Source organism: Nitrospirota bacterium (genome assembly GCA_016214855.1).
Classification (GTDB): Bacteria; Nitrospirota; Thermodesulfovibrionia; order Thermodesulfovibrionales; family UBA6898; genus UBA6898.
The window spans coordinates 1-115343 of sequence record JACRMT010000002.1 but is presented as its reverse complement, the minus strand read 5'-3'; the positions used below and the strand labels follow the sequence as shown (position 1 = coordinate 115343).

At 49.9% G+C, this 115343-nt stretch carries 105 protein-coding genes, 2 tRNA genes and 1 pseudogene (1 of these 108 running past the window's edge); 40 read left to right on the top strand and 68 right to left on the bottom strand.

Annotated elements, in window-relative coordinates; translation table 11 throughout:
• The 3 genes in view from HZB62_00605 to HZB62_00595 are tightly spaced (at most 28 nt apart) and all read right to left on the bottom strand, a layout consistent with a single transcriptional unit that may run on beyond the window.
• Positions 1 to 558, bottom strand: partial view of a lipoate--protein ligase family protein gene (locus HZB62_00605; protein MBI5073666.1) — the 5' portion only. 234 nt of this gene lie to the left of the window's left edge; 558 of the gene's 792 nt are visible here — the first part of the coding sequence; it begins with the start codon at positions 556 to 558; the stop codon falls past the left edge of the window.
• Positions 559 to 586: 28 nt separating this feature from the next.
• Positions 587 to 775 carry a CooT family nickel-binding protein gene (locus HZB62_00600; protein MBI5073665.1) on the bottom strand — a complete coding sequence of 63 codons (189 nt, stop codon included), beginning with the start codon at positions 773 to 775 and terminating at the stop codon, positions 587 to 589.
• Positions 768 to 1184 carry a DUF3842 family protein gene (locus HZB62_00595; GenBank protein ID MBI5073664.1) on the bottom strand — a complete coding sequence of 139 codons (417 nt, stop codon included), beginning with the start codon at positions 1182 to 1184 and terminating at the stop codon, positions 768 to 770. Before HZB62_00595 ends, HZB62_00600 begins: the two co-directional genes overlap by 8 nt.
• Before the next feature lie 165 nt (positions 1185 to 1349).
• Between HZB62_00595 and trpB the strand changes: the two genes are divergently transcribed.
• From trpB to HZB62_00560, 7 genes are read left to right on the top strand one after another with little or no spacing between them, the layout of a single operon-like run.
• Complete coding sequence (gene trpB, locus HZB62_00590; protein ID MBI5073663.1) at positions 1350 to 2540, top strand: tryptophan synthase subunit beta; 1191 nt, start codon at positions 1350 to 1352, stop codon at positions 2538 to 2540.
• Entirely contained in the window at positions 2537 to 3313 is a 777-nt protein-coding gene (locus tag HZB62_00585) for a tryptophan synthase subunit alpha (protein MBI5073662.1), read from the top strand. Before trpB ends, HZB62_00585 begins: the two co-directional genes overlap by 4 nt.
• Complete coding sequence (locus HZB62_00580; protein ID MBI5073661.1) at positions 3314 to 4420, top strand: GAF domain-containing protein; 1107 nt, start codon at positions 3314 to 3316, stop codon at positions 4418 to 4420.
• Positions 4417 to 5187, top strand: coding sequence for a 3',5'-cyclic-nucleotide phosphodiesterase (locus HZB62_00575; GenBank protein ID MBI5073660.1), 771 nt, complete (start codon positions 4417 to 4419; stop codon positions 5185 to 5187). Before HZB62_00580 ends, HZB62_00575 begins: the two co-directional genes overlap by 4 nt.
• Positions 5188 to 5235: 48 nt before the next feature.
• The gene (locus HZB62_00570) at positions 5236 to 6072 is read left to right on the top strand and encodes an acetyl-CoA carboxylase carboxyltransferase subunit beta (protein ID MBI5073659.1); all 837 of its coding nucleotides are present in this window, start codon (positions 5236 to 5238) and stop codon (positions 6070 to 6072) included.
• Positions 6069 to 7373: a bifunctional folylpolyglutamate synthase/dihydrofolate synthase gene (locus HZB62_00565; GenBank protein ID MBI5073658.1), complete on the top strand. Its 1305-nt coding sequence runs from the start codon at positions 6069 to 6071 to the stop codon at positions 7371 to 7373. Before HZB62_00570 ends, HZB62_00565 begins: the two co-directional genes overlap by 4 nt.
• Positions 7374 to 7395: 22 nt before the next feature.
• The gene (locus HZB62_00560) at positions 7396 to 9453 is read left to right on the top strand and encodes an LPS-assembly protein LptD (GenBank protein ID MBI5073657.1); all 2058 of its coding nucleotides are present in this window, start codon (positions 7396 to 7398) and stop codon (positions 9451 to 9453) included.
• Between the two features lie 5 nt (positions 9454 to 9458).
• Here HZB62_00560 and HZB62_00555 read toward each other — a convergent pair whose 3' ends face one another.
• Complete coding sequence (locus HZB62_00555; GenBank protein ID MBI5073656.1) at positions 9459 to 10001, bottom strand: adenylyl-sulfate kinase; 543 nt, start codon at positions 9999 to 10001, stop codon at positions 9459 to 9461.
• Complete coding sequence (locus HZB62_00550; protein ID MBI5073655.1) at positions 9998 to 11245, bottom strand: hypothetical protein; 1248 nt, start codon at positions 11243 to 11245, stop codon at positions 9998 to 10000. The genes HZB62_00555 and HZB62_00550 overlap by 4 nt, the downstream gene beginning before the upstream one ends.
• A 70-nt stretch (positions 11246 to 11315) precedes the next feature.
• Here HZB62_00550 and HZB62_00545 point away from each other — a divergent pair, with 70 nt between their 5' ends.
• Positions 11316 to 14717, top strand: coding sequence for a DNA polymerase III subunit alpha (locus HZB62_00545; GenBank protein ID MBI5073654.1), 3402 nt, complete (start codon positions 11316 to 11318; stop codon positions 14715 to 14717).
• Positions 14714 to 15706: an acetyl-CoA carboxylase carboxyltransferase subunit alpha gene (locus HZB62_00540; GenBank protein ID MBI5073653.1), complete on the top strand. Its 993-nt coding sequence runs from the start codon at positions 14714 to 14716 to the stop codon at positions 15704 to 15706. The genes HZB62_00545 and HZB62_00540 overlap by 4 nt, the downstream gene beginning before the upstream one ends.
• A 134-nt stretch (positions 15707 to 15840) precedes the next feature.
• Here the strand turns inward: HZB62_00540 and HZB62_00535 are convergent, their stop codons facing one another.
• From HZB62_00535 to HZB62_00525, 3 genes are all read right to left on the bottom strand, one after another.
• Entirely contained in the window at positions 15841 to 17247 is a 1407-nt protein-coding gene (locus tag HZB62_00535) for a sigma-70 family RNA polymerase sigma factor (protein ID MBI5073652.1), read from the bottom strand.
• A gap of 206 nt (positions 17248 to 17453) precedes the next feature.
• Entirely contained in the window at positions 17454 to 18086 is a 633-nt protein-coding gene (locus tag HZB62_00530) for a response regulator transcription factor (protein MBI5073651.1), read from the bottom strand.
• A gap of 2 nt (positions 18087 to 18088) precedes the next feature.
• Positions 18089 to 22054: a PAS domain S-box protein gene (locus HZB62_00525; protein ID MBI5073650.1), complete on the bottom strand. Its 3966-nt coding sequence runs from the start codon at positions 22052 to 22054 to the stop codon at positions 18089 to 18091.
• 467 nt (positions 22055 to 22521) lie between these two features.
• On the opposite strand from HZB62_00525, the gene HZB62_00520 reads away from it, so the two are divergent.
• From HZB62_00520 to HZB62_00485, 8 genes are all read left to right on the top strand, one after another.
• Positions 22522 to 22866, top strand: a complete 345-nt coding sequence (locus HZB62_00520) for a hypothetical protein (protein ID MBI5073649.1) — start codon at positions 22522 to 22524, stop codon at positions 22864 to 22866.
• A gap of 182 nt (positions 22867 to 23048) precedes the next feature.
• Positions 23049 to 23480 (top strand): TusE/DsrC/DsvC family sulfur relay protein, encoded by a 432-nt coding sequence (locus tag HZB62_00515; protein MBI5073648.1) that lies wholly within the window; start codon positions 23049 to 23051, stop codon positions 23478 to 23480.
• 278 nt (positions 23481 to 23758) lie between these two features.
• A complete protein-coding gene (locus HZB62_00510; GenBank protein ID MBI5073647.1) occupies positions 23759 to 24151 on the top strand; it encodes a CBS domain-containing protein in 393 nt (130 codons plus the stop codon).
• 96 nt (positions 24152 to 24247) lie between these two features.
• The gene (locus HZB62_00505; protein MBI5073646.1) at positions 24248 to 24802 is read left to right on the top strand and encodes a tetratricopeptide repeat protein; all 555 of its coding nucleotides are present in this window, start codon (positions 24248 to 24250) and stop codon (positions 24800 to 24802) included.
• A 95-nt stretch (positions 24803 to 24897) separates the two neighbouring features.
• Positions 24898 to 26787, top strand: coding sequence for an excinuclease ABC subunit UvrC (uvrC, locus tag HZB62_00500; protein ID MBI5073645.1), 1890 nt, complete (start codon positions 24898 to 24900; stop codon positions 26785 to 26787).
• A 347-nt stretch (positions 26788 to 27134) separates the two neighbouring features.
• Positions 27135 to 27362 carry a type II toxin-antitoxin system Phd/YefM family antitoxin gene (locus tag HZB62_00495; protein MBI5073644.1) on the top strand — a complete coding sequence of 76 codons (228 nt, stop codon included), beginning with the start codon at positions 27135 to 27137 and terminating at the stop codon, positions 27360 to 27362.
• A gap of 5 nt (positions 27363 to 27367) precedes the next feature.
• The gene (locus tag HZB62_00490) at positions 27368 to 27793 is read left to right on the top strand and encodes a type II toxin-antitoxin system VapC family toxin (protein ID MBI5073643.1); all 426 of its coding nucleotides are present in this window, start codon (positions 27368 to 27370) and stop codon (positions 27791 to 27793) included.
• 45 nt (positions 27794 to 27838) lie between these two features.
• The gene (locus HZB62_00485) at positions 27839 to 28771 is read left to right on the top strand and encodes a carbohydrate kinase family protein (protein MBI5073642.1); all 933 of its coding nucleotides are present in this window, start codon (positions 27839 to 27841) and stop codon (positions 28769 to 28771) included.
• 8 nt (positions 28772 to 28779) lie between these two features.
• Here the strand turns inward: HZB62_00485 and HZB62_00480 are convergent, their stop codons facing one another.
• From HZB62_00480 to infB, 33 genes are all read right to left on the bottom strand, one after another.
• Positions 28780 to 29220, bottom strand: a complete 441-nt coding sequence (locus tag HZB62_00480) for a hypothetical protein (protein MBI5073641.1) — start codon at positions 29218 to 29220, stop codon at positions 28780 to 28782.
• A 32-nt stretch (positions 29221 to 29252) separates the two neighbouring features.
• On the bottom strand, positions 29253 to 31088 hold the full coding sequence (locus tag HZB62_00475; protein ID MBI5073640.1) for a thioredoxin domain-containing protein: 1836 nt from the start codon (positions 31086 to 31088) through the stop codon (positions 29253 to 29255).
• A 64-nt stretch (positions 31089 to 31152) separates the two neighbouring features.
• A complete protein-coding gene (locus HZB62_00470; GenBank protein ID MBI5073639.1) occupies positions 31153 to 31398 on the bottom strand; it encodes a hypothetical protein in 246 nt (81 codons plus the stop codon).
• A gap of 88 nt (positions 31399 to 31486) precedes the next feature.
• Entirely contained in the window at positions 31487 to 34093 is a 2607-nt protein-coding gene (locus HZB62_00465; GenBank protein ID MBI5073638.1) for a CBS domain-containing protein, read from the bottom strand.
• Between the two features lie 60 nt (positions 34094 to 34153).
• Positions 34154 to 35548 carry a sensor domain-containing diguanylate cyclase gene (locus tag HZB62_00460; GenBank protein ID MBI5073637.1) on the bottom strand — a complete coding sequence of 465 codons (1395 nt, stop codon included), beginning with the start codon at positions 35546 to 35548 and terminating at the stop codon, positions 34154 to 34156.
• A gap of 185 nt (positions 35549 to 35733) precedes the next feature.
• Positions 35734 to 36825 carry a 3-dehydroquinate synthase gene (locus HZB62_00455; GenBank protein ID MBI5073636.1) on the bottom strand — a complete coding sequence of 364 codons (1092 nt, stop codon included), beginning with the start codon at positions 36823 to 36825 and terminating at the stop codon, positions 35734 to 35736.
• Positions 36813 to 37325: a shikimate kinase gene (locus HZB62_00450; protein MBI5073635.1), complete on the bottom strand. Its 513-nt coding sequence runs from the start codon at positions 37323 to 37325 to the stop codon at positions 36813 to 36815. The genes HZB62_00455 and HZB62_00450 overlap by 13 nt, the downstream gene beginning before the upstream one ends.
• A 104-nt stretch (positions 37326 to 37429) precedes the next feature.
• On the bottom strand, positions 37430 to 38623 hold the full coding sequence (aroC, locus tag HZB62_00445; GenBank protein ID MBI5073634.1) for a chorismate synthase: 1194 nt from the start codon (positions 38621 to 38623) through the stop codon (positions 37430 to 37432).
• Between the two features lie 155 nt (positions 38624 to 38778).
• A complete protein-coding gene (gspN, locus tag HZB62_00440; protein ID MBI5073633.1) occupies positions 38779 to 39528 on the bottom strand; it encodes a type II secretion system protein GspN in 750 nt (249 codons plus the stop codon).
• Positions 39525 to 40019, bottom strand: coding sequence for a hypothetical protein (locus tag HZB62_00435; protein ID MBI5073632.1), 495 nt, complete (start codon positions 40017 to 40019; stop codon positions 39525 to 39527). Before HZB62_00435 ends, gspN begins: the two co-directional genes overlap by 4 nt.
• A complete protein-coding gene (locus HZB62_00430; GenBank protein MBI5073631.1) occupies positions 40012 to 40983 on the bottom strand; it encodes a hypothetical protein in 972 nt (323 codons plus the stop codon). Before HZB62_00430 ends, HZB62_00435 begins: the two co-directional genes overlap by 8 nt.
• A complete protein-coding gene (locus tag HZB62_00425) occupies positions 40983 to 41843 on the bottom strand; it encodes a general secretion pathway protein GspK (GenBank protein ID MBI5073630.1) in 861 nt (286 codons plus the stop codon). Before HZB62_00425 ends, HZB62_00430 begins: the two co-directional genes overlap by 1 nt.
• Entirely contained in the window at positions 41833 to 42423 is a 591-nt protein-coding gene (locus tag HZB62_00420) for a prepilin-type N-terminal cleavage/methylation domain-containing protein (protein ID MBI5073629.1), read from the bottom strand. Before HZB62_00420 ends, HZB62_00425 begins: the two co-directional genes overlap by 11 nt.
• Complete coding sequence (locus tag HZB62_00415) at positions 42424 to 42747, bottom strand: type II secretion system protein (protein ID MBI5073628.1); 324 nt, start codon at positions 42745 to 42747, stop codon at positions 42424 to 42426. It lies immediately after the preceding gene.
• Positions 42740 to 43201: a prepilin-type N-terminal cleavage/methylation domain-containing protein gene (locus HZB62_00410; protein MBI5073627.1), complete on the bottom strand. Its 462-nt coding sequence runs from the start codon at positions 43199 to 43201 to the stop codon at positions 42740 to 42742. The genes HZB62_00415 and HZB62_00410 overlap by 8 nt, the downstream gene beginning before the upstream one ends.
• A gap of 142 nt (positions 43202 to 43343) precedes the next feature.
• Positions 43344 to 43859 (bottom strand): type II secretion system major pseudopilin GspG, encoded by a 516-nt coding sequence (gene gspG / locus HZB62_00405; protein ID MBI5073626.1) that lies wholly within the window; start codon positions 43857 to 43859, stop codon positions 43344 to 43346.
• A 10-nt stretch (positions 43860 to 43869) separates the two neighbouring features.
• Positions 43870 to 45033: a type II secretion system F family protein gene (locus HZB62_00400; protein ID MBI5073625.1), complete on the bottom strand. Its 1164-nt coding sequence runs from the start codon at positions 45031 to 45033 to the stop codon at positions 43870 to 43872.
• Positions 45020 to 46543, bottom strand: a complete 1524-nt coding sequence (gene gspE, locus HZB62_00395) for a type II secretion system ATPase GspE (protein MBI5073624.1) — start codon at positions 46541 to 46543, stop codon at positions 45020 to 45022. Before gspE ends, HZB62_00400 begins: the two co-directional genes overlap by 14 nt.
• Positions 46540 to 48474: a type II secretion system secretin GspD gene (gene gspD / locus HZB62_00390; protein ID MBI5073623.1), complete on the bottom strand. Its 1935-nt coding sequence runs from the start codon at positions 48472 to 48474 to the stop codon at positions 46540 to 46542. Before gspD ends, gspE begins: the two co-directional genes overlap by 4 nt.
• A 9-nt stretch (positions 48475 to 48483) precedes the next feature.
• Complete coding sequence (locus tag HZB62_00385) at positions 48484 to 49326, bottom strand: hypothetical protein (GenBank protein MBI5073622.1); 843 nt, start codon at positions 49324 to 49326, stop codon at positions 48484 to 48486.
• A 118-nt stretch (positions 49327 to 49444) separates the two neighbouring features.
• The gene (locus HZB62_00380) at positions 49445 to 50947 is read right to left on the bottom strand and encodes a hypothetical protein (protein MBI5073621.1); all 1503 of its coding nucleotides are present in this window, start codon (positions 50945 to 50947) and stop codon (positions 49445 to 49447) included.
• Positions 50948 to 50957: 10 nt separating this feature from the next.
• Positions 50958 to 52103, bottom strand: coding sequence for an ATP-binding protein (locus HZB62_00375; protein ID MBI5073620.1), 1146 nt, complete (start codon positions 52101 to 52103; stop codon positions 50958 to 50960).
• 407 nt (positions 52104 to 52510) lie between these two features.
• Positions 52511 to 53854: an Ig-like domain-containing protein gene (locus HZB62_00370; protein MBI5073619.1), complete on the bottom strand. Its 1344-nt coding sequence runs from the start codon at positions 53852 to 53854 to the stop codon at positions 52511 to 52513.
• A gap of 8 nt (positions 53855 to 53862) precedes the next feature.
• Positions 53863 to 54480, bottom strand: a complete 618-nt coding sequence (locus tag HZB62_00365; protein MBI5073618.1) for a hypothetical protein — start codon at positions 54478 to 54480, stop codon at positions 53863 to 53865.
• Positions 54481 to 54604: 124 nt separating this feature from the next.
• Entirely contained in the window at positions 54605 to 56797 is a 2193-nt protein-coding gene (pilQ, locus tag HZB62_00360) for a type IV pilus secretin PilQ (protein ID MBI5073617.1), read from the bottom strand.
• Positions 56797 to 57333, bottom strand: coding sequence for a pilus assembly protein PilP (locus tag HZB62_00355; GenBank protein MBI5073616.1), 537 nt, complete (start codon positions 57331 to 57333; stop codon positions 56797 to 56799). Before HZB62_00355 ends, pilQ begins: the two co-directional genes overlap by 1 nt.
• Positions 57330 to 57974, bottom strand: coding sequence for a type 4a pilus biogenesis protein PilO (gene pilO, locus HZB62_00350; protein MBI5073615.1), 645 nt, complete (start codon positions 57972 to 57974; stop codon positions 57330 to 57332). Before pilO ends, HZB62_00355 begins: the two co-directional genes overlap by 4 nt.
• A gap of 1 nt (position 57975) precedes the next feature.
• Positions 57976 to 58518, bottom strand: coding sequence for a PilN domain-containing protein (locus tag HZB62_00345; GenBank protein MBI5073614.1), 543 nt, complete (start codon positions 58516 to 58518; stop codon positions 57976 to 57978).
• Positions 58515 to 59567, bottom strand: coding sequence for a type IV pilus assembly protein PilM (gene pilM / locus HZB62_00340; GenBank protein MBI5073613.1), 1053 nt, complete (start codon positions 59565 to 59567; stop codon positions 58515 to 58517). The genes HZB62_00345 and pilM overlap by 4 nt, the downstream gene beginning before the upstream one ends.
• Before the next feature lie 108 nt (positions 59568 to 59675).
• Positions 59676 to 60554, bottom strand: coding sequence for a tRNA pseudouridine(55) synthase TruB (gene truB, locus HZB62_00335; protein ID MBI5073612.1), 879 nt, complete (start codon positions 60552 to 60554; stop codon positions 59676 to 59678).
• A 56-nt stretch (positions 60555 to 60610) separates the two neighbouring features.
• Positions 60611 to 61567: a bifunctional oligoribonuclease/PAP phosphatase NrnA gene (locus HZB62_00330; protein MBI5073611.1), complete on the bottom strand. Its 957-nt coding sequence runs from the start codon at positions 61565 to 61567 to the stop codon at positions 60611 to 60613.
• The gene (gene rbfA, locus HZB62_00325) at positions 61554 to 61910 is read right to left on the bottom strand and encodes a 30S ribosome-binding factor RbfA (GenBank protein MBI5073610.1); all 357 of its coding nucleotides are present in this window, start codon (positions 61908 to 61910) and stop codon (positions 61554 to 61556) included. Before rbfA ends, HZB62_00330 begins: the two co-directional genes overlap by 14 nt.
• Positions 61911 to 62021: 111 nt before the next feature.
• A complete protein-coding gene (gene infB, locus HZB62_00320; protein MBI5073609.1) occupies positions 62022 to 64454 on the bottom strand; it encodes a translation initiation factor IF-2 in 2433 nt (810 codons plus the stop codon).
• Positions 64455 to 64577: 123 nt separating this feature from the next.
• Between infB and HZB62_00315 the strand changes: the two genes are divergently transcribed.
• Complete coding sequence (locus tag HZB62_00315) at positions 64578 to 64772, top strand: 50S ribosomal protein L28 (protein MBI5073608.1); 195 nt, start codon at positions 64578 to 64580, stop codon at positions 64770 to 64772.
• Entirely contained in the window at positions 64772 to 65221 is a 450-nt protein-coding gene (locus HZB62_00310; GenBank protein MBI5073607.1) for a DUF721 domain-containing protein, read from the top strand. The genes HZB62_00315 and HZB62_00310 overlap by 1 nt, the downstream gene beginning before the upstream one ends.
• Before the next feature lie 140 nt (positions 65222 to 65361).
• Here the strand turns inward: HZB62_00310 and clpX are convergent, their stop codons facing one another.
• The 3 genes from clpX to tig are packed head-to-tail and all read right to left on the bottom strand — an operon-like array spanning position 65362 to position 68499.
• Positions 65362 to 66603 carry an ATP-dependent Clp protease ATP-binding subunit ClpX gene (gene clpX / locus HZB62_00305; GenBank protein MBI5073606.1) on the bottom strand — a complete coding sequence of 414 codons (1242 nt, stop codon included), beginning with the start codon at positions 66601 to 66603 and terminating at the stop codon, positions 65362 to 65364.
• Positions 66603 to 67214: an ATP-dependent Clp endopeptidase proteolytic subunit ClpP gene (gene clpP, locus HZB62_00300; protein MBI5073605.1), complete on the bottom strand. Its 612-nt coding sequence runs from the start codon at positions 67212 to 67214 to the stop codon at positions 66603 to 66605. Before clpP ends, clpX begins: the two co-directional genes overlap by 1 nt.
• 1 nt (position 67215) lies before the next feature.
• Complete coding sequence (gene tig, locus HZB62_00295) at positions 67216 to 68499, bottom strand: trigger factor (GenBank protein MBI5073604.1); 1284 nt, start codon at positions 68497 to 68499, stop codon at positions 67216 to 67218.
• A 149-nt stretch (positions 68500 to 68648) separates the two neighbouring features.
• Here tig and HZB62_00290 point away from each other — a divergent pair, with 149 nt between their 5' ends.
• Positions 68649 to 68855 carry a hypothetical protein gene (locus tag HZB62_00290; protein MBI5073603.1) on the top strand — a complete coding sequence of 69 codons (207 nt, stop codon included), beginning with the start codon at positions 68649 to 68651 and terminating at the stop codon, positions 68853 to 68855.
• 13 nt (positions 68856 to 68868) lie between these two features.
• On the opposite strand, the gene HZB62_00285 is transcribed toward HZB62_00290, so the two are convergent.
• On the bottom strand, positions 68869 to 69051 hold the full coding sequence (locus tag HZB62_00285; protein ID MBI5073602.1) for a hypothetical protein: 183 nt from the start codon (positions 69049 to 69051) through the stop codon (positions 68869 to 68871).
• Positions 69032 to 69517, bottom strand: coding sequence for a PIN domain-containing protein (locus HZB62_00280; protein MBI5073601.1), 486 nt, complete (start codon positions 69515 to 69517; stop codon positions 69032 to 69034). The genes HZB62_00285 and HZB62_00280 overlap by 20 nt, the downstream gene beginning before the upstream one ends.
• Before the next feature lie 85 nt (positions 69518 to 69602).
• Between HZB62_00280 and polA the strand changes: the two genes are divergently transcribed.
• On the top strand, positions 69603 to 72263 hold the full coding sequence (gene polA, locus HZB62_00275; protein ID MBI5073600.1) for a DNA polymerase I: 2661 nt from the start codon (positions 69603 to 69605) through the stop codon (positions 72261 to 72263).
• Between the two features lie 155 nt (positions 72264 to 72418).
• Complete coding sequence (locus HZB62_00270) at positions 72419 to 73549, top strand: DUF4912 domain-containing protein (GenBank protein ID MBI5073599.1); 1131 nt, start codon at positions 72419 to 72421, stop codon at positions 73547 to 73549.
• A 60-nt stretch (positions 73550 to 73609) separates the two neighbouring features.
• Here the strand turns inward: HZB62_00270 and HZB62_00265 are convergent, their stop codons facing one another.
• From HZB62_00265 to HZB62_00215, 11 genes are all read right to left on the bottom strand, one after another.
• The gene (locus HZB62_00265; protein MBI5073598.1) at positions 73610 to 74476 is read right to left on the bottom strand and encodes a TIGR02757 family protein; all 867 of its coding nucleotides are present in this window, start codon (positions 74474 to 74476) and stop codon (positions 73610 to 73612) included.
• Positions 74477 to 74479: 3 nt separating this feature from the next.
• On the bottom strand, positions 74480 to 76294 hold the full coding sequence (locus HZB62_00260) for a KUP/HAK/KT family potassium transporter (GenBank protein MBI5073597.1): 1815 nt from the start codon (positions 76292 to 76294) through the stop codon (positions 74480 to 74482).
• Between the two features lie 27 nt (positions 76295 to 76321).
• A complete protein-coding gene (gene rnr / locus HZB62_00255) occupies positions 76322 to 78421 on the bottom strand; it encodes a ribonuclease R (protein ID MBI5073596.1) in 2100 nt (699 codons plus the stop codon).
• 110 nt (positions 78422 to 78531) lie between these two features.
• The gene (locus HZB62_00250) at positions 78532 to 79149 is read right to left on the bottom strand and encodes a DUF1318 domain-containing protein (protein ID MBI5073595.1); all 618 of its coding nucleotides are present in this window, start codon (positions 79147 to 79149) and stop codon (positions 78532 to 78534) included.
• A gap of 38 nt (positions 79150 to 79187) precedes the next feature.
• On the bottom strand, positions 79188 to 82403 hold the full coding sequence (locus HZB62_00245; protein ID MBI5073594.1) for a hypothetical protein: 3216 nt from the start codon (positions 82401 to 82403) through the stop codon (positions 79188 to 79190).
• Positions 82404 to 82451: 48 nt separating this feature from the next.
• Positions 82452 to 83204, bottom strand: coding sequence for a hypothetical protein (locus HZB62_00240; protein MBI5073593.1), 753 nt, complete (start codon positions 83202 to 83204; stop codon positions 82452 to 82454).
• A gap of 5 nt (positions 83205 to 83209) precedes the next feature.
• On the bottom strand, positions 83210 to 83656 hold the full coding sequence (locus HZB62_00235; protein ID MBI5073592.1) for a hypothetical protein: 447 nt from the start codon (positions 83654 to 83656) through the stop codon (positions 83210 to 83212).
• An 81-nt stretch (positions 83657 to 83737) separates the two neighbouring features.
• Positions 83738 to 84943 carry a 6-phosphofructokinase gene (locus HZB62_00230; GenBank protein ID MBI5073591.1) on the bottom strand — a complete coding sequence of 402 codons (1206 nt, stop codon included), beginning with the start codon at positions 84941 to 84943 and terminating at the stop codon, positions 83738 to 83740.
• 73 nt (positions 84944 to 85016) lie between these two features.
• Positions 85017 to 87827, bottom strand: a complete 2811-nt coding sequence (gene glnE, locus HZB62_00225) for a bifunctional [glutamate--ammonia ligase]-adenylyl-L-tyrosine phosphorylase/[glutamate--ammonia-ligase] adenylyltransferase (GenBank protein ID MBI5073590.1) — start codon at positions 87825 to 87827, stop codon at positions 85017 to 85019.
• A 42-nt stretch (positions 87828 to 87869) separates the two neighbouring features.
• Positions 87870 to 88124, bottom strand: a complete 255-nt coding sequence (locus tag HZB62_00220; protein MBI5073589.1) for a type II toxin-antitoxin system HicA family toxin — start codon at positions 88122 to 88124, stop codon at positions 87870 to 87872.
• The gene (locus HZB62_00215) at positions 88117 to 88329 is read right to left on the bottom strand and encodes a 2-oxoisovalerate dehydrogenase (protein ID MBI5073588.1); all 213 of its coding nucleotides are present in this window, start codon (positions 88327 to 88329) and stop codon (positions 88117 to 88119) included. Before HZB62_00215 ends, HZB62_00220 begins: the two co-directional genes overlap by 8 nt.
• Before the next feature lie 232 nt (positions 88330 to 88561).
• Between HZB62_00215 and HZB62_00210 the strand changes: the two genes are divergently transcribed.
• Genes HZB62_00210 through HZB62_00200 form a run of 3 tightly spaced genes read left to right on the top strand, consistent with a single transcriptional unit; the run spans position 88562 to position 92041 of the window.
• Positions 88562 to 90541, top strand: coding sequence for a tetratricopeptide repeat protein (locus HZB62_00210; protein MBI5073587.1), 1980 nt, complete (start codon positions 88562 to 88564; stop codon positions 90539 to 90541).
• On the top strand, positions 90528 to 90869 hold the full coding sequence (locus tag HZB62_00205; protein ID MBI5073586.1) for a nucleotide pyrophosphohydrolase: 342 nt from the start codon (positions 90528 to 90530) through the stop codon (positions 90867 to 90869). Before HZB62_00210 ends, HZB62_00205 begins: the two co-directional genes overlap by 14 nt.
• Positions 90870 to 90895: 26 nt before the next feature.
• Positions 90896 to 92041, top strand: coding sequence for a hypothetical protein (locus HZB62_00200; protein ID MBI5073585.1), 1146 nt, complete (start codon positions 90896 to 90898; stop codon positions 92039 to 92041).
• Between the two features lie 257 nt (positions 92042 to 92298).
• Here the strand turns inward: HZB62_00200 and HZB62_00195 are convergent, their stop codons facing one another.
• From HZB62_00195 to HZB62_00180, 4 genes are all read right to left on the bottom strand, one after another.
• On the bottom strand, positions 92299 to 93159 hold the full coding sequence (locus tag HZB62_00195) for a Bro-N domain-containing protein (protein ID MBI5073584.1): 861 nt from the start codon (positions 93157 to 93159) through the stop codon (positions 92299 to 92301).
• A gap of 111 nt (positions 93160 to 93270) precedes the next feature.
• Positions 93271 to 94131 (bottom strand): ABC transporter permease, encoded by an 861-nt coding sequence (locus tag HZB62_00190; protein ID MBI5073583.1) that lies wholly within the window; start codon positions 94129 to 94131, stop codon positions 93271 to 93273.
• A gap of 183 nt (positions 94132 to 94314) precedes the next feature.
• Complete coding sequence (locus tag HZB62_00185) at positions 94315 to 95316, bottom strand: ABC transporter permease (protein ID MBI5073582.1); 1002 nt, start codon at positions 95314 to 95316, stop codon at positions 94315 to 94317.
• The gene (locus tag HZB62_00180) at positions 95316 to 96968 is read right to left on the bottom strand and encodes a peptide-binding protein (protein ID MBI5073581.1); all 1653 of its coding nucleotides are present in this window, start codon (positions 96966 to 96968) and stop codon (positions 95316 to 95318) included. Before HZB62_00180 ends, HZB62_00185 begins: the two co-directional genes overlap by 1 nt.
• A gap of 195 nt (positions 96969 to 97163) precedes the next feature.
• On the opposite strand from HZB62_00180, the gene HZB62_00175 reads away from it, so the two are divergent.
• The 6 genes from HZB62_00175 (at position 97164) to HZB62_00150 (ending at position 102460) form a co-directional block, all read left to right on the top strand.
• Positions 97164 to 97670, top strand: coding sequence for a hypothetical protein (locus HZB62_00175; GenBank protein MBI5073580.1), 507 nt, complete (start codon positions 97164 to 97166; stop codon positions 97668 to 97670).
• Between the two features lie 18 nt (positions 97671 to 97688).
• Positions 97689 to 98351 (top strand): cell division ATP-binding protein FtsE, encoded by a 663-nt coding sequence (gene ftsE / locus HZB62_00170; protein ID MBI5073579.1) that lies wholly within the window; start codon positions 97689 to 97691, stop codon positions 98349 to 98351.
• Entirely contained in the window at positions 98351 to 99226 is an 876-nt protein-coding gene (locus HZB62_00165) for an ABC transporter permease (GenBank protein ID MBI5073578.1), read from the top strand. Before ftsE ends, HZB62_00165 begins: the two co-directional genes overlap by 1 nt.
• Positions 99226 to 100356, top strand: coding sequence for a peptidoglycan DD-metalloendopeptidase family protein (locus tag HZB62_00160; GenBank protein ID MBI5073577.1), 1131 nt, complete (start codon positions 99226 to 99228; stop codon positions 100354 to 100356). Before HZB62_00165 ends, HZB62_00160 begins: the two co-directional genes overlap by 1 nt.
• A 19-nt stretch (positions 100357 to 100375) precedes the next feature.
• Positions 100376 to 101674, top strand: coding sequence for a S41 family peptidase (locus tag HZB62_00155; protein MBI5073576.1), 1299 nt, complete (start codon positions 100376 to 100378; stop codon positions 101672 to 101674).
• A gap of 99 nt (positions 101675 to 101773) precedes the next feature.
• The gene (locus HZB62_00150; protein MBI5073575.1) at positions 101774 to 102460 is read left to right on the top strand and encodes a ribonuclease H-like domain-containing protein; all 687 of its coding nucleotides are present in this window, start codon (positions 101774 to 101776) and stop codon (positions 102458 to 102460) included.
• On the opposite strand, the gene HZB62_00145 is transcribed toward HZB62_00150, so the two are convergent.
• Positions 102457 to 103515 (bottom strand): phosphotransferase, encoded by a 1059-nt coding sequence (locus HZB62_00145; protein MBI5073574.1) that lies wholly within the window; start codon positions 103513 to 103515, stop codon positions 102457 to 102459. The genes HZB62_00150 and HZB62_00145 overlap by 4 nt on opposite strands.
• A gap of 80 nt (positions 103516 to 103595) precedes the next feature.
• Here HZB62_00145 and lexA point away from each other — a divergent pair, with 80 nt between their 5' ends.
• The 8 genes and pseudogenes from lexA to HZB62_00105 all read left to right on the top strand — a co-directional run bounded on the left by lexA (position 103596) and on the right by HZB62_00105 (position 108401).
• The gene (gene lexA, locus HZB62_00140) at positions 103596 to 104189 is read left to right on the top strand and encodes a repressor LexA (protein ID MBI5073573.1); all 594 of its coding nucleotides are present in this window, start codon (positions 103596 to 103598) and stop codon (positions 104187 to 104189) included.
• 24 nt (positions 104190 to 104213) lie between these two features.
• Positions 104214 to 105527, top strand: coding sequence for a DNA polymerase IV (locus HZB62_00135; GenBank protein ID MBI5073572.1), 1314 nt, complete (start codon positions 104214 to 104216; stop codon positions 105525 to 105527).
• 4 nt (positions 105528 to 105531) lie between these two features.
• On the top strand, positions 105532 to 105804 hold the full coding sequence (locus HZB62_00130) for a hypothetical protein (protein ID MBI5073571.1): 273 nt from the start codon (positions 105532 to 105534) through the stop codon (positions 105802 to 105804).
• A 31-nt stretch (positions 105805 to 105835) separates the two neighbouring features.
• Positions 105836 to 106192, top strand: coding sequence for a type II toxin-antitoxin system RelE/ParE family toxin (locus HZB62_00125; protein ID MBI5073570.1), 357 nt, complete (start codon positions 105836 to 105838; stop codon positions 106190 to 106192).
• Positions 106189 to 106464, top strand: a complete 276-nt coding sequence (locus tag HZB62_00120; protein ID MBI5073569.1) for a helix-turn-helix transcriptional regulator — start codon at positions 106189 to 106191, stop codon at positions 106462 to 106464. The genes HZB62_00125 and HZB62_00120 overlap by 4 nt, the downstream gene beginning before the upstream one ends.
• 42 nt (positions 106465 to 106506) lie before the next feature.
• On the top strand, positions 106507 to 106716 hold the full coding sequence (locus HZB62_00115; GenBank protein ID MBI5073568.1) for a type II toxin-antitoxin system HicB family antitoxin: 210 nt from the start codon (positions 106507 to 106509) through the stop codon (positions 106714 to 106716).
• A pseudogene (locus HZB62_00110) lies at positions 106713 to 106937 on the top strand (type II toxin-antitoxin system HicA family toxin). Before HZB62_00115 ends, HZB62_00110 begins: the two are co-directional and overlap by 4 nt.
• A gap of 192 nt (positions 106938 to 107129) precedes the next feature.
• Complete coding sequence (locus tag HZB62_00105) at positions 107130 to 108401, top strand: ATP-binding protein (GenBank protein ID MBI5073567.1); 1272 nt, start codon at positions 107130 to 107132, stop codon at positions 108399 to 108401.
• A gap of 66 nt (positions 108402 to 108467) precedes the next feature.
• Here HZB62_00105 and HZB62_00100 read toward each other — a convergent pair.
• A tRNA-Glu gene (locus HZB62_00100) sits at positions 108468 to 108543 on the bottom strand.
• 4 nt (positions 108544 to 108547) lie between these two features.
• A tRNA-Gln gene (locus tag HZB62_00095) sits at positions 108548 to 108621 on the bottom strand.
• Positions 108622 to 108898: 277 nt separating this feature from the next.
• Here HZB62_00095 and HZB62_00090 point away from each other — a divergent pair.
• Positions 108899 to 112612 (top strand): PAS domain S-box protein, encoded by a 3714-nt coding sequence (locus HZB62_00090; GenBank protein ID MBI5073566.1) that lies wholly within the window; start codon positions 108899 to 108901, stop codon positions 112610 to 112612.
• A 67-nt stretch (positions 112613 to 112679) separates the two neighbouring features.
• On the opposite strand, the gene HZB62_00085 is transcribed toward HZB62_00090, so the two are convergent.
• The 4 genes from HZB62_00085 to HZB62_00070 all read right to left on the bottom strand — a co-directional run.
• Positions 112680 to 113750 carry a chemotaxis response regulator protein-glutamate methylesterase gene (locus HZB62_00085; protein ID MBI5073565.1) on the bottom strand — a complete coding sequence of 357 codons (1071 nt, stop codon included), beginning with the start codon at positions 113748 to 113750 and terminating at the stop codon, positions 112680 to 112682.
• Entirely contained in the window at positions 113747 to 114259 is a 513-nt protein-coding gene (locus tag HZB62_00080) for a chemotaxis protein CheD (protein MBI5073564.1), read from the bottom strand. Before HZB62_00080 ends, HZB62_00085 begins: the two co-directional genes overlap by 4 nt.
• A complete protein-coding gene (locus HZB62_00075) occupies positions 114256 to 115110 on the bottom strand; it encodes a protein-glutamate O-methyltransferase CheR (protein ID MBI5073563.1) in 855 nt (284 codons plus the stop codon). The genes HZB62_00080 and HZB62_00075 overlap by 4 nt, the downstream gene beginning before the upstream one ends.
• Before the next feature lie 48 nt (positions 115111 to 115158).
• On the bottom strand, positions 115159 to 115343 hold a 185-nt coding region (locus HZB62_00070), incomplete at its 5' end, for a chemotaxis protein CheW (protein MBI5073562.1).

The following is a 115343-nucleotide window of genomic DNA, read 5'->3' as shown; positions in this document are numbered from 1 at the left end:
CCTTTCTTTGTCGCAGGCATACGGTATTGACCCCTGCTGGAGAAGTCCGTCCTGCCACCGTTTCTGGGCAGCTCCGACGATCTTCCGCTCATTCAGGAGGATCTCACCATACGAGCTTGACCCAAAACAGAGGGGGCTTCCGGTCAGAACCCTGCCCCGCTCCCTCTGCATCTTTGATTCGACCTGCATGCCGATCTTTTGGAAGGCAAGGTTGAACGCACAGCTTATCCTGCGGTAGCTTTCGATCAGGCCTTCTGAAAAAGGCTCCCGGTCTGTGCGCACAGAGAAGCTATAAGTCAGCTCATCACCATGGAGGATCGCCCTCCCCCCTGTCGGCCTTCTGACAAACGGGATACTGTTCTGTCTGCAGTGATCCAGATCAAGGTCTGAGGTTTTTTGAAAACAGCCGAGGCTCAGGGACGGACTGTCCCAGCTGTAGAACCGAAGCGTGGGAGGTGCTTTGCGGCTTCTGACCGAAGCGGCTATCGCCTCGTCAAGCGCCATGTTGTAAGAGGCACTGCATGGCCCTGAATCGATCAGCCGCCATTCATAAGACATACGTTCAGGTTACCCGGAAAGAGAGAAGCTATTTTTTCTCTAAGATAATCTTGTGACGGAGAAGCGAGACCTCTTTGATCTCCCCTTCAAAGATCTTCTGCTCCCCGAAAAGATTCTTCATGAAAATCTTGCCGTTTTCCGGCTTCATGAGATCGACGTTTTCAAGATAGAGTTCTTCTTTGCCGTCGCTATAGATATAGGCATTTGCTTCACACATGGCCGCTCTCCTTTATCTGTGAGATTACATGTTCAATAAGATGGGGCAGGGGTTCCTTGTCCCCGCCTGCTATCTCAATCCCTTCCTGGTTCAGAGGCAGCAGGAGTTTCCGGGCAGGAGATGAAACAATGGCTGTTGCCATCCTGCCGGTCACCTCGCCCAACATGGCATTCGGGAATGCAATGCTCAGGGGGCCGACGATCATATCTACCTTGTCAGAGTTCCAGATGATGGCGTTCTCTCCGGTGGCGCCCTTGTTAGCCCGAGACTTCATCATGGACGTTGTCGCCGCAGCATTGGTGCCGAGCGCGATCACCTCTACCCTGTCAGAGAATTCCTCTTTCAGCCGCTTCACCACAAGGCTTCCGATGCCGCCCCCCTGGCCGTCTATTACCGCGATCTTAAGCATAATTGAAGTATAAGAAATGGGGCTCTATGTGTCAAAGGAATAATCTCCGGGGTTATGAGAGAGGGGCTTTTTATGTTGTTATTTGACTTATTTGGGATATAATAAACAGGCTTATATTTCGGATCCTTATCACATTTCTTTTTGTATCCATAAGGGGGATTGGCTATCAAAAAATTACCTGATAAAAAGGGCTATTTTGGGGCTTATGGCGGCAGGTTCGTGCCTGAGACCCTTATGCCTGCGCTCCAGGAACTCGAAATTGCGTACGCAGCGCTAAAAAAAGACAGGGAGTTCCATGATGAACTCAGGCTGCTCCAGCAGACCTATATCGGAAGGCCCACGCCGCTCTATTTTGCAAAGAGGCTGAGCGCTGATCTTGGCGGCGCCAAAATATATCTTAAGCGTGAGGATCTTGCCCATACCGGCGCGCACAAGATCAATAACGCTATCGGCCAGGCATTGCTTGCAAAGAAGATGGGCAAACAGAGATTGATCGCAGAGACAGGAGCTGGGCAGCATGGCGTTGCAACGGCAACAGGAGCAGCGCTGGTCGGGCTTGACTGTGAGATCTACATGGGCTCTGAAGACGTTGCCCGTCAATCCCTGAATGTCTTCAGGATGAAGCTTCTCGGCGCAAAGGTACATGAGGTGACGATCGGTTCAAGGACCCTGAAGGATGCGATCAACGAAGGACTGAGAGACTGGACCACGAATGTCAGGACTACTCATTATGTTATGGGTACGGTCTTTGGCCCGCATCCCTTCCCGGCAATGGTCCGGGATTTCCAGTCTGTTATCGGCAGAGAGGCAAGGAAACAGATCCTCGCCGCAGAGGGAAAACTCCCTGACTATCTTATCGCCTGTGTTGGCGGCGGCAGTAATGCCATGGGCCTGTTCCATGAGTTCATGGACGATAATGTGAAGATGATCGGCGTTGAAGCAGGCGGCAGGGGTATTGCTGCCGGCGAGCATGCAGCGCGTTTTGCCGGAGGTTCGGTCGGCGTGCTCCAGGGCACGAAAAGTTATCTGCTCCAGGATGATGACGGCAACGTGTTGGGCACCCACTCGGTATCGGCCGGTCTTGACTATGCGGCTGTCGGGCCTGAGCATGCATTTCTCAGGGACTCAGGCAGGGTCCAGTATGCCTACGCAACGGATGACGAGGCGCTTGCAGCCTTTGGCAGGCTTTCGATGACCGAGGGTATCATTCCTGCGCTTGAATCTTCCCATGCCCTTGCAGAGGCCTTGATGCTTGCGCCGAAACTCGCGAAAAACGAGATCATGATCGTGAACCTTTCAGGCAGGGGTGACAAGGATGTGCAGCATGTGGCACGCATCAAGGGTGTGCAGCTATGAAGTCCCGCATCAGCAAAAAATTCCAGCTGCTCAAAAATGATAGCCGGAAGGCCTTTATTGCGTATATCATGGCAGGGGATCCGAGCATCCAGAGAACAAAGGAGATGGTCAGGATCCTCGAGGACTGCGGCGTAGATATCATCGAGCTTGGCGTGCCCTTTTCCGATCCGCTTGCAGACGGACCTACGATACAGGCTGCTGCGCAGAGGGCTCTTGAGAACGGTACGACCCTGCACACGGTTATAGATCTTGTTGCTGACCTGCGAAAGACGACCCGGATCCCGATTATCCTGATGACCTATTACAACCCCATCTTCAAATATGGAGAAGAGAAATTTGTCGCAGATGCATGCTCTGCAGGGGTTGACGGTATCATAGTCCCGGACCTTCCGCCTGATGAGGCAGGAGATATGATGAAACTCGCGAAGAAGAAGCCCTTTGATCTGATCTTCCTGCTTGCACCCACCTCGACAGAGGACCGGATCGCGCGGGTCAGTCAGGCGTCCCATGGCTTCATTTATTATGTATCCATCACCGGCATCACCGGTTCGAAGCTCGCGCTTGATCCTGCGATCGGATCCCATATCGACCGCATCAGATCTGTCAGCGATACTCCCATTGCAGTCGGTTTCGGCATCTCAACGCCTGATGAGGCTTCTCTGGTCGCCCGGTTCGCTGACGGCGTGATCATCGGCAGCGCGATCGTCAAGAAGGTCAACGAACCTGATGAGGCATTGAAAAATTACCTGCTTTCCCTGCGCGAAAGCATTTAGATGGCCGACCTCTTAACATACACTCTCCAGAGAAAGCTCCAGCAGACAAAGACGCTCATGGAGCTTTCCGCGCTGGTGAACTCAACCCTCGATACGCGTGAGATAAGGAAGCGTGCTATCGAGGCTGCAACATCTCTGGTAAATGCAGAGACCGGCAGCCTGCTTCTTGTTGACCAGGAGACCGGCGAACTTTTTTTCGAGGTTGCACTTGGCGATAAGGGATGCGCGCTCAAGGAGATCAGACTGGCAAGAGGGCAGGGCATCGCGGGATGGGTTGCCGAAAAGAGCGAGAGCATAATCATTCATGATGTTGCGGCAGACCCCAGATTTTTCGGCGGTGCAGACGCAAAGAGCACCTTCCAGACAAGGAACATGGTCTGTGTCCCTGTCAAAACAAAGAACAGGGTCCTTGGCGTGCTGCAGGCCATAAATAAAAAAGCAGGTCTGTTTGACGATGAGGACAAGGACAGTCTCTGTGCGCTGGCAAACCAGGTTGCCATTGCAATAGAAAACGCAGACCTTTATGCGGAGCTGAAGGAAACCTTCTATGAAACGGCACATGCCCTTGCCGAATTGATCGAGATACGTGACCCCTACACCGGCGGACATACGCAGAGGGTAATGCATTACAGCATAGGGATCGGCAGGTCAATGGAACTTTCTGCGCATGACATGGAACGGCTCAAGCTTGCCGCTATCCTGCATGATATCGGCAAGATCGGCATCCATGATTGTATCCTTTTGAAGCAGGACAAGCTCGATCCGGAGGAGTTAACGATGATGAACGAACATGCCGCGTTGGGCTCGAGAGCGCTCCACCGCGTAAAACAGATGAAGGACATCATTCCCGGCGTGCGGGGGCATCATGAAAAATACGACGGCAGCGGATACCCGGATAAGCTCAAGGGGAACGCTATTGACCCTATTGCACGGATTATTGCGGTTGCAGACACCTATGACGCCATGACCACGGACAGACCTTACCGCAAAGCACTCAGCATGCAGACCGCCATTGATGAGTTGCATAAGCATTCGTGGACGCAGTTCGACGGTGACGTGGTAAAACATTTTATCCGGATGCTCCCCGAACTGGGAGCGCAGCTGTGAAAGTGAAGGTTTTGGGAAGCTCGGGAGCGGAACTGCCCGGGTATAATTCGCCTGCCTTTCTTGTTGACAGAAAGGTCCTTCTCGATGCCGGGACCATTGGGGCTTCGCTCAGTGAGTCAAAGCAGTGGGAGGTGATGAATATCCTGATCACACACTCCCACCTTGACCATATCAAGGCAATTCCCTTTCTTGCCGATAATATTGTCATCAAGCAGAAGAAGCACAGCGTGAACCTTTATGCCACAAAAGAAACGCTCAAAACCCTGCGCGACAACCTTTTAAATGACAGGCTCTGGCCGGATTTCACCAAAATATCAGCATCTCTTGATCCTGTGCTGAAGCTGAAAACCATTGTTCCGGGAAGGCCTTTCGTTGTCAATGGTTATTCGGTGACCGCGTATCCTGTCAGTCACACGGTTCCGGCAGTGGGATATGTGCTGAGAAACGAGCGTGGCAGAACCCTTCTTTATACCGGGGACACCGGCCCGACAAAGAAGATATGGGCTTCATCAGGCCGCATAAACGTCATGATCATCGAAGTCTCCTTTCCAAACGCCATGGGGGATCTTGCAGTAAAGACGGGCCACCTCACCCCGGAACTGCTCAGTCTTGAGATCGACAAAATGAAACACCTGCCTGAAAAGATCCTGATTACCCACATAAAGCCGCAATATATGGCAAGGATCCTGAAGGAACTTCAGGAAATAAAGAAAAAGAAGCAGACCACGATTCAGATCATTAAAGATGGCCGCACATATGAGGTATAATAGTCACCTCAGCGTGAGCTTCGCGGCAGCATAAGGGACAATAAGACAATGGCATGGTTTAAGAAAAGCAAGGAAACAATAAAGACAGAGAAGAAGATCAAGATCCCCGAGGGGCTGTGGGTGAAGTGCGACAGCTGCAGGGAGATCATTTATAAGAAGGAAATAGACAAGAACCTCAGGATCTGCCCCAAGTGTAATTACCATTTCCGGATCAGCGCAAAGGACCGCATTCAGCTGCTTGTCGATGAAGGCAGCTTCTCAGAGATCGATACAGGCCTTTCATCCAAGGACCCGTTGAATTTTCGGGACAAGATCTCATACAAGGATCGTCTTGATGATAACAGAAAGAAAAGCGAGCTCGAAGAAGCGGCCATATCAGGAGAGGCTGCCATAGAGGGCATTCCTGTGGTCCTGGTGATGATGGACTTTTCGTTCATGGGCGGCAGCATGGGATCGGTGGTTGGGGAAAAGGTAATGCGGGCGGCTGAGACTGCCCTTGAGGCAAAGAAGCCGCTCGTCACGGTCGCTTCTTCAGGCGGGGCGCGCATGCAGGAAGGTATCTTTTCTCTTATGCAGATGGCCAGAGTATCTGCTGCCATTGCCCGGTTGAGTGATAACGGCTGTCTCTACATATCTGTCCTGGCGGATCCGACTTTCGGAGGCGTTACGGCGAGTTTTGCCATGCTCGGCGATATTATCATTGCTGAACCGAGAAGCCTGATAGGATTCGCAGGCCCGAGGGTCATTGAACAGACGATCAAACAGCAGCTGCCTGATGATTTCCAGAGGGCAGAGTTTCTGCTGGACCACGGCATGATAGACATGGTGGTTGACCGGAAGGATCTGAAAAAGACGATCGGTCAGATCATAGGAATGCTTGCATGAGCTATGAAGGCACGATAGCGTACCTCTATCGTCTTCAGCAATACGGCATGAAGTTCGGCCTGGATAATATCAGAAAACTCATGTCTGCGTTGCATGACCCCCAGGAGTCGTTTCGTTCGGTCCATGTGGCAGGAACGAACGGCAAGGGTTCAACGTCGTCCATGATCGATTCCGTATTACGGACCGCAGGGGTCACGACCGGGCTTTTCACCTCGCCCCATCTCGTGAGCTTTACCGAGAGAATACGGGTGAACGGCAAAGAGATATCCGAGGCTGAAGTGGTGAAGCTCGCGGATGAAGTGCGAAAGGCCGCTGAAAACATCCCCGATTTTCTGCCCACTTTTTTCGAGGTGACGACTGCGATGGCGTTTCTGTATTTCAGAAAGATGCAGGTCAGGTGGGCTGTTATTGAGGTGGGCATGGGAGGCAGGCTTGATGCAACCAACATTCTTATGCCCGAGGCCTCAGTGATCACTGCCATCGATATTGACCATAGCGATTTTTTAGGTTCTACGCTCAGGGAGATCGCAGGAGAAAAAGCAGGTATTATCAAGCAGGGTGTGCCCGTGATCTCGGCCTTGCAGCATCCTGATGCTGCAGAAGTGCTGGAGCTGAGAGCAGAAGAGTGCGGTTCTGCAATGGCAGTATGCGGAAGGGATTTTTCTGCTGATGTAACGGCAGACGAACTTGTCGGCATCAGGATCGACTATCACGGAGATGGAGAATATCATGGCCTCGCCCTGCGGCTTGCAGGAAGGCATCAGGCCCGGAATGCGGCACTGGCCATAAAGACGATAGAAGTTATCATGAGGAAATATCCGGATATGGACTGCGATATCAGGCAGGGCCTGGCAGACGCCACCTGGCCAGGCAGGCTGGAGTTCGTGAAAGACCGGCCGCCAATGCTCATTGATGGGGCGCATAATCCGCAGGCTGCGGCAGTACTTGCCGAATATCTGAAAAAAGCACTTGACCTGTACAGCCGCATTATCCTGATCATGGGCATCATGAACGACAAAGACAGGGCAGGTATCATGAAGCCTCTGCTCCCCCTCGCCTCGGAGATCATATTCGCCGCTGCCGGCTATGGCAGGGCTGCATCTCCTGCCGCGCTCGCTGCTGAGGCCCGCGGGCTCGGATACCTCGCACAGACCGCCCTGACGGTTGCAGATGCCCTGGATATGGCAGAGCGGCTGTATCTGCAGGGTGACCTCATCGTTGTTACCGGTTCGTTCTACACAATCGGTGAGGTAAAAGAGGCGTTCGGCAAAAAAGGTGTGCTTGCCAGGCTGCGGGAATGATAAACGCAGTTCGGAGCTGTCATTGACCGGCAGAGCAGCAATAAAAGCGCTTGTTGCACTCGCTTTTTCGCTCTTCACTCTCCACTCTCCACTCTCCATTAATCTCTGCTATGCTGCCGGGCAGAAGACCGTCATCACATCCGACACACTTGAGTATTTCTCTGAAACAAAGAAATATATTGCAAGGGGAACCGTGACGGTCGAACAGGCTGATGCCACGGTTGAGGCAGATGAAATGGTCTACTTTGCGGAGACCGGCGATGTGACCGCTTCCGGGAATGTGCGGTACAGCGACCGGCAGACTTTTTTTACCGCAACTGCTGCTGAAATGAATATGGAGAAGAAGACCGGCAAACTTTATGAGGCCGATATCCTCTCCAAGGACGATAATTTCCGCATCAAAGGCCGGGAGATCGAGAGAAGAGCGGAGAACGAATTCTACAGCAGGGACGAGATTACTGTAACGACGTGTGACGGGCCTGTTGCTGCGTGGTGTTTCCGCGGCAGGGAAATGGATCTGGTCATTGGTGATAAGATCACCGGGCAGGACGTATCATTCCGCGTCAGGGACATCCCGCTTCTCTATTCCCCCCGCCTTTGGGCGCCGCTGAACAACGACCGGAAGACCGGCTTTCTGCTGCCGACTGTCGGCAGCAGCAGTTCACGCGGACTGGGCCTCAATATCCCATTTTTTTGGGCAATAGCGGAAAACAGGGATGCAACGTTCCTGCTCGATGCCTATGCGCGGCAGGGGATCGGCACAGGCATGGAATACCGTTTTATCGAGCCGGGCGTGCAGAGTATCTGGCAGCTCTACCATATCCGCGACCATCGGCTGCATACGGATTTCACGGAGTTCAGAGCACTGCATGATGACCGGTCTACCGGCGGTACAGGACTATTCCTGAACGCCAATTTTGTGAACGAGAAGAATTATTACCGGGAGATTGCGCCCCAAAAGAATTTTTTCCGGGAGATACATCGGAACAGTGAACAGAATATACAGCGTTTTCTCGAGACCACCGTTGAAGTGACTACTCCCTTTGACAATGCGCGCGCCTATTTCCTTGCGCAGTACTGGATCGACCTTAAAGACGCCACCGGCGACATCCCTCAAAGATTGCCAGAGATCGGATATGTCATGAATTATACGCGTCTTGGCAGTTTCCTCGTTTCAGCCGAGGCTGCTGCAGTGAACTTCTGGAGAAAGAACGGTGTCTCAGCGCACAGGCTCGATCTGTTCCCTGCAGTGCTTCATACAGTCGGCAGCGATGTTGTTCTGTCCCAGACCGCGGCAGTGAGGGGAACTGCCTACGAGTTTTACCATGATGGCGGATCAAACAGCAATCAGGAGCGGCTGGCATTTGAATATGACGGAAACATCCATGCCCGGTTCGTCAGAAGATACGGTTCCTTTACCCATATGATGGAACCCGCGATCCGCTATCATTATATATCGAGTTCACCAAATGACCTTGGGTACACCTTTGACGAATGGGAACTTCACGGCAAGACGTCGAGGCTGGAACTCAGTCTGCTCAACAGATTCCTTGTTAAAGGGAAGGAAGTGGTGACAGCACGTGTCACCCAGCCTTTTGACATGAATAATGGTGACAGACCGTTCAGACCTTTTGAATTTGAGCTGGCGATGCAGATGCCTGTCCCTGCAAGAGTCACCACTGCCTATGATGTCAATACGGGAAAGATACAGGCGGTAAGCTCCGAATTCGTGCTGCCCTTTTCATACGGCAGCGTCAGTTTCGGGCAGCGATACAGTATGCCGGACAACATCATGGTATTCAGGGCCGGTTTGGCGGTCCAGCCGGTCAGACCCATTCAGCTCGGCCTGGAGGCTCGCTACGATGCGAAGGGCGAAGGGTTAAGGCAGGTGGGCGGTCATGCTCAATACACCAGCCAGTGTTGGGGGGTCAGGCTGGAGGCAGTCAAGAAACCGGGCGATTTTTCTGTGCAGATGATGTTCGACCTTTTCGGGATAACAGCAAAACAGCCCAGGGATACGTATCAGGGTTCCGGAAAGGAGAATACTCTTCCTCTTCCGCAGTCCCGCCCCTCATCCTAAGGAAACTATCCGGAGGCAGGGTTTTTTCGGGATCTTTCGATAAATTCGATGATCTGTTCTGCAGCAGCAACTGCCGTTATCTTTTCCGCATCAATGACTATTTCAGGATTTGAGGGCTCTTCATACGGCGCGCTCAAGCCGGGGACCGGCCAGCCTGCAAGGCCTTTTTGGTAGATCCCTCTTGGGGCCCCGTGAGTTTCTGTCCTCTGCCGCTCTCTTTGGCTGCACGTTTCGAAGGAACATTTGAGATAAACCTCTGCAAAAGGCGAGATCATTCTCCGCGCAAGCTCCCGCCACCGTCTCATATTGCCGGTAGCATCAATGATCACCTCATGCCCAAGGTCGGAAAGGGTCTTTGCAACATAGACGAGGCTGCGGTACACCAGTTCCCGTTCATCGTCTGAATAGGCCGGCTGCGGCGTAACCATATGCCGCAGGTCATCCATGCGGAGAATAACGAAGTCAGGACATTTCAGCTTAACGGCATCAGCAATGGTGCTTTTGCCGCTTCCGGGGAGTCCGGTGATCCAAATGACCATGCCGCTCATGCTGCGGTGTTGTCCGTATCTTTTCTGCTTTTCGACAGATTCCTGACGTCAGTAAATATCTCGTCGATGCTTTGGTAACGGTCTTCGCGAACCTTTCTGATACACCGTATGACGATCTCATCGAGCCAGTCCGGCACATCGTGGACAACATCTATGACCCTGACCGCACCGAGGCCTTCAAGCTGTCCGGTCAGCATCTCGTAGAGAATGACGCCCAATGAGAAGATGTCAGCCCGTACGTCAGGCTCCAGACCCTTTGTCTGTTCAGGCGGCGTATAGGCGGATGTGAGAGATCTTTTCATGAATGAGATGTTGTTATGCGTGTCGATAAGGATATTCTCAGGGCTTATGAAGCCGTACGGCCTGCCGATCCTGTGTGCCTCCTGAAGCGCCTTCAATATCTGATACCAGAGCTTGAAACTGTGCTTTGGGTCGAGATTACCGCTCTTGATGAAGCTGCGTACAGAGGTCCTGCCTTGCGTGTCCTCCTGCTCCTCTTCTTTTTCCTGTTGCGGGGAAAGGGCCTGGATCCTTTCCCTCACGTCCTTGTACGTAGGGTCTGCCAGGTCTATCTGCCGGTATGTTTCGGCTGCCTTATCGGCCTGGCCTGTTTTTTCGAGCTTGAAGGCATAGGCATAAAAATCATCGAGCGTTGACCGGTCAACTGCCTTGTCACGGAGCATGAGACCGAACATCTCGGCAGCCTCTTTCAGCATGCCTTCTGCCTCGAGCAGACGGGCGGCATTTCGGTAGTCGCCTGCCTCGCGGTATGCCCTGATCGCAGGAAGCCTTCTGCCGGCCTGCTCCATAATGACCGCTTCGTCGATCTTCTTTCCTGCCTTGCTGTAGAGCTTTGCCGCCTCCTCGAATTCACCGTCCCGTATCGAGACCTCTGCAGCATCCTCGATATTGCCGGCCTTTTCATACATCTCTTTTGCCTTGGATGATACACCGAGAAAATCGTAAAGCGATGCGGCCTTTCTGCAATCCCCTCCCTTTTCATACAGCGCAGCAGCCTTCTGGAGATTTTTCAGCTTTTTCTCGTATACATCTGCTGCAGATACGAACTTGCCGGCCTTTTCGAACCGGTCCGCCTCGTTCTGGTAATCCTCTCTGAGGGTCGTCTGCATCTTCTTTCCGAGGGTATTCTTATAGACCGCTCTGATAATAAAAAAGAGCGCCACCAGCACCGGGATCGAAAGAAGTCCAAAGAGGGTTGTAAGACCTGTCGTTGCCTGCTCCATAAGTCTCTATTATATCAGAAAAAACAGCCATTTCATTGACCTTCAAACTGACCATCGGGTAAAATTCTCTATGCATTCACACGCGGATTACGTATCCCTCCACCTGCATACAGAATACAGCCTCCTTGATGGTGCAATTCGTATCGAGGACCTCATCAAACAGGCAAAGGAATTCAAGATGCCGGCTATAGCCATGACCGATCACGGCAATCTGTTCGGCGCGGTAGATTTCTACCGGCAATGCACACATGCCGGCATCAAGCCTATCATCGGCTGCGAGATCTATGTTGCACCGAGAAGCCGTTTTGACAAGACACAGTCCAGTGAGGACGAATATTCCTCCTTCCATCTCATCCTTCTTGCCCGTGACGATGCAGGGTACAGAAATCTCCTGACGCTTGCGAGCAAGGCTTCTCTCGAGGGTTTTTACTACAAGCCCCGCATCGATATGGACCTCCTCGAGCAATACAGCGGCGGTCTGATAGGCTTATCAGCATGTCTCAAGGGAGAGGTCCCGTACTATCTCCAGAGAGGTATGGAGGACAAGGCGCGCGAGCGGGCGCTGGCGTACAAACATATCCTTGGGCCCGAGAACTTTTACTTCGAGATACAGGCGAACGGCCTTCCGGAGCAGGCTGAACTGAACAGACAGCTCATCGCCCTCGGCAGGGAACTGCATATCGGACTTGTTGCAACGAACGATTGTCATTACCTGAAGAAGGATGACGCAAAGGCACATGAGGTTCTTCTCTGTATCCAGACAGGCAAGACGCTCAAGGACACCACGCGGATGAAGTTCAGCACAAACGAATTCTATCTCAAATCTCCCGGGGAGATGATCGAGACATTCAAGGATGTGCCGGAGGCTATCAGGAACTCCGTTGTGATAGCTGAGCGGTGCAATGTTACGCTCCAGCACAAGAACCTGCTCCCTCAGTTCAAGGCTGAAACGGGTGAAGATACCGAGGCGTTTCTCTCGCGCCTTGCCCATGAAGGCCTTGAGCGAAAGATCGGGAAGGATGCACCGCAGAACTATCAGGACAGGTTGAGCAGCGAGTTGAGCATGATCAGGAAGATGGGATTCACCTCCTATTTCCTGATCGTCTGGGATTTTATCCACCACGCAAAAAGCAAAGGTATTCCCGTCGGTCCCGGAAGAGGCTCTGCTGCAGGCAGCCTTGTCTCCTACTGTCTCGATATAACCGAAATAGACCCGATGAAATACAAGCTTCTTTTTGAGCGGTTCCTGAACCCTGAAAGAGTGAGCATGCCTGATATTGACGTCGATTTCTGCCAGGACAGGAGGCAGGAGGTCATCAATTATGTCACGCAAAAATACGGGGCCGAGTATGTAGCCCAGATCATCACCTTTGGGACGATGAAGGCAAAGGCTGCGATCCGGGATGTGGGGCGCGCGATGGACATCCCTTATGCAGACGTAGACAGAATTGCAAAGCTCATTCCCCATGATCCGAAGATCACGATCGAAGCGGCACTGGCTGCGGAGCCGCAGCTGAAGCAGGCATATGAAACGGACGAGAACGTGAAAGAGCTCCTGAACATCGCGATGCGGCTTGAAGGCCTGAACCGGCATGCTTCAACCCATGCTGCCGGAGTGGTCATATCTCCGGAGCCGATCACCAACTATGCCCCGCTCTACAGGAACCCGTCTGATGAAAGCATCGTTACCCAGTTCGAGATGAAAGCCCTTGAAAAGGTGGGGCTGCTCAAGTTCGACTTCCTGGGCCTCAAGACGCTCACCGTAATTGAAAAGACCCTGAAATACATCACACAGGGCAAGGATGCGCTTGATCTGGCGGCCATACCGATCGATGACCAGCCGACCTATGACCTGCTCAGTTCAGGACAGACCGCAGGCGTGTTCCAGCTCGAAAGCGAGGGCATGCGCGACATTCTGATCAGGATGCAGCCGAACCGCTTCGAGGACCTGATCGCTCTTGTTGCGCTGTACCGGCCGGGTCCGATGCAGTGGATCGATGATTTTATCAAACGGAAAAAGGGCGATACCAAGGTCACATACATGATGCCCCAGCTGAAGGAGATCCTTGACGAGACCTACGGCATCATCCTGTATCAGGAACAGGTCATGCTGATAGCAAACAGGATCGCGAATTTCTCGATGGGACAGGCGGACGTACTCAGAAAGGCTATGGGCAAGAAGAATGCCGAGGAGATGGAGAAGCAGAAAGAGGTCTTCATCAAGGGTGCGATCGAAAATAATATTACCGAGAAGAAGGCGGCGAGGCTCTTTGATGTGATGGCTCCTTTTGCACTGTATGGGTTCAATAAATCACACTCTGCTGCGTACGCTTTTATCGCTTACCAGACCGCATATCTCAAGGCACATTATCCTGTTGAGTTTATGGCGGCAACGCTGACCCTTGATATGAGCGATACGGACAAGATCGTAAAGTCCATCAATGAATGCAGAAAAATGAAGATCGAGATGCTGCCGCCTGACATCAACCTTTCGGGCAGGGAGTTCAGAGTGATCGGCAACTCCATACGCTTTGGCCTCGAGGCTGTGAAGGGTGTGGGCGGAGCTGCCATAGAATTAGTGCTCGAGGTGAGGGAGGCAGGCGGTCCTTTTACCTCTGTCGCTGATCTCATAAAGAGGGCAGACACCAGAAAGGTGAATAAAAAAGTGCTCGAGGGCCTCGTAAAGGCAGGTGCTTTTGATTCCCTTGGCGTTACGCGTGCGGCTGCCATGGAATCGGTCGCGGACCTTCTGAACGGAAATGGAAAGAGCTCAAAAAATGCCGATCAGGTCAGCATGTTCGGCGACGATCTCCCGGAGGCTGCGCCTGCTGGTGCGGAGTGGGACGAGGCAGAGCTTCTGAATAATGAAAAAGAAGCGCTCGGCTTTTATATCACCGGCCATCCGCTGACAAAATTTGATACGCTCCTTTCACGGCTCAAGGCAAGAAAGACGTCAGACCTTGAACATGCCACTGACAAGGCAGAGGTACTTATCGGCGGCATTCTGCGAACGGTCAAAAAGAAGAATGTAAAATCATCGGGAGATCTCATGGCATACCTGACGCTTGAGGATGACGAGGGCAGCGTTGAAGTCATCATATTCCCGACCCTTTACAAAAGTGTTTTTGAACGGTTAAAGAAGGATGCGGTGGTCCTGGTGAAAGGAACCATTGACAAGGACGAAAAAGGTGTGCGGCTCCGCGGTCTTGAGGTCTCGAACCTTGAGGATGCAGGCAGGAAGAGCATCAGGAAGATGGAGATATCCCTCGGGGAAACGCAGGGAAACAGCGAGGGTCTGCAGAATATCCGGTCACTGGTCATGGAGTACCCCGGCGACTGCCAGCTCTATCTCAGGATAAGGAGCGACCAGTCCCAGACCCTGATAGCAACGAGTATTTCCATCAAGCCTGACACGGCGCTCGTGAAGAGACTGGAAACCATGATAGGCAAGGGAGCGGTGACCGTTTCATGATCAAATACTACCTCGAATTTGAAAAACCGATCGAAGAGCTTGAACTCAAGATGGAGGAGCTGAAGAGGCTCTCTGACGGCAAGGATATCAATCTCTCCGGCGAGATCAAAAAGCTTGAAAAGAAGATCAGGGAGCTGAGAACAGAGATTTATTCAAACCTGACGCCCTGGCAGAAGACACTGCTTGCCCGCCATCCGGACAGGCCTTATACTCTTGATTATATCGGCCTCATGACCGAAGAGTTCATTGAGCTTCACGGGGACCGGCGGTTTGCCGATGACAAGGCCATTGTCGGCGGCATAGCCAGGCTGAAAGGCGGACTGCCTGTGGTGATCATGGGCCATCAAAAGGGCCGGGGCACAAAGGAGAGGATCCACAGGAACTTCGGACAGCCGCACCCGGAAGGGTACCGGAAGACCATGCGGCTCATGGAACTTGCCGAGAAGTTCAGGAGACCGATCATTACGCTTATTGACACGCCGGGTGCATATCCCGGCATTGGTGCCGAGGAGCGGGGCCAGGGCGAGGCGATCGCTTCCAGCCTCATGCATATGTCACGTCTCAGAGTGCCGATCGTTGCTGTGGTCATTGGCGAGGGAGGCAGCGGCGGCGCACTTGCGCTGAGTGTTTCTGACAGACTTTATATGCTTGAGCATTCGGTTTATTCGGTCATCTCCCCGGAAGGGTGTGCGGCAATTCTCTGGAAGAAGAGCGATCTCGGCCCTGAGGATTTTGCGCGTGCTTCCGAGGCCCTGAAGATGACTGCTCAGGACCTTCTCGGGTTCAAGATCATTGACGAGATAATCCCTGAGCCCTCAGGAGGAGCGCACCGGGACCCTGAGACGATGGCAAAGAACATCTCCGACAAGGTCTCTGAAGCTCTCGAAGAGCTGAAGAACAAGGCTGCCGGGAAACTGGTAGAGGACCGCTATAAGAAGCTGAAGAGGATAGGCAGCTTTACTGAAGAAGTGAAGGCAGAGTCAGCCTAAGGGAACTCTTATAACGCATCAGTTGTTGCTCCGTATGCATAGCGCTCTTCACCGCTGCCCGTTTGCTATCCAGTTTCGGATGATTGTGGAATCGAACATCAAAAAAATTCTCATGCAGTCGCCCGGGCAGACCACTAAACAGATGCCGCTGCAAAATGGCTCTTCAGTTTCTTTATGGCTATCGTCTCTATCTGTCTAATCCGTTCTCTGGTCAGACCGAATTCATTGGCCAGCATTTCGAGCGTCCGTTCTTCCTTGTCTATGCTGAACCGTCCGCGGATGATCATTTCCTCCTTCGGGTCGAGTATTGAGATCGCATGTCGCACCTTTTCCCTGAGATCGGTATGAATGACAGATTCAAGAGGAGACGGCATTGACCTGTCCTCAATCAGCTCTATCATCTCGGATTCTTCATCGCCGACCTGATGATGAAGGGAGAGCGGGTCCCGCGACATCTCAAGCAAGCTCCTCACCTTATGCTCGGGCATCTTTACCCGTTCTGCTATGCTCTCATGGGAGGGTTCTTCAGCCATTTCATTTGCCAACTGCTTTGAGGCCCGGATGATCCTGGTCAACTCGTCTGCAGTATGCACCGGGAAGCGTATCATCCTTGAGTGTTTTGATAGTGCACGGGTGATCGCCTGCTTGATCCAGCAGGTGGCGTAGGTGCTGAATTTGAAACCCCTCCGGTAGTCGAACAGTTCTGCCGATCTCATGAGACCGATATTCCCCTCCTGAATAAGATCGAGCATGCTCATCTTGCCCATGACGGCATATCTTCTGGCTGTACTGACAACAAGCCTCAGGTTTCCTTCGATGAGTATGTTTTTTGCCTCATTGATCTCTTCGCGGGCATGAGCGCAGGTCCGGAGAACTGCCTGCATTGTGCTCAGAGCGCTGCAGGTCCTCTCCTCAAATGTCTTCCTTTCAGCATTTGCTTTTCTGGTGTTCATGTCTGCCAGGCGGGCTTCCATATCCCGTACTTCTGCATTGACCTCGCCAAACAGCTTTTCGACAAAATCAAATTTTAATCCGAGTGCTATGACCCTGGATGGCAGTTTTTCACGATACAGAGACGGAATTTTCATCCTGTGCAGGCGGCCTATCTGCCGCATGGCTTCAAAAATAGTCTTTCTCTCATCTTCCTTTATCTGATCAGGATCGGCCGAGAGATGTATGATCTCGTTCAGATGCGCCTCTTTGAGCCGCACCCGGTCTGCTTCCTGCAGCATTTTTTCCACAGCAAGCGGCAGCGAAAAAAGTGCTCTCATCAGCCTTTCCCTGTTGTCTTCAATTCGTTTTGCAACTTCTGTTTCCTCGCTTCTCTTCAGGAGAGGAATGGAACCTATTTCGCTCAGATACATCGTGAGCGGGTCGCATTGCCCATGATCGTCATCAGCGCCGTCTTCCGGACAATGGTCTTCCGCAGAGGTCTCTTCATCCTCCATAAACATTGAGACCGGTTCTTCTGCCAGAGGTTCTGCATATTCCAGGATATCGCAGCCTGCATATTCTATTTCGGTAGTTACAAATTCGCTCACGCTAAACCTCCTGCCGGGTTACGGTATATTTCACTACGCGGGTACAGTGATATTTGGACGCCGTGCATTTACAGTAACCGAGCCTGATGGGTAAAACTATCAGCGAATGTATCTTTTTCACGTCAAATTATGGGCAGTTCAGCGTAAGGTTTTTCCTACAGGGCAGAAGAAGACCCCGGTTGAGGAGGTCAGGGTATAGCTCTATCTTAATCTACAAGCTTATTCTTTATGGCATACTGGATCAGGTCAGCGTTGCTCTGTAACTGCAGCTTCTGAAGGATACGTGTCCGGAAGGTGCTGATCGTCTTGGGGCTGAGGGACATGTCAAAGGCGATCTCTTTCAGGGATCTGCCCGTGGCGATCATGCGCATTACCTGGAACTCCCGGTTCGACAGGGTTTCATGGGGAGGCTTGTTCTGCTCTTCGGTCAGGTGAGAGGCGAGAAAGTCAGCAAGGGACGGACTGATGTACCGTGCACCGTGGGCGATCTTCTTTATGGCTGTTATCAGTTCGTCAGGAGCGCTCTTCTTGGTCATATAGCCTGATGCCCCAGATCTCAGGGCGCGCACTGCATACTCCTCTTCCGCGTAGATGCTCAGGATCAGGACCGGAAGGGACGGCCTCAGTTTCTTGATCTGCTCAAGTGCCTCAAGTCCGCCCATCTCCGGCATTGAGATGTCGAGCATGACTACATCAAAACTGCCATCCCTGACCTTTTCGATGGCCTCTCTGCCGTTTTCGGCCTCTTCTATGCTCCGGACAATGCCTCCTTCTTCAAGGATCTGCCTGAGGCCCTTTCGAACAATCGGATGGTCGTCTGCAATAAGGATCTTATACATGGTCACCTCTTCCTTGAGCGTTCTTTCGACGGGATCCGGACAGTCACAACAGTTCCCTTGCCGGCAGTTCCCTGTATGGTCACGTCACCGTTAATTTCGCGCACCCGTTCCCGCATGCCGATAAGACCCAGCGACGTCTTCTTTCCGAGTTCCTGACGGGAGATGCCTTTGCCATTGTCAGTGACCTCGAGGGTAATATTTTTCTTGTCAGCCGTGAGACGGACAGAGACCGCCGTAGCCCCTGAATGCCTTGCAGCATTGGTGAGCGCTTCCTGAACGATGCGTAAAAGGGCAACTGCCGACTCATCGGTCAGGCCGGGAACTTTACTGACAAGATCAAGTGAGCAGCGTATGCCGGTGCGCTTTGTAAAGCCCGCTGCTTCCTGTTTAATGGCTACCGGCAGACCGAGATGGTCCAGTATTCTCGGCCTCAGCTCCTCGCATATCCTCTGTATATCCGCTACGGCATTATCAAGCATGCCGATGACCGATGTGGCAGCCTTCTTTATCGGAGCATGGTCTTTATACCGGTTCTTTATCAGAGATAACTCGATCCCTGCTGCAGTAAGGATCTGGCCCAGTTCGTCATGGATCTCCCTGGCTATTTTAATACGCTCCTCTTCACGGGCCTCCTGCAGATGGGCAGAAAGGGCGCGCAGCTCTTCCCGGGAGGTTGTCAGCTCTTCCTCAATGGAGAACCGGTGCAGGGCCTCGCCGACAAGAGGCGTTATGGCCTCGATGAAGTTAATGACAGGGGGGGTAAATGCGTTATTTTGCGGATCAGCAAGATGGACCGCACCTATCACCCTGCTGCGGTACCGGATTGGTACTACGGCCAGGGAAGAAAAACCTTCCCGGATGCAGGCATGCCGGTAAAAGTCACGCAGATTTTTGGAGCAGAGATCGGACGTGTCATTGCAGACAAAAGAACCGCCTTTGGTCATGAAATTTGTCTCTGCCCTGCGTGGCTTCCCGTTGATCACCCTGGTGCAGGCGCAGGAGTCCTTTCCGAGTATGAGGCTGCCTTCCTGTTTAATAAATCCCTCACTGAATCCCCTACAGGCTACAAAGGGCACATCGTCTTCCTCGCCGATAAGCCGTATGCCGACAGCGCTGCATCCGCACCATATCCTGAGCTGGCTGACAAGGGCATTAAGATAGTCTTCACGTGCAGCAGTTGCGGCGAAGAGTTTGAGCACATTGTTGGCTGCCTCGGTCTGCCGTTCCCGCGCCTTGCGTTCGGTGATGTCCATCACCGTTGTACGAGTCATGACAAAGTTGTTGTCTTTATCGCGGACAGCCGTTGCAGAGATGCTGACAGGCAGGATGGATCCGTCTCTGCGAACAAATTCAAATTCAAGATCAGCTGCCTTTCCCGTTTTCAGGAATTGAGGGAATTTTATGCTGAAGATCTTCCTGCTCTCTTCGGTGCAGAAATCGGATATCTTTTTCCCCATGACATCCTCTCTTTTATAGCCCATCCAGGAAAGTTGAGTGTCATTGACCCTGACGATCCTTCCGTCCCTGTCCAGAGAATGGTACCCGCAGGGCGCATAGTTGTACAGGTCTTCGATCTCATGCGCTGATGCCAGCACAGTCTGCTCTGCCTCTATCCTCTTCTTCTCTCCGGCCATGGTCTCGATCGCAAAGGAGATATCTTCAACCAGCGAAGAAAGCAGCTTAATCTCCTCGTCAGTGAAGAAGCGAGGGCTGTCTGCGTAGGTATTAAAGGCGCCGATAACGGTGGATCCGGCGCGTAGCGGAAAGGATGCAGAGGAGCGAAAACCTTCCTTGAGGGCTGCTTCGCGAAAGAGGAGCATGGTCGGATCATTCTCAATGTCAGGGCATACCATTGTCTTCCCCTCGATGATTGCCCTGCCGGTCGGCCCCTGTCCTTCAGGGACATCACTGGCGATGATCGTGATGCGGTCAAGGTATTTGCCGCTGTCGCCTGCGCTGGCTACAGGTTTTACCTTTGCGGTATCAGGATCTACAAATCCGATCCATGCCATCTTGAAGAGGCCGCTGTCAACAACAATACGGCAGGTCTGTTCAAACAGCCTTTCGGGATTGTGGATGCGGACTATCGCCTCGTTCACCCGAAAGAGAATCGAATAGAGCGCGTTTATGCGCGCAAGCCTGTTTTCTGCTTTTCTGCGTTCATAGATCTCGGCCTCGAGGTCGTCATTAAGCCCGGACAGTTCGGACGTTCGCACTCTGACGCGCTCCTCAAGCTCATCGTGTGCCTCGCGCAGTTCCGTTTCTGCCTGTTTTCGGTCAGTGATATCGCGGGCTATTCCCTGGATCCCGACTATCGCGCCATTTTTCACGATCGGTGTTGCACTTATCTCACAGAAGACAACCGAGTTGTCCGGTCGCAGCGCTCTGAGTTCAAAGAGGTTTAAAATTTCACCGGAAATTACCCGCTGCAGCGCATTATAAGCCGAAGCCTGTTCATCGCACGGTATGAACTCGGCAAAAGATCGTTCCAGGACTTTGTCTGCTTCGTATCCGAAGGATTTGATCGCAGGGGAACAGTAGGTGATCCTGCCCTCAGGGTCCAGCTGGAAGATCAGGTCAACGCTGGTTTCGGCGATGCGGCGGAAACGCTCCTCGCTTTCTGTTAAGGCAGCTTCTGTGCGCTTGCGCTCGCTGATGTCCTCAAAGATCGTCACAAAAAAGCCCTGCATCGGGCTGTATGCGGAGACGGCAAACCACGTATCGAGGAGTTCGTTGTGTTGCTCAAAGTGAACTTCTTTTCGGTTCAGTGCAACCTTGCCGTATATGCCGATCCAGTCAGCCGGATCATTCTGAATTCCCGGCAGGGCCTCAGTTACGCGCCTGCCGATCACCTGCTCTTCCTTCAGGCCGGTCAGTCTTACGAAGGCCCTGTTCACTTCGAGGAATATATAGTCAACCGGGCTCCCCGCGTCGTCCAGAATAATTTTATGGAGCGCAAAACCACTGATCATATTTGTGAACAGGGCGCGGTATTTTGTTTCGCTTGCCTGAAGCGCCTGCTGTGTTTTGAGCAGTCGATCGATATTCAGCGCGGTTCCGAACCAGCGGACGATATGCCCGGCTGAGTCGCGGATCGGCCGGCCATGCACCTTGAACCATTCGTACTCGCCGTCATGCCTCCGCACCCTGTATTCAAGGTCATAAGGAGCACGTCCCTCGACCGCCGCATACCAGGCTGCATAGGCATGCGGCCGGTCATCGGGATGCAGCAGTTTGTTCCAGCCGTCGCCGAGATGTTCTTTCATCGGCACTCCGGTGAAATCGACCCACTGCTGACTCTGATAATCGCAATAGCCGTCTGCCCTCGTCGTAAACACCATGCCAGGGATCGATTCGAGGGTCTGCCGATAGAACTCTTCGCTATTGTGCAGCGCCTCCTCAGCCCGTTTGCGTTCGGTTATGTTCGAGGCATAAAGACGAACAACCTTGAATTGGGGAAGAATTTGTATGGTTTCATTGAAAAATTTATCCGCGATAGCGATATCGCGGGAAACAGAAGATTCGGCGTTCTTGTCCATATCCGCCAGGATAAGATGCAGGTCCTTTGGGAGGAATACGGATGCATCCCTTTTTTCCATGCCCAGCCCTTCCAAAAAACGTTCAGTTGCCGGATTGGCGAAGATGATGTTGCCGAAGTAATCTACCTCAATAACAGGGTTTGGGTTTAACTGAGGGAAGGATGCAAGGTGCTTTATCCGCTCCTCTGCTTCACTCCGCGCGGTGATTTCGGTCATAAGTTCATCGTTAGTTCTCTGTATTTCTACTGTGCGCCGCCGTGCCGGTTCAGAATATCTGCTGCGGGACTCCTCGAGATCTTCCATTGCCCTTCGCAGTTCTTCATTCTGCTCATGGCATCTCCTTTCAGGGAATGCCGCGGGTGTTTTATTCGCTCTTCTGCGTTTCTGTTTTCGGCTTTCTTTTATCAGGTCTTTCTTTTCTCTTGCCATACGCCCTCTGCCGCCTTTTTTGCCAGAAGCCTTACTATTCTATCACGAAAGGCCCCTGCCAAAACCGCAGAAGAAGAGGAAAGGTTTTGTAGGGTAATACTTACATCGAATCTCCCCAGATACTGACGACAAAGGTTAATTGGCCCTCTTGAATAACCGGCTCGCAGGCAGCAAAATGAATGTATGAAGTATCCGGAAGATCATAAAGAGCTGTTCAATTATCTTATGGAAGCATACTGTCTTCGGCCTGAAGATAAGCTTTTTATGAACAATATCGCTGAGCGGTGCGGGAAACAGGGCATTGCGGAACCTGATCGGGCAAGGCCGCTGAAACTTGTGCTGAACAGCCCGCAGGGGTGCAAGATGCGCAAGCCTGCCGCAGATCGGGGAAGACGAACTGTTTGCAGATGCCTGGGCATTCAAGAAAATGGAACGGCTGAATTTTTTCAAGACATAAATGAGGGGCTATGGGCTACACCATTGCTGCGCTAAAGGATAAGATCTTGGAGATGTACCCGGAGATAGAAAAGAACAGCATACAGATCGGCCTCGTTTTTAGCAAAGAAAAGAATACCTATTTTGTGAATTTCAGGAAGGGATTGAGTGTTTTTGCCACCCATCTTGAAAAAGATGAAACTGATGCATGCATGGGCGGCGTCAAGTTCCAATATCTCGGTTCGCAGATAGGGTGTTGGATGAACAATGTTGAGGCTAATCAGACGCAGGCATCGATCATGCTGGCTGCCCGAAGCGTTCGAGATCAGGCGCCAGTTTCTGCACAATACATCAGCTCCTGCAACGGGAAGGAGTAACCATGGGCTACACCGTAGTCGCACTAAAGGATAAGATCATGGAGATGTATCCTGAGATAGAAAAGAACGGCATCCTGGTGAACCTTGTCTTCAGTGAGGAAAAAAATGCTTTTGTCGTCAATTTCCGGAAGGGGTCTCATCTTCTCTCCACCCATCTTGAGAAAGAAGATGCAGATGGATGTATGGACGGCATCAAATGTGTATATCTGGGGAGCCAGATAGGACAGTTAATACATAATTTCCTGAACGACCAGCCGCAGCAATCCAATGAGTGTATCATTGAATGCTGCGGGACTTCTGCCTATGTAGACGAGGAAGGGTACCTCGCCAACTTTCATGACTGGGATGAAAACATCGCGCTTGCTCTGGCAGAGCGGGAAGGAATCAGGGATCTTTCATATGAACAGCTTGATGTCCTGAAGTTCGTTAGAAGTTATTATGAGCAGTACAACTATTTTCCGGTCATCAAGTCTATCTGCAAGAACCTGCACCAGGAGAAGAACTGTATCAGCGAACAGTTTCTCAATCCTGCGGTCGTATGGAAGCTGGCCGGACTGCCGAAACCTGACGCGGTGATCATGAATTTGCTGGAGCATAACGAACCGCCGACATGACGGGAGCGGCAGAAGCAGAAGATTCTTATTAGGTATTGCGGAAATTCGATATGGAGGCGGAAACGATAAGCCTGGTTGAGCGCATGGATGTGCTGAGACTGGCATCGATTTCCAAACCTGCTGATCAACCGGAAATGGTGATCTGAAAAAGTATGACGTTACCAAGCCATACCGGCCCGGAATTCAACCGGGCGGAATTGAATATTTCTTGATTTAAGGAGGTTGCCATGTCCTGTATTACAGCGAGAGACATTATGTATCCAAGGGTAAGCATCCCAATGAAAATGAAGGGTGATGAAGTGGTCCAGAAGCTGATGTGTCCCTACCCTGCGCTGCCGGTAATTAACGATGAGTATGAAGTCGTTGGCATAGTTTCAGAATACGATCTGTTGAGTGCCGTCAAAGAGGGCAGGACGATCCACGAGTTCAGCGCAGAATCGATCATGAGCTGCGGTCATCCTGACCACAACGTCTGCAGCAAACCGGTTACCGTGTCTGTTGAGACATCGGTCGAGGACCTTGCATCTTTGCTGTATTCTGACAGTTTTACCGTCCTTCCGGTCGTGCAGGACAAGCTGCTGGTCGGACTTATCACCAGAAAAAGCGTGATAAATGCCATGGCTGAGAAGGGATACTGGCATGAGATGGACTTTCAAAAGAGGACACCATAGCCGGGTCTCTCAAGGAGTGGTTGACTGGCCGCCTCTTTTCCGGCAGAAATGACTTCTGGTATAATAGCAGCCTAAATTTATATCCGGGAGACTGACATGAAAAAGATCGCTATTGCTATTTTTCTTTCCGCATTTGCCGTATACGGTTGCCAGAAGGACGATTCAAAACCGCAGTTCCAGCCGCCTGTCGGACAACCCGGACAGGGGCCTGTCAGCAGCGGCCCGGTCCAGGGCTTTGACAAGGTAAAGATGCTTCAGGAGGTGGCTGCAAAAGACCCGAAGAATATCAATGCATGGATCGAACTCGGGAATATATTGATGGATGCAAAACGGTTTGCAGAGGCAGTTGAGCCGTACCAAAAAGCGCTTGCACTTGATCCAAAGAACGTTGATGTCAGGGTTGATATGGGCACATGTCTGAGAGAATCCGGCAACCCCGATATTGCGGTCAAGGAATATAATAAGGCTCTCGAGCTCAACCCCAACCATATCAATGCGAACAAGAATATGGCGGTTGTACTCACCTACGACCTCAAGGACAGCAAGCAGGCAATAAAGTATTTTGAAAAGGCCCTCGCTCTCGCTCCCAATGCCCCTGATGCCGGCGCTATCAAGGCAGAGATAGATAAGCTGAAGGCAATGGCAAAGTAATACAACTCAGGTGGATAGTCTGTAGATGTTCAGGTATTGCAGTTGCTGATCGTCTGCGGTCTATTCACCTGAGCAGTTATCCCTAATCTAAGCTTATGCAGGAAAAACTTGCTGCTATCCCGGGAAAGCCGGGTGTTTATTTTTTCAGGGACGCTCAGGGAAAGATCCTCTATGTAGGCAAGGCCAAGGTCCTGAAGAACCGCATAAGGAGCTATTTTCAGAAAGCAGCAGGCCTTGACGAGCGCAAGACTGCCATGATGAAGAGCGTTGCAGACTTCGAATTCACGGTAACGGGCAATGAGCTGGAGGCGCTTATTCTTGAGGCAAACCTGATCAAACAGCATAAGCCCCGTTACAATATCCTTCTGCGGGATGATAAAAGCTACCCCTACCTGAGACTCACACTGCATGAGAAGTGGCCACGGCTTGAAGTCGCAAGAAGGATCCGGAAGGGCGATGCGCGGTATTTCGGACCGTATGTGCCTGCCGGTGCCATGTGGGAGACCCTCTTCTTTATCCGGAATCACTACCATATTCCAAACTGCAGATATTCGCTCGAAAAGCGGATGCGGCCCTGCATCCAGTTTCAGATGAAGAAATGTATCGGTCCCTGCTCCGGCGAGGTCGACCACGCAGAATATATGCAGATGATCAGGGAGATCGAGCTTCTTCTTGAAGGGAAAAACAGGAAACTGCTTGAATCGCTCGAAAGAAAAATGATGTTGCTTTCTGAAGAGATGCGATTTGAGGAGGCAGCGATGATCAGAGACAGGATCAGGGCAATACGGTCCGTGTCAGAATCTCAGAAAGTGGTTTCACCTGAACTGGGGGATGCCGACGTCATAGGGTTCTTCAGACAGGATGATAGTGTGGTGTTCAAGCTCTTTTTTATCAGAAATGGCGTGATGATCGGAACAAGGGATTTTGAGCAGAGGCATACGACGGGGGAAAAGGATGGATACCTTTTCAGAAATTTCATTGAGCAGTTCTATGGCAGAGAGATCCTCCCTGCTCCTGAGCTCTACTGCTCCAAAATGCCTGAGGACAGGAATGTGCTTGAGCAGTGGCTTTCAGACAGAAGAGGAAGCAGGGCCAGGATCACAGTCCCGGTAAGAGGGATAAAGCGAAAGCTGGTGAGCATGGCAGAGGAAAATAGCCGGGAGATCATAAAAACCAGGAAAGCAGAGTCAGGTCCTGAAGTGTTGTCGGAGGTGGCATCGCTCCTCGGCCTGAAAAAGGTCCCGGAAAGCATCGGTGCTTTCGATATATCGAACATAACCGGCACATCTGCCGGAGGCGCCTTTGTTGTTTGGAAGAATGGCGATTTCGATAAGTCCCTGTACAGAAATATCAGCATGGACGCGGTCAAGGGTCCTGACGACTATGCCATGATGAGGGAGATGATCAGGAGAACAGTTAAGAGCATCGGCGAAGGGCGAGGGGATGAGACCGAGGTTAAGGTTAAGAAAAAAGACAACAGGATAGCTCAGGGAGACAGCCATATAAATGAGCCCATACTGCCGGACCTGATCATTATTGATGGGGGAAGAGAGCATCTGAATGTGGCATTGGAAGTATTTACCCCGCTTTTCTTCCCCCCTTGCCAAGGGGGGAGTGAGGGGGGTGAGGATTATCGGCCGGTTGTTGTGGGGCTCGCAAAGGACCCTGACAGGATCTTTATGAAAGACAGGGATGAGCCGGTCCTTATTGATAACAGCAGGCCGGCCTCTCTCCTTCTCAGAAAAATACGGGACGAAGTTCACCGGTTCGCTGTCCGCTATCACCGGAAGCAGCGTGCCAAGAGGATGTTTGAGTCAGCGCTTGAGAGCATCTACGGTCTCGGCAGGAAAAGGCGGTTCGCATTGCTCGATCATTTTGGCAGTATAGAGGCAATAAAAAAAGCCTCTGCCGAAGAGATCTCCGGTTTGCCGGGTTTCACGAAGAAGCTGGCAGAGGATGTGCTAAAGACACTTGCAGGGAAATAAAGTCTTTAACTAAGCTTCAGATGGGAACTGGTTATTTATAATCTTCCTTTTACGGACCGACAATAACAGGGTTGTGCTCTATCCACTCTTCTGCTGCTTCACGGAGTTTCTGGCTGCTCGACTTCCTCAGGTAAAATGCCATTTGGGGACTCTTAAATTCTTTTAGTGCCTTAATCATAATCTCTTCAGTATTGGGACGTCCTTTTTGGAGGAAATATTTATACGCGCCGGCAACCACTGCCAAATCCCGACTCCTGAGTGCTTCAGGTTCCCTTTGTGATTGTCATGTGCTACAATAAGGTAAATATGTAGCACATGACATAAGCAGCTCTATAGGAGGCCAGGTTATGAAGACTCTTACAATCAGACAGGCCCGGCAATCATTGTCGCACCTTGATGATGTGCTGGAGGCTGAAGGAGAAATTATCATCACAAAAAGAGGGAAGGCCGTCGCCCGCGTAGTTCAGCTCGGAAAGGGCCGGCCTGTTCCGTCTCATAAGGATCTCCGGGACAAGATGATACGCATGAAGAAAGGGAGCGAAAAACTGGTCCGTGAGGACAGAGACGCTCGATGAGGGCCTTGATCTACTTCGATACCAGTGCACTAGCAAAATGGTATATCAACGAGGCACACTCCGAGGATGTGGAGGAATATCTGCAGCAGCATGGCCCTGTTGCCATTAGTGATCTGACCATAGTAGAGATGCGCTGCCTGCTTGCACGCCGCCGGAGAGAGAAAAGTATTACCCTCAAGATGGAGATGGAGATTTTCTCAACGTTTCAGGAGGATATACGCCAGAGACATTTGATATGTCATCCCTTTCCGGCCGGATTGGCATCTGGTACGATTAATTTGATGGCACTTCTTGCGGATATCCCGATCAGAACTCTCGATGCGTTGCACCTTATGATCGCCAAGGAGATTGCTGCTGAAAGTCTTGCGACTGCCGATCATATCATGGCTGCGGGTGGAAAGGCCCTTGGGCTGAAGATTGTTCAATTTTGAAGTTGAAGGCTCAGTGAAGAGCCACGTGAATAAGGGAGACCAATTATGAATATCTTTATCTCAGGTTCTATGGCATATGACAGGATCATGGACTTCCCCGGCTCGTTTGCCGACTATATCCTGCCGGACAAGATCCATGTGCTGAATGTCTGCTTTAATGTCACCAGCCTGCAGGAGAAGTTCGGCGGCACTGCAGGCAATATTGCCTATTCCCTCAGCCTGCTCAGCGAGAGGCCGGTCATCATAGCGACGATCGGCAAGGATTATGAGAACTATTTTGACTGGCTGAAAACGCATGCCATATCGAATGAAGGCATCACGATCATTCGGGAAGAGTTCACTGCCGGCGCGTACATTACCACAGACAAGTCAGACAATCAGATCACCGGATTTAATCCCGGTGCCATGAAACAGGCAACAAACTACGATGTCAGTTCAGCTGATCCGAAAAGTTCTATCATGATCATTGCCCCAGGCAATCTTCAGGATATGATCGGCTATGCCGCACGCTGCAGGGAAAGGAGCATACCGTATATCTGCGATCCGGGACAGTCACTTACCTTATGGACCGGCGAACAGCTTAGAGAATGGATACAGGATTCCATGATGCTGATCACGAATGACTATGAACTTGAGGTGATCATGAAGATGACAGGCCTGAACAAGGACGGGATCCTCGCCCTGACACAGATGATCATTACAACGCTCGGCGACAAGGGCTCCCTTATCAGCATGAGCAGCCGCGATATAACAATTCCTGCGGCAAAGGCATCTCAGGTCCTGGATCCCACCGGCGCAGGGGATGCATACCGCTCCGGCCTCCTCAAGGGACTTGCCATGGGAAAGAATATCGAAGACGCTGCAAAGATCGGCGCAGTGGCTGCTGCCTATGCTGTAGAACAATATGGCACGCAGGAGCATAAGTATACGTACGAGGAATTCTCAGAACGGTATCAACTAAATTTCGGTGCTCTTTAACCGCCCGGTTACTGTTCGAGTTTCTGTGCCTTGACCGAAAGATAATAGGCGACCATCAGGGTTATGACCACAAAGGCGCTTAGTCCAATCTCATAGAGTTTCTCAGAAGGCACATGCTCCATAAATGAGGTCTGTGCCTCTATCAGCAGGATCCTTCTGACTGCAGCGATAATGCCGATGGCAAGGAAGGGGGCCAGGAAAAACTTCTGTTTTTTCAGGAACCTGATGACTGTCCAGAGCAGCTCAAGGATGATCAGGGCAAGAAGCACATCATTTATTAAATGAATAATGGAGTCCCGGCTCGGATTTGCGAGATTTAAAACAGCATAGTAAAAGATAAAACCGCATGCTGCAAGCAGCAACAAGGCAGCAAAAACATGCAGGACCATATCGGCCTTTACCAATCCCCTGCGGAATAACTCTGTCAGATCAGCCTTGTTCTGTTCCATATTATTGGGATCATTATACCATGTTATGAGCCCTATTGATTTTTCAGGGTTCCGTCAAATCGGGAGTCAAGTGCCATGAGAAAATATGTATATGCTGTCGGCGCCTGTCTGACCATGGTAAAAAAGGTCCGGGCTGCCTTTGAAGCCATTTCAGCAAGGGATACATCTCCTGTGATACCAGCGAGGCGCAGAAGATTAAACAGTGCCATGGAATTCCCGGAAGGTACTGCTCCGTCATAGATCTCTTTCCTGCGCACAAGCAGTTTTTCTCCGTCATCTGCAGTAAAGAAAAAGCCGCCCTGAACGTTGTCCCAGAAATGGCGGATAAAAATACTGTTCAGTCGAAGGGCTTCTTCAAGATAACGAGGTTCACAGCCAGCCAGGTACAGCTCTATAAGCCCGGAGATGAAAAAGGCATAGTCATCTGTATGCGCCGGCAGCGAGGCATCTCCATCGCGGTAACGGTGAATAAGACGGCCATCCGGCGTGCGAAGACGGCTCAGAATGAAATCGGCAGCCTTCGCTGCTGCAGCGGCATAGTCAGGTCTTTGAAAGGCCTTTGCCGCTTTTGCAAAGGCTGTTATCATGAGACCGTTCCAGTCTGTCAGGATCTTGTCGTCCTTGTCCGGATGAATTCGCTGCTCCCGAACCGCAAATAGGCGCGCGAGGGCTTTTTTTATGCGATCCGGCAGCTCTGCGGCAGTAAGTTCTTTTTTCTGCGCTGTTGCATCTGGTTGCTGGCCCCGGTGGAGGATGTTCGAGCCTGTCCGGTCATTCGTTGCCTGGTCAAAAAAGTTGCCCTCCCTCTGAATATTGAACGACGAACATATAAGTTCAGCGTCACCAGGTTCGAGCGCCCCGGTAATTTCACTATGCGTCCAAACATAGAATCTGCCCTCTTCACCTTCACTGTCTGCGTCTTCTGCAGAATAAAAGCCGCCCTCAGGAGACGTCATGTCCCGGGATATATAGGAGAGGACATCTTCTGCAGTGTTACGAAAGTCCTCGTTGCCGGTCGCCTGAAAAGCCTCGGTGTAGGCAATGCAGAGCATTGCCTGATCGTACAGCATCTTTTCAAAATGGGGCACCAGCCAACGGGCGTCTGTTGAATAACGATGAAAACCAAAGCCGATATGATCATAGATGCCACCATCTCTCATGGCATTGAGGGTTTTTGTCGCCATATGCAGCGCCTCCTGATTGCCTGTGCGCTTCCCATATCGCAGGAGGAAAAGCAGTATGTGCGGTGCAGGGAACTTTGGGGCCTGGCTGAACCCTCCGTTGTCATGGTCGAACTGATTGATCAGCTGCTCAAAGGCCTCGTGAAAAACTGCTTCCTCAGGCTCCGCAGGCGCTGGAGCGGTATTTTCCCGCAAAAGCCGGGCTGTTATTTCTTCGGAAAGCTGAATGAGCTTTTGCCGGTCAGTTTCCCACATCTGCTTCAGACGCGGGATCAGGTCAGCCATGCCAATTCTGCCGAAAGCAGCTTTCTTTGGGAAATAGGTGCCGGCAAAGAACGGCTGCTTGTCCGGAGCCATGATGATGGTGAGGGGCCAGCCACCATTGCCGGCCATAAGCTGGCAGACCGTCATGTAAACATGATCTATATCCGGTCTCTCCTCGCGATCCACCTTTATTGAAACAAAGGCATCATTCATCAGCCCGGCCACCTGTTCATCTTCAAAGGACTCCTTTTCCATGACATGGCACCAGTGGCATGTGGAATATCCTATTGAAAGAAAGATCGGCTTATTCTCTCGTGCTGCCTTGTCAAAGGCCTCCTGACCCCATGGGTACCAGTCGACCGGGTTATAGGCGTGCTGCATGAGATAGGGGCTTTTTTCTGAGATAAGCCTGTTGGCAATCATAACGCGGATCGGTAAACTGCTGTCAGCGGCGCAATAAGAGGTTCCATTGCGATGCCGGCGTATACTACTTGATAAGCAGTTTGCTTGCGAAAAGGGTTTTTCTCATATCATCGATCTTGTTCTGGAGCTCTATGACCTCTTCCTTAAGCCTGCTGTTGCCGGAATTCTCGATGACCTTTGACTTTTCGAGCAGAAGAACGCCCAGTTCAGCCAGCTTGCCCGGCAGTTCGTCGAGAGTTGAAACACCCTTTACATAGTTATTGCCCCGCGATGCCGCAAGTTCGATAAGTTGCTGAAGGGTCTCGTCCATAACCTGTCTCCGTTTGTCTTGTAGTTGATTTAAGCCTATCAGATTTCATTTGCAGCGTCAAATTCTTTCCCGAAAACTCGGGATTCGCTCATCGAAGATAATTATTTCTTACGAATGCTATCTCATCTTCCGCTGCAGGCAGATTTCCGGCAAGCTTTTCATTGAGAAGTTCATGCAGGATCTTCGCGTAAAGCGGACCTTGAGGCAGCCCCAATGCATTCAGATCATTCCCTTTGAGAATCGGCCTGACCTTTCGGAGTTCAACAAGAAAGTGGGAAATGTCCTTTTTCTTTCTCGCATCCTTTGTGGAAGACATGGAAAAGAGAATTATTTCCAGTTCCCTTTCAGAGAGAAGGTGATAAAGGCTTGCAGGATCTTTTGACGGAAGTCCGGCGAGGATCTGCCGCTGCTGCTTCACGCCCTCTGTGATGATGTTCCTGGCTTTTGGCGGCGTCGAAAGACGCGCAAGGGCATCAGCACGTTCGTGGTCATTGAGGTGGGACAGGAGTGTCATGAGATACAGTATTCCTTTTTCGATCTTTTCGTCGAGATAAAGGAGGTTATACCAGGCAAGGGTCTCGGCCGTGGATTCAAAGTCGCTCTCGAGTTGCTTGTCGAAAATGATCCTCTCGTGGATCACCTTCAGCAGCCCGTGATCGGAAAGTCTTTTCAACGTAAGCACGGGATTTGTTTCATTAAAGGAGAGAAGAAGCTCCTCGTACAGGCGTGCCCCTGAGAGTTTGGCAAAAAGATTCATCTCGATGGCTGATCTCATCAGGAATGCCGTGTGCCTGCTCAGTCTGAACCCGAACCGCTCAGAGAACCGTATTGCACGGAATGCACGGGTAGGGTCCTCAACAAAACTGAGATTATGGAGGACCCGAATGGTCTTTTCTTTCAGATCGCGCTGACCGCCGAAGAAATCGATGAGCAGGCCGAAATCATTGGGATTAAGCCTGATGGCAAGGGTGTTGATTGTAAAGTCCCTGCGGTAAAGGTCCTTCTTGATTGATGATGTTTCGACCTTGGGAAGGGCTGCAGGCGACTCATAATATTCCGTGCGCGCGGTGGCTATATCAATGCGCAATGCGCCCCGTTTGACCTGGGCCGTGCCGAACTTGGGATGGGGCCTGACCCTTGCGCCGATCTGTTCTGCAAGGATATTGGCAAATCTGATGCCGCCGCCCTCGATCACAAGATCAAGGTCAAGGTTTTGTTTTCCGAGAAGCAGGTCCCTCACCGATCCGCCGACAAGGTAAGCACTGAATCCCAATTGTTCGGCAACCGTACCGGAGAGCTTCAGGATGCTGAATATCTCGCCAGGGAATCTGTCTCTGAGCCATGAGGAAAGGTTACGGCTCGAAAAATGAATATCAGCCGTTTCTTCCTTATCAATACGACGTTTTTTCAGAAATTCCTCATACAGCACCCTGAGCAGATCCGTCCTGGTAATGGCGCCCGTGATCCTCTGCCCCTCCAGCACCGCCATGAATTTCTGGTTATGCTCTATCATCATGGTCTCGATGTCCCTGATAGGGGTATCTGCTGTTGCAGTAAGTTTTTCGGTTGAACAGAAATCAGCTATGGGGTTCTTCTTGAACCCGTGGAATATAGCTTTTTCGACCGTCTCCCGTGATATGAGGCCTGCATATTCACCATCCTTTACCACCGGCAGAACGTTGACTCCAAACTTGGTCATGCTATCTTCAGCTTCTCTGATCGTACTGTCCCAGGGGATCACAATAACCGGACTGGTCATTATGTCAGCAGCGACCTTTCCCGGCTTTATATGGTCCGGGATCCTCCTGAGAACCTGTTCTTCAACGGTCTCCAGGGAATCGCCCCTAATAGTTGCGGATGCCGCAGCATGATGGCCTCCCCCGCCAAACTCCTTTAAAAGGTCCGCAACATCAAACTCTTTAGCCCTGCTTCGGCCGACAAGGATGATCCTTCCCTGCATGCCCAATATCAGAAGAACAGCGTCTATGTCTTCCAGGTCCATGATCTTGTGTGCAAGAAGGGCTGCATCACCGAAATAGGGATCCCGGGAAGTTTTTGCGATCATGACCCGTATCCCTTTGATGACCAGTTCCCGGGAGGATTTCAGCAGCTCATTGAGGATCTCCAGTTCCTCCTTGGCCAATTCGGTCTTAACGTATTCTGATACGATATTGAGGATGGCGCCCCGTTTAATGAGATAGGAGACTGCACTGAGGTCCCGCTCGGTCGTGGAAGGAAAGAGAAAACAGCCTGTTTCTTCATAGATACCCAGGGCAAGGATGGTCGCCTCCATGGGGTCCGGAGCAAGTCCCTTTTCCTTCAGCAGCTCAACAAAGATCGTCGTGGTTGCCCCCACGGTTTCTATCCGCTCGACACTGCCGCGGATGTCTCCGTCTTCGATGGGGTGATGGTCAAAGATATGCACCTGGACATTCTTGTTCTTTGCGACATCGGCAAACATGCCGATCCGGTCCGGCTGCTTGGTATCAACAATGATAAGTCTCCTGATCTCGGCAGGGTCAATATCCCTGAGCTTCCTGATCTCAACAGGATTAAAGACCTCGATAAAATCCCGGACCTTGCGCTCCTGAGACCCCGGGAATGCGAGGAAGGCGTCAGGATAAAGCTTTCTTGCTGCGATCATCGAGGCAAGGGAATCAAAATCGGCATTGAGGTGAGAGGTGATGATATCCATGACGTTGCTTAGATTGCCTGCTTCCGGTCTCGACAGTGCCGCCGATCAGGGGAAGACAGGTTAATCAAAAACAATTACTCGATCTCTGCCGCTCTTCTTGGCCTCATACAGGGCATCATCAGCAGCAGAGATGAGCTCATCGTGGGTTTTGATCCTGGCGCTCGGGAAGACGGAGATGCCGATGCTTACAGTTATGCCGGTCTGGTTCGAGAGGCTCTTGAATTTATGGTTCTTGATCGCATTGCGGATCCTTTCTGCTTCTGCCACAGTCCCGTCAAGGGAAGTATGGGGAAGCATGACGATAAACTCTTCTCCTCCATAGCGCGCAAGGACATCGCTCTTGCGGGTGAAATGTTTCAACAGCTGGGCAAATTCCTTCAATACGGCGTCGCCGGTCTTGTGACCGTACGTATCATTGATCTTCTTGAAAAAATCAATGTCAAGCATGAGACAGCTGATCGGCAGACCGTATCTGTCCGAGCGGCTGAATTCTTCGATGATGCGGTGATAAAAATAACGGATGTTATAAATGCCGGTCAGATAGTCTGTGATGGCAAGCTTCTCAAGCCTGGTCTTCTCATCCTCTACCTGAGAGAAGAGAAAGGCATTGTAGAGCGTGTTTGCAGAGGCATCGGATATGGTCCTCAACAGTTGAACTTCATTCTCGGTAAACTCGTGCAATGTTCTCGAGGTCCTCAGGAACAGGGTGCCGATCACCTTTTCCTCGAAGATGATCGGCATAACAAGAATGGAACGGATACCGAGAGGCCCGACAATGTCCCTTACAGGGGCCATAAGCGGATCAGACATGATATCCCTGATAACAACCGGCTTCTTGTTGAGCAGCGCCTCTTCGATCTCCGGATACTTCTTGAGGCTCAGCTTGATGGCGGTCAGATTCGGTGTCTCATAACTGGCGACAACATAGGCAAACTTGCGGAGCCAGTCAATTCTTATGATCGAGCACCGCGTCACCGGCATGATCTCGGCGATCTTTTTGACGATCCTGTACAGAAGTTCGTGAGGATCGCGCGTAGAAGATATGAGCTGAACAAGGTCATTGATGGTCTGGAGGTTCTGCACCTCCTGCCGGAGCGCTCTGTTTTCCTCTTTCAGCTTTATTATCAGTGCAAGCTTGTGCTCAAGATCCCTGTCAAGGAACGGCTTGTGAAGGTAAAGATCGGCCTTGTGATCAATAGCTGCTGCAATGCCCCTTCCCCGCGCCCCTTCAATCATGGCGAGCACAGGGACTTTGGACTGCACAGCGGGAACAAGCGGCAGGAGGGCATTATCCGCAATGACAGCAGAAGGGGAGAATTTTGCGAGACCGTCGCGCAGCGCGTCAGCAGAATCGCAGTTCACCCGGCGGTATTTTCCCGAAAGCTTGAAGAAGGTTTCAAGAAAAGTAATAACAGATCTGTTTTTTACAAAAAGCAGTATGGTCTTTTTTTTCATCAGCCCGCATTTACCTTGATTTTTCAGCCTATATTATCCCAGTTTTGGCTCTGTGTGTCAAAACAAAAACCGGACAATTCTCTTTATTGACAACAAACAAAAACTGGGAATGCTGGGTGTCACAACCAAGGGCAAGAACACAGAAAATAGACTTGCGGACAGCAGACGAAGTATCATTTGCCTGTCTACTTTGTCAACGTCTTATTAACCGCCTGCTGAACTGCCTTCTCGGGTATATTACCCTGTATTTTGACCCTGCCTATCTTGTCGGGAAGAATGAACTTCACATCGCCGGAAACAGTTTTTTTATCCAGTTTCATGGCCCCAAAGATTGCGGCAAGATCGATATCTGCGGGTATCTCGGTCGGAAGGCCGAAGGTCTTCAAAAGGTGCTGTATTCTTGAGACTTCCTCGCTGCCGATGAGACCAATCTCATGGGCGATCGTTGCCTCAACATGCATCCCGATGGCAATTGCTTCACCATGAAGAAATGTAGTATATCCCGTGGCAGTCTCGATCGCATGGCCTATGGTATGGCCAAAGTTCAATATGGCCCTGAGACCGGACTCGCGTTCATCCCGTGACACCACGTCAGCCTTAATTTCGCAGGAGCGTCTGATAATATGGATAAGGTCGTCAGGGTTAAGACTGAGAAGGGTTTCCCGTTTCTTCTCAAGAAAATCAAAAAAAGCACTGTCCCAAATGATGCCATACTTGATGATTTCGGCCATGCCCGCGAGGAAATTCCTCCGCGAAAGGGTATGGAGTGTGCTGATGTCAACCCAGACAAGCCGCGGCTGCCAGAATGTACCGATCATATTTTTTCCGAGCGCATGGTTAACGCCGGTCTTCCCTCCTACAGAGCTGTCCACCTGGGCCAGAAGCGTGGTAGGCACCTGGATAAAATCGATCCCTCTCATATAGGTCGATGCCGCATATCCGGTTATGTCGCCGATAACTCCGCCGCCAAGCGCTATCAGCACAGACCTTCTGTCGAACCGCATCTTGAGCAGCTGTTCATAGATCCTCTCTACCGATGCCAGATTCTTGTATTCCTCTCCATCAGGCAGGATGATCTCCATGATCTCAAAACCGGAGCCTGAGAGCGAGGCTGCCAGCGTTTTACCGTAAAGATCGTACACAGTCGGGTTGCTGATGATCGCGGCCTTTTTGCTGAAGTCAAAACGTTCAAGACTTTTTCCTATATCTTTCAAAATGCCGCTGCCCGTGGCTATGGTATAGCTTCTTTCCCCCAGTTCTACCCTTATCTTGTCCATGATAGTTTCCCCGCGATCTCTTCAGCTACCTCAACAGGGGTCTTTCCTTCCGTATTAATCATAATTCCCGCCTTTTCATAATAGGGCTGCCTCTCTTTCAACAGTTCGGATATTCTCGCCAGTCTGTCATCAGACTGCAGCAAAGGACGATCAGTATTGCCGGCAGTACGGAGCATGATCGTTTCAGGGCTTGCTGTAAGGCAGAAGATAATACCATGCTCCTGAAGTACCCTGACGTTTTCCTCTTTCAGGACAGCTCCACCCCCTGTAGAGATAATAACTCCCTGTTCTGACGCAGACTGCCGGATTGCCGCAGTCTCGATCTGCCTGAACTGATCTTCTCCCTGCTGTGCAAAGATCTCTGAAATAGATTTCTGCTGGGACGCTTCGATCTCCCGATCGATATCGACGAGTTTCATGCCGCAGATCCGGGACAGTGCCCTGGCAACTTCACTTTTTCCGGTTCCCATGAATCCGGCCAGCACGATATTCTGCATCATAAGACGATATTATGGGAGCGGTTCGATTCCATACGATTGCTGATATTTTAGATTGCTGCCAAAGAAAAAGCAAAGCACATGGGGCCTGGGACAGCAGGATACTATCAGTAATTTCTGATATATGACAGGTAACTCTTATAATTACGCAAGATCTCTTTTTTGCTGTCTCCGCCGAATTTCCCAAGAAACGCATCTGCAATAGTAAGCGCAGCCATCGCCTCCCCTACAACTGCAGCAGCCGGGACAGCGCATACGTCTGAGCGCTCGTAGGCAGCAGCAAGCGGACGTTTGGTTATGATGTCTACTGATGCGAGAGGCTTCCGCAACGTCGGGATCGGTTTCATGGCAGCAGTCAGGGTAATCGGCATACCGTTGGTCATCCCACCCTCTATGCCTCCGGCATGATTTGTTTTTCTGAAAAATGGCATTATCCCCGGATCTGATGATTTCCGGTAATAAATTTCGTCCATCACTTCCGAACCGGGCAGTGCGGCCATGGCAAAGCCGCTGCCTATCTCCACGCCCTTTATCGCCTGAATACTCATTATGGCCTGGGCAAGCTGCCCGTCGAGCTTTCTGTCCCACTGAACGTGGCTCCCCAGCCCCATCGGCAACCCTGTGACAAAGACCGTAAACAGGCCGCCAAGCGAATAGCCATGCTGAATTGCCTTGTCAATAGCCGCAACCATTTTGGCTGAGGCAACTTTATCAGGGCATCTGACTGATGATTTTTCTGCAAGTCTGAATAGAGCCAAAAGCTGTTTTTCCGTTGAACACTGCTGCTTCTTAACGCCGGCCGATCCGATCTGAATCACGTAACTTCCGACGGCTACGCCAAAAACCGAAAGTATACTTTTTGCAATAGCGCCGAGCGCCACGCGCATGGCGGTTTCTCTTGCACTCGATCGTTCCAGGATATTCCGGACGTCTTTCGTATCATATTTTACGGCACCGGACAGATCCGCATGACCAGGACGGGGTTTGATCACCGAAGGGATGGAAAGCGCATCCCTTTCGTGCTCGGACATGCCCTTCTGCCAATTATCCCAGTCCTTATTGACGATCTGCAGCGCTATCGGGGACCCCAGTGTCTTGCCCCATCTTACGCCAGAAATAATTTCCCCATGGTCAGTCTCTATCTTCATCCTGCCGCCGCGTCCGTATCCACCCTGCCGCCGCTTCAGGTCCCGGTCAATATCGTCTGAGGACAGTGAAAATCCTGAAGGAATGCCGTCAATGATCCCAACAAGGGCCTTCCCGTGTGACTCGCCAGATGTGAGAAATCTCAGATATGCCATTCCCTCTGTTTATCCCTCTCTTTATTGATAACTTTTTTGTATCACTATGTTATTGAAATCATGAGAATAAAGTAAATAGAGGTCTTATGTAACGCCTGCATACGGTGCGTCGATAAGACATGCATCACCATGGAACAACACACTATTTTCTCTTTTCACAAATTGAGTGTCATTTTGTATTGCCCCGGAGAAACCTTGTAACGCTCAAGCGGTATGAGCATAAAGTCATTCCAGTCGTTCGGAAAAAGTTCCAGCGCGAGGTGCCGCTGCCCGCTGAGTATCTCACCCGAGAGCCTTGCATAACCTTTGCCTCCCTCAAAAGCAAGCGATCTGACGATTATCCTGCCTTGCTCAACGGTCAATGCACCCTTCCCCTTTTCGAACATATTCAGAGGCAGATCGAATCCCGAAACAGAGAGTCTTTTCCATATTATCTCATCAGCCTTGACCTCAATATCGGCCTTCCTGCCTGATACGGTCGCTCTTCCGGAAATCGGCGCGGTGAAAGATATAGTTGCCGGGGAGATAAACGCCGCAGTATCAAAGGGAAGACCATTAAAGCTTGCCTCACCGTTCAGGCTGCCGTCGAAGCTGACCTTGAACGCTGCCGTTATCTCTCTTGATTGTACGCCTATCCCTATCCGCCCGAACATGAGTGGAGAAAGTTGAAGGTCGAGCTTCACCTCATCGAGGACCAAAAGCTTCGTGCCATCTCTGCCGGCAAGGGCAGCATTCCCGAAATGGTACCCTGTCAGAAAGTTGCCACCTGAGTCCCCTGCGGTTAATACTACTTTCTGCTGAGCTTTATTGATCTCAGAGATGATCTGAGAAGGCGTAAGAAAAAAAAAGAGCGTAAGAAAGGCCGTAAGTGTGACAGCGGCCAGGATAATGATGATCTTTTTCATGTTATGTGAGAAACAAGAAGACTGATATTGAGAAGGGTCGGATTTTCAAAACTGACGTCTATGGAACACTTCTTGATCTTCAGCAGGACGCCGGTATTTGACAGACGGTACATGAAGTTAACAGCCGTATTGAGCGCCACGCCCTCGATAGTTAGCTCATAGTCGTCTCCCCTGAGCCGGGCATCCTCCCGGTGAGCGACAAAGCTTACCTTCTTCAGGTTCTTTGAAAGCCCGAATTCGGCAGCGGTCTTTTCGAGTTCTGATACAAAGTTTCTGTTCTTGCTTTCTGCTGCCCTCGCCTTCAGCGTCTTGGTCTCTTCCGATAGAGCGATAAGCCCGGCCTTATTGCCGGTCATCTCGGCGTACACGGATTCCATGAGAGCGAGCCTTTTTTGGACATCGTTCACGCCCGCACGAAGGAAAAGAACCGCAGCGAACAATGCGGCAAGGATCCCGGCGGCAACAAGCAGCTTTTTTTTCTCTTTATTCATGTACGGTCACCTCCATCGCAAACCCTGATCTGCCGTCGGGCATGTTTTTTGTCTCAAGGAGCTGAACTTCGCTGAAACTTTTTTTCAGGCTGTTCCTGAACTGCTCCGCAGAAGCATAGTCTGCGGCTTCGCCCTTCAGTATGGCCTTGTTCCCATCCATGATGATCTCCTTCACCCTGATCCCTTCCCGTGAATTCTCTGAAACTGACTTCAGGATCCCCAGCACATCTATCCCTTTGAATGCCCTGTAGTTCTGCTTCATTTCGGCCAGTTTTGACTGGACACCATAATAGAGGTCCGACGGCACCTTCTGTCCGGGGAACAGGCTGGCGTACACCACTGACATTTCTTTCTTCATCATTGACTCTTTTTTCAGAACAAGGAAATACCTGAGCGAGAGGCCTGTCATGAATACCAGCAGGACAGCGGCTGTGTACAGGAAAACCGTCCGGTAAACATCCCTTGACCTGATTTTTTTCTTCTCTCCGGTGAGGCCTGCAGACGCAAGGTTAAGTGCTGCCCTGTAAAAAAGTCCTTCATCTATGCCGTATTCCGACAGCCTGTTGTCCCATAGCGGAGAGAGCGAGATGAGATTCAGTCCTGCCCTAATAAAAGGGGCTGTATATTTTTCTGCTGTCTCCTTTTTGAGCGCGAATACAAGGCCTTCCGTGCCTTTCGCGGCAGGCGCGAGAGGGAAGAAATCAAATACAAGCTCCGCAGCAGGCGCGAGAAAAAGACCCTCCATTTCAAAGGGCAGTATCTCTCGTATCTTGTCGCCCTCAAGGTGAGGAAGGACGCTCTTGCGCATTGAGAAGGCGTCAAAGCTGACATAGAGCCTAATCTCCCTGTTCTTGACAAGCACCTTCAGGAGGTCTTCGATCTTTTCCACAGCAGGAGAGGAGCGTTTGGTCTCCTCGTCGTACACGCGGAACCCGTTGTTTTCCTCGTAGAGACATAAAGCCATTATCGTTCCCTCCAGTATGTTAGCACTGCTCTGCCCCCGCTCATATCAAACCCGGCCTCTGCAGTCTCTACCAAATCATTGCGCTCTGCCTTGATTGTCACCGTGAAGCTTTTACTGGTCACGTCAATATAATTCGACATGTCAGTGACGAGCTTGTCACCAAGCACCTTTGACACTTCGCCCAGTTTTTTAAAGGGGCTGTTTTTCCTTGCTGCTATAATATTTTCCGCCAGAGACAGGGTCATATCCTTGTGAAGGGCCTTTAAGAGCAGAAGCTCTGCCGTGTTTATATTTATCTTTTTTGGACCGAAGACCGTAAGATAAGGCGTTACTGTCTGTACAACATCATCCGGGAAGATATAACCCAATTCAGAGAGCGAAAAAAGAATATAATTCTTGGCCCTGTCCTCGCCGCCCGGTACCCTCGGGATTTTATCAGGGTCAATATAGTCCACGAGTCTGTCGGCATACTCTTCATTTATTTTGAGTTCCCTGCATAGCCTTTTAAAGACATTGTAGCCCTCCCCGTTCACCAGTCCGTTTTCAAAAACAAGCGAATTTACATTGAACTTGCTGTTATTGTCTTCGAGATGGAGCCCGACGGTCGTATCCTCGATCTTCTCTTCAAGAGCGATCTCCCTTTGAGCGCTGAAATTGACCTGCGATGAAAGCTCAACCGCCTTTTCTGCCATAAGGAGGTACGCGGACTTGAGCAGCAGCGACATCCTTTCTGACTCATTGAAGTTATTGGCCGTATTTACATATCCATACACGGTCCCGGCAAAATGAATTACCGCAGCCGTAGTTACTGCCAGTATCAGCAGCACGATGACAAGGACATAGCCTTTCTCAGAGCGCATCGTTCAGCATGAGGGAGCATATCTGCGAAAATGCCTCGCCCCCTTTGACTCCCTTCAATATGAGCGTTATCTTCACGTCTTTCGGCACCTTCTTAAGTTTTGTAGAATCATATACCTTGTCGTATCCCTCGTCCAGCACCTGTGCGCTGAAACCCTCAACATCCTTAAGCACGGTTATGGTTATAGGCTGCCCGCCCTTTATGACATCCGCGATCGTCTTTATGAGATTCAGCCTGCCCTCCCTGTCTTCCGCCACAGCATAACTGATCACCTTTATCCCGTCCCTGAAAAAACAGGTAAACGTAAGCCGCGAGGCAGGCTTGCCGTAAAAGTCCTTCTCTTCTATCTTAATGCCCGTGTAGTCCGTGTTCCTGACATAGTATATACTCTCAACCTCTTTTCTGATCATGCTTAACAGATTAAAGGCCTGCTCCTTCTCCCGCATCTTTTCATATACGCCTGCTGTACCTTTCTTTACGGTAAAGAGAAGCGTGTACGCCGACCCTATCACCACAGCGGCTAAGGCAAGGGCCACGAGGATCTCGATCAGGGTGAAGCCGTTTCTGTTGCCAACCTCCACTTATTGCCTCATGTACACAAGGAGCGAAGCCTCATCCCTGCCCGACCTGGCCACCGAGGTGACCCTCTTGAGGTGATATTGCATGTCTTCTGTTTTTATCTCGTACTCTATACCGTCTTTTGAGCCTGCGAGCTCTGTGAGCTTCCCGGTCCGGTAACGATAGAGGTTTTCCTTTGCCTGCAGTACAAGCCTGAGGCTGTCCTTCTTTCTGCCGAAGATATCAATATGATAGGAAAACGAGGTGAGTACCAGCAGAAATACCCCGCTTACAATAGCAAGTGAGACAAGGACCTCGATGAGGGTAAAACCCTTCTTCTTACTCATCGAACATCCTTCTGCCTTCTTCTATCTCCAATTCTCCTGACAGGTTATTAAGTATGATCGTCGTCTCTTTCCCATTCTTGGTAAGATAAAACGCAATAAGCTCTTCCTGTACAGAAGGGCTGAAGGCAACGATCACCTGACCTTCTTTTATGACTCCCTTCGAGGGGATAAGGACCTCCCATGTCTCTCCCTCATGCATATCGATGATCCTGGGCTTGTCTTTCACCTCGCCCCTTGCGCCGCTGATCCTGAACTGCCGTTCCTTAAAATCAACAATGAAGAATATCTCTTTTCTCGCAGCAACAGCCTCTTTCCTGACATTCGTCAGGGCTGAGGCAAGCGTGACCGTATCGTCCTTTATCAGTTGGCCCCAGATGCTCGGGAATATCATGAAGGCAGTGGTCGTAATAATGAACAGGACAACAAGCAGTTCTAATAAGGTAAACCCTCTCATAGGACAAATCTCCCCTCGCCCCTCTTTGCCAAAGAGGGGTCACTGATTCCTCCCTTTGACAAAGGGAGGGCAGGAGGGATTTTATAAATTGATGTAGTTATAATTTTGAGACTCTTACTATCATATTGAATACAGGTCCGTATCAGTCCAGCTCCCAGTTTTTTATGTCAGCGTCCTTGCCTTCTCCTCCCGGCTTTCCGTCAGAGCCGTAGGAGATCATGTCAAAGTCGCCATGGCTCCCGGGAGACAGGTAAAGATAGGGATTCCCCCAGGCATCCTTCGGTATTTTATTCTTCTCCAGGTACCCGTCGTCTTTATATTTTTTCGGTATCGGTTCTGCTGCGGGTTTTGTGATGAGGGCATCGAGCCCCTGATCCGTTGTGGGATACAGCCCGTTGTCAAGCTTATAGAGCTTCAGGGCAGTCTCAAGGTTCTTCATCTGCAGCCTGGTCTCCGCTATCTTGGCGTCGTCAGTGCGACCGAGCATCTTTGGCGCAACAAGAGCGGCTAAAATGCCGAGGATGAATACCACAACCAGCACCTCGATAAGCGTAAAGCCCCTGGGAGTCAGGGACTGGGGGTTGGGGATTAGGGGTTTGAAAAAACGTGTAACCCGCAACTCGCAACCAGCAACTTCCTTAAGACTGTTTATCCTCATATTCATCTCCTTATTTGATTATCTGGTTCATCTGGAATATGGGCAGGAGAATGGAGATCACCATAAAGCCCACAACTGCACCCATCACCAGGATGATCGATGGTTCAAGCACCCGAAGGAAGTTATCAACAGATTTTCTGAAATCCCTTTCCGCCATGTCTGCTATTCTTTCGAGCGAGCCCTCAAGCCCGCCGGTCTTCTCGCCGGTGATCACCAGCTGGAGATACGTTGGAGGAAGAAAAAGTGCGAGGTCTGACAGTTTTTTGCCCTCTTTGACTTCGCTGCCGATCCTGTCTATCTCCGAGACGAGGTACTCGCTGCCTGAGACGTCCCTCGAATACTCGAGCGCCTTTATTATCGGTACCCCTCCTGAGAGGAGAAGACTCAGCACTCTGCACCACCTGGAAATATAGAGGTTTCTGAATGACCGGAACGGAGAAAAAAAGAGTTTTTTTGATAGATGCATCGTGTTTCTCCGATAATAGACCCTGCCTGAAATAAATGCAGCTATGGCAGCGGTGATCAGCAGGTACCAGTACCCGTAGAGAACATTACTGAGTCCCATGAATATCCGGGTTATAAAGGGCAGAGGTATCTTCTGGTCCATGAATATCCCGGTCACCCGGGGAAAGACAAATACAAAAACAAAGAATATCAGCAGCATGGAGACCGTAACCATAAAGGCCGGGTATATAAGGGCAGATCTGACCTTGTCCTTCAGTTCCTTCTCCCTCTCCAAAAAACCGGCAAGGCTCGCAAGCACAGTATCCAATCTTCCTGACTCTTCACCTGCCCTCACCATAGACGCTGCATACTGAGGGAAAAAATCCTTTCGCAGCTCCATGGCGCCGGAAAGGCTGAGACCCTTCACAACATTGTTGTAAACATCCTCCATAACCTTTTTTACAGTTCCTGCGGTTTCTCCGGTGATCGACTGGACCGCAGCAGGCACCAGCACGCCGGAGGATATCATCGCAGAAAGGTTAATGAAGATATCGGAAATGCCGAGACCCTTTTCGAGCCTGAAACCCGTTTTCTCATCCTTCCCGATCTCCTTTACATACAGACCCTTTTCCCTGAGGTCAGCTATAGCTTCATTTTCGTCGCGCGAGAAGGTCTTTCCGCTTATCTCCCTGCCTTTGGTATTGTAAGCGAGATATTTAAAATTCGGCATAATCCTGGTTCGTCACCCTGAGCACTTCTTCGAGGGTAGTAATTCCGCCCTTCACCTTGCTGATACCGTCATCCATCAGCGTTGCCATACCTTTTTGGATCGCTCTCTGTTTAATACTTCTGGCATCCTTTTTGGCAAGGATCAGATCTTTTATCTCTTCGTCTATCGAGAGAAACTCAAATATGCCTGTCCTGCCCAGGTAGCCCTTGCCCCCGCATTCCGCACAGCCCTTGCCCCTATAAACCGTCTCAACCTCTTTCAATGCAGGGAACTCTGACCTCTCTCCGGGACTGAGAGCCACCGGCGTTTTACAGGAATCGCACACCTTTCTCACGAGCCTCTGTGCGAGCACACCAGAGAGTGACGAGGCCACCAGAAACGGTTCGATCTCCATATCCACAAGCCTCGTGACTGCCGAGGCCGAGTCGTTGGTATGAAGCGTAGAGAGGACCAGGTGGCCGGTGAGTGAGGCCTGTATGGCGATCTCTGCAGTCTCCCTGTCCCGGATCTCGCCGACCATTATGATATCAGGGTCCTGCCTGAGTACGGACCTGAGGCCTGTGGCGAAATTCAGATTTATTTTCGAGTTCACCTGGATCTGTCCCACGCCTTTTATCTGATATTCAACAGGGTCCTCGATCGTGATGATATTCTTCTCCTCGCTGTATATCTTGAGCAGACTGCCGTAAAGAGTCGTTGTCTTTCCTGAACCGGTGGGACCTGTTACGAGCAGTATGCCGTTTGATCGGGAAAGCACGGACGTAAACTGCGGCATCCTGCTCTCGCCGAGACCAAGTTCCTCAAGGCTCATCACACCCTTCATTCTGTCCAATATCCTCAATACAGCCCGCTCACCAAAAAAGGTGGGTATTATAGAGACCCTTATGTCAATGTCCTTGCCTCCAACGATAAGGCGTATCCTCCCGTCCTGAGGGAGCCTCTTTTCAGCAATATCGAGGTTGGCCAGGACCTTGATGCGTGAGATAAGGGCATCCTGAATAATCTTCGGCGGGGTGATCAGCTTTTTCAGTATGCCGTCTATCCTGAACCTCACTTCAAGCTCCCGCTCGTAAGGCTCAATATGGATATCGCTTGCCCTCTCTTTCACTGCCTCGAGAAAAAGCGCATTGAGCAGTTTTATTACCGGCGCTTCGTCTTTCAGTTCAAGGAGGTCTTTGGGCAGGTCGGCTGACTGCGAAAACATCTTAAGGTCTTCCCCGGAGATCTCGCCCATGACGGTTTGAGCCGACGGGACAAGGCTATAAGCCTGGTTAAGCAGGCTCAGGAGCGTCTCCTCAGGGCAGAAGCGGTGATCAAACTCCATACCGAGGTCCTTTGCCATGTCGCGAAGGGCAAGTCTGCCGTTATCATCACAGACCAGGCCGAATAAGAGGTTGTCTTCCTTTTTGTACACAAGAAACCGGTTGTTTCTCGCAAATTCAAAGGGGACTTCCTTCAGCAGACTGACATCAATATCAGAGATCTGAAGGGAGGTGATTTCCGGGTTCACTGATCCTTCACCTTCAGGTCAGGCTCACCCGGCTCTTTGAGGCTCGACTTGTCATCAAACATCTGCCGGGTAAAATCAGCCTTCTTCCTCTCTGAGAGAGCCGCAAGGTCAGCAGAATCCCTTATGATATGCGGTGTCAGGAATATGACCAGGTTCGTCTTTGTCTTGTTTACGGACTTGAACTTAAAAAGATATCCCAGATACGGTATATCGCCCAGCCCCGGGACCTTGGTAATGATCTCCTCGCCCTTTTCCTGCATGAGGCCGCTTATTACTACTGTCTGATTGTCTCTGACCACAACCGAAGTCTTGGTCGAACGCTTTGTGGTGGTCGGGCCGACCTCGGTCAGAATACGGACATTGGTCTCCTGCTTCAGGGAGGAGATCTCCTGATACAGGTCGAGCTTGACATACTCCCCCTCGGTTATCTGCGGCGTCAGCTTGAGCATAATGCCCACGTCTTTCCGCTCGATCACATTGAAAAGACTGCCCGTTGCTGTGCCCGTGGTGTTCGTCTCTCTCTTGGATATGAACGGCACGTTTTCGCCGACGATGATCTCGGCTTCTTTATTGTCAGAGGTGAGTATCTGCGGCGTCGAAAGCACATTCACCGCATCCCTGAACTCATTAACGCTGAAAAGGGCTGAAAATCCTGGGATGGTCAGATTGGTCGTGGTCGTCCCATCCGTAACCGGCACACTGAAAAAGTTGCCCATGCCGCCGACGGATATACCTGCCAACCCGTTGATTATTTCAAGCATGGAATTGCTGTCCATCGTTCCGAACCCGGCAACTACCCCCTCGCCATTGTTACGCGCTATGGTGCGCCACTTGGAGCCGAGTTCTTTCAGCTTGTCCAGGGACGCCTCCACGATCATGGCCTCCACGTAAACCTGTTTGCGCCGTTTGTCCAGGTCCTTTATAATTCCCAGCAGATTCTGGTAAAGCCCTGCTGGTGCATTGACGATGAGCGAGTTCGTCGCCTTGTCCGCTGTTATGGTCACTTTGCCCTTCATCTCCTGAGGCTGCTTTGCCTTTTCCTCTATACCCTTTACAACGCTGTCCAACACTTTTGCAAGCTCAACAGCATCGGCATTCTCAAGGAAATAGACCTTTATGTTGCCTGTCGTATCTTTCTGGGCAATATCAAGGAGGGCAACAAGTTTCTTTATCGATTCTTTGGCATAGTTCGAGCCGATCAGGATAAGGGCATTGAGCCTGGCGTCTGCCATGACCCGTATCTCATCTCCGCCGATCCCGGCCTTGTCCTTTTTCTGCAGCGACTCGTTGATCGTCTTTGCCATATCTTCTGCCACACCGTTCTTAATCTGGTATATCTCAGGATCATCCTTCACAAGGGGCTGGTCCACAAAAGAGAGAATATGCTCGATCCTCTGGATATTCAGCGCATTTTCTACAAGCAGCAGGTAATTGCCTGTCCCAAAAACCGAGATATGACCGTCCTTTGAGATAAGCGGCTGAAAGAACTTCAGTGCATTTTCAGCGCTTATGTGGCTGAGAGGTATAAGCTTGGTTATATATGCGTCTGTGGCCTTACCCTCGGCAGCCTCGGGAGAGAGCGCCCTTGCCTGACCGACAGGGACTATCTTCAGCATGCTGCCGGGTCCCGGTATCAGGGTATAGCCTTTCAGGTTGAGGACAGAGGTGAAGAGCGAAAAAGCCTCGTCAGCCGATATCTTTGAGGGCGCCATTATCGTTATCCTGCCCTTCAGCGTCTCATCGAATATGAAGTTCCTGCCTGTCACCTCGCTGATGAACTTGACCACATTGGGAAGCTCAACATCCTGCAGGTTCACTGCTATCAGGTTTTTCTTCGTTTCGGCAGACACAACCGATATCAGCAGAAAAACAACAAGAAGACCCATTAACAGTCTGGAAATGGGATTTACATTTATACCTATTTTCTTCACAATAGCCCCCTAATTGATATGGTATACCTGAGTCATAGGTACGCCATTCCTTATTATGTCCAGTTCCATACGGTCCAGTTCTTTTATCATCGTGAATATCTTCACCCCGTCGCTAGGAGAATTCAGGTCTATCTTGTTTGCCCTGAGAAGAATATCTTCATTCTTCAGTCCCAAATTTTCATAGACCCCTCCCGGCTTGACTTCTCGCACCACAAAACCTTCCTGCCCGCCGTCTTTAAGACGCGGCAGAAGCCGGGCGCCCGTAAGAAGTTCGTTAGGATTCTCCAGAAACTTCTTGATCTGCTCCCGGTCAAAGGTCATCTCTTTGCTGTTTTTCGCAGCCTGATTTACAAAAGCTGAGCCTGAGGAGGTTTTTGCAGCAACAGATTCGATCTTCGCAAATAAGAGTTCAAAGTCTCTGCCGTTATCAGAGATGCTGACTTTGTCCGCTGACACGGCAGTCAGCTTCCCGGCGCCAAAGACATCATCGCCGAGCCTGAAAAGCCTCTCCATGGCGCCCTTGTTCTCGATAAATGCAAAGCCTGGCTTATACGTTATCACACCCTTTAAGACAAGCCCCTTAGGGTCTGCTGCGCCGCCGGACTCCTTCTGAATAACCGAAAATCTGGCGCCCTTTATGCCGAATGGGTTTTTTTCAACAACAGAGACAAAGTTTTTTACTGATTGCAGATCCTGCGCCCCGGAAGACTTGCCTTCCGTCTTTGTCACTGTGCCTTTTGCCGAAACAAGCTCAAAGATCTTCCCAAGATTATAGGAAACTGCCAACACCAATACAATAATGCCCGCTGCATTCAGAAAGGCTCTCTTTCTCAGAAAAGTCATTATTTTCATAGATTACCAGAAAGTCAATTATACAACAAAAAAGGCCATCAAAGCAGGCGTTATAAGCCGGAAGGTATAGCGATGCATCCTGTTTCAGCGTTTATCGGCTTGCCAATCTGCCGACCAATTATGCAAGCCGGGATACCCTCTGACTGACGTCCATAAAATGGTAGTCCTCGGCAAGAATTTTGTTAAAGATAGTCCTGGCCTCATCGAATTTTCCTGAAAGTTCATGGTACAGCGCAAGATAATAATATGGTTCGAGATTTGCCTTGTTTACCGGTTCATTATTGATCGCCTTGTTGAATTTCTCGATAGCAAGGTGTGGCATGCCTTTCTGGCCGAATATTCTGCCGATAGGCACAGAAGCCGTTTTGTAATCAGGGGATTCAGGCCCAATTTTCTGGAGGACCACCAGCGCATGATCTATAAGGTCCAACTGCATAAAAAGCCTGCCGGCCTTGAGATGCTCCCCGCCTGTATCATAGAGCTCTGCAACCTTCCGGTCGGTCTGGCCGGCCGCCTGATATGCATCTGCTGCCGCAATAAAACTCCCTGCCTTTTCAAAGACTTCAGCTGCCTTCAAGAGATCACCAGCCTTCAGATACATCCCTCCGGACTCGTCAAAGGAGCCGGCCCTGGCATATAACTCACCTGCCTTTGCATAACTGCCCGCTTCAATCGCTATCTCTGCAGCCATTACAAGGTCACCCGCTTTTTCTGCAAGCAATGCAGCCTCCAGCAAGTGGCCTTTCTTGTAAGATACTTTCGATAATATCTCCTCTTTTTTCCGCAGATCGCCGCCTCTTTCAAATGCCTCTGCAGCCTTTTCAAGGTTATCTGCGTGCAGATAGCATGATCCGGCCCTCAGAAAATCGCCTTTCAGTTCATAGACCTCTGCAGCTTCATAAAAGAGGCGAGCCCTTTCCAGGATCTTGACTGCCCTGTCATAGTGACCTGCTTTTTCATAGAGCTTGGCGCTCATCTGAGCATATCTGCGGCCGGGGGACTCTATGGCTGATGGATTCCTCTGCTCGATAAAACAGAGCTCATAGGACTCGGCTGCCTTAAGATAGTCACCAGCATCTTCATACAGCTCGGCAGCCTTAAGATAATTTCCGCCCTTCTCATACATAACTGCAGCATTCTTATGGTCCTTTATTTTTAAAAAAAGTTCAGCCGCCCTTGTGTTGCTTCCGGCCTCTTTAAAATAGAGGGCAGCCCTCTCAAGGTCGCCGATGGTTTCATAGAGCTGGGCAGCAGAGGCGTATTCTTTGGCCTCAAGATACATATGAGCCGCTTCATGATACGCATTGATCGACTGATAAAGCAGGGCAGCTGACCGGTAGTCTTTTTCTGTCCGAGCCTTCTTAATTCTTTTTCTGATAAATCTTTCTTCTGATCTATTCCTGCGCTTATCAGAAAGGTGCCTTCTCAGGGGTTGAAACGGTCTTAGAAGAAGAGGGAAAATTGCCGCCAATATCTTTTTTGCGGCAAGGAGCAGAATAAGCAGACTCAGACCAGAAAGAAAGTAGAATACATATTCATCTGCCCACGGGATATGCAGATGCCCGGCTAGTACTCCGGCGAGCTCGCGCCCCCGAGATATTAGTTCATTGAGGAATGTCATGGCATTATTCTTATCCCAGCCGCTCCGGCAGCGTTCTCAGAAAGTCCTTCCAGTTCATAACAAGGACATCACCAAGACGGTAGGGTTCATCCACATTGCTGATGACATGACAAGGCACATTCGGATGGTCTTTCTGAAAAGACCTGAGTCCCGTAAGATGCGCTGTATCTATACTGGCAGACCACTTGATCTCGTATGCTCCGGTTAATACTCCAGCATGTTCTGTAAGAAGGTCTACCTCTGCTCCTGCACCCGTTCGCCAATAGTAGAGGTTCACCATTTTTTGGGATGTCCTGATCCATTTAAATGTTTCCATGATAATAAACTGTTCAAACAGACGGCCCGTCAAATATGAGTCTGAGATTGCGCTATCATACCGGTTAATGATGTTCGTTACGCCGTTATCGAAAAAGTAGAATTTAGGATGTCCTGAAAGTCGCTTTCTGATGCTTTTTCTCCATGGCTCAAGGCGCACCCCGATAAGTGTATCAATGAGTATCTCGTAATACGTTTTGACCGTCATAACTGCCTGCTGACACTCACGGGCGACTGATGAATAATTCACAATTTCGCCGAACTGACTGGCAGCCATATCAAGAAACCTTGAAAAGGCGCCTACTTGCCGGACAATGCCTTCAGCCTGGATCTCCTCGCGAAGATAGATATCGACATAGGCCCTGAGCAGGTCAACTTTATCCACATCTGTTACTGCCAGAAAAACAGGTGGAAGCGAGCCAAACCGCAGCAGATTAGTCAGGTTTTCTATTTCGGAAATTTCCTGCCACATAAACGGAGCAAGAAACCTTTGCACAGCGCGGCCACCTAACAAGTTGGCAAGTCCACGCTTGAGTTTTCTTGCGCTGGAACCTGAGAGTATAAAATGCAGGGATGTAGAGTCAATGAGGTACTGCACCTCGTTCAGGAGTTCAGGCACCCGCTGGATTTCGTCAATAAAGACATGGGTGATTGATATCTGCTTTTCAAGCACCTCTTTCCTGAGCAGAGACGGGGTCTTTGAATACTTCAGAAACTGGTCAGAAAGCAGTAGATTAACTCGGTACACCCCATCAAGAAACACACTATTGATAAGTGTAGTCTTTCCTGTCTGTCTCGGACCAAAGAGAAAGAAGGATTTATTCATGGGAAGTTCAAGCAATCTTGGTATCATCATGTAAAAGTGTATTGTATATTTACATCAATGTCAATCTTTTGCAATACATTGGCATCAAGAAACCGTCTTTTCAACCGGCATTCTTATGATTTATTATCTTCATCACTGAAGGATTACCTAAGCGATAAATCAGGGGAAAATTGAAACAAGGACGCCTTCTGACTGCCCTTTTTCATTATGTTCAACTAATTCACTGACGTCCCCGACTATCCCTACCACCCCGGCCTTCGGCCACCCCTCCTAAAACAGGTGGGGAGCCTGGAATTCCGGGTCTTTGCATTAGCTCCCCTCTTTGGTTAGGAAGGGTAAGGGCTTGTCTGCGCCCTGACGGGCGCACCACAAAAAAAGGGCGGGTCCAATGACCCGCCCTTTCAAAACTCATCAACAAAAAACTATGGTGTGATAGTTATCGTTACTGTCACTGTTGTACCGGCAGAATCCCGTACCTGTACCGTAACCGTTCCGGCAGGTGTCAGTGCTGGAACAGTAGCAGTGAAGGTGCCTCCGCTTGCCGCCACTGGACCATTAGGCACAATAGCAGTATTGGTTGAAGTTATGTTGTAGGGCGGGGTCCCACCGGTAATGGTAAAGACTGCTGAACCACCTGTCCCACCCGATATGCTCGCAGTTGCCGGGAAGACTGCCAATGCCCGCGCAACATTTATATCAACAGAACCGATCGCCACTCCCTGCACTGTGGCAGTAACCGTACATGTTCCCTCTGTTACAGGGGCTTTAAATGTGCCTGTTGCAACACCATCAGTGGTCTGGCCAAATGGCGTCACTGTTCCGCAGGTAGTCGTGAAGTTTACGATTGTGCCGTCAGGGGCTACTGCTCCTGTAGTCAGTTTGACAACAGCAGTTAACGCAGAACTCCCGCCCGGCGCGACCGTTAATGGATCGGCAGTAAGCGACGAAGCTGCTGCGGAAACCACAACCGGCTGCAGGAATAGTGTAACCATATTAGCTGAGCCATTCGATGAAAAAGCAAAGACATTCAGGTGTGTTTCCGTATTTCTGATGCTTGCAGGGAGTATCTGAATAACGGCCTTTGCCTGACCAAATACATTCGTTACTATCTCCTCGCGCAAGAAATTGGCTTCTCCTGTCGGGTTCAAAATTGTTCTTTTGAACTCTGAATCCCAGGAAACTCCAACCCCTCCGCCGACAGGAACGCCACCTGCATCAAAGATGGTTGCCAGGACTTCCACCGTATCATCAGTGGCATTCTCGAAAAGAGTAAAGTCTGATATTTCGTTATACGTGCTGTTGCCGGGGACGCTGTTAACATCCATGGACATGGCGGTTGCCAGTATATCGTTTGTGGAGAAGTAAATGGTCTTTCTGTCTCTTACGATACCCGATCCTGCCGTTACCTGCGCAATGATCGTTGCAAAGCCCGGCGTACTAGAAAATATTCTTACTTCAGCATTTCCTGCGTTGTTAGTGTTTGCAGTTACTGCGCTCAGAGTGCCGGTCAATGACATGTTCGTAAAGCTGACCGGATAATTCGGAACAGCATTACCATTGCCATCAAGCACCCTTGCCTTGAGAGTGATAAAGGAATTTGTCTGAGCAATAAATTGAACCGGAAGCAGCTTAACCACTGAAGGAATAGCGGTATTTACGCCGCCGGGATCACTCGAACTCTCAGTTCCTCCGCCTCCGCATCCGGCAAGGATTATCGTCAGGCAGAACAGCAATATGAATATTGGCAATAATAATTTATTTTTCATGATTCCTCCTAATTAGAACAATTCTCAAAATCATCTATCCAGAAATCATATTCTACCGGGAAAGTACCTGTGCCAAATTCATTCTTGTATATGCAGTTATACTTTGCCACATAATGAGTCGGTCTCTCTGAAGGCACATTTTTGCCGCTGACTAAAGCGTTCCAGAAGTCATTCTTTCTCTGTATATCAATAAGGGGAACATTGCATGTTGTCTCCGTGGCTTCAGTAAATATACAGTTTGGAAAGAATGTCAGGGACGGGATAATAGGTGCAGAAGGGTCTTCAACCGCTCTGAGATAGGTTACAGTGCACTGCTCGACGCTTGCCGGGAACGGCGGTCCGGCTACACCGCTTTCATTCAGTCTCTTGGCAAGAATTGATATATCTGCAGTTACCCGGAATAGACCCGCCTCAGGCTTCCCGTCTGAGCAGAGATGAACATTTGCATCAATATCCGGTGTCCCATCAGATTCCGTCGGAACCCCCTGAATGCTTACCGACTCGATCACGATACCGGTCTCTTGGGTCCCGGTAGAGCCTGGCGCTCCAATATCACCGCCGCCGCAGCTAAAAAGCGGCAAGGTCAGTAACACAATCAAGCCTGAAATAAAATATTTACCTTTCATTTTTCACTCCTTAAATTCCAATATTTCAATGTTAGTAACGATCTGTCCTAAGGCACATGATGTCTGGCCGTAAACCGCACTTCTTGCCTGCCATGCGTGCAGACTCCCAACGGGTAAATCTGTACTATTTCTGGCTGTTGCTGCTCTCAATTACCCTGGGCGTAACAAATACAATGATCTCAAATTGATTTTTGCTGTTATTATCATTCTTGAATAAGTGCCCGAGGAGCGGAACCTTACTCAGACCCGGTATGCCTTGATCACCATGTGACTCGCTGTATTTGTAAACTCCACCGACAACAAGGGTCTCGCCATTGTTAACAAGGACTTTTGTCTTAATATCAGTATTGGTCGTATCAGCTCCGACATTGCCGCCCGCTGATATTAACTGCAGCAATTCTTTTTTCACGATAGAAAGATCGAGAATAATCGCGCCGGCCGGTGTAATTTTTGGTGTAACTTTAAGGGTTATATCAACCGGAATTGCCTGTAACTTTGGCTGGCCATCTTTATCCGTTGAAGGAAGCTGCAGCTCACGTCCCTGTTTAATAGATGCCTCTATATTGTTCATGGTCAGAAGCCTTGGCTGGGATAAAATTTTTCCTTTCTTATTCTCTTCCATGGCTGACAGACGCAGATCCAGAGCCAACGTGCCTGCTCTATTGATAAATCCGAAACCAAGCTGGCCCGCTATTGCATTTGCCGGGAGATTGACCAAGAAGTTGCCGGGTGCTGTAGAGCCGGCTAACCCGGAGTTGCCGACGGCAACAGTGCCCTGTCCTGTGGTTCTTGTGGTGAATCCGCCCCATTGAACACCAAGGTCATGGATATAATCCGTATTGACTTCAACGATCCTTGCTTCAATTAATACCTGCCTGGCCTGCAGATCCTCAGTATCGATCTCTTTCAGAAGGGCCTCAACTTTTTGCAGGTTTATCTCAAGATCATTTACGATGATATTGCTGCTATCTTTATCAATGCTCAAACTGCCTCTTGAGCTGAGCACCTTGGCCTTGTCAAAAGCTTCCTTGATCTTGTCAACATTGGCATAATTAACCGTGAAGATCTTTGTCTGCAGGTCACCGGCTTCAGATTGAGCCTTCTTGTTATTCTTGATCTCATCAAGCTCTTTCGCTACCGCTGAGGTCGGTAATACCCGGATAATATTCCCCTCAACGATCTTGGACAGATGAAAGGTCCTCATAATAATATCGAGAGCCTGGTCCCATGGTACGTTTATGAGCTTTAAGGTTATTTTCCCTTTAACTTCGGGATTTACTACGATATTGTATCCGCTTATATCCCCAAGGAGCCTGAATATCGGAATAATATCAGCGTCCTGGAAATCAAGAGAGATCTTCTTTCCTGTATAGCTCCCCTCGGTTAGAGATGCCGAGGGTTCCTTGGCTGTGATTGCCGGTTCAGCAGCAACGGGAGCTGCAACAACAGCCGGTTCCCTGGTTGCATTAGACAAGGCACGCTGAGGCTGGGAATCTTCCTTGTTCATAAGCGATATTTCTATTGTGTTGCCGATTGCTGTTACATCGAAATTTGTTTTTTCCTTCAGATCAAGAACGATACGCAGCTTGTCTTTGTGCTTTCCTGCCCGTATGCCCTTGAGTGGCGCAATGGTCTGAGACGGCAGAGCAGCGCGTAATGACGTATCAGGTATATCAACAACAATACGGTCATTGACAGGAAAGACATTAGGGATCATCGAGCCGTTGCCGCTGATGATCACCTTCACGGTATCAGCAGACTTTTTTACGGTTATATTGCTTATCTCGGTAGCCTTGGACGTAGCAGGTGATGCATCCTTCTCCGCCGGTATCTCAACAGCAACAAGCCTTACCAAAGTCTTGGGATCAGTTTCAAGGTCTTTGGCGTCGGTTGACATCAGCGGATCTTCTTTTTTGACGGAAAGAATAAGCGTGTTATCTCTGTATTCAGGGGTAATGGAAGAAGGGTTCTGGAGCAGGATGTCAAGCCTTGTCATGCGTTTCGGCAGATCGATCTGCTGAGGCACAACTTCAGTGACCATACCATTGTCAGAAACGATCCTCTCCGTAAATGAACCGGTGCTCATGTCAGGGATTTCAACGGTTGCCCGATAAGGATCGTTTGTCTTGTTCAGGGTATACGTGAACTGCTTATTACTCCTGATAATAAGACCGTTCTCATCAACCTTGACAGCGGTAAGCACAGGCGCTTCGTTTGCCTGAGGTGACTGTCCTGCTGCCCCTGTATTTGCAGCGCCCAACAGCGCTATCAGTACAAAAATAATTATTAATGGTTTCAGGAGTATATGTTCTTTCATTATTCCTCCTCCTTGCGGAGTTTCAGTATAGTATCCTTGGTTTTGATCTGACCCCTGTAGTCTTTCACCTTTTCGGTGATTATTACTGAATCAGGCGTGATTTCACGAACTTTTCCGCCATATATCCCCAGGGTCATGCCTTTTCGAATGGTAAATGATTTATTATCCGGCAGCGTTACCAGCGCATAAGACTGCTGCCGGTCCCATGCAATTGCGATCAGCTTTAACTCCTCAACATCAAAGGATTCAATAGGAGAGGCTCCCTTCGACGCCTTGGGAGAGCCGGCCGCTTTGACCTCAACGAGGGACGTAAAGGGATCTCTGCGATCCCTTGGTTCGTAGACATAAACTTCTTTTTCGACTTTGATTTCAGCAGTCTGCACCGGATTTTGCTGCGCCGGAGCCGGGACCGCAGCCGCCGGTTTTGCTGCCTCAGGTTTCTTTGGAGCCGTTGGGGGTTTCCCGTCGCAGCCGGATAAAACAAGCAGCACCGCAGAAAGAAGACTGAAGACGAGCGTCAGGCCGGTATTCATCATTTTTTTGCACCTGCCGGAGCTTTTGCGGCTGCCGGAGCTTTTGCGCCAGCTGCGGCCTTGGCTGCATCGGCATCAGAAACCGAGGAAAAAGTTGATGCAGTAAATGAGATCAGCAATGCTGTACCACTTTTTTCTTTCTTGGGGCTTCCGAATTTCATATTATTAATATTGACGATCCTGTTGAGTCTGGTGAGGCTGCTCAGAAAATAGCCCAAATTATGGTATGTTCCGATGACATCAACCGATACCGGTATTTCATAGACAATACCGCTTGGATGTGTCTTTTTTGCAGCCGGCTTCCACGATTTTATCTCGAGGCCGGCCGCAATTCCCATATCAGAGACCTGTTTCAGGAGACTTGATATCTCCTTCTCATCAGGAAGTTGCTCTTTCAGTTCATTGATCCTTTTTGCCAGCCGTTCATTTTCTGTTTTCAATACGTCAAGCTTGGCAGCTTTTACCTGGCTGGCAGCTATTTCGTTATTCTGTTTGTCGATCTGTGTTTCCAGGACTTTGATCTGTTGCAGCTTGGGATTAATCACCAGGAACAGGGCGAGCAACGCTATGATAATCGACGGGAGCACACCCAGGATTATTTTCACATAAGAAGGCAAGGTCTTCATATCAAGCTTGATTGCCATATTACGCTTTCACCTTGAATGTCAATTTGAAATTGTATACGGTAGTTGCGGCTGCCTTTGCCTGAACCGACTCCTGCAGATACACATCCGTGAAGAGTTTTGAATTCTTCAGATTATTGACATAATTGACCACATCAGTATTGGTAAAAGCAACGCACGAAAGCGACACATCCAGCCCCTTGACATCTGCGTTGGTCAGCCAGACTCCGGGAGGAAGAACCGCGCCAATTTCATCAAGTATCTTGACCGGCAGGGTCTTGTTTTTCCCCAGCTCTTCAATGATATCTTTGCGCTCCAGAAATGTTTTGTTCAGTTTTTCAAAATCCTCGACAGCTTTTATCTTCTCTTTTAATGCTGCAATGGTTTTTTCGTTTTCTTTGACCTTCGCCTGTTTGGCTGAAACCGCAGAGCTGAAGTGGTAAGCGATATAGAGGACTATTGCTCCAACAGCCAGGGTAAGAAGAACCGTATAGATCAAAAAAATCGGGACAGGCTTCGATTTCTTTTTCTTTTTCGTTGCTGAAAGTAAATTGACCTTTATCATCTGTCGCCCTGATTTCTGAGTGCAAGCCCGACCGCTACTGCCATCATAGGGGCTATCTCCTCGATATATCCCGCATCGAGTTTCTTTGGAATACGAATATTTTTGAACGGCTCAGCAATTTTTGTCTCTATACCCGAACGTTCCGTGATCATGGAAGCAAAATTCTTGATAAGGCCGCATCCTCCGCTCAGGATAACTTCAGCGATATCTTCGTGTACCGTAGTGCTCCTGTAGTAATCAAAGGAACGGCTGATCTCGCTGAGGATCTCTTCAGACGCTGATTCAATCACCGCATTTGCATCTTCAGGTGACACGTTTTCAACCGGCTCTCCGCGCTTCAGTTTTTCCGCGACCTCGTAACTGATATTGAATTCTCTCTGCAGGGCCTCGGTATGCAGGTTGCTGCCCAGAGAACTGTCCCGGGTAAAGACCGATATGCCGCCCTTCAGGATGCTCATATTAATAGTACTTGCTCCGATATTGAGCAGCGCAACATTCTTGCCGGGTTCAATTTCATAGTTGATCCCGTACATATTTTCAAGAGCGAACGAATCAATATCAACCACGACAGGGGTAAGGCCGGCTTCTTTGACCACCTGGATATATTCATTAATAATGTCTTTCTTTACGGCAACAAGAATGACATCCATCTGACCCGGCTCATCTTTTGGGCCTATGATCTGGAAATCCAGATTGACATCTTCAATGTCAAAGGGCACATACTGTTCTGCCTCAAACTTGATCGATTCTGAAAGCTCTTCCTCAGACATTTCAGGCAGGGAAATTCTCTTGATAATGACCGAAGAATGGCCTGAAATGGAAATGGCAACATTCTGTGACTTGATCCCTGCTGCTTTGAGCATCTCTTTTAGTGAGTCAACAAGGCGCAGAGAGTCGATAATCGAACCGTCGACAATAAGTTCAGGCGGCAGCGAATGGAGATGACAGAGCTCAAGCTCATATCCTCCCTTTAACTCCTTGAGCTTCACCGCTTTGACATAACTGGAGCCGATATCCAGTCCAACTGATCCTTTTGCGCTAAAAAACATGCCTTATGAATACCAGAAAAAAAAGCTCTTGTCAAGCATTTTATTTGTATTTATTTCAGAGAGTTCAAACTAAACCCTGAGAAAATGGTTTAAGAAATGCCCTTAAAATTATAAATTAAGGTTTCTTTCGATGATAATTCTTTCATTTTTTGTTATACCAATCCCGAACAGAGATCCGGATGGATCACTCAATCTGCAGTAGATATTGTCAGGGAATCCCATGGCAAGGTCCCTGCCGGGAGATATGCCGTTTCTGGCTTTCTTGAAGTCAGTTTCATCAAGCATAACCTCCGGCAGATCAGCAAGTGCACGGTCTATGGACGACACGCACGGAGAGTCATCGGGAATTCCCTGGCCCAGTCTGTCGAAGGTCACTGATGAGTCGATCGTAAAGATGCCGATGCCTGTTCTGTCAAGCGCAGTGATATGAGCCCCGGTGCCGAGCGCGAGACCGATGTCATCGCAGAGCGTACGTATGTAGGTCCCTTTTGAGCAGGAAACAGCTATCTCAACATAGGGGATATCTATCTGTAAGAGTTTGATATCGTAGATCTCAACAGGCCGTTCCGCCCGTTCCACTTCTATGCCTTGCCGGGCAAGCCGATAAAGAGGCTGGCCGTTACGTTTAATCGCTGAATACATGGGCGGCTTCTGCATTATCCTGCCGATGAACTGCTCCGCAACATTGACAATTTGTTCCGCAGTAAAAGACGGCACCGCCCGCGTTTCTATGAGCCTGCCGTCTGCATCAAGGGTATCTGTTCTTTCGCCGAGCTTAAGCCTTGCATGATAGGTTTTGTCTTTATCAAGAAGAAAGCGGCTGACCTTCGTTGCTTCGTTCAGGCATACGAGCAGAACCCCGGTTGCCATGGGGTCAAGCGTGCCGGTGTGGCCGGCTTTTCCAGCTCCCAGCTGCTTCTTTACCCTCGTAACCGCCTGCTGAGAGGTTATTCCTTTAGGCTTGTTTAAATTGATGATGATGTTCATGGAAATGATGAGTTAGGGGGCAATTCAGAAAGATTCTATTGGGATGCTCTTTTGCTTCATTTCTTCAGCAGAACATCATTGCCGGCAGCAAAGAGAGTTGTTTTCAGCGAAGACAGGTCTGTTTTGATCCTGAAGCCTGCAGCATTCCTGTGCCCGCCTCCGCCATATGCAGCCGCAATTTTTGCAACATTGGCCTGTCCCTTTGATCTCATGCTTACTTTCCAGCGGCCATTATCGGTCTCCCTGATCAGCGCTGATATTGCAACCGAATCGATCATGCGCGGAACATTGGCGAAATTCTCGGTGTCTGCCTCGACAGTCCCCGTCTTCGTGAACATCTCCCGGGTGACATGGATCAGGGCCATATTGTTTCTGATCTCAAGTGTGCCAAGGCAGAGATTAAGCAGGTCAAACCGGTTCTTTGTCCAGCGCTCGTACAAATGTTCTGATATGGGGCCGGGCCGGGCCCCGGCTTCAATGAGCTGAGCGCTTGCCCTGAGGACGTCAGGGCTGGTGTTGCTGTATCTGAACGTTCCGGTATCAACAGCAATTGCCGTGTAAATATTTGTAGCCATCGTCCTGGTAATACGGATATTCAGGGCTTCGATCAGATGAAACACCATCAGGCCGGTTGCAGCTGCGGTCCGTTCGACCCATCGGATGTCACCAAAGGGTGATTCAGTTTCATGGTGATCAATGACTATGGACTTGCTGAATGTATAGCCCTCAAGCGCTGCCCGTTCCGGGCTGTTGCAGTCCAGAAGTATAAGCAGAGGATCTTTTCTGAGAATATTCCCCAGTGTTGATTTGCATTTTTTGTGCCCCGGCATAAACCGGTAGAGTTCAGGAACAGGATCCCTGTCAAAGATATGGACCTTTTTGCCGAGCAGTTCAAGGGCTTCAGCAAGGGCGAGACAGGAGCCCAAGGCATCGCCATCGGGGTTGATATGCGTTGCCAGAAGAAATATCTGCTCTTTTCTCAGGGCAGATATAAGACCCTTAGGAACTTTCATCTTCTGTCCTGATCTTCCTCAGGAGACTGTCTATCTTGGAGCCGTATTCGATAGAAGTGTCGAGCCGGAATTCAATGTTTGGGGTGAATTTCATCTTGAGTCGTTTGCCGAGAGCCGACCGTATGAAGGGCTTAGCTTCGTTCAGTATCGCTATGGTCTGATCCCGCTCTTCCGGTTTTAGTATACTCACAAAGATGCGAGCATTCTTGAGGTCATCGGACATATCTGCGCCGGTCACGGTTATAAAACCGATTCTCGGGTCCTTCAGCCGGTACATGATAATGTCAGCAACCTCCTCGCGGACAAGGTCGCCGACCCTCTGGGAACGTTTATAAGGAAGCATATTGCCCTCTGGTCAGGTAGATAGTCTGTAGGTGTTTAGTCTGGCAGCAATAGAAATCCACAGCCCTTGAATTACCGAACAGACTAAAACTCTAAATAACCTATTGCTTTTTTAAAGCTTGGTTGCGATCTTTTCTATGATAAAGTTCTCAATGATATCACCGAGCTTCAGATCATTGAAGTTCTCGATCAGGATTCCGCATTCGTAGCCGGTCTGAACTTCTTTTACGTCATCTTTCTGTCTTTTGAGGCTTGCGATCTTGCCTTCATAGGCCACAACGTTGTCCCTGATAACACGAATACCATCGCTTGCCCGCGTCATGTAACCATCGATGACAGAGCATCCTGCTATCGTGCCAAGCCGGGAAACAGGGAAAAGCTGTCTTACCTCTGCCCTGCCGAGAATCTTTTCCTTTAACGTCGGCTCCAGCATGCCCTCAAGCGCCTTCTTGACATCGTCGATCGCTTCATAAATGATGTTGTAGAGCCGAATGTCAACGCCTTCCTTCTCGGCTGTCTGCGCAGCCTTGGTCTCAGGCCTCACATTAAATCCGATAATAATGGCATTTGATGCGGTTGCCAGCATGACGTCAGACTCATTAATACCGCCTACAGAGCAATGGATAACCTTGACCTTGACCTCAGGATGCGTGATGTTCTCAAAGGCGTCTTTGATCGCTTCGACAGAACCCTGAACATCACCTTTAATTATAATGTTCAGCTCCTTGATCTGGCCTTCCTTTATCTGGGTGTAAAGTTCATCAAGCGTGAGCTTCTTCGCCTTTGCTATTTCGAGAGATCTCTGTTTGTGGAGTCTCGTCATGGCGATCTGGCGGGCCTTTTTTTCGTCATCGACTACGGCAAAGACATCGCCGGCAGCCGGAACTTCCGAGAACCCGATAACCTCTACGGGTGTTGACGGGCCAGCCTCCTGGATCCTTTTCCCTGTATCATCGACGATCGCCCTGACCTTGCCGACATGTGAACCGGAAAGGAGTGCATCTCCAATCCTCAGCGTGCCTGCCTGAACGAGCAGGGTTGCAACAGGCCCTCTACCCTTATCAAGCTTTGCCTCTATGATCGTGCCTTTGGCTTTTCTGTCGTGGTTAGCCTTCAGTTCGAGGACTTCGGCCTGAAGGAGGATCATCTCAAGGAGATGTTCTATGCCAATACGCTTTTTTGCCGACACTTCGACAAAGATATTATGGCCGCCCCAGTCCTCTGAGATTATGCCCTGCTCTGAAAGCTCATTTCTCAGGCGGGTTATATTGGCATCCGGCTTGTCGATCTTGTTGATGGCGACTACGATAGGAACATTTGCGGCTTTGGCGTGATTGATAGCCTCTTTCGTCTGGGGCATAACACCGTCATCAGCAGCAACAACGAGCACGACAATATCCGTAACCTTGGCGCCTCGTGCCCTCAGCGCGGTGAAGGCTTCATGGCCCGGCGTATCCAGGAATACGATATCTTTTCCCTTAAGGTAGACCTTGTAGGCACCTATGTGCTGGGTTATGCCGCCAGCCTCGCTCTCTGTAACTTTTGTTTCCCTGATGGCGTCCAGCAGAGAGGTCTTGCCGTGGTCAACATGCCCCATGATCGTTATGACAGGAGCACGGTGCCGAAGATCCGCTGCATTTTCCTGCGCCTCTTCATCAACCTGGTAATCGTCTTCTACTGATGCCAGTTCGAGCTTTATACCGAAGCTTTCTGCAATAAGCAGAGCTGCGTCTGTATCAACCGGCTGGTTGATAGTGGTTGTCATATCTCCCAGAGCCATGAATTTCTTGATGACATCGCCGCTCTTAATGCCGATCAGCTCAGCGAATTCCTTGACTGACATGCCCTCCCGGAGCTTGAGGTTCTTTTTCCTGGGAGCGGTCGAGAGGACAGGCTGTTTTTCATCCTGTTTATACGACGATTTTGACCCGCCGAATCCCCTTTTTTGTGACCGGGGATCCCATTTCCTCGGCTCAACCTTCCTGATGCTCGTGAATGCTTTCTGGAGTCCCGGTTTTGCCTTGAACTTCTCTATCTTCTCAGCTTCGCTTTCTTTCTTGAACCGGTCAGGAACAGTAACGTCCTCGTCCTTCTCAGAAGTTGCCGGAACTGCAACAACCTCACCTTCGGGTTCGTCGACAATAAGCAGCGTTGAGTCACTGGGAAGGGTTGGCTCAAGCTTTATGGTCTTTTCCATCTTGTCTTTATGAGGCTTGGCCAGCTTTTGAGCTTTTTTAGGTTCTTCTTTCTTTGCTGCAGGCTTAGGCTCGATCACGGCTTCGGTTTGAGGCTCTGCCTTTATTTCTTCTTTTATCTGCTCTTCCTGGACAGGCTCAGGGGTTGCTATCGGCTCTTCTATGGCAGGCGGAGGGGGCTCTACCGGCTCCAGAACAGCCAGTGTCCTTGCTATTTTGTCCGCAATTGATGAATCGATGCTTGAGGAATGGGATTTCCCTTCAAACCCCATATCGGCAAGTTCGTCAAGGATGTCCTTGCTGTTTCTGTTCAACTTCTTTGCTAATTCGTATATCCTGACTTTTGCCATGTTGTTTTGTCCTTAGCTATGCTACGTGCTGCAGATAGAATACTGCGCCGGATGATAATCTTGTAACAAGAATTTTAAAATGTTATCATAACCAACTATGATTATGCAATGTAGAAAGGGGGAATGAACGTGGCAAGCTGTTATTCATGTGGCAAGAAAAAAACGGTTGGCAATAATGTCAGCCATGCAAACAACAGGACGAAACGGCAGATCATGCCGAATCTCCAGAGGAAGCGGATACAGACGGACGCAGGGATCAAGCGTGCGTATGTCTGCACACGCTGTCTGAGGACTGGTACGGTAAAGAAGGTCGTCTGATGAAAAGGGCTGAAACCGTTCTCGGCCCGATGCTGAAGCAACTCGGGATCGAGAACGGCGTGAGGCTTGAACGGATCAGAAACGACTGGCCTGAAATCTTCGAAAAGAGTATCGCGCCCCATATGTTCCCGGCAACACTTAAAGAAGGCGAACTGCTTCTGCATGTTGAATCGCCTGCCTGGATGCAGCAACTCACCTATTACAAAAAAGAGATCATCCGAAAACTTTCTTCTTACGCAATAACTGATGTGCGGTTCAGGCTCGGGAGAATCACGAGAAAAAAACCGAAGCAGGAGGCAGAGAAGCCGATGAGAGCGCTCTCGTCCGAGGAGGTTTCATTTGCAGCATCTGTGGTTGCTGACATCAGGAACGAAGAGCTGAAAGATTCAATACGGAAGGCTATCGAAAAATCCCTCAGAGCAGACAGAAAACCCCCTCGGCACGGGTAACTCTCTGGATTTGTTATACGGTAGTTGCATTCAAAATGATAACAAGGCGGCAAGGAAGAGGCGACGAAGACATACTGTTGAGTATGTTGAGGAGCTGATGACGTAGCCAACGCAGTTAGCGTTGGAATGCGACTGCCGTATTAGGCTGATTCTGCCTGTTTTTCGTAGAGGAGGATCGGTTTTTCGTTTTTTATTACCGTATCCTCAGTGATGAGACATTCCTTGATGCCTTTCTGGGAAGGTATCTCATACATGACATCGAGCATGATCTCCTCAAGAATAGCCCTCAGACCCCGGGCTCCGGTCTTTCGCTGTATTGCTTTCCTCGCTATTGCCGAAAGGGCAGTATCGGTAAACTTCAACCTGACGTTATCAAAAGAGAGCAGTTTCTGATACTGCTTGGTAAGCGCATTCTTCGGTTCCGTAAGAATTTTTATCAGAGATGCCTCATCCAGTTCAGCGAGCATGGTAACAACAGGAAGCCTGCCGACAAATTCAGGGATAAGCCCGTATTTGAGCAGATCACCCGGCTCTACCATGCTCAGCATGTCTCCGGACTTCCTTTCGCTCTTTGGTGAAAGAGCTGAGCCGAAGCCTACGGTTTTTTTGCCAACGCGCTGCTCAACGATCCCGTCAAGGCCGGTGAATGCACCGCCGCAGATAAAGAGAATATTTGTTGTATCCACCTGGATGAAATCCTGCTGCGGATGTTTCCTGCCGCCCTGGGGCGGGATGCTTGCGATCGTCCCTTCAATGATCTTGAGAAGGGCCTGCTGAACACCTTCACCAGAAACATCTCTCGTAATAGAGGGGTTATCGGACTTTTTACTTATCTTGTCGATCTCGTCGATGTACACAATGCCCCGCTGTGCCTTTTCCACATCATAGTCAGATGCCTGAAGCAGCTTGAGGATGATGTTCTCGACGTCCTCGCCGACATAGCCTGCTTCCGTGAGGGTGGTGGCATCTGCGATGGTGAACGGGACATCCAGGAGCTTTGCGAGCGTCTGGGCAAGCAGGGTCTTTCCTGTCCCGGTCGGGCCGATCAGCAGAATATTGCTCTTTTGGAGTTCTACGTCAGAGACGCCCGGGCTGTATATCCTTTTATAATGATTATGCACGGCAACAGAGAGGATCCTCTTTGCTTTTTCCTGACCGATGACATAATCGTTCAGAAACGTGTGGATCTCCTTGGGCTTCGGGAGTTTTGGCAGGGCTTCCGTGCTGGTTTCAACCGCAAGCTCATCTTCAATGATCTCATTGCAAAGCTCAATGCATTCGTTGCAGATATATACGGTTGGCCCGGCGATAAGCTTCTTCACTTCTTCCTGGCCCTTTCCGCAGAAAGAGCACTTCAGGGCCTCGTCGTCTTTTCTTGCCATTACTTCTGACTCTCCTGTTTCTTCTTCTTGTTGGTGGTATCAATGACCTCGTCCACAAGACCGTAATCCTTTGCTTCCTTGCCGGACATAAAGAAGTCGCGGTCCGTATCTGTCCGCATCTTATCGAGCGGCTGGCCGGTATGCGCTGCCAGTATTCTATTAAGCGTATCTTTAACCTTCAATATCTCCCGTGCATGTATCTCAATGTCCGTCGCCTGCCCCTGGAACCCTCCGAGAGGCTGATGGAGCATGATCCGCGCATGGGGCAGAGAGAACCGCTTGCCCTTTGTGCCTGCGGTGAGGAGGAGAGCTCCCATGCTTGCTGCCTGACCGATGCAATAGGTGCAGATGTCAGGCTTTACATACTGCATGGTGTCATAGATGGCAAGCCCGGAGGTTACAATGCCGCCCGGTGAATTGACATACAGATGGATATCTTTTTCCGGGTCCTCTGTCTGCAGGAAGAGGAGCTGTGCAATGACCGTGTTGGCGACATGATCATCTATGGCTGTGCCCAGAAATATGATCCTGTCTTTCAGCAGACGTGAATAAATGTCATAGGCACGTTCAGACCTTCCGGTCTGTTCTATTACTATGGGTATTACGCTCATGTTATGCCCCTTCGGTGATCTCTGCACCGGCCAGCAGGAAGTCGAGTACCTTTTCTTCCCTGATATTGTGTCTGAGATTTTCCAAAGACCCGTCTCTTGTCATAAAGAGGTTGACGATGGCATCCGGTGTGGCCTGAAACTGCCTGGCTATATGGGATATCCTGTCCTTCACCTCTGCCTCGGAGACAATGATCTTCTCCCTTTCAGCTATCTCATCAAGTATGATCGTCGCTTTCACGTTCTTGACCGCCTTCGGCCTGAGCTTTTCAGCAACGGCAGCATCCATTTTTTCAGGAACGGTTTCCTCCTGCTTTGCCGCATTGTCGGAGAGACGCTCGCTGTTTATAAGGTGTTCCAGTTCTGCTTCGGCGAGAGATTCCGGCACATCAAAAGCATGGCCTTCGATCAGGGTATCGATAATTTTGGCCTTTTGCAGCTTCTTCCCGTTTTCCTGTTTCGCAGTTAAGATCCCTTCCTTGATCTTCACTTTGAGGGCATCAAGGGACTCATTGCCAAAATCCTTTGCAAACTCATCATCGATCTCAGGAAGTCTCTTTTCCTTGACCTCCTTGATCGTTATGCGCAGCTTGTCGCCTTTGTCAGAATCCTCTTTCAGTTCCTTTTCTACGACCTTGGGTAAGGTGATTTCAACCATGTCACCTTTCTTTTTGCCGATCAGGTTGTCCAGAATACCGCGCGGCGTAAGCCTGTTGCCAAGGTTCATAACCTGATCCTTTTGCGCAACAATCTCTTTTTCACCGGAAGGATCAAGCTTTACATAGTCGACAATGAGAAGGTCGTCTTCCCTGATCTCACGGTCAATTACCTCGAACATGGCCCTGTCGTTCTGCAGACCCTTGAGCGTATCATCCACTTCTTTATCGTCAACAGACGCTGCAATGCCGGCCACTTTTATGCCGCTGTATGTTATGTTTCCGATCTTCGGCCGAACTTCCACGGTGAGCGAAAATACCAGAGGCTCATTTCTCTTGAGGTCAAGGTTCGTCTCGATCTTCGGCATGGCAACCGGAGCAAGATCCGCCTCTTTTACTGCCTCTGCATAATAGGTCGGAATAAGTTTTTCAATGAGTTCACTCTTTATCTCATCGCCGAATCTCTTTTCGATCATGCTCATGGGTGCCTTGCCGGGTCTGAACCCCGGGATGCGCGCCCGCTGCCGGACATTATCTAAAGAACCGGCATATTCTCTTTCGAGAATGTCGGCCGGGATCTCGATTTTAAGCCTTTTTTTCGTGCTGCTGATGTCTTCAATGATAGTGGCCAATGTTGCCTCCGATGGTGTTTCATTACTCTAAAATAAGAACGTATCTTTAGTCAATTTGACGGCTTTGTAAAAAGTTCGTATGCGGTGTTGTCCTTAAGGGACCTACTTCTGGTCATTGCGAGCGAATTGAAATTGATCTCTCACTTGCCGTGCATGACGGAATCTACGGCTACCGGCCTGAAAAGATCAGCTTTGCCAGACTGATGCTTTCGACCCTCTTGCAACTCGGACATCTGGAGCTGATCCCTGAGCTCAATTTCCAAAAACGCCTCGGGTATCCTTACGAAAACGGCGGGCTAACAAAAGATAGAATCTACGGCGGGTTTAACCTGGTGCTGCCGTTCGATATTTTCTGAAATATCAGTTGCCTTAATGCATCGGTGCGTGTTCCTTTGAACGAATAACCTTAAGGCCCATCGCCTTGATAGCCGCGTCTGTAGCCTTCCGAGTCTGCTCGATTAATTCAGCAGGGGAAAGGTCCTTTGTCTTTTCGTAGTTCTCTTCTCTGACCTTATGTATCCACTCAAGGGACTTATATTGCCACTTCTCCATCTCCGGTCACCTCCTCCGGCGAGATTATTTCTATAGGGTTATAACCCATCCGTATATTCGTACTGTTGACAAGCCTTCTGACTGAAATATTGACCATGTGCTTATAGTTCCACGAAACGATATAGTCAAGGTCATGAGCAACAGCGATGGCAACATGCCTTGCGTCATCCCGATATCGTTGCGGTATTGCATCTGCCGACAAATAGGCTTCGGCAAGACTGGTGCTTTCGGCTGTTTCTTCAAGAATCTGAAAACCTGTCTCAGCAATGCGAGCTTGCAGTGGTTCATATATCTTCGCAGGGGCCGCTAATACTTCAGCGATGGTAAGCCTCGAAATAAAACCTTCATAAACGCTGTTTCTGATGGCGAGGAGAAGCGTCTCAACCGTACGCACCCTTTTTGCGTCTTCTGTGTCAAAGAGACCGCCGATAACTGACGTGTCAACATAAAGTCTGAGTTTCTTCATTGGATATATTAGTAGCATACCACAACATTGTTTTCCATCATACAATACCTGTTCTAATGCACAATAAAATGATAGAATCTCCTCCATGGACCTCTACATTATCGATGGGAACTCCTATGTGTACCGGGCTTACTACGCAATAAAGTCTCTGACAAACTCCAAAGGCTTTCCTACCAATGCGATCCTCGGCTTTACGAACATGCTCCTGAAGATCATCAGGGACAAGAAGCCCGAAGGACTGGTCGTCTCTTTTGATTCTCCGGCAATGACCGAGCGGCAGATGATGTTCGGGCAGTACAAGGCAAACAGGAAGGAGATACCTGCTGATCTTGTAGTACAGTTGCCGCATATCAGAAAAGTGATATCCGCCCTCCATATCAAGGTATTCGAGATGCCGGGATATGAGGCTGACGATATTATCGGGACCATAGCAAAAAGGGCGGCATCCGAAGGGTCGAATGTTTATATTGTTACCGCGGACAAGGATATGCTCCAGCTTGTTGATGAAAGGGTCAAGGTCTACGATCCGATGAAAGACAGGATGCTTGACAGGGCGTATGTCTTAGAGAGGTTCGGTGTAGGACCCGAAAGGGTTACCGAGTACATGGCGCTTACAGGAGATGCGTCTGACAATATCCCCGGCGTCAAGGGGATCGGTGAGAAGACCGCAAAGGAACTCCTCGCCTCTTTTGCCAGCATAAAGGAGCTCCTTGAACATCCCGGGCGCATACCGAGGGAAAAGCTCAGGGCCATGATAACCGGGAGTCAGGAGATCATGCTTATGAGTCAAAAACTCGCGACGATAGACACAGCGGTGCCGATAGATTTCGATGTTGCTGAGTTCGCTCTTCTTGAACCTGACTGGCTTGCCCTGCTTTCGTTCTTCAAAGAGTTCGAATTTACCAGCCTGATGAAACTCCTCCCTTCCCAGGCTGCCGCTCCTGCAGCTTCTAACAGACATTACGAACAGGTATTCTCAGCTGATACGCTTCGTGAAATAGCAGCGTCAATAAAGTGCGGGCTGGCCTTTGATACTGAGGCAACAGGGAAGAACCCCCTTATTGACAGGCTTGTCGGCCTGTCTCTCTGCATTGACAGCAACAAGGCCTATTATGTGCCGGTGGGTCATACGCAATCCCTTATGCCGGGGAACATGCAGCTGAGTAAAGAAGCGGTGTTTAAGGTCCTCAGTCCTTTTTTTGGGGACCCGGATATAACCAAAATAGGCCATAACCTGAAATATGACATGCTGATGCTTGCCAGGGAAGGCGTGAGCGTTGACGGACCGGTAATGGATACCATGATCGCAGCGTATCTCCTTAACCCGAACAAGGCAGGACACAGTCTTGATGAGGTCTCCTTTGAGTATCTTTCAAAAAGGAAAAAATCCTTCATGGAAGTTCTGAAAAAGAGACCGAGCTTTGCCGAGGTCCCGATTGATGAGGCTGCGCCGTATGCGGCTGAAGATGCTGCTCTTGCCTTTGAACTTAAAGATCTGCTCTTTGAAAAACTGAAAGAGAGCGGGCTTGAATCGGTTTATTCCACTATTGAGATGCCGCTCATCAGGGTACTCGTTGATATGGAAACTGCCGGGATAAAGATCCGGGAAGGCCTTCTGGAGGAGATGTCAAAGGAGCTTGCCACTGACATAGCTGCGATCGAAAAAAGGATCTATTTTCTTGCCGGCGAAGAGTTCAATATCGACTCTCCAAAACAGTTGAGCGCCATCCTCTTCACCAGACTTGGCCTGAGCCCCAGCAGGAGGACAAAAACAGGGTTTTCGACAGGTGTGGATGTGCTCGAAGAGCTTGCAGAGGCCCATGAACTTCCCAAGGAAGTTCTTCACTACCGGAGCCTCACAAAACTGAAGACCACTTACATTGATGTATTGCCCGGCCTTGTGAACGTTCGGACCGGAAGGGTGCATACATCGTTCAACCAGACGGTAACTGCAACGGGAAGACTGAGCAGCAGCGATCCGAACCTCCAGAATATCCCGGTAAAAGGCGATTGGGGGAAAAGGATAAGAGCTGCATTTGTCGCAGAGCAGGGGAATCTGCTTCTTTCCGCTGACTATTCACAGGTCGAACTAAGGATCCTGGCACATTTGAGCAATGATACCGGGCTCATAGCGGCCTTCAGGGATAATATTGATATCCATACAAGGACAGCGGCCGAGATCTTTGGTGTTCCCCTTGAGTCCGTATCGCAGGAAATGAGAAGGACGGCGAAGACGGTCAACTTCGGTGTGATCTACGGCATATCATCTTTCGGCCTTTCGGAGACGCTGAACATCGGCAGGAATGAGGCCGAGCAGTTCATCAAACAGTATTTTGACCGCCATCCGGGAGTAAAACAGTATATAGAACAGTTGATTGCAGAGACCACGGAAAAAGGTTACGTCACGACGCTTTTCGGCAGGAAACGGCCTGTCCCTGAGCTAAAGAACCAGAACAGGAATATTCGTCAATTAGGAGAGAGACTGGCAGTAAATTCGCCTATTCAGGGCACTGCTGCAGATATTATCAAACTGGCCATGATCTCCATCCGGGAAAGGCTGAGAGCGGAATCTTTACGGGCACGGATGATTCTGCAGGTGCATGACGAACTCCTGTTTGAACTTCCCGAGTCAGAATTAGAGGTGGTGGAGCGCATTGTTCGGGAAGGCATGGAGGGAGTTATAGCGCTCTCAGTTCCCCTGAAAGTGGATATTGGGAATGGGCACAACTGGGCTGAAGCCCATTAATACGGAGTCGCATTCAAACGCTAACTGCGTTGGCTTCGTCTGCTTAATGCACCTACTTCCGGCTGGCCGCCTTGGTATCATTTTAAATGCAACTCCGAAAAATTTTGTTTAATTGTCACTTAAATTTGATAGAATAGCTCCAACAAGGTATCCTCATGAAAACCAAAGATCCAAAGAAAAAATCCTCCAAGACATCAGACGGAACAAAAACCGTAAAGGTTGCTGTAAAATCCAAGGCTAAGGCCAAGGCTGAGGTTAAGGCGAAAGTTAAAGCCAAACCAAAGGCCAAGGTCAGCAAGGTTCCTGCGGTAAAGCCTAAGCCTGCGGTAAAGGCAGAGAAAAAGACCTCAAAGAAAAAAACCATTGTCGCCAAGGTTGCGATGAAGGTAAAGGCAGAGGCTAAAAGCAAGGCCAAGGCCAAGGCTAAGGCTGAGGTTAAGGCGAAAGTTAAAGCCAAACCAAAGGCCAAGGTCAGCAAGGTTCCTGCGGTAAAGCCTAAGCCAGCGGTGAAGACAGAGAAAAAGACCCCAAAGAAAAAAACCATTGTCGCCAAGGTTGCGATGAAGGTAAAGGCAGAGGCTAAAAGCAAGGCCAAGGCTGAGGTTAAGGCGAAAGTTAAAGCCAAACCAAAGGCCAAGGTCAGCAAGGTTCCTGAGGCAAAGCCTGTAATCGTTGAAAAGACAGAGAAGAAGGCTATGGCCGCAAAGAAAGAACCTGCAGTTCCTGTGAGGCCGTCATTGAAGTCAGTCGCTGCAGCCAACAAGAATGAGACAGTGCAGGAAGCGAGGCCTGAAATTGAACGATATCCCGCAAGAAACTCCAAGGCAAATCTGAAGATATTCCTGCCCGAGCAGAACGTAACAGAAGAGGAAGCAGAGGAGATCTTTTTTGGAGGACTTCCTGAAGAATATGGAGAGAACGCGGTTATTGCATTGGCAGTAGATCCGAATACTGTTTTTGTGGACTGGGAGGTCATTCCAAAGGATATTTCCGACAAGGAAGGAGAGCTGAATCTCAGATTTTACGACATTACCGGCATAGAATTTAATGACTGGAATGCAAACGCTGTTCTTGATGTGTTAATCAATAAAAGAGTCGGGAGCGGTTTTTTCGACATACACATGCCAGGCCGTGATGTTGTCGTTGCAGTCGGCATACTCAGCCCGACCAGCGGTTTCATGCCGATCGTACGATCTGACATGGTCTCGTTCCCTGAACTTCTGGCGTTCGACGAACTTGGCATTGTGCAAAAACTCTTTGAATCAGGCATCCCTGTTGGCTACTGATCTGTATACTGTCTGTCACCTGTCTTATCATGGGAAATCACTGGGGTGAGAACAGAGAGATCAGCAGTTTCTGAACACGCAACCAGAGCATACTGACCCGTCCCTTTCCCCCCTGCACAGTCCGGAAATGCCTTGATGGCAAAGGGCGAAATCGTATTTGAGGGGATCTTTCGGGTCGAATTGTTTCAGCGCCGCCGTTATCTCAACAGCGGTCTTCCAGTCTGCCGAATTCCTTTTCGTAAAGCCAAGACATCGGGATATCTTCATGATATGCGTATCAAGCGGGATCACCAGTTTATTTTTCGATATGTTCTCCCATATGCCGAGATCAATGTCTCTGTCGCGGATCATCCAGCGCAGAAAAAGAGCCAATCTCTTGCAGGTGCTTCCATTCATCGGAGAGGGAAAGAATTGTACAAGACCTGAGGGCTTAATATTTCTGCCGTAAATTTTTGTTGTGTCCACAGACAGAAATCTTTCCACTATTGCTGACAGACCGTTGCCGATGTTCTCGTCTGTCTCCTGATAAAATTTCATAAAAATGTTTTCCAGCGATCCTTCTTTGCGGAGGATTGTCTGCAGCATGAAGAGAAGACAGACAATATCTTCGTTTCTGTTAAACCGATATTGTATACCCTGAAAACGTTTTGCCTGTCGGGAGACGCTGAAATGGAGAAGAAAATCATGAGGGCTTTCTCCCATGAGCGAGAGGATCTTTTCGACAACAGGCTTGAAGAGCCCTATCCTGCCGTATGCAAAACAACAGGCAAGGAAGCCGGCAACCTCAATGTCTTCTGAGTTATTATAGCGGTGCGGAAATTCGATCGGATCGTGGAGGATCCTCTGCCTGAAGTCATATTCCCGATAAAACGTGTCGAGAGTTTTTTTTGGCTGCTTGCAGGCCTCTTTGCTTGCAGGCTTTTTCATGATCTACATGGTAACTTTTGTCAGGACGCCATGAAGCTTCTTGGGAGGCAGCTTGTAGAAGTTAATAAAGGGCGGCGTATTTCTCTTGATGAAATGGAATACCTTCCAGACAGGGTTGCTCGTTATGATGTCTTCAAGACCGTAGAAGACCGACCGTTCTTCGATGTCAGCCTCTCGCAGGATCTCTTCGACATCCACCATCTCCATATAGCCCATCTGAACTTCAAAGACCCTGAGACCGTCTGAAAGATCAGGCTTGAAGAAGCCGGTCACGCCGAATGGATCATCACGTTTAATGATCGATACGAAGATATTGTCCTCATACACGATGCCGTGATAGAACATGGTCTGGATGATATAGAAAGGGATCTCCTTTGCATCCTTGATCAGAAAAAGCGCTGTGCCGCTCACCCTGGGAGATGCAGCATAAACCCTTCTGAATTTGTGCAGGAACTCCTCGAGCGGCATGAATTCCATCATTTTGTACAGTCTCTTCTGCCCTTGTGTATAAAGAAATATGGTTACAAGGGGGAAGGATGCGAGGATGATCGACCAGTAGCCTCCATGAGGAATCTTGGTGACGTTTGCGCCAAGGTACGCGATGTCGATAATGGTGATGAAAATAGAAAGGGCTGCGAGATTGTAGCTTTTCCGATGCAAGAATATCCAGGTCATCATAAAGCCGGTAAGAGCCATAGTGCCGGTAACAGCAAGTCCGTATGCAGCGGCGAGCTTGCTTGACTCTCCAAACTCGAGCATGATAAATAGGACCGCCATCAACAAGAACCAGTTCACCGACCCAATATAGATCTGCGACTTCCTTTCCATCGAAGTGTAGGAGACCTTGAAGAGCGGCATAATGCGTGTTGTAATGCCCTGATAGACGATCGAGAACGTCCCGCTGATCATCGCCTGAGACGCAATAATTGTGGCTGCGATACTCAGAAGGAGAAAGGGGACATAGAGGAATCGAGCATAGTGGAAGACCATTTCGAAGAGTATGTTCTTTGCATCGGGGTGGGTCAGGAGGAAAGCGCCCTGTCCGAAGTAATTGACGACGAGGGCAATGAAGGCCACCACCCAAGCCTGTCTAATGGGTTTAGCTCCGAGATGTCCCATATCAGCATAGAGCGCCTCCCCGCCGGTCGCGCAGAGAAAAATCTCGCTAAGGGCTATGAACCCGGCCCACCTGTTTTCGATAAGGAACCTTATCCCATAATAAGGGTTCGCTGCCTTCAGAACCTGCGGGGCTTCGACAAGGGAAATGATTCCGAAGACAAAAAGAGCAATCAGCCAGACTGCAGTGATAGGCCCGAAGGCGCCTGCGATCTTGTCGGTACCTTTGCTCTGGACGGCAAAAAGGGCCACGGCAATGAGCATTGAGGTGAAAACTATCACGTTCTTGGGGAGAGCCTCGAAACCAGGGATGAGGACTGCGCCTTCGACAGCGCTCAGGATACTGATTGCTGGAGTTATTACACCATCACCCATGAGAAGGGATATGCCGATAAAGGAAAGAAGTGATATGAAAACGATGTTTCTCCTCGATCTGAGTCCGGAGGTCAGTATCTCCTTTAAGACGATTGTGCCACCTTCGCCCCTTCTGCTAAGACGCATGGCAAGAATGACATATTGAAGAGATACCAAAAGAGTCATGGTCCAGAGAATCAGAGACATGACGCCCATGACATTATCAGGAGTAGGCTTCAAAAGGAGAAAAACTACCGTAACGGTATATATAGGGCTTGTGCCGATGTCGCCAAAGACAAGACCGAGCGAACGGATAATGCCTTTTAGCGGTGAGGTCTTTTCTGACATGGTGATATTATAAGGATGGGTACGTATTCAGACAAGCCCGAAGATGATCTCCCTCTCTTCGAGATCCACCCTGTCCAGCCGCACGGAAAGCTCCTGGCCAATTCTGAATGAACGATTCGTATGCCTGCCGTACAGCCTCATGGTCTTCTCATTGTACTGATAGAAGTCATCAGTCATGGAAGAGATATGAAGAAAACCCTCGACATAAAATTCATTCAGCCGTATCCGGATGCCGTAGGACGAGACGCCGACGATCCTGCCCGCAAAGATGTCGCCGACCTTGTCCTTCATGAACCAGGCCCTCATAGCCTTGATCACCTGGAATTCGGCAGCGTCAGCAGCCCGTTCCGTGCGAGATGAACTAAAGGCAATGTCAGGGAGCAAGGTATCGAGTTCTTTTTTGCGCTGATCGGAAATAATCTTTTTGGCCAGGATCTCGCGAAGGATCCTGTGCACAACAAGGTCAGGATAGCGGCGGATCGGCGAGGTGAAATGAGCGTATGACGTTGAGGCAAGGCCGAAGTGGCCGACATTGGTGACTGAATATCTTGCCTGCTTGAGACTCCTGAGAACGATGTAGTTGATGATCTCTTCCTGGGGCGTGTCCTTTATTGATTTGAGGATATCCGCGAAATCCCTGACCGTGAACTTCCTGCCGGCAGTCCTTGAAAACTGTTTTACAACGTTGACCACATCTTCAAGTTTCAGCGGGTCAGGCTCTTCATGTATCCGGTACATGCAGGGAACGCCAAGGGCCTCGATATGCTCTGCAACCGCCTCGTTGGCAGCGATCATGAACTCCTCAATAATCATATGTGCGAAATTCCGTTCTGCCTTTATGATCGCCTCAGGGCTTCCCTGAAGATCAAGAAGTACCTCCGGTTCAGGCAGATCAAAATCAAGGCTGCCCCGTTCAAATCTCTTTGTCCTGAGAATATTACAGAGCTCTTCCATAAGTTCAAAGTCTTTGATCAAATTTCCGTATCTCTGCCGTTCGTTCTCATCTTTGTCGATCAGTATCTTTTTGACCGACGTGTAGGTCATACGTTCATCGCTGTTGATGAGACTGAGGTAGAAGCGTGCGCTCAGACGCCGCCCGAAACGGTCAAAGTCCATCTCGACGGTAAAGGCATTGCGGTCCACCTTTGGCTTGAGGCTGCAGAGATCTTCTGAAAGTTCTTTCGGCAGCATCGGTATCACACGGTCAGGCAGATAGACACTGGTGCCGCGTTTCCGCGCTTCAAGGTCAATGGCTGAATTCCACGGCACATAGTGGCCGACATCCGCTATATGCACGCAGAGTTTATATCCATGATCAGATAAGGCTATGGAGACAGCATCGTCAAAATCTTTTGCGCGTTCACCGTCAATGGTCACCGTTGGAAGGTGTCGGAGGTCTTTTCTTTTTTCGGCTCGTTGAGCGCCCGAGGCTGCGGCAGCAAGGAGTTTTGCCTCATCACTGACCGCCTTGGGGAACCGTCTCGGCAGACTGAACTCATCGATGATCAGTTCCACTTCATCCGCAGGGCCCTCAGGTTTTTTTACGATCCTTACGATCTTTGCTGTCGGAGATCTTTTATCCGTAGGAAAAGAGACGATCTCTGCGATCACCATGTCCCTGTTCTTTGCCATGCCCCTGTCCTGCGGAGCAACATAAAGGTCAAAGGGAATGGACCTGTCTTTTGGTTTTACAAATGCCCCAGCCTTTGTGATGTCAAATGTGCCAAGCACCTTGGCATGTGCCCGCTCAAGGATCCTCATGATCCGCGCTTCACGCTTTTTCCAGTTCTCGATCCGCACCATGACACGATCGCCTTTCATGGCACCGAGCGTACCCTTAGGCGGAATGAAAAAGTCCCGCTCTCCCGGTTTTTCAGAGATCACAAAACCATACCCGTCGCGGTGGGCTGCAAAATAGCCTGTTGCAAGATTCATCTCTTCTGCGGGTCCGTACAGGCCTTTGCGGTTCAGGACGATCTCGCCCTGTCTGAGCATATCCCTGAGCAGTCTTTTTAAGGCTCTGGTCTCAGGTTTGCTCAGCCCCATAAGGCGTGCCATGTCTTTAAAGAGAAGAGGCCGGGATGTCTTTCCCCTGAAAAAAGCGAGTATGGTCTCTTTAGTCAGCATAGTTCAGTATAACAATGAGGCGGAGCTGAATGCCTCATAAACCCTATGAATGGAATCCTGTCGCATTGTAAGACTTTTGAAGCAATGCTGTCTGCTTCGCTCAATCTAATTTATTTCTTTCCCCAGTTGCCGCTGTCGTCCTGGATCCACCAGCCTTTCTTGGCAGAGTCGCGGCGGATGGAAGCAAACTGCCCGGTTGCCTGCGGCATTACCTGTTTCACATTGTCAGGCGTCTCTGGCTGCCGGTTGATCCTTATGATGGCCCTGGTCATGCCATTGATTACGGTTTTTCTGTTCTCATTTTCAGCATCTATGATCTTCTTATCGGCAGGTGAAAGCCCCTTTTCCCGTTCCATGAGCAAGCCATTATTCCCTTCGCCGGCACCTCCGCTGTCACGCAGCCGATCAGTATCACTGATGCGTGCACCCATCTCCTTATAGGCATTCACAACATCCGGCATCTTCCTTACTGCCTCAGCTATCTTGTCAGCCATGCCCGGTTCCTGGGCAAAGGCAGACCGTACAAACTCGAACTGTATTGAACTTTCCGGTTTGCCAGCAGGTTGCTTCTCCTCGATCTTCCTGTCTGTTCCCATAAGCTCTTTTTCAAGGACCTTGTACGCCTCCTTGACATCTTTTTCAGGGAAATAGATGTTCACCGTGATAACGGCACAGGCTGCGATAATACATGACAATCCTAATAACAGTAATCTGAGGTGTTTTTTCATGTCTTGATCCTCCTTGAATGAACTTTGTCCGCCTGCGGCTATTCTTTCTTTGCCCTTTGGGCTGCCTCTGTAATGGTCCACATAAGATGATCTATGGCAATCCTGTTGTTAAGGGGAGCAACCTTTACTGACAGATCAGAAATACCTGCAAAGTTCCTATTCGATATCTCAAGCTCCCTGAAGATGAAAAAGCCATTCTGAATAGAGAGACCCATGATGCCCCTGTTGAACCGCCTTTCGCCAAGGTATGCCCTTACTTGAGGGCCGCCGATCTTTTCAAGGAACTCCCTGCTGATCCTCGTTTTTTCTCCCTCTCCGCTATAGGTCCAGAAATCGGCCCTGCCGGTGATATTTGCCAAGCCTGCACCTGAGCCATTTATCGCTGCAATACCGTCAATCTTGCCGGAGATGTATCCCTTGATCGGTGGTATCTCCTCGCAAAGCTGCGTAAGGCTCACGCCATCAGTAATGAGCCCGGCCCGGTAACTGAGGCCGTCAGAAAGGTCTGCGAAACCTGTGCCATTGACCTTTCCTCCGAACATCTTAGCACTAAAACGGTTGATCTTCAATGAACTGCCTTTCTGCTCGACCCAGAGAGAAACATCTTCGAGCAGTCTGAAGCCATACCGTAGAGAGCCAATCTTTATCTCATTGCCCAGGAACTGTTTTGACGATGCATAAGCCTTCTTATGGTCTTCAAAATCAGTCCGCTCAAAGGATGGGATGGACAGAGAATTACGCTCATTGCCGGCTGAATTGAAATGGACTGGCACCATGCCATTGATCGGACCAAGGGAGTATTCATTGTTTTCACCTTCCAGGGCAATCCCCCTCAGCAGAACCCCGCCATCCGCGCTTATAGCTGCGCTACTGTATGTTGCGATAAGGTTCGCTGCAATACTTCCGCTCAGACCGGCGTACAGAAGGCGGTCGGGAACAACGTCCCAAAAGGCGGTGCGGATATCGCTGATCCCTGTTTCCGGAATGATAAGATTCATGCGAACAGTGCGCTTATCGTTAAAAATATTATCTGCGGTTCCTGACAGTGATAATGCAAGGCCTGCGACTGAGGCATCAGCCCTGATCTCCATCTCCCTGCCGTGGAAGACCAGGTCCGAACTGACTGCCGCGTCTTTAACCAGAGCCCTCTTTTGGGCATCGGTTATCGAGATGTTTTTGCCTCTTATGGATGCCTTGCCAATAGCGTTCTCAGAAGATGATATCGTGCCTTCGAATGACAGTGCCTGTGCGCTTCCTGATGCAGCATAGGGCAGACTGAAAAAAGATTTTGCCATTTGCGATACTTGTCCAATATTGATGTATTCCGCGGTCAGTGCTGCTGCGATTGGATAGGGGCTGTCTCCTGCCTTTCCCTTTGCGAAGATTCTGGCTGAGCCCTCAAACAGTTTGGCTGAAGGAATATCAATGATAAATTCACTGTTCGCAATGCTGCCTCTGCCGCTGACAGGTCCTAAAGAAATATCCTGAAACGATACCTGCCGTGCAGTGAAACCCAGATCACACGAAAGGCTGCTCCCACCTCCAGACAGAGAGCCATTGCAGTCAAACCCTCTCAATACTGCCTTCTTTGCAGGATATGAGGCGCTGAAATTCTTTGCTTCCATCATGATCTTTCCCCTGCCCTGGGGCAGTGTTACGGTCATCATCTCTCCTGCCGCGCTGAAAAGGTCGCTGGCTGCCTTTATGTTCTTTATTGTCAACTTGCTGCGATCATAGTCCACGGCAAGATCTGACCCGAGGTTCTTTGCCTGATATCCGTCATAGGCCAGATCCGCGGCTTGCAGGGAGGCCTTTCCGGATATGACCTTGCCCTGGACCGTGCCGTCATATGCACCAGTGAATTTGGCAATCCTGAAATTCTTGCCGTTTATGACCATATCGATCCCTGAAAGATTGAGTTCTGATTTGAGTATGATCCTTTCCGGCTTTCCTTTTCCTTCTGCAGCAAGGTCCATCTCAACAGGCTGTTTGAACACTGCATCACCTGCCTTGAAGATCCTGGCTGATGCCTTCACCGTGGCAGAAAGGTCTTTTCCGGATGTGAATGTAATTTTCCCATTCATCCCCTGAATTTCCGCCTTGTCCAGGCTCAATGCCCCATTGCTGACAGTCATCATCCCTGTGACCTCTGGAAGAACAGAAAAAAGAGTTCCTTTCACCCGTATCAGGTCAGACGTAATAATGCCGCCCGCTTTCAGGCCTTTCATAATATCGAATGACGAAAGATCGAGCCTGTTGACTCTGATCTCAGCTGCATACGATGGTCTGCTGAAGATTCCCTGTATCGAGCCTGTTGCCTGTATAGTTGACGAATCTCCAGCGCTGAAAAGGGCCTTGCCGACCGTCAGCGCCTCTTTTTTTATGTCCAGGAAGGCCTCGGTCGTGAGGGAAAGCGAATGCATGGAGTTCTTCCTGAAGATGGACATGCCTGTGCTTTTCACCCGGGCCTCGGTCCTGATCATAATGCCCTGATCAGCATCTCCCTCTGCCTGAAACGATATGTTGGCCCTGCTCTTCTCAAGACCCATGCCGAATTTCGCAGCATGCTCCCTGAACATTGAAAAATTGATATCGTCGGATCTTGCTGAGATACTGAACTTTTGTGCTTTATCGTTGAGATACGCCCATCCTTCAACAGTCATTTTGTTGCTTTCCCAATAGGCCAGAAAAGCTTTAAAGGATATTTTCGTGCCTTGAGCTGATGAGAGACCATTCATTGACAGATCCATATCTCTTATGCGATAGAGAGGTTCATTATTAAAACTGAAGCCGGCATTCCTGATCGTGAGGCCGTCGATCAGATATTCTGCAGTTCCTTTTTTTAAGAAAAATGCCCCGAATGCTTCAGCTATATTCAGCTTGCCCTCAGCAGTCATCAGGGAAAGTTCTGGTGAGACCACATCTATGTTTCGAAAGGAGAACCGACCTTTGAAAAGTTCCTTGTATCTCATATCCAGGCGGATCTTTTTGATCTTCAGAAGATCTCCCTGAATAAAGCCGTCCGGATTCCTGACAGTAATACCGGCAATGGTTATCCCTGCAGCAGGATCAAGGAAGATGTCGTTGATCTCGACTTTCTGTCCGATGAGAACTGTTGCCCTGGCGGATATTCTCGAGATGAGAGTCTTCTTGAGCGTCAGGTATTGGGAATAGGCAAGCATTATGATCAGAATAAGCAAGGAGCCCAGAAAGGCTGAAAAGATCTTGCAGGTTTTCCGCATCTTTAGTGGCATAGCTTCATTGTACATCCTGCAAGGTTATCCGACTACTTTATTGATTCATCAGAAGGGGTTATTCGGAACCGGCCTGATCATATGCAGCTCCAGTGCAACCAGTGTCGGGCCGGGCAGCGGCTTATATCCGAAAAAAAGCGGCAGGACCCGGCGGCGGGTCGGTGCCTTGAGCCGGTCAAATGTCCGGTAGTCATCGCACAGGTGAGCCGCGTGAGCCCAACCGCCGACAACCTCTGCCGTATAATCAAGACGTCGGAGCAGGCGCTGGTCGTCAAAATAAAAGACCTGCTCGCGGGAGTGAGTTGGTATATCAGGGGGAAAGGTCACCTGCAATCGGGTAAATTGCCCAAGGGCTCCCTGCAGTGGTTCAAGTGTCTCGATGAGAAAGCCCTTGCGCGCAAGCATGAAGGGAGCTGTCAGATAGTTCCAGGTGGCATAGCCTGCGAAGTAAATGAAATCGAGATCGTCCCAGAAAAACTGCCTGCGGATACCGCGAAACGCCGGACGCGGGTCCTTTCTCTGCGCGACGATCTTTCCGTTGCTGTCAAGGATGCGGACCTCGTCATTCCCGATGAGTTCACCAATCAGGCCGGACTTCGGGAAATCAAAGAAGGTGAATCTTGGCTCAGTCGTGAGTGCCCGCATGCGCACTCGTTTCAGAACAGGCCGTCGCTTTGCCGTGAACAGGAATCCGCCTGCTGAAATTTCGACGTCAAGCGCTTCGAGACTGTTCCAATAATCCATACCGCCATGCGCTTCGATCGCTTCGTGCACTGTCTGCATCGCGTTCGCAGCAACCATCTGTTCTATCTCCTTGTCGTAAGCTCCTTAAGGGTCTGTTTGTCCAGCGAGAGGGCGATGGCCTGTTCGATATGCTTCATAATGCCGTCGACCTCAGGCATTGACGCCAGTGATCCGGAGTCACTATGCGCATCCTCTCCTGAGATCCTGACAGAGGCGATTATTTCATTCAGGGTTATCATTTCCGGATCTTTTCCGGGAAGGTACGCAGGCGGCTCAGTATGCGTCGGCACAAGAAGTCCTTTCCCCACGAGGATTGACAAGACCTCGCGGACGAATTCAGAGGGCACTCCAAGCTTTTGGGTGAGGGAGACTGAAAAACCTTTTATGATGACATAGATGAGCCGGCATGCCTTGATCTCAAGAGATGTGGCTTTGCCGGCCAAAGACAGATCTTTTTTCCAGAGCCTGCGTAAGAGAAAATCGTCTATCTTTTCGCCGATACCTGCCATTGCTTACATAGTATCACAGATGACAGGCAGACAAGCCAACACGCTTACAAGCTTGCCAGCTTGTAAGCGTGTAAGCTGATGCTACAGATGCCGTATGATCTTGTCCTTCACTTCTGTGAAGGAGTAGTTATATTTTTCAGGCTTTCTGCCGAAGCAGGTGCCAAGGCTCTCATAGAGACCTATCTCGGTAAGATCGACCTCTCTGCGTTTGATCGCTTCAGAGGTCTCCTTAAAGTAGATCTGGCTGCCGTCAACATTAGCCACGGTCACGCCTGCCTTGCCTGAGATCAGCAGCAACACTGCAGCTGCTCCGGTCTTGTACCCAAAGACAACGTCGTATGCTGACGAACCGCCGCAGCGTACCAGATGTCCGGGAGTTACTTCCCTCACCTCAGGGATCTCATACACACCCGGCGCATACATGCCGCTCTTTTTCATAAACTCGATGACCTCAGGATCTGACTTGAGCCGTTTTTCGAGCTGCTGCCTCACGAACTTGCCTGCACCGGCAAGCTTCTTGTGGCCGAAGGCGTCAACGCCGGCCGATTCATCATAGAGCATTTCACCATTGGCTATTTTCAGGCCTTCAGCCACGACCATGATATAGGTGCCGGCCTTAACATCGCTCCGCATGACCCTGCCGAAATAAGTCATCTTCATATGCTCATATACCACATCAAAATCAACCGGGATCTCAGGGATCAGGATACAGTCAGCCTCTGCTCCAATGCCGCCCCGGAATGCAGTATGGCCGACATATCTGCCGAAGACTTCGACAACCATCACCCGGTTATGGCTTAATCCGGTTGTCTTGAGGTCCCTGGTGAATGTCGCGATCCTGTTTATTGACGAATCTCCGCCAACACTGTACGGCTGCAGATCAAGGTCCATGGTCTTTGGAACATGGATACAGGGTATGCCTTGTGAAGAGAGGTCAACAACAACGCTTCCTGTATCATCACCGCCGCTGATTACGAGTGCGTCAATGCCGAATTTTTTGAGGCCTTCCTTGATGCGGTCATATTTCTTTTCGTCCTTTATCTTGCTGATCTTCACCCGTGAATGGCCCGCCTCGGACCCGGCAAGAGACGCCTCGATGCGGCTGACGCGCTCAGCATTGAGAAAAACCACCTCCGGGAGCTCAATGAGGTTGTAGAGCCCCGCGTAACCGTTTGGAATGACAACAGACTCGATTCCCAGGGCATATGCCTCTCTGGCCACCCCTTTAATTACCGCATTCAGGCCGCCGCAGTCGCCGCCGCTGGTGATGATCCCTATACGCTTTATCGATGTCATGAAACCCTCCTGATAGGTTTGAGGTTTTATATACAGAGAAGTTTATACCATAGAGGAAGATTTTTTAAAGAGGCAGATGACGGTCAAAGCCTCCTCTTACGGCTTTTCTTCTGCTCTCGATATGCTCTGATAACTCGGCGCTATCCTTGCATCCCATGAACTCCGAAGCGCTTTTGAGGCTTTCTTCATCCTTCTGAAGAACAGCCTCGCCCCGTAATCTCAGGAGGCATTCTATCGTGCGGAAAAAGATATATATATCCGTTAACATCTTCGCCTCTGCCTGCGCAATGACACCCGCAACTGCAAGCCTGCGTATCGCTGCAAGCGTATTCTGCACAAGGAGCGTCCTATGCCTTGCGCAGTTCTTCAACTGCAGGAACTGGACCATGAACTCGATCTCTTCAATGCCGCCGGGGCCGAGCTTGATATCGTATCCCTCAGACTCTTTGGCGCGCTCGCGCATGATCCTCTCGCGCATCTGCCTGATATCGGATGCAGTTACCTTCGAGCCATGAGCAGCAAGTGTTTCATGCGCCATCTGCATGAATGCACAACCTGTCTTCATATCTCCGGCAGCAGGTCTGGCCTTGAGCAGCGCCTGAAACTCCCAGAAGGCTGCAGACTCTGCATAATATCTTCTGAATGCCTCAACTGATGAGACCAGCGGGCCCTTTGAACCTTCAGGCCGCAGTCGCGTGTCCACGCTGTATGCAATGCCGTCACGGGTGTATGAGATAAGCATCCTGAGCAGTTTTTCAGCAGCCTTGGTCTGCTCGAACTGAACATCCCCCTGGGACACGAATATAAGGTCGAGATCAGATCCAAAGGCGATCTCCCTGCCGCCTAACTTGCCGAAACTCATGATCGCCATTCCCTTCTGCGCCTCGCCGCTCTGCTCGAACGATGAGGAGAGAACCGCCTCTGCAGTCCTGCTCAGTCCTTTGGTCACCTTGATCACATCGGTCCTCTTCTGGAGAAAAAGCAGTCCTATCCTGATCTCTTCCATCTGCTTCACCAGCCGCACAGCATCGCCTATTGATCCGCCTTCTGACATGGCCTCTCTTATCTCGGAGCGAAGCGCGCCAAGACTCTTGCGCAGGGTCTCCTGCCAGCCTATCATCTCGAGATGCTGGGGCCGGGCCATGAGCATCTTCGACAGATAGTCGCTTTGGGAAAATACATAGACAATAAGATCGATGAGCGTCCTGTTCTTGCTGAATACTTCAAGATAAGACTCGTTTGTGCTGAGGAGTTCAGCGAATGCCTGAATATGGTTCAGCGCAATATCAGGATTGCCGGACCTGAGACCGCTGTCAACGAACATGGGGAGGATATCAGAGAGAAGTCTTCTGCCCCTCAGGGTCTGGAAGTTGAAGGTACTGTCCCTGATCGACCGGATATTTCGCAGGGCCTTATCAACATCTCTCAATCCTGCCTCTGACAGGAACTCCTTCAGTTCAGTGTCAGAGAACTCTTCGTCAAAGAGCGTATGGCCTGTTGAAGATTCTTCTTTCCTGGCCCCAAAGAGCGAATCATAGATGGTGCGCACCTGCGTTCTTCTCTCCTCAAGATCATCAATAAACACGCTCTTTGATGCATGGCCCATCTTCCTGCTGAATACCTGCAGTTCCGCATCACCGGCCGGCAGGGTATGGGTCTGCAGGTCATTCACCTGCTGCAGCCTGTGCTCAAGGGTCCTCAGATACCGGTAATTGTCAGAAAGGATACCATAGTCGTCCATCCCGATGAGCCCTTTCTGAAAGAGGCGGTGCAGTATCTTCAGCACATTCCGTTCTTTGAGCAGAGGTTCCCGTCCTGCATAGATAAGCTGAAGCGCCTGGCTGAAGAACTCTATCTCCCTGATGCCTCCATACCCTCTCTTGATATCAGTCTTTTTGAATGTAGCATCGATGCGCGTTTTGAGTTTGCTGATCTCGTCAATGGCACTGAAGTCGAGATACTTTCTGAAGACAAAGGGTCTGATCATCTCCATGAAATCCCTTCCGAGCCCCTTGTCCCCAGCCACAGGACGCGCACGCAGGAGCATTGCCCGTTCCCATGCCCTTCCCCAGGATTCGTAATACATCTCATATCCTCTCAGCGTAAGGGCTATTGCTCCGCGCTGACCCTCAGGCCTCAGTCTCAGATCGACCCTGTACACGAACCCTGCCTCAGTGTTCTGGGAAAGGAATTTGGAAAGCTCCTCGCCGATCTTGCAGTAATATTCATGGTTCGATATCCTGTTCGTACGCGTGCCCTGACTGTTCAACACGCCTGACGTCTCGCCGATCTCGGTGTTGTACACATACATGAAATCAACATCAGAACTGAAGTTCAGCTCTTCTGCGCCGAGCTTCCCCAGTGCGATCACCGAGAATTTCTCGTCTTCAGGGGATCCGTAGATGCTGCTGACATACTGCCTGATGATATTGAGAGAACCTTCGGTGATCACATCCGCAAGACAGCTCATCTCGAACATGATATCCACGAGATCAGCCTTTTTCAGAATGTCCCTGAGCGTTATCTTCAGGATCTCTTTCAGCCTGAACCTGCGTACAGCGTTCATGTAAAGAGGCAGCGTAGTCCTCTGAGGGGCTTCACTAATAGCATCAAACTCCCGCTTCAGGGCAATAGCGACAGCTTCCCGTTCAGGGGCATTCTCAATCGTGCTGATCGCGGCAAAAAGGTCTTCGGGATGGGTATTGCTGTAGTTTGCAAGGAACTGACTGTGGCTGAAAAGAAGGGAGATGCTTCTGATATGTTCCTGAAGCTCGCCGCCCCGTTCAGGGTTCTCCTCAAGAAACGATGAAAGGTTCTTAAGCGCCCTGTCAGGATCAGGCGTTGCATTAGCGGCCTCTTTAAGGAATAGGGGCATATGTTAAGGATTATGACAGTCAGTCATGCATTTTTGAAGGCCTCAGGAATTTTTAAAAAGTTCCTGAACAAACAACTGTCTATCTATCTTCAAATGTCCCGCAATATCCCTGATGATTGTATTCATCGTCCCTACTTTTAGCGGGGTATGGTTCGGAATTGTAATGTGGTGTTCTTTATCGCCAGTATTAGTCGTCAACCTGATATGGCTGCCTGTCTGCCTCGTAATCTTGTAGCCATATTGATCAAGTAGAGTGGCCAGCTCTTTGCCAGATAAGTCTCTGGGTATTTTAGGCATAGGAGAAAACTTCTTCTTTTACCTGATGAAGTCTTATGACCTTAGGAATATCACCCTCATTATCAAAGTGACAGCTTAATGCATCCTTGATGTTAGCCTTCAGTTCAGCGATAGTATCTCCCTGAGTGAATATTGACAGTCCAAGGGCATTGGCACTGTAGCCTCCATCAATGTCTTCTTCGACTATAAAAATCAGTTCATTCATGAGCCACCTCCTGGTTCATTATATCAAAATGAAGCCTTTATCTCCCCATGCAGATCAATTCCTTCAGCGTTTTCCCGGTTTCTTCTTCTCCGGTCCCGGCAGCAGGCTGGTGTATTGGTGGTACAGTTCAAAGAGGAAGGCCACACGCTCGGCATCTGATGCAAAGCTTTTACTCTTAGTTCAATATTGCCTGTGGTATAATTGCGGCATCACCCCAAGAGGTCTATAACTTATGATTATCATACATAAAATTGATGATTTTCTCTTCAACCTTTTCCCTGCCGCTAAGGAAGGAAGGAAGGAAGATAAAGACCTCTCCCTCTTAAAAGAAGAGATTGCCAGCTACTATACCTTCGGGCCCTTCAAACCGAAAGTCGAGATTCAAGATGACCTGATCACCGTAGAGATCGACACAACCGCAATTACCAGCCAGAAATCCGACTTTGACACTGTTGTCAAATATTGCGAAACAGGCAAGTTTAACAAAGCAAAACCGATCCTCGAAAAACTTATCAAGAAGAACCCCACTGTCTCGGAATATCACAGGATATTAGGCCAGATATACTCTGACGAAGGCAGCCAGGAAGAAGCCATAAACTGTCTGATCGACGCCCTGCGCTGGGACCCGAAAAACACACACGCCTTGACCATGATGGGCAATATCTTCGCCCGGTCAAAAAACGACATCACAACCGCGATGTCCTATTATGAACATGCCCTTGTAGTAAAGCCTGATGATCACATCGCCATGAATAACATAGGCGCCAATCTCATTCAGTTAAACCGGGTAGAGGATGCGGAGCGGTATTTTGAAGCGGCACTGGCTATAAACAGTAGCTATCCAAATACCCTCTATGCCCTGAGCATGATACATGATGCGAAGGGCGACCATCTCAAGGCCTTCGACTTCGCCATACAGGCGCTGAAGAAATCTAAAGCAGGTCACCCCGTGCACAACAATGCTGTAGAGATGGCACGGCAAGTAAGTTCAAAAGCAGTTCAACAAATTGATCCGGCGGAGATGTTTAATCAGTATTCCCAAAGGCTGGCCATCGAATCAGGAAAGGTCATTGATGTTATTGAAGATGATACCATCCCGACACCTGCGAAAATGGAAATGGCGGAGAATTATAATCGGGATAACCATATCATAAGATTCAAGAAAGACAGATTGGCCGTAGCCCATCTGATGATGCACGAGCTTGTCCATCTTGATTTAGCCGTGCAGTGCCGCAAAGTAAACGCTAATTATCTCTTTGTCGCAACCAAGGCACAGAAAGAGCAGTTCATCAGAGACAATGAACCGACGCTTCAGCGGCTTAACAGGGACGGTCTTGGCGACAAGGTCATCGCTGACTATATCGACGCCCTATTTAGCGGAAGCAACAGCCAGACCTATAACACACCGATCGATCTTTTCATCGAGGACTTTCTTAATAAGACATCCCCAAACTTGCGGCCTTTTCAGTTTCTTTCGCTTCTGTCTTTGCTCAAGGAATATATCGATGCGGCAACAAACAGGCAGATACTTGAGCACACCCCTGCGAAGATCAGAAACGCCAATATTATATTAAGTCTTACCCATGCCTTTCAGTTCAGGGATCTATTCGGCTATGACATGAGCCCTCTGTTCAAGGCAACTGCTCCTCAGATGAAAACAGCAAAGGAGTTCTATACCGATTATCTGAAGTATCAGAAGAACGCTAAAGCTGTTGAGGCGCACGAGCTGATCCGGAAATGGGCAAAAGAACTTAAAGTAGCCGCTTATTTCAGCCTTATTGAAGAGAGTGAATACCGGAGCAGGCCTGCAACGAGTGCCGAGAGTGTTGTTGATATCGAATTCGCCGAACCCGCCTACCCCACTTTAGCAAAGGGGGGCGAGGGGGGATTTTCAGGCATTCAACAAGAGCCCGCCGGTCAAATGGCAATCACCATGTATTGCCTCGGCGCACTGCAATATTTTCAGGACAAGGAACTGCCGGAGATACAGAAGGTTGGCCTTGAGATAGCTATGTTAGGCAGGCAGGGGATCGACCCGGCTAATCATGATAAGAAATACTCCTTAATAAGCATCCCCGGCAAAGAGTTCTCCGGGCTTCAGCTCCTCGCGTATATGTACGCAGCCTTTCAGGTAATAGACCCGTTTCTGGATACAGGGTTAGCGTTCAAGAAGGAATATGAGGAAGCTAAGAAACTGTATGAAAAAAGATAAAACCGAAATAGAAGAAATAACTGACCTTCTGATCAAGTTCAGAGATGAGCGCAATTGGGAGCAATTTCACAACTCTAAGGACTTGGCACTGGCTTTGTCTATCGAGGCTGCCGAACTCAATGAGCTTTTTCTCTGGAAAACTGCCGAAGACGTCAACGTCGGAAAACTGAAAGAAGAACTGGCTGATGTTCTCATCTTCGCCTTCTTGCTTGCCAGAAAGTATAAGCTGAATATCAGTGACATCATGATGGAAAAGATTGCGGTCAACGAGAAAAAGTATCCGTCAGAAAAGGCCACGAATACAGCGAGGAAATACGATGAACTCTAATCTACAGCAAACTATGGCGTGTTGATATGAGAAATATTTTCATAGCTTATATGGCACCAGGCAACTATGAACAAATGGTACATTACCAGGACACCATAAAGAACAAAGTGCCGCGAAACCGTCTTTTTCAATACTTAGATCGCAACATACAAAACATCCTGAGAAACATCTTTACGGACAGGCCAGTCACAGTTTGGGGTTCGCGAGATACCAAAATCAATCGTGGGCGTTTTGAAAATATGTCACCAGGAGATGACATTCTCATAATAGAAGGTGACACGATAAAACTATTGGGCAAGATAGCAGCAACGGCAGTAAACTCTGACTTATCAAGAGAACTATGGAAAAATTTGGCAGGTGATACGACCACAGTTTGGAGCCTGATTTATTTTATTGCAAATCCAATCGAGATAGATCTTCCTTTTACAACTATAAATTCCCTGTTTGGCTATCGGAGAAATTATCGCCCACAGGGCTTTACCGGTATCGCCCATGACAAGCTCGAAGAGTTTTATGGCAAGTATGACGATCTCTATTCCATACTTTTGCGCATCAAGCAGGGGCAACAATACGAAGTCAGAAATACAGAAGAGCAATTACAAGTAAAAGAAGATATCGTCGTAGAGCTCCAGCCAGAAGACGTAGAGGAAATTCTTAAGGAGAAGGAACTGTCAGATCATGTAAGGATACAGTGGAAGCTTGTTCATTTGGGACTAAAAACTGGCGCAAAAGTATGGATCCCGCGTAATGATCAACCGAAAATACAACGTGAATTTGATTTCAGTGATTTTGAGCCTACATTTTCTTCAGGTATAGATATGCCAGCAAGATATGTTGAAAATATCGATGTTGTATGGAAAGAGGAATTTCGAATTGATGCAGCATTTGAAGTTGAACATTCTACGGCAATATATTCTGGGCTTCTCCGTTTTGCGGATTTGAAGATTATAGCGCCAAATATAAATTATCCTCTTTTTATAGTGGCCCCAACTGCTAAAAAGAACCGCGTGTTTGACCAGTTAAAGCGACCTTCCTTTAAAAAACTTGGCATGGATAAGGAAGTGAGATACCTATCTTATGAAGCAATTGACGACATTGATAAATTTTTTGAGAGCTCAAACAGCGGCCTAAGCGTTGATCTTATAGTCGGGAAGTCAGAAGCGGTTAGATAATATAATCATTCCAGAAGGTCTGGGCCTCAGCGCGTTCGGCCTTCTCGCCTTCCCATTCGCGGGAAAAAGCGAGAGCCCGGTCCTTTATTTCATTCAGCGAAAACGGCATAGCAATCAAATTTGCCTTATATTGTCGAATAGAGCTCTGTACCACAAATAGACCTGTCTGCTTCCGAAGCCAGTTTCATAAAATCCCAGATTGAAAACTCTTTGTGTAGCCTTAAACCGGAATGCAAGGCCGCTATCAAATTTACGTTTCATTTACGACCTTTCTTTTTTTGTTTCAGCAATGACTTTATTGAGCCCGGCGGCAGGAAGTTTTCTCCGGTAACTACCTTCCTCCCTGTTTTTGCTTCCAGTTCACGCCTTGCCTTCCTAGCAATACCACCGCCCTTTTCACCTGCTTCTTTATTTTCATCCATGCCGGTTGCGCTCACACTTTCAGCAATTTGCCGGGTTGAAAGTTCGGCAAGCGCCGTAAAGATCAGTTCTGCTTCGCTCATATGGTCTCTGAGGTTCTGCGTCTTCAGTCCCTTTAAGGCCTTGTGCTTTTTTACCGATACCCCCGACCATTCCTGGTGGATTATATTGGTCAGGATAGCATACTCCTCTTCCTTTGTTATCTCGTGTCCTTGCCAGTAGTCGGTCAGCTTATTACGCGTCTCCTGCCCCATCATCCGCTGCTGAATCCACTTTTCGCTTCTGCCATGCTGCTGCCAATATTCACGCGCCCGGTCAAGCGAGCGTGCCGGATCACTCATATCCTGCAAGCGTTCATAACCCACTTTGGCCAGCCAGAGCTTGATCGGCTCTGCTTTAGGGCTCGGAACGGACTGTATCAAGCGGAGCAGTGTTCCAGGATTAGCAGCATCAGTAAGATATTTTTTGCCGTCGGCTGCTTCCATTTTCAGTTGGTGACAATTTGTCACCGACTCACTTCCTTCTTTCTTGAGCCTCTCTTTCAGCTTGTTCCAGTATTTTCGGGCAGTCTTGTAATCAGGTTGCTGAATCAGCACCTGTATAATGTCCACTACCGAAAAATACCATGTTTCGGTCTCCTCGTCGTAATGACGGCGGATTTGTTCCCCTTCAAAAACAGCTAATGATTTTTCTGGCATCTTTGCCCCCCTTGCACGGTCCTGAATACGATCTGATTTGCCTTCTCGCCTTCCCCTCGCGGAAAAAAGCAAGAGCGCAGTCCTTTATTTCATTCAGCGAAACTGCATTATCTATTTCCTCTCGCTCTCCCACAGTCTGGGATCGATCGAGTCCCTGATGCCTTCGCCAAGGAGGTTGTACCCGACAACGGTTATAAGGATGGCAAGGCCGGGGAAGACCGAAAGCCACCAGGCAATCTCGATATTGTCCTTGCCGAGGGTGAGGATGTTGCCCCAGCTCGGCGTTGGCGGCTGCACGCCAATTCCCAGGAAGCTGAGCGCTGATTCCACAAGCACGGCGCCTGCAATGCCGAGCACTGCTGATACCAGCACCGGTGCCATGCTGTTGATCATGATATGCCTGAATATGATGCTGAGATCGCTGGCGCCAAGCGCTCGGGCGGCAACAATATAATCCCGTTCCTTTACAGAAAGGAACTCTGCGCGCACCAGCCGCGCAACACCCATCCATCCGGTGAGCCCGATCACGATCATGATGTTCCAGATGCTCGGCTCCACAAAGGCAATAACCGCAAGAATAAGAAAGAAAGTCGGGATCGTCAGCATGATGTCTATGAAGCGCATGATGATCCGTTCTGTCCATCCGCCATAGTACCCTGCGATCGCTCCGAAGAAAATGCCGATAACAGACGCAATACCTACTGCCACAAATCCCACCGCAAGGGAGATGCGCGCACCCCATATCATCCTGCTCAGCACATCCCTGCCGAGGTCGTCGGTCCCGAGCGGATGATGAATATCAGGCGGCATTAGAATATGCTTCCGGTCAATATCATTCGGCTTATACGGGGCAACAAACGGGGCAAAGACTGCTGCAACGACAAGACAGAGCACAATGACAGCGCCTGCAACTGCAAGCCTGTTCTGGCTAAACCGTCCCCAGAATATATTGCCTAATGAAGCTGTACCCATTGCTTCCTTAATCCCTCCCCTGAGGTCCATATGCGCTAACGTGCGAAGAAGTTGTATTACTTGAAAAATCCCCCTCATTCCCCCTTTTCCAAAGTGGGATGTTCTGAATGCCCTCTTGCTTAAGGCACCTACTGTTGGTTGACAAAGAGGGGTTAGGGGAGATTTTATGGTTACTAAAAAAAGTCATCTCCCTGTCCTTATTCTCGGATCAGCGAACATATACCCGATATCCGCAAGCAGGTTCCCGATAAGCGTAAGGAACGCGCCGATCGTGAGGATCGCCATGATCAGGGAATAGTCCCTTGTCATAACACCGTTAAAAAAGAGCTGACCCATGCCCGGAATGCCGAATATATTTTCGAAGATCACACTGCCTCCGATCAGTCCCGGCACCGAAAGACCGACAAGGGTGATAAGTGGAAGCAGCGCATTCCTGAAGGCATGGCGGTATATGACCGTCTTCTCAGGCAGACCTTTTGCCCTCGCTACGGTCACGTAGTCCTGACGGACCACTTCAAGCATGCTGGAACGCATATACCGTGAATCTGCAGCGAGCCCGCCAAATGCCGCGACAAACATCGGCAGAACAAGGTGCTTCAGCCTGTCCAGGACCTTGCCTCCGACAGAGAGAGAATCATAACTCATTGATTTGAGCCCTGATATCGGCAGCCAGTCAAGGTACACGCCAAAGAGCATCATCAACAGAAGGGCGAGCCAGAATGAAGGCATCGCAAAACCGAGAAAGACCGTTGTGGTCGTGATCTTGTCGTAGAGCGTGTTTTGGTGTGTAGCAGAGGAAATGCCGATCGGTATGGCAATCGCAAGAATAATGATCATGGCGATCAGGTTCAGCATGAAAGTTATGAAAAGCCTCCGCTCAAGCAGGGGCTGCTTGGTATCCCAGATCTTCTGCATCACCGGCCGCCTGTCCATCGAAAAGGATTCGCCGAAATCGAGCTTCACGATCCTTTTTAGCCACATGCCATACTGGACGATCACCGGCTTGTCGAGATTATACAGCTTTTCGAGCCGCTCCCGCGCCTCGGGCGTCATCTTCGGGTTCATCTCTGAGAGCGCATCAGTCGGCTTGCCAGGTGCAAGGTGAATGATAAAGAACGAAATGAGCGTGATGCCGAACAGGGTCGGTATCATCTCGAGAAAGCGCTTTGCAAGATACTTGAGCATTATTGCACCATGGTATGCCGCTGCAAGGGCTTCGGCACGTACCATTTAGGCATATTATAGCTGATGCCTATGGCAGTCGGCTTGATGTTCTTTATCCTTGCATGCACGATCGGCGTGGCATCAGGGACATAGAGAAAGATGTACGGCACCTCATCAGCAAGGATCTCCTGGATCCTGAAATAGGCCTTTTTCCTCTCCTCTAGAGCAAATGTCCGCCTCCCCTTTTCGAGCAGCTGATCAACCTCAGGATTGTTGTAGCTGATGAAGTTCAGCTCCTTCTCCTTTGTCTTGGAAGAATGCCAGATATCGTACTGATCCGCGTCGAGACCGATCGACCAGCCGAGGAGTACAGCCTCGAACCGCTTCTTGTCTATGAACTGGTTCACAAAGGTTGACCATTCAACTGTCCTGATCTCGACCTTTACGCCGATCTTCTCAAGCCGGGACTGGATGATCGTTGCCGTGTTCTTGCGCAGGTTATTGCCGGCGTTCGTCAGGATCGTGAAGCTGAACGGTCTGCCGTCCTTGTCGAGGATGCCGTCTCCGTCCCTGTCCTGCCAGCCTGCCTCTTTCAGAAGTTCTATTGCCTTTTCAGGGTTAAAGTCGTATTTCCTCACGTTCGGATTGTACGGCCAGGTGTTCGGCACATACGGGCCGGTCGCAGGCGTCCCGAGGCCGAAGAGCACGACATCAACGATCTCGTTTTTGTCTATGGCATAGGACATGGCCTGTCTCACCCTTTTGTCCCTGAACCAGGGATGCTTCTGGTTGAAGGCAAGGTGCGTATAGCTGAATGCCGGATACCGGTATTTCCGAAAGCTGTTTTTGAAAAAGGCATTGTCTGTCTGCTTGGTATACTGGATCGGCGTCAGTCCCATGGTATCCACCTCTCCGGTCTTGAGAACCAGAAACATAGTGGCAGAATCTGGTATCACCTTATAGATGTACCGGTCAATGTAGGGGCGTCCTTCAAAATAGTCCCTGTTCGATTCGAGGATCAGTTCCTGGCCTGATACCCACTTGGCAAGTTTATACGGCCCGAGACCAACAGGATTTCTGACCAGATCGCTCTTGGTGATGTCCTTGCCTTCAAGCAGATGCTTCGGCAGGATCACAAGGCTCGTCCAGCTGGTGAGCGCAGGCGCAAAGGGCTTTTCATACGTGACCCTGAAGGTATAGTTATCTAACACCTCTGCCTTCTTCACCTGAAGAAAATCCTCTTTATAGGCTGAGGGGGTCTTCTCATCAATGATCGTCTTGTACCCGAACATCACATCCCCGGCAGTGAACTCCACGCCGTCAGTCCATTTAACGCCCTTTCTGAGGTGAAACGTGATGATCAGACCGTCCTTTGAGATGTCCCATGATTCTGCAAGGTCCCCAATAACGCTCAGGTCAGTATCATACTTGACCAGTCCATTGAAGATAAGGCCAGCGACATTGTGCGAGGCGCTGTCGCTGGCAAGCATGGGGATAAGGTTCGATGGTTCGCCGATAACCCCCTCGATGATCGCATCGCCGTATGCAGGCTTATCATCCGCTGTCTGCAGATCAGCTGCTGTTTCAGGCAGTTTCACTTTCTGCTTGCAGGCAGGCGTCAGCAGCATCAGGATCAGGATGACAATAAGCGTGGAAGAAGAGGCCATTCCCATGGAATTAAGGATACTGTAATATTTTCCTGTTTTGCAATGAGGGGAATGGCATATCGCAGAGAACGATCGTATGGGATATTTGTCAGGCCGGAAATGTCAGAGGAAAGAGCAAAAGGTGATGACTGTTTTCTCCCCTACTTGGGCCCTATGCTAAATAATATGCCCGAAGCCCCTGTTTCTATTATAATAGTCAATATGCTCGTCGGCTATAACACCAACATATCGTATAAAGGAATCGTGTATCACGTTCAGACCGAGGACAGCGGTCTCAAGAACCCGCACATTATCACCCTGCTTTATAACAAGGGGACCATTCTTTCCAGAAAGAAAGTAAGCTACGCAGAAATAGCATCATCCCCTGACTATAAAGAAACCGTGCAGGAAATGATGAAGGAACAGCACAAGGCAATGATCAAGGAATTGATCGCCGGCAAACATACCCAGGATGTTGCCGCTTCCCAGCCGGCGCCTGGGCCAACCGCAGAAGCAACAGCTCTTCACCCTCACCCTTCAGTCCCGGCAGCACCCGTTCAGACAAGTCCTGCGCCGCCTGCAGAAGAAAAACCTGTCGAACCCGCTCAGACACGATCTGCAGCACCTGAGAAAGAAAAGCCTTCTGAGCCGGAGATTGACAAAAAACAGATAACCAAAAGCCTCGATGATATCCTCCTCGACTACATCATGAAAGAAGAAGATAACTAGATGGAACAGTCAGACCCAATGATACATTTTGAGAACGTCACCAAGGAGTATGAGCTTCAGACTGCTTTGCGGGAGGTGACCTGCTCGATCGAAAAGGGAGAGATGGTATTTCTGACCGGGCCAAGCGGATCGGGCAAAACGACCATGCTCAAGCTGGTGTACCTTGCAGAGATGCCTGACCAGGGCAACATCACGATCGCCGGATGGGAAACAGGATCTCTCCGGGAGTCAAGCATCCCCTTTGTGCGCCGCAATATCGGCGTGGTGTTCCAGGACTTCAGGCTCCTCGATAACAGGAACATTTTCGAGAACATTGCGCTTGCGCTCAGGATCCGCGGCATTGGTGAACGGGAGATCAAGATGCGGGTCTATGAAGCGCTCAAGACCGTCAATCTCCGGCACAAAGCTGACAGTTATCCCAGGAGACTTTCCGGGGGAGAGCAGCAGAGGATCGTGATCGCCCGTGCGATCGTCGCAGAACCGACCGTCCTGCTCGCAGATGAACCGACCGGCAACCTCGACCCTGATACGGCTGAAGACGTACTGAAGACATTCAAGGATATTCATGCGAAGGGCACGACCATCCTGATCGCAACACACAACCGGGAACTCTATATGAACTCGGGCAAACGGGTGCTTCGGCTTGAGGCCGGGACGCTGGTAAGCCAGGGGGTATGCTGATGCCGACATCCTATGCATTCAAACTTGCTCTGCAAAGCCTGAAAAAAGATAAGTGGATCAACCTGCTCTCCATGCTCACGATCTTTGCCGGGCTCTTCATCATCAGCATCAGCTTTTTCGTCTTTTACAATATCGAAATAGCCACGCGGAACCTGCCTGAGAAATTTTCTCTGGTCGCGTACCTCGACAGCAATCTCACTCAGGAGAAGATCGATCAGGTGATCAGTGCGGTCAGGGCCAAGCGGGCGGTCTCCTCGGTCAAGTTCATTTCCCGGGACGAAGCGTTCAAAGAGTTAAAAAGCACGCTCAAGAATTCCCAGTATGTATTGGAAGGACTTGAGGATAATCCGCTGCCCGACTCTCTCGACGTAAAGCTGAAAAAGGATGCAATGGGCACAGATTCGGTCAAACAGCTTGCGGACGAGACGAAAAGGATCAAAGGCATCTCAGAGGTCGATTACGGCGAAAAATTCCTCACGGTCCTGCAGAACATCAAAGCCGGCGTGAAGATAACCGGCCTTGTCCTTGCCATCATCCTCAGCACCGGCATTGTATTCGTCTGCTACAGCACCGTGAAGATCCTCTTTTATCGCAGGACCGATGAGATCGAGACCTTCAAGCTCCTCGGCGCAACAAAAGGCTTCATCCGGGCCCCCTTCATTATCGAAGGTGCTGCTATCGGCATAACCGCTGGGGTCTCAAGCCTTGCCGCCGTATTTCTTCTTCATCATTTTCTGTTTCTCAGGCTCATCATCTCGGTGCCGCTTTTCAAGACAGTTCTCTTCCCTTCCGGCGTATTTCTTTTCCTTCCCGTGATCGGCATGCTGCTCGGCATTTTTGGGGCAGCGATCGCACTGGGAAGGCTCAAATACTGATGATCCTTGCCGCTCTCCTTATCCTTGCGCTCATCTGTCCTTCGATCTCCGTTGCTGCCCCGTCTGAGCTGGAGTATAAGAAGATCCAGGAGAAGATCGACGAAGAAAAAAAGAAACTGAGCGCTGCCCAGGAGCGTGAGGCCTCAGTGCTGAACGAGCTTGATGCCGTGAGCAAAAAGCTGAACACCGCAGAAACAGACCTCAGGAAGTACCGCTCCAATCTGAAGCAGACAGAGGCCGCCATCAGCAGCATTGCCGTCGAGATGGAGAAGATAAAACGCAGCCTTGAGCGGCAGAAGAACTGGATCAGAAGAAAGCTCCGCTCCATGAACCGCCTCGGTTACGGTGGAGATGTCCTGACGCAGGTGCTGAGCGCCGAAGACATGGCGCAGCTCATGAGGACCTGGAAGTACCTTGAGCATATCACCCTCCATGAACAGAAGATCCAGAAAGCATACCGTGAGAACCTCCTGAAGCTGGATACGGAACAGCAGAAACTCGAAGGCCTCAGGCTGGAGTTCCAGACCCGGCAGGACAGGGTCAGGTCAAAAGAAGCGGAGCTCGCAGAAAAGAAAAGGGAAAAAGAGAACATTCTCCACTCTGTCAGAACAGAAAAGGCAACGCGTCAGAAGATGATCGCTGAACTGAGAGAGGCATCGCGCAGATTGCTCGAGATCATCAGGGAATCGACAAAAACAGGCGATTATGAAGGAAAAGGCTTTACCCAGCTCAAGGGAAAACTCCTCTGGCCTGCAGACGGGAGAATAGCGATCCCCTACGGCTCCCACAAGGACCCGCAGTTTGATACGCCGGTCTTCAGAAACGGCATCCATATCCAGACAGACTCTCCCGGAGATGCGCGGGCAGTGTACGGGGGCAAAGTGATCTTCGCCGAATGGTTCAAAGGGTTCGGCCAGCTCGTTATCATCAACCACGGCAGCGGGTATCACACGCTCTACGGCAACCTTGCCGAGATTTTTTCAAAGGTTGGGGATATAATAAAAGAGAACCAGGTAATAGGAAAGGTCGGGACATCAGGCGTCCTCAACGCTCAGGGAATATACTTTGAGATCAGGTACAAAGGTAAACCGCTTGACCCGGCCCAATGGCTGAAAAAGAAGAAGAGATAAATCAGGAGGTCGTATCAGCATGTTTAAGATAAAGAAGCAGACATTTCTTGTATTCTTCCTTGTCCTGGCAGTGGCAACCACAGGCATAGTCCTTGGCAGGCTGTCTGTCACTGCAGTGAGCGCTGAAGGCGAGGGATATGAGGAGCTCAAGACCTTTACCGAGGTCCTTTCGATGGTAAAGAAACATTATGTGGAGGACGTGAAGTCAAAAGACCTTGTGTATGGGGCGATCAGGGGCATGCTCAGTTCACTTGACCCGCACTCGAGTTTCATGACCGCAGAAGGATATAAGGATATGCAGGTTGAAACAAAGGGCGAATTCGGCGGCATCGGCATCCAGATCGGCATGAAAGAGAGCATGCTGACGGTCATTGCTCCCATTGAAGACACGCCTGCATTCAGGGCAGGCATAAAGGCAGGGGACAAGATCGTCAAGATCAACAACGTCACCACGCGCGACATGACCCTGCATGATGCAGTCTCAAAAATGAGGGGTACGCCCAAGACAACCGTTGTCATCAGTATCATGAGAGAAGGCTGGAAAGATAGTAAGGACTTCACCCTGACACGCGAGATCATCAAGGTCAAGAGCGTAAAATCAAAGGTCCTCGAAGGCAGCATCGGATATATAAAGATCAATCAGTTCCAGGAGCAGACCTCAAATGACCTTGCCGCTGCGCTGAAGAGACTGAACGAGGAAAAAATAACATCTCTTGTCCTTGATCTCAGGAACGATCCAGGGGGTCTGCTCAACAGCTCTATTGACGTGGCAAGTCAGTTTCTGGAAAAGGGAAAGCTTGTTGTGTATACGAAAACAAGAAGCGGTGAAAAATCCGAGCTCTATACAAATAATGACGACCACTTCAAGCTCCCCATGGTAGTGCTCATAAACCAGGGAAGCGCAAGCGCATCCGAGATCGTTGCAGGCGCGCTCAAGGACTGGAACAGGGCCGTGACCCTCGGCACCGTGACCTTCGGCAAGGGTTCTGTCCAGACCGTAATACCGCTCTCCGACGGCTCAGGTCTCCGGCTGACAACGGCAAAATACTACACACCAAAAGGCAAGTCCATCCAGGGGACCGGCATCACTCCGGACATCATCGTGAAGCTCGAGGCGAAGAACGGCACAAAAGAGCATCCCGTGCTCAGGGAAAAAGACCTTGAACGCCACCTGAAGAATGAACAGGCAGATCCAAAAGGAGAGGAAAAGGAGACCGCACCAATTGAAGTGGATGAGAAGGACGATATCCAGCTTCAGAGGGCCGTGGACATCCTCAAGACCTGGAACGTCTTCAAGGAACTGCCTAAGGCATCATAACGGCAGTAATGGGTAAAGGGTTATGGGTAATGAGTAAGGACAGGCAGATCTCTTTCGGGCACTCATCACTAATCACACATTACGCATTACTGGTTTGAAATGGCACGCATAATTTTCGATATAGAAACCGCTGGAAGGGATTTTGATTCCCTGGAGCCTGCTGTACAGGATTACCTGCTCAAGTGGGCAGAGACCGAGGAAGAGAAAAAAGACGTAAAAGAGAGCCTCTCGTTCTACCCCCTTACTGCAGAGATCGTTGCTATCGGCATGTACGATCCTGATAAATGCAGAGGGGCGGTCTTCTTTCAGAACCATGCTGCCCCGCTTCTGCCGTTTGAAGAAGAAGGCATAACCTATGAAAACGGCACCGAACAGGAGATCATCCAGCGGTTCTGGGAGACCATAAAGAACTATAACCAGTTCGTCACCTTTAACGGCAGAGGGTTTGACTGTCCCTTCATCATGATACGCTCGGCAGTGCATAAGATTAAACCGCTCCGCGACCTGATGCCGAACCGGTATGGCGACGCACACATAGACCTTTTTGACCAGCTCACCTTTTTTGGCGCATCACGCAGGAAGTTCAGCCTTGACATGTGGTGCAGGGCCTTTGACATCAGGAGCCCAAAGGCAGAAGGCATCACAGGATATGAGGTGAAGGACCTTTTCAAGGCAGGAAAACATATGGATATTGCACGGTACTGTGCAGGGGACCTCAAGGCAACGGCTGAACTCTTCTCGGTCTGGGAAAATTACATCAGAATGCCGAACCAGAAGAAGTTTTAACCGACCAGATAATCATTCACCTTCTCCACTTCAAATCGTTCTGCTGACAGAACAGCCCTCGCGAAATTAAATATCTTTCTCCTCGCCTCTGCGGACAGGTCAGGATAAAAGACAGGATTGGCAACAACTGCGCAGCGGAAGGCAAAGAAAGGTGCGGTCACTTCAAGGATCTCTGCATCGCCGGAGAACCGGACATAGTCATCAATGAAGAGCTTCAGTCCTTCGAGATACGCTCCTCTTAAATCGCCGTGATTCCTGATCGAAAAGAAGATGTAGTTGATCGCCATGGCTGTCAGGTCATCAGCAGGCTCTCCCCAGGGGCCTCGGCTCCGGTCGAGCAACACGAATTCCGGCTGCTCGCCCTTCGCCTCTTTAAACCATATATTGCCCGGATGAAAGTCTCCATGTATCTGAGAGAGTCTTTTATATCGCGGCTTCAGCTTATACGTCCAGTCAACCGATCTTTTTACGATTTCTGCCATCTCTTCATAAGGCAGGGTCCCGTCAGGGTAAATGTCAAAGACGCCCATGAGGCATTCGCCATGGCCGACCGTATCACGGAGCTTCCGCCAGTACAGGGTCTTTGATCCATTCTTCACTGCATGTATCCTGCCGAGATAGGATGCCATTGCCCTGATCTTTGCAATGTCCCTCTCCTCAAGGCGCTCCTTGCCTGTAAACTCGGCGAGGTCATTGAAATAGTCCCTGCCTTCGACCGTCTCCATCATCAGATAATATTCTATTCCGCCGCCGACCGGCTTCACAGTCCCGTCTTCCATCTCTGCAAGTACATCCATGGCCTTCACATGGTTCGGCAGATTGGCATATTCATCGAGGTCCTGAAGAAAGACCGCTGCCCTGTCAGAGGGATAGTCATGGCCGAAGCCCTCGGCAAGAAGCGACTTCACCACATATGATCTAAGACCCTCTTTTGTCTGCATCTCTACCAGAAAACCCGAGCCCTGAACCCCTGAACCGAGCTTCCTGATCCCGACATTGATAATATCCCTGAATTCCTTCAGAACATAGGCTTTTATCGCTTTTTCATTGATCATGGTTATCTGTTCATCCTGCCTCAGGATATCACAAGAGAAAGACCCTTGACAGTGAACGAACGTTCACTCTATAATGGACCATGACAAAGCAGGCGTCAGAGGAAAAGACCCTTTCGAGGGCAAAAAGCATTGCTCATTTTTATCATCAGAAGGGCAGGATGCCGAGCTTTGCGGAGATCGGTGAGCTCATAGGGCTGCGCTCCAAGAACGCCGTACATAAGCTTGTCAGCAGGCTCCAGCAGAACAATGTCTTGTCAAAAGATGAAAAAGGCAGGCTCATCCCGGGCTCCCTTGCCCTGCCGTTACGGATGCTCGGCACGGTAGAGGCTGGATTCCCGAGCCCTGCAGAAGAAGAGCTTGCAGACACCCTCTCCCTTGATGATCTGCTCATACAGAACCCATCAGCCACCTTCATGCTCAAGGTCTCAGGGGATTCCATGTCCGGGGCAGGCATACTCCCCGGTGATATGGTGATCATTGACAAAGGGCAGGACCCCAAGAGCGGGGATATTGTCATTGCAGAGGTTGACGGAGAATGGACCATGAAATATCTCAAAAAGAGAGGGGAAGGCGTCACCCTAATCCCTGCCAATCCCCTGTACAAACCTATCAGGCCGAAGAAAGAGCTCAAGATCGCTGGCGTTGTAACCGCAGTAGTCAGAAAATACCGTTAGCATTATTGTACGGGAGCACCGGGCATGACCACACAACCCTTAACTATCCGTTCCTGGCCTCAGGCCATCCTTCACCTCGATGCAGATGCCTTCTTTACGTCATGTGAACAGGCGATCCATCCGGAGCTCAAAGGAAGGCCTGTGATCACCGGCAAGGAGCGGGGTATTGTTTCAGCTGCCAGCTATGAGGCAAAGGCGCGGGGAGTTTCGCGCGGCGTGCCGCTTCGTGACGTAAAAAAACTCTGCCCTGATGCAGTCATCCTGCCTTCAGATTATGAGACCTACAGTCTCTTCTCGGTCAGGATGTTCGAGATACTCAGGCGCTTCTCTCCTGATGTTGAGGAGTATTCCATAGACGAGGCCTTTGTTGACCTGACAGGCCTCAGGAGAAATTTCCACGGCTCATATGGGTCGATCGCTCAAAAGATGCAGGAGACGGTCGAAAGGGAGCTGGGGATCACCGTCTCTGTCGGCGTAAGCCTCTCAAAGGTCCTGGCCAAGATAGGATCAAAGTATAATAAACCCCATGGCCTGACCATAATACCGGGCAGGGATATCCACCTGTATCTGGGCAGGCTCCCTGCAGAAAAGGTCTGGGGTATCGGACCGAATACTGCGGCCTTTCTCAGAAAGTTCGGCATTGTTACCGCGCTCGATCTTGCAAAGAGAGATGAGGAGTTCATAAAAAAGCATCTTTCGAAGCCATACCATGAGATCTGGCAAGAGCTGAACGGTAGGAGCATTTATCCGGTCAGTGCAGAATCCAAAAACAGCTATCAGTCGATCAGCAAAACAAAGACCTTCACCCCTCCATCCCATGACGAGGCTTTCATCTTTGCCCAACTCTCGAAGAACCTCGAAAATGCCTGCATAAAGGCCAGGCGTCACAACCTTGCAGCAACACGCCTCGTTGTCTTTCTCAGGACACAGGATTTCAGGGATACCGGGATCGAACTGAAGCTGACCCGGCCTTCAGCATATCCTGCTGACCTCTTTGAATCTCTGAGAGACGGAGCGCAACAGCTTTATCGTCCGCACCATCTCTATCGTCAGACAGGGGTTGTGCTTGCCGGACTGATGCATGAAACAGATATCCATTACACGCTTTTTGACGATCAGGCAAAGATAGAGAAGATGAGCAGGGTATACAGCGCTATTGATGAGCTGTCCGACAGATACGGCAAATATACCGTGTTTCATGGCGCAAGTCTGCCGACAAAACAGCAGGCACGGCATGAAGGAGAGCGTGGCGACACCCCGAAACGCACAAGCGAGTTGCTAAAGGGAGAGAACAAACGACAGAGATTGGGCCTGCCAATGCTGCATATCAAGGTATGATTCTATGACGATTTATATTGCAGCAAAAAATAAAGGAAGATGTGCAGAGGCCTTATCTTTTGAAAAGATTGGCGGTCCCAACGGGAATCGAACCCGTGTTTTAGCCTTGAGAGTGACATTTAACGGAACTGTGCAAGTGCTTGAAAATACCCGTAAAACCCTTGCCAGTCATGGGTTTGAGCCGCTTTTTTGTTTTGATATCATACCACAGATTTCTATGGGTTTTGACACATTTATTTCACGTTTTCTTCACGGTCAGTCTCTGGCTGTTTCTTGACAAAGGTTAACACAGGAGTTAACATAACTTAGTGGGTAAGACCATAACATTTTATAGAACGGTTGACGGGAAATGCCCGGTGCAGGAGTTTCTCGATTCGCTGTCCAGCAAGACGGCGCAGAAAGTTGCATGGGTGCTGAGCCTGGTTGAGGACCTCAATGTCGTGCCCTCGACATATTTCAAGAAGCTCGTCAGTACTGAGGAAATATGGGAGTGCAGGATACAGCTTGGCTCGAATGCATATCGGATATTCTGCTTCTTTGACGGCAATTCCGTTGTTGTGCTGACCCACGGATTGATCAAGAAGACGCAGAAGACCCCTCAGCGAGAGATTGAACGGGCCGAGACTTACAGAAAAGACTATTTGCGAAGGAGGACAAAGAGATGAGTGATCTGAAAAAGTATGTCCATGACAGGAAGAAGAGGGACAAGGCATTCGCCGAGGGTTATGACGCGGGGTACGAACAGTTCAAGATTGGCGTGGTGCTCAAAGAGGCCCGTGAGACGGCAGGACTGACACAGGAAGAACTTGCCCACAGACTGAAGACCAAGAAGACCGCTATCTCACGGATTGAGAACCATGCAGAGGATATCAAGCTGTCCACCCTGGAGAAGGTCGCCCATGCCCTCGGCAGGAGACTCGAAGTAAAGATAGCCTGAGTTACCCTATCTCGGTTATAATTCAGGAAAAGGAGGTGGATGGTGAAAAAAGAATTTACTGTAATCATCGAACAGGACGAGCAGGGCTTTTTTATTGCAGAAGTTCCTGAATTGACAGGCTGTCATACACAGGCAAAGTCTCTTGACCAGCTTCTGGAAAGGACAAAAGAAGCGATTCAACTCTGCCTTGAAGTGTATGGCAGAAAATCGCCAAGGACCCATCTTGTCGGAGTTCAGAAAGTCGCGGTATGACCCAATACCCCTCTCTTACCGGAAAGCAGCTAGTCGCCCTATTGAAGAAGAAAGGCTTTCTCTCGATCAGATAGAAGGGCAGCCATGTGTTCATGCAGCATCCTAACGGCAGGGCAACAGTCGTGCCGGTCCACTCAGGTGAAACTATCGGCCCGGGCCTGCTTTCAAAGATTCTCAAGGATGTTGAAATGGCAAAAGATGAGTTGATAAAGATCCGCTAAGGAGTGTCTGCTGCACCCGCCCTCCACTTCGCAGCCACGAGGTTGATCATCAGAATATTGTCATGAGCAGTTGCAAGAGCAAAGATTAGTGGTCCTGGACCGCTTCATTTTGGCAGCAAATCGCACTTGCTATTATCTATCAGTAGCAATATAATGTTATTGAAATTAAATTTCAATAACATCGGAGAGTATATGGATTTACAGAGCTTTAACCCCTGGTGGAAGACAGGAAAGGTCTCCCCTGAGTTTACCGGACGGAAAAGAAAGATATTTAAAGAGATTGTCCATTATATAGACAAGCGCCAGATCGTGCTGTTCACTGGGCTAAGAAGGGTTGGAAAGACAACCCTCATGTACCAGATCATGGATGAACTCATCGGCAAGAATACGAACCCTTACCATATTCTCTATTTTTCGTTCGACGAGATGAGATATGACCTGGAAGATATCATCAAACAGTATGAGGCGGAGGTGCTGCAGGAGGATATATCAAAGAAGAAAGTCTATATCTTCCTCGATGAGATACAGAAACTTGAGGGCTGGCCTTCAAAGGTGAAACTCCTCTATGATGCAAACCCGAAATTAAAAATATTTCTGACCGGCTCCGCACAGATAACCATGTGGCAGGGCACAAGGGAAAGCCTGGCAGGAAGATTCTTTGATTTTATGATCAAGCCGCTGGACTTTGAGGAGTACCTTGATTTCAAAGAGGCGGGGATAGACAAGCAGAGGGAGAAGATCTTCGAGAAGGACCTGAAGAGGCATATGGCAGTATTCCTGAAGACCGGGGGGTTTATCGAGGCCCTTGATATGGAGGAGCCAATGCTCAGGAAGTATCTCAAAGAGAGTCTTCTTGAGCGGGTCATCTTTGTGGATATCCCGCAGACCTTTAAGCTCGATCTGCCTGACCTCCTTATGAAGCTGCTGACTATCACTGCTTCACGGCCGGGTTTTTATCTTGATTACAAAAACCTGAGCAATGACCTCAACATTGACCAGCGGACGATTGCGAATTACATCTCATACCTTGAATATGCCCTGTTCCTGCAGAAGCTTTATAACTATTCGAAAAACCTCCTTACCAGCGAGAAGAAGGTAAAAAGGCTTTATCCCTGCAATACGGCCTTCACCTTAGCTCTAAATCCACAGGCCGAGTTGCCGGCGGTCCTGGAGCAATTTTTTGTCAACAGCCTTGATGCGAAGTTCTTCTTGAAGACCCCGCAGAAAGAGGAGATTGACATTATCCATGCACATGACAAAATCGTGTTGCCTGTAGAGATAAAGATCAAGGAAAAGATAAGAACGGATGATGTGAAGACGCTCTTTAAATTCCTTGAGAGGAACAAGCTCAAGAAGGCGCTGCTTGTCACTCTTGATACTGAGACAAAATTCGAAAAGGATAGCCTTGCGATTGAGGCGATCCCTTATTGGAAATATTGGAGCATCAGAGAGAGAATAAACTGAAGACCGCGTTTTTATCACGGTCCGGCGAGCACAGTATGCAGAAACCGTATAACCCCTTGAAAAGATTGGCGGTCCCAACGGGAATCGAACCCGTGTTTTAGCCTTGAGAGGGCCACGTCCTAGACCGCTAGACGATGGGACCATTATGGCTGGGGAGAGAGGATTCGAACCCCTATAAGCAGATCCAGAATCTGCCGTCTTGCCCTTGGACGACTCCCCAAATGAATAGATTTTATATCATAAAACAGGGCGTTTTGTAAATGCTTGCGCTTTAAACGGGCAGAAGCAATATCAGCTCCCGGTGATAATACCGATTTGATTTCATTACACAATTCATATATCATAAATTTGTTTAATAGGAAGAGAGATGTCTGCTTATTCTTGTTCAACCTCTGAAGCCGCATAAGACGGCAGCGCTGAACAGGAACTTAATAAATAGAGCCGGGGGAAACCGGCCAGGGGAGAGTAAGATCACAACATCAAGACTCGGCAAGCGCATGGTCGTTCTGCTGGTGGCAGGCATAGTCCTGTCTTGCAGCATCCTCACGTATCTTATCGACAGGAAAGAGACCTCCACCCTGCTCTCTTATGACAGGGACAGGTCCGCCCTGCTGGCAAACGACATAACAAGAGAGGTCAGAGAGCTCATGCTCGTTGAGAAGAAGCCGGCTGTCATCAGGAAACTGGTGATCAACCATGTTATACCGGGCGAGGTTCAGGTTGCTTTATTCAGAGAAGACGGGACGTTATATGCAGGCGAAACCGCATACAGGGTCCCGGCTGATATGTTTTCTGCCCCCCAGGAGACCACTATGCGGGACGGCGAACAGCTGATCTTCTTCACACCGCTGCTGAATGAAAAGGCATGTCAGCAGTGCCACGCAGCAGACAAGAAGATGCTCGGCGTACTGATGGTTGACATGTCGATGAAAAAGATGGTTTCGGTCACAAGGGATCTCCTGAAGAACATGATATACTTCACGATCGTGATAGCCGCCCTCAGCAGCGGCCTGCTGATCGTTATTCTCCGCAGAATGATTTTCCTGCCGCTTACCGCCTTGAACGCAGGCGCTGAAAAGATAAGCGCCGGAGATTACCAGCACAGGGTCTTGCTGCCTGACAATAACGATGAGTTCGGCAGGCTTGCTGCAACCTTCAACCAGATGGCAGAAAGCATCGAGACCTCCCACCTCACCCTGGAGAGGGCTGTGCAGCAGCGGACAACGGAACTGGAAGTCGTGGCAAATCTCTCGGTTGAGGTATTCAGGGGCGACCGGCCTCTTGCGCCGAGCATAGACCTTTTTCTTGAGGCAATAATCGACAAGTTAGGCTTTGGGTATGCCTCGGTATGTCTTGTTGACAGGGAAACCGGGCTTCTGTCCCAGGTATTCAAGAAAGGCTCCGAAGGGTCTCTCTGCCCTGCCGGCATCTCGCTTGCAAACGATCAACCCCTTTCCCGGCTGATCCTGGAAGCAAGGCCTGTTCTGGTAAATGCGGTGAAGATGGGCTTTGCCGAAGAATATCCCCACCTCATGGTCATCCCAATCATATCGCATCAGAGAAAGAAGTGTCGGGAGGTCAACCTCTGTTATAGCCAGACTTGCCCGGCCTTTGGCAATGTAGACGAGCGATGCTGGCTGATAGACGGAACGCTCTGCAGAAGCCGGCAGTCCATTCAGGGAAAAGAGAAAATGTTCGGATGCATCCATTGTCCGGTCTTCCCTGTCTATGGTGTGCTGCTTGCAGGAACTGATCACATGCATATGCTTACTGATTCAACGCTCCATTCTCTCGAGATCCTCGCTGCCGAGATCTCCTCTGCGCTCGAAAACTATCGCCTCATGGACGAGAAAAAAGAAGATATCCTGCGGCTGATAAAGCTCCATGATCTTTCGGTGCAGAAGATGACCACCCTGGATATGGCGTCGTTGATGCAATTCATCGTTTCCTCTGTCACGCCTTTTGTAAGCATGCATGCAGCCATACTCTGGCTGAAAAAGGGCGAAGAGCTCCATTTTTCAAGCTTTTATGGCTCAGAGCTCCTGATGGGAGCTGATAACGGATCCCTGCATTGCGAAAGAATGATCCCTCCTTCTATCCTGATCGACAAGTCTCCCATAGGCGTATCAGTGACCGAAAGAAGAACTGTCGAATCAGCAAGGCTTGAGACAATGGGCGGACTGAGCAATTTCGTAGATAAATGCGGTTTTAAGTATATTGTTTCCGTTCCTCTTATATTCCAGGACGATTTTCAGGGCTGCATGACCCTCTTCAGGAAATCGGATTATTATATGACCGACTCCGAAAAGGCCATTCTCGCTCTTTTTGCGAATCAGGCGTCCGCTGCAATACGCACAATCGGACTGTATCAGGACCTGCGCTCATCAGAAGAAAAATACCGTCGTCTTATGAACGAAGCTGGCGACGGCATTGTACTGCTCGACACAGCAGGTAATTTCATAGAGCTTAACGCCAAGGCTGTCGACATCCTCGGATATCCGATAAGCTCATTGCTGGGGAAGCCCTTCTCAAGCCTTATTCACAAAGAACAGCTGCAGCATGCGTCAGATGCCTTTAGGGAAACTGCCACTAACGGCATAGGCAGCGCTGCAGATCTTCTTATCGTCAGGGGAGACGGCTCACAAGCCTTTATTGATATCTCAGTAAGCGTTATTAATACCTCGAGCAGACAGGTCATTCAGGCGATCTTCCGCGATGTGAGCGAACGGAAAAAAATGGATATGGCGCTGCAGACACTTAATGAAAAAGTGTACGGCACATCCAGCAAACTGTTTTTTCAGTCTATGGCGCTGAATATGGCCAAAAGCCTGGGAATGGCTTTCGTCGAGATCGGTGAATTGACCTCAGACAGGCGGCATGTCAGGACCGTAGCGGTCTGTGCAGATGGAAATATCATCGACAATTTCGAGTATGCCCTTGCGGGAACGCCTTGCGATAACGTTGTCGGCAAGGCATTCTGCAGTCACCCGGAACATGTGCAGGCCCTTTTCCCTGAAGATAAGATGCTGGCTGATATGGGCGCAGAAAGCTACATGGGACTCCCACTTTTCGATTCCAGGGGAAATCCGATAGGCATCGTAGCTGCCCTTGACAGGCTTCCCATCGCAGATAAGCAGCTGAGCAAGCTCATATTCCAGATGTATTCTGTCAGGGCATCTTCAGAACTGGAGCGCATGCAGTCAGATCAATTGTTAAAGGCGGAAAAAGACTTTTCCGAGGCGATATTCGATGCTGCGGCAAGCGGCATTATTGTCGTTGACAGCGAGGGGCTGGTCCTGAAGATCAACAGCTCCGGGGCCAGGATCCTGAAAACACACGTTTCTGACGTCATCGGACAGAAGATCTCCGCGCTGTATCCCGAGGCGTCAGTATTTCTTGCGCCGGGCCAGGCACTGGGAAATGAGGTCACTATAACACTTACTGGCAGCAGCTCTCTTCCCATAGGGTTTGTCAACTCCCCGCTGCCCTGCGGATACTATCAAAATGAATGCCTGATCGTAATGTTCCGCGACCTTTCGGAGATAAAGAAGCTGCAGGCAGAACTCAGGAAAAAGGAATACTTCGAGACCATGGGAAAAGTGGTTTCAGGGGTGGCTCATGAGGTGAGGAACCCCCTGTTCGGTATCTCTTCCATAGGACAGATCCTTGAGCGCGAAAGCGAAAACCCTCAGCACCTGGCCCTCATCACCGCCATGCTCAGAGAGTGCGACAGGGTGAAAAACCTTATCGAGGAACTGCTGCTGTATACCCGCCCGGCGCGTCTTGACATAAAGGAGATGGATCTGGGGATCCTTGTCCTGGAACTGGAACATCACATAAAGGGGAAGAAGGCCGCAATAACTATCTCCGTGGAGATACCTCCGTCGGTGACGATCAGCGCCGACAGAGACAAGATAACCCAGGTGCTGCTGAATGTCATTAACAATGCTCTGGAAGCTGCAAAGACACGCGTCACCATAACAGCGAATCAGACAGAGGATATTACCGAGATCAGAGTTGGGGACGACGGCCCCGGAATTCCGCAGAAGAATCTGGAAAGAATATTTGAACCATTCTTTACAACAAAGAAAGGCGGCACAGGTCTCGGCCTTCCTATCTGTAAAAAACTGATGGAGGATCACGAAGGATCGCTGGAGATCATCTCGCCGGAAGACAGGGGAACCGAAGTGGTTCTTCGGCTCCGGTCATGACCTTCCGCGTCTTCTGAATGATCATTGCGTATCTGCGTTATGGTATTTTCCGACAGCAGGATCGTGATCAGGAAGAGGTCTTCTGTATAACTTTGCCGGCAATGCCCGCAAGGGGCAGGACTTTTTCAACGCCGCCGGATTTTATCGCCTCGTACGGCATACCAAAGACTACTGATGAGGCCTCATCCTGGGCAATGGTAAATGCCCCGGCATCCTTCAGCTCGAGCATGCCTTTTGCACCGTCGTCACCCATGCCGGTCATGATCACCCCAACGGCATTTTTTGCCGCATAGCGCGCAGCCGAACGGAAAAGAACATCTACCGAAGGACGATGCCGGCTCACAAGCGGACCGTCCTTGACCTCGACATAATAGCGCGCTCCGCTTCTCTTGAGCAGCGTATGCCGGTTGCCGGGCGCTATAAGCGCTCTTCCCCTGATGACCGTATCATTGTCCTCAGCCTCTTTTACCGACATGCGGCAGAGGCTGTCCAGCCTCCTGGCAAACGCTGCAGTAAAATGCTCGGGCATATGCTGGACGATCACAATGCCCGGCCCGTCAGGGGGCATCGCCTCAAGGAATATCCGAAGCGCTTCGGTTCCGCCGGTGGAGGCACCTACCACAACAACCTTTTCGGTCGTCTGGATCATCGATGTCCCTGTCGGCTTCGGTATGACAGCGTCTGCAGTCAGTTTCGGCGATATACCGAGAGGCTTTTCCGGAATGCGCCGCACTCGTGCCAGAGACGCAGCCTTTACTGCATCGCAGATGCGTACCCTTGACTCATGAAGAAACTGTTTCGTGCCCAGGCGCGGCTTAAGAATGATCTCGACAGCTCCCAGTTCAAGAGCCCTGATCGTTGTTTCAGCCCCCTGCTCTGCCAGGCTGGAGCAGATGACAACCGGGATCGGATGCTGGCTCATGATCTTGTGGAGGAATGTAAGACCGTCCATCCTCGGCATCTCGATGTCAAGCATCAGGACATCAGGGGCCTCATGTCGCATCTTGTCAGCGGCTATATAGGGGTCAGGAGCAGCACCCAGCACCTCAATGCCTGTATCGGATGAAAGAATTTCAGACAATGTCTGCCGGACGACCGCAGAATCATCCACAATAAGAACCCTTATCTTATTTTTCATGGCTTATAGAGCAATGTTGCCTTGTTCAGACGTTTAAGATATACGTCTCCGGTAGCTGAGATAAAGATAAGTTTTCGGCCAAAATTGTCCCCGACATCGGCAGCAGCTACGCTGAGGCCCTCCCGGGCGAGGATATCGAGGGTAACCTTTATATTCTGACTGCCTATCGTATTGCTGCTTTTTGACATCAGGGTATCTGCACCGCCAAATATCTTCACCTCGATATCGTTTTTCTGCGCTCCGGCCTCCCTGAAATTCCTGAGCATGTGCTGGATCGCACAGTCCATGAACTTAAAAGCATCTATGCAAAGTTCTGTGCAGTGTTTTATGGCCCTGCATCTCGGCATGGTTCCATGGCATATGGCACTCATGCCCAGTCTGCTGCTGAACAGGGTCACGGACACGCATGAGCCCAAAACAGTTATCACCTTCGTCGGCTCCCGGCAGATCACCAGTTCGCCCGGATGCAGATAAACTGTCGGAAGACCATCCCGGTTCAGCAGGTTCATAAGGGTTTTCTGTAGATCATATTCCCGACAGACAGAAGGGGGACATTCAGTCCGCTCAATGTTTCGGAATGGCCCATGAACATATATCCCCCCGGGATAAGATGGTCGTACAGACGATTAAGCAGCCTTTCCTGGGTCTGACGGTCAAAGTAAATAATGACATTTCTGCAGAAGATAAGGTCCATTGGTTCGCGCATTTCAAAATCTTCTGCCATAAAGTTCAGCCTGCGGAATCGCACATTTTTTCTGACTTCAGGCGCGATCCTCACCAGATTCTTCTGCCGGTCCCTGCTCCTGAGAAGATATTTCTTCTTCATGACAGCAGGGACCGTATCAACACGTTCCATTTTATATATGGCTTTTTGCGCCTTTTCGAGCACCAGGGTAGAAATATCGGTCCCGAGTATCAGGAACTCGAAGGTCGGATGTGTTTCTCTGAACTCGCTCAGGGCCATGGCAATGGTATACGGCTCCTCTCCGGTCGAGCAGCCTGCAGACCAGATGTTCATATTTCTCCGCATACCTGCACCATACAGTTCTATCAATGCAGGCACGGCTGTTGAAGTCAAAAAATCAAAGTGTTTCGGTTCCCGGAAAAAGTCAGTCTTGTTCGTCGTTACAACATCGATCATGTTGATCAGTTCATTCTCATTGCCATCCCTGCTGAAAAGATACTCACAGTACCCGGCAAATGAGTCAATGCCGAGGTTCCTCAGCCTTTTTCTGAGCCGTGCCTCGAGCATCACCTTCTTGGCAGGGGTCATCTTGATGCCGCATTCATCGTAAATGACCCTTCTCAGGCGTTCGTAGTCAGCATCCGATAATATGGCCGTCATGCCGCTCCGCTTCATTCTTTACAAAAGCCCTTTCTCTTATTCAACAGACAGCCGCATCACGCATTATTTAGATCCGGCAGGAGGAGTCGAGGCGCTTCCTGCATCCAGCACGAGGGAGAGTTCATCGGCCGAGAAGACCCGGTCAATGTCGAGGATGATGATGAACTGATCATCTCTCTTGCCCATTCCCCTGATGAACTCTGTCCTCAGCCTGGTCCCGATCCGCGGCGCCGGCTCTATCTGCTCCG

Excerpts from the sequence above, each read along its gene's own strand:
- HZB62_00270 (MBI5073599.1), top strand. The coding sequence starts at position 72,419 with ATGAAAACCAAAGATCCAAAGAAAAAATCCTCCAAGACATCAGACGGA.
- HZB62_00240 (MBI5073593.1), bottom strand. The coding sequence starts at position 83,204 with ATGGTTGCTGCGAACGCGATGCAGACAGTGCACGAAGCGATCGAAGCG.
- HZB62_00135 (MBI5073572.1), top strand. The coding sequence starts at position 104,214 with ATGACCACACAACCCTTAACTATCCGTTCCTGGCCTCAGGCCATCCTT.
- HZB62_00345 (MBI5073614.1), bottom strand. The coding sequence starts at position 58,518 with ATGATAAAGGTCAATTTACTTTCAGCAACGAAAAAGAAAAAGAAATCG.
- HZB62_00530 (MBI5073651.1), bottom strand. The coding sequence starts at position 18,086 with ATGTATAAGATCCTTATTGCAGACGACCATCCGATTGTTCGAAAGGGC.
- HZB62_00465 (MBI5073638.1), bottom strand. The coding sequence starts at position 34,093 with ATGGATATCATCACCTCTCACCTCAATGCCGATTTTGATTCCCTTGCC.
- HZB62_00080 (MBI5073564.1), bottom strand. The coding sequence starts at position 114,259 with ATGAACCTGCTGAACCGGGATGGTCTTCCGACAGTTTATCTGCATCCG.
- HZB62_00425 (MBI5073630.1), bottom strand. The coding sequence starts at position 41,843 with ATGCGCTCTGAGAAAGGCTATGTCCTTGTCATCGTGCTGCTGATACTG.
- HZB62_00480 (MBI5073641.1), bottom strand. The coding sequence starts at position 29,220 with ATGGAACAGAACAAGGCTGATCTGACAGAGTTATTCCGCAGGGGATTG.
- HZB62_00315 (MBI5073608.1), top strand. The coding sequence starts at position 64,578 with ATGAACGTGGCAAGCTGTTATTCATGTGGCAAGAAAAAAACGGTTGGC.
- HZB62_00600 (MBI5073665.1), bottom strand. The coding sequence starts at position 775 with ATGTGTGAAGCAAATGCCTATATCTATAGCGACGGCAAAGAAGAACTC.
- HZB62_00380 (MBI5073621.1), bottom strand. The coding sequence starts at position 50,947 with ATGACATTCCTCAATGAACTAATATCTCGGGGGCGCGAGCTCGCCGGA.
- HZB62_00105 (MBI5073567.1), top strand. The coding sequence starts at position 107,130 with ATGGATTTACAGAGCTTTAACCCCTGGTGGAAGACAGGAAAGGTCTCC.
- HZB62_00200 (MBI5073585.1), top strand. The coding sequence starts at position 90,896 with ATGAGAAATATTTTCATAGCTTATATGGCACCAGGCAACTATGAACAA.
- HZB62_00460 (MBI5073637.1), bottom strand. The coding sequence starts at position 35,548 with ATGAAAAAAAAGACCATACTGCTTTTTGTAAAAAACAGATCTGTTATT.
- HZB62_00505 (MBI5073646.1), top strand. The coding sequence starts at position 24,248 with ATGAAAAAGATCGCTATTGCTATTTTTCTTTCCGCATTTGCCGTATAC.
- HZB62_00435 (MBI5073632.1), bottom strand. The coding sequence starts at position 40,019 with ATGAATAAAGAGAAAAAAAAGCTGCTTGTTGCCGCCGGGATCCTTGCC.
- HZB62_00250 (MBI5073595.1), bottom strand. The coding sequence starts at position 79,149 with ATGAAAAAACACCTCAGATTACTGTTATTAGGATTGTCATGTATTATC.
- HZB62_00430 (MBI5073631.1), bottom strand. The coding sequence starts at position 40,983 with ATGGCTTTATGTCTCTACGAGGAAAACAACGGGTTCCGCGTGTACGAC.
- HZB62_00165 (MBI5073578.1), top strand. The coding sequence starts at position 98,351 with ATGCCGACATCCTATGCATTCAAACTTGCTCTGCAAAGCCTGAAAAAA.
- HZB62_00215 (MBI5073588.1), bottom strand. The coding sequence starts at position 88,329 with ATGAATGAACTGATTTTTATAGTCGAAGAAGACATTGATGGAGGCTAC.
- HZB62_00085 (MBI5073565.1), bottom strand. The coding sequence starts at position 113,750 with ATGAAAAATAAGATAAGGGTTCTTATTGTGGATGATTCTGCGGTCGTC.
- HZB62_00410 (MBI5073627.1), bottom strand. The coding sequence starts at position 43,201 with ATGAGAGGGTTTACCTTATTAGAACTGCTTGTTGTCCTGTTCATTATT.
- ftsE (MBI5073579.1), top strand. The coding sequence starts at position 97,689 with ATGATACATTTTGAGAACGTCACCAAGGAGTATGAGCTTCAGACTGCT.
- HZB62_00540 (MBI5073653.1), top strand. The coding sequence starts at position 14,714 with ATGATCAAATACTACCTCGAATTTGAAAAACCGATCGAAGAGCTTGAA.
- rnr (MBI5073596.1), bottom strand. The coding sequence starts at position 78,421 with ATGCTGACTAAAGAGACCATACTCGCTTTTTTCAGGGGAAAGACATCC.
- HZB62_00190 (MBI5073583.1), bottom strand. The coding sequence starts at position 94,131 with ATGGGTACAGCTTCATTAGGCAATATATTCTGGGGACGGTTTAGCCAG.
- HZB62_00220 (MBI5073589.1), bottom strand. The coding sequence starts at position 88,124 with ATGCCTAAAATACCCAGAGACTTATCTGGCAAAGAGCTGGCCACTCTA.
- glnE (MBI5073590.1), bottom strand. The coding sequence starts at position 87,827 with ATGCCCCTATTCCTTAAAGAGGCCGCTAATGCAACGCCTGATCCTGAC.
- uvrC (MBI5073645.1), top strand. The coding sequence starts at position 24,898 with ATGCAGGAAAAACTTGCTGCTATCCCGGGAAAGCCGGGTGTTTATTTT.
- HZB62_00580 (MBI5073661.1), top strand. The coding sequence starts at position 3,314 with ATGGCCGACCTCTTAACATACACTCTCCAGAGAAAGCTCCAGCAGACA.
- HZB62_00585 (MBI5073662.1), top strand. The coding sequence starts at position 2,537 with ATGAAGTCCCGCATCAGCAAAAAATTCCAGCTGCTCAAAAATGATAGC.
- HZB62_00415 (MBI5073628.1), bottom strand. The coding sequence starts at position 42,747 with ATGAGTAAGAAGAAGGGTTTTACCCTCATCGAGGTCCTTGTCTCACTT.
- rbfA (MBI5073610.1), bottom strand. The coding sequence starts at position 61,910 with ATGCTTCCTTATAAACGTTCCCAGAGGGTCGGCGACCTTGTCCGCGAG.
- pilQ (MBI5073617.1), bottom strand. The coding sequence starts at position 56,797 with ATGAAAGAACATATACTCCTGAAACCATTAATAATTATTTTTGTACTG.
- HZB62_00365 (MBI5073618.1), bottom strand. The coding sequence starts at position 54,480 with ATGAAAGGTAAATATTTTATTTCAGGCTTGATTGTGTTACTGACCTTG.
- HZB62_00120 (MBI5073569.1), top strand. The coding sequence starts at position 106,189 with ATGAGTGATCTGAAAAAGTATGTCCATGACAGGAAGAAGAGGGACAAG.
- HZB62_00550 (MBI5073655.1), bottom strand. The coding sequence starts at position 11,245 with ATGGAGCAGGCAACGACAGGTCTTACAACCCTCTTTGGACTTCTTTCG.
- HZB62_00485 (MBI5073642.1), top strand. The coding sequence starts at position 27,839 with ATGAATATCTTTATCTCAGGTTCTATGGCATATGACAGGATCATGGAC.
- HZB62_00285 (MBI5073602.1), bottom strand. The coding sequence starts at position 69,051 with ATGGAGAAGTGGCAATATAAGTCCCTTGAGTGGATACATAAGGTCAGA.
- HZB62_00330 (MBI5073611.1), bottom strand. The coding sequence starts at position 61,567 with ATGAAAGTTCCTAAGGGTCTTATATCTGCCCTGAGAAAAGAGCAGATA.
- HZB62_00545 (MBI5073654.1), top strand. The coding sequence starts at position 11,316 with ATGCATTCACACGCGGATTACGTATCCCTCCACCTGCATACAGAATAC.
- HZB62_00570 (MBI5073659.1), top strand. The coding sequence starts at position 5,236 with ATGGCATGGTTTAAGAAAAGCAAGGAAACAATAAAGACAGAGAAGAAG.
- HZB62_00205 (MBI5073586.1), top strand. The coding sequence starts at position 90,528 with ATGAAAAAAGATAAAACCGAAATAGAAGAAATAACTGACCTTCTGATC.
- clpP (MBI5073605.1), bottom strand. The coding sequence starts at position 67,214 with ATGAGCGTAATACCCATAGTAATAGAACAGACCGGAAGGTCTGAACGT.
- aroC (MBI5073634.1), bottom strand. The coding sequence starts at position 38,623 with ATGGCATATCTGAGATTTCTCACATCTGGCGAGTCACACGGGAAGGCC.
- HZB62_00310 (MBI5073607.1), top strand. The coding sequence starts at position 64,772 with ATGAAAAGGGCTGAAACCGTTCTCGGCCCGATGCTGAAGCAACTCGGG.
- HZB62_00470 (MBI5073639.1), bottom strand. The coding sequence starts at position 31,398 with ATGGACGAGACCCTTCAGCAACTTATCGAACTTGCGGCATCGCGGGGC.
- HZB62_00495 (MBI5073644.1), top strand. The coding sequence starts at position 27,135 with ATGAAGACTCTTACAATCAGACAGGCCCGGCAATCATTGTCGCACCTT.
- pilM (MBI5073613.1), bottom strand. The coding sequence starts at position 59,567 with ATGTTTTTTAGCGCAAAAGGATCAGTTGGACTGGATATCGGCTCCAGT.
- HZB62_00400 (MBI5073625.1), bottom strand. The coding sequence starts at position 45,033 with ATGCCGAATTTTAAATATCTCGCTTACAATACCAAAGGCAGGGAGATA.
- HZB62_00195 (MBI5073584.1), bottom strand. The coding sequence starts at position 93,159 with ATGCCAGAAAAATCATTAGCTGTTTTTGAAGGGGAACAAATCCGCCGT.
- HZB62_00265 (MBI5073598.1), bottom strand. The coding sequence starts at position 74,476 with ATGAAAAAGCCTGCAAGCAAAGAGGCCTGCAAGCAGCCAAAAAAAACT.
- HZB62_00090 (MBI5073566.1), top strand. The coding sequence starts at position 108,899 with ATGGTCGTTCTGCTGGTGGCAGGCATAGTCCTGTCTTGCAGCATCCTC.
- clpX (MBI5073606.1), bottom strand. The coding sequence starts at position 66,603 with ATGGCAAGAAAAGACGACGAGGCCCTGAAGTGCTCTTTCTGCGGAAAG.
- HZB62_00155 (MBI5073576.1), top strand. The coding sequence starts at position 100,376 with ATGTTTAAGATAAAGAAGCAGACATTTCTTGTATTCTTCCTTGTCCTG.
- HZB62_00565 (MBI5073658.1), top strand. The coding sequence starts at position 6,069 with ATGAGCTATGAAGGCACGATAGCGTACCTCTATCGTCTTCAGCAATAC.
- HZB62_00370 (MBI5073619.1), bottom strand. The coding sequence starts at position 53,854 with ATGAAAAATAAATTATTATTGCCAATATTCATATTGCTGTTCTGCCTG.
- polA (MBI5073600.1), top strand. The coding sequence starts at position 69,603 with ATGGACCTCTACATTATCGATGGGAACTCCTATGTGTACCGGGCTTAC.
- HZB62_00455 (MBI5073636.1), bottom strand. The coding sequence starts at position 36,825 with ATGGACAAGATAAGGGTAGAACTGGGGGAAAGAAGCTATACCATAGCC.
- HZB62_00475 (MBI5073640.1), bottom strand. The coding sequence starts at position 31,088 with ATGATTGCCAACAGGCTTATCTCAGAAAAAAGCCCCTATCTCATGCAG.
- HZB62_00175 (MBI5073580.1), top strand. The coding sequence starts at position 97,164 with ATGCTCGTCGGCTATAACACCAACATATCGTATAAAGGAATCGTGTAT.
- HZB62_00510 (MBI5073647.1), top strand. The coding sequence starts at position 23,759 with ATGAAAATGAAGGGTGATGAAGTGGTCCAGAAGCTGATGTGTCCCTAC.
- HZB62_00555 (MBI5073656.1), bottom strand. The coding sequence starts at position 10,001 with ATGAGCGGCATGGTCATTTGGATCACCGGACTCCCCGGAAGCGGCAAA.
- HZB62_00235 (MBI5073592.1), bottom strand. The coding sequence starts at position 83,656 with ATGGCAGGTATCGGCGAAAAGATAGACGATTTTCTCTTACGCAGGCTC.
- pilO (MBI5073615.1), bottom strand. The coding sequence starts at position 57,974 with ATGGCAATCAAGCTTGATATGAAGACCTTGCCTTCTTATGTGAAAATA.
- HZB62_00185 (MBI5073582.1), bottom strand. The coding sequence starts at position 95,316 with ATGCTCAAGTATCTTGCAAAGCGCTTTCTCGAGATGATACCGACCCTG.
- HZB62_00180 (MBI5073581.1), bottom strand. The coding sequence starts at position 96,968 with ATGGGAATGGCCTCTTCTTCCACGCTTATTGTCATCCTGATCCTGATG.
- lexA (MBI5073573.1), top strand. The coding sequence starts at position 103,596 with ATGACAAAGCAGGCGTCAGAGGAAAAGACCCTTTCGAGGGCAAAAAGC.
- HZB62_00075 (MBI5073563.1), bottom strand. The coding sequence starts at position 115,110 with ATGAAGCGGAGCGGCATGACGGCCATATTATCGGATGCTGACTACGAA.
- HZB62_00385 (MBI5073622.1), bottom strand. The coding sequence starts at position 49,326 with ATGAAAATAATGACTTTTCTGAGAAAGAGAGCCTTTCTGAATGCAGCG.
- HZB62_00525 (MBI5073650.1), bottom strand. The coding sequence starts at position 22,054 with ATGGCAAGAGAAAAGAAAGACCTGATAAAAGAAAGCCGAAAACAGAAA.
- HZB62_00450 (MBI5073635.1), bottom strand. The coding sequence starts at position 37,325 with ATGATGCAGAATATCGTGCTGGCCGGATTCATGGGAACCGGAAAAAGT.
- HZB62_00280 (MBI5073601.1), bottom strand. The coding sequence starts at position 69,517 with ATGAAGAAACTCAGACTTTATGTTGACACGTCAGTTATCGGCGGTCTC.
- HZB62_00355 (MBI5073616.1), bottom strand. The coding sequence starts at position 57,333 with ATGATGAATACCGGCCTGACGCTCGTCTTCAGTCTTCTTTCTGCGGTG.
- infB (MBI5073609.1), bottom strand. The coding sequence starts at position 64,454 with ATGGCAAAAGTCAGGATATACGAATTAGCAAAGAAGTTGAACAGAAAC.
- HZB62_00595 (MBI5073664.1), bottom strand. The coding sequence starts at position 1,184 with ATGCTTAAGATCGCGGTAATAGACGGCCAGGGGGGCGGCATCGGAAGC.
- gspG (MBI5073626.1), bottom strand. The coding sequence starts at position 43,859 with ATGAGGATAAACAGTCTTAAGGAAGTTGCTGGTTGCGAGTTGCGGGTT.
- HZB62_00130 (MBI5073571.1), top strand. The coding sequence starts at position 105,532 with ATGACGATTTATATTGCAGCAAAAAATAAAGGAAGATGTGCAGAGGCC.
- gspN (MBI5073633.1), bottom strand. The coding sequence starts at position 39,528 with ATGAAAAAGATCATCATTATCCTGGCCGCTGTCACACTTACGGCCTTT.
- HZB62_00150 (MBI5073575.1), top strand. The coding sequence starts at position 101,774 with ATGGCACGCATAATTTTCGATATAGAAACCGCTGGAAGGGATTTTGAT.
- HZB62_00260 (MBI5073597.1), bottom strand. The coding sequence starts at position 76,294 with ATGTCAGAAAAGACCTCACCGCTAAAAGGCATTATCCGTTCGCTCGGT.
- HZB62_00210 (MBI5073587.1), top strand. The coding sequence starts at position 88,562 with ATGATTATCATACATAAAATTGATGATTTTCTCTTCAACCTTTTCCCT.
- HZB62_00520 (MBI5073649.1), top strand. The coding sequence starts at position 22,522 with ATGGGCTACACCATTGCTGCGCTAAAGGATAAGATCTTGGAGATGTAC.
- HZB62_00515 (MBI5073648.1), top strand. The coding sequence starts at position 23,049 with ATGGACGGCATCAAATGTGTATATCTGGGGAGCCAGATAGGACAGTTA.
- HZB62_00145 (MBI5073574.1), bottom strand. The coding sequence starts at position 103,515 with ATGATCAATGAAAAAGCGATAAAAGCCTATGTTCTGAAGGAATTCAGG.
- truB (MBI5073612.1), bottom strand. The coding sequence starts at position 60,554 with ATGAACATCATCATCAATTTAAACAAGCCTAAAGGAATAACCTCTCAG.
- HZB62_00160 (MBI5073577.1), top strand. The coding sequence starts at position 99,226 with ATGATCCTTGCCGCTCTCCTTATCCTTGCGCTCATCTGTCCTTCGATC.
- HZB62_00245 (MBI5073594.1), bottom strand. The coding sequence starts at position 82,403 with ATGCCACTAAAGATGCGGAAAACCTGCAAGATCTTTTCAGCCTTTCTG.